This is a genomic window from Actinokineospora sp. NPDC004072 (assembly GCF_053604195.1).
Genome location: NZ_JBSGHB010000002.1, coordinates 391534 through 506876, shown reverse-complemented (window position 1 = coordinate 506876; position 115343 = coordinate 391534). Strand labels below are relative to the sequence as shown.

Genomic DNA, 115343 nt, shown 5'->3' with positions numbered 1-115343 from the left:
TCATCCCGCTGTCGTGCTTCACCGCCGTCGGCCTGGACCCGACGAAGGTCAACACCCCGTTCCTCGTCTACACCGACGGCGCGTTCGACGCGACGTTCTCCGGCGTCGAGTGGGTGCCCCAGGCCGCGGAGGAGCCCGCGGCCGTCGGCTGCGACACCCTCAAGTAGTCACGGCTCGGGGATGTCCTCGGGCAGCAGCAGGCACAGGTCGTCCATCGTCGGGGAGCGCAGCCCGCGGATGCGCCGGGCGTGGTGGGTGATCGCCGCGTCCAGCACCTGGCGGGCGTAGCGGCCGTTGCCGAAGGACTCGCCGCGGGTGACCGCGACGAAGTGCGCCCGCAGCGCCGCCACCGTCGCCCCCGTGCACTCGTACCCCGCGCTCGTCGCGTGCTGGTCCACGATGGTGACCAGCTCGTCCGGGCTGTAGTCGGCGAAGCGCACCCGGTGGGAGAAGCGCGAGGACAGCCCCGGGTTGGCGGCCAGGAAGCCCGCCATCTCCCGCTCGTAGCCCGCGGCGATCACCACGACCTCGTCGCGGTGGTCCTCCATCAGCTTCACCAGCGTGTCGATGGCCTCCCGGCCGAAGTCGTGGCCCGCGCCCGCGCTCGCCGAGAGCGTGTACGCCTCGTCGATGAACAGCACGCCGCCGCGGGCGCGGTCGAACGCCTCGGTGGTGCGCCGGGCGGTGTGCCCGACGTACTCCCCGACCAGGTCCGCGCGGCTGACCTCGGTGACCTGCCCCTGCGCGAGCACGCCCATCGCGGCCAGCAGCGAGCCGTAGAGCCGGGCCACGGTCGTCTTGCCGGTGCCGGGCGGGCCCGCGAAGATCAGGTGCCTGCTCAGCGACGGCACCGGCAGCCCGGCCGCCTGCCGCTGGCGGGCCGAGGCCAGCAGGTCGACCATCGCGGCGACCTCGGTCTTGACCTCCTCCAGGCCGACGAGCCCGCGCAGGGTGCCCAGCAGCTGGTCCACCCGCTCCTCGTCCACCCGGCCCGCGCCCGCGCCGACCGCGGCGCCGGGCAGCGGGCCGAGGTCGTCGGGCAGCAGCCGGGTCAGCGACACCTCGTTGACCTGCTCGTCCTCGGCCAGCCGGTAGGCCTGCCTGCCCACCATCTCCTCGAAGACCTTGCGGGCGGTGCGGCCGTTGCCGAAGGTGGCGTCCCGGGGGAGGTTGGTGAAGTAGGTGTGCAGCGCGGCGCGGGTCTCGAACTCCAGCCGGTAGTGGTGGTCGCGGCACAGCCCCTCGACGATGGTCACCAGCTCGGCGGAGGAGTAGTCGGTGAACTCGATGGTCCGGGAGAAGCGCGAGGACAGGCCGGGGTTGGCCGCCAGGAAGGTGCGCATGTCGCTGGTGTAGCCCGCGACGACGACCACGACGTCCTCGCGGTGGTCCTCCATCAGCTTCACCAGCGTGTCGATGGCCTCCCGGCCGAAGTCGTGCCCGCCGCCGGTCCCGGCCGCCAGCGTGTACGCCTCATCGATGAACAGCACGCCGCCGAGCGCCGCCTCGAACCGCTCGGTGGTCTTCAGGGCGGTCCCGCCGATCACCGAGGCGACCAGGTCCGCGCGGGCGACCTCCACCAGCTGCCCGGTGCGCAGCACGCCGAGCGCGGCCAGGATGCGGCCGTAGAGGCGGGCCACGGTGGTCTTGCCGGTGCCCGGGGAGCCCGCGAACACCAGGTGCCTGCTCAGCGGCGGTGACGGCAGCCCGGCCACGGCCCGGCGCTCGGCCATCTGGTGCAGCCGCACCAGGGTCTCCACCTCGCGCTTCACGCCGTCGAGGCCGACCAGGCCGGACAGCTCGGCGAGGAGGGCGTCGAGGTGGTCGCGGTCGGGGTCGGGCTGCTCCGGGGGCGGCGCGGCGGGGTCGGGGGTGCGGGTGCGCTCGACCCGGCAGTCCTCGACGGGCACCGGCTCCGCGGTCCGCAGGACGATTCCCTCGCCGCGGTTGTCCCAGACCTCGCAGCCGACGATCCCGCCGGTCGCCTTGTCGTGCCACTCGACGCCGGTGGCGCAGCCGCGGACCTCGCCGCCGTCGACGGCCAGCCGGGCGGCGCCGCGGGCCAGCAGGCCCGCGTTGGCCGCGCCCACCACGCGGGTGTCGCCCACCCGCACGTCGGCTTGCCCCTCGGCGAGCACCCCCGCGCCCGCGCCGCCGGTCAGCTCGCAGCGGGTGAGGCGGACGGTGGCGGTCCCGGCCGCGAGCACGCCGTCGTGGCCTGCGCCGGTGACCACGCACTCCACCAGATCCGCCGTCGCGGCGTCGACGGCGTGCAGGGCGTGGCCGCCCGCGGCGTCGACGGTGACCCGCTCCAACTCGACCGCGCCGTCCTGCACGACCACGACGGCCTGCGCCGCGGCCCGCTCGACCCGGCTGTCGCGCAGCAGCAGCCGCGACCCGCCCGCGCACAGCACCGCCGCGCCGTCCACATCGGACACGGTGGTGCCGGTGGCGAGGAGTTCGCCGTGGTCCTCCACAACGATCGCGGTGCCCTTGATCCGCTCGACGCGGCAGTCGGTGAGCGAACCGCCCGCGTGGTCGGCGATCAGCACGCCGCCCTGGGCGTCGGACACCACGCAGTCGACCAGCTTCGGCGTGCCGCCGGTGCGGGCGACGACGGCCGTGCCGCCGATCTCGGCCAGGGCGCAGCCCACGAGGTCGGCGCGCGCGCCGTCGAAGACCAGCAGGCCCGCGCCGCCGGGGTTGCGCACCTGGAAGTCCTTGGCCCGCAGCTCCGCGCCGCCGCGGGCGGCGACGGCCACCTCGGAGTCGGCGCGCAGCTCGCACTCCTCGATGCGCAGCGAGCCCGCGAGCAGGTCGACCGCGGCCTCGGCGCCCTCGTGGGCGAAGACGATCCCGGAGACCTCGGCGTGCTCGGCGACCAGCCGCAGGACCGGGCCGCGGGTGGCGCTCACCCGCACCTCGCCCGCGCCGCCCGCTCCGGACAGGCGCACCTCGCGGTCGAGGACGACGGTCTCCTGGTACTCGCCGGGCCAGACGGCCACCACGTCACCCGGCCGGGCGGCGGCGATGGCGTCGTTGATGGTGCGGAAGCAGTCCGGCTCGGTCGGCGAGACGCCGAGCACGGCGCGGGCGCCGCTCAGCCTGCTCGCCACAGCGGCACCCCCTCGGTCCCGGGGGTGAGCGCGGCGCGCACCCGGTGGCGGTCGAGCGGGCTGAGGTCGGCGGGCGCGCCCGCGCCCGCGGCGTGCTCGGCGAGCCCGGGGTCGATGGCGACCCGGTGGCGGTCGAGGAAGTAGCCGCTGGCCGCCGACCACACCCATGCGCCGTCGGAGCGCAGGTCGGCGGGCACCACGTCGGGCCTGCGCGCGCTCAGCACGTCGGGCAGGGGCGTGTCGGCGGCGAGCACGAGCTCCCCGCCCTCCAGGAAGTCGAGCAGCCGCTGCCGCTCGTCGGCGTCGACCACGAGCTCGCGGGCCGGGGAGAACCACGGCCCACCCGCGGGCGAGGCCCCGTCGAACACCGGCGCGACCCGCACCGGCCGGGCGGGGGCCGCCGACCACAGCAGCACGGCCGAGCGCAGCGCGGTCTCGTGGTAGGCGGGCAGGGCGGTGGTCGGCCCGAACACCTCGACGCGGGGCGTGGCGCCCGCATCGGTGAGCGCCCGCTGGACGGCCGCGGTGATGGCGGGCAGCACGGCGTCGTCGGCCTGGATGAGGTGCACGCGCTCGCCGCTGCCGCGGGTGACGCCCCAGCAGGCCGCCGTCCCCGGCTGCGTGGCCACCGCGGCGACCGCGATCCGGTCCAGCTCGGGGTGGCTGTCGGTGGTGAAGACGTGCTCGGGGAGGTCGCCGAGGACGGGGGCGAGCGCGTCGATCAGCTCGGCCAGCCGCTCGGTGTCGCCCTCGGCGAGCACCTCCCTGGCGATGATCAGCCACGCATCCGGCGCGCGGCCTGCCAGCGCGAGCAGCCGGTGGTGCAGTTCCAACATTGGTCTCCTCCTTCAGGCGGCGGGCAGTTCGCCGAACCACCGGTCGACGGCGGGCACCGCGGGATCGACGGGCGCGCGGGCGGCGGCGGCCGCGCGCAGGCGGGCGAGCGCGGTCTCCACGGGAGCGCCCACCTCCCCCAGCAGCACGCGACCGTCCTCGACGCCCAGCACCCGCAACCGCGTGTGCCCGGGCAACACGACTTCGCCACCGTCCCTGAGCCCGTCGAGCCTGCGGGCGGTGGTGGTCCAGATCAGCGCCTCCCCGGGCCCGACGGGCGTCGGGGCCTGGGCGGGCAAGGCGACGACGGGGGTGGGCAGCCGGACCACATCCCCTTCCTGCGCCGCGACGTCCGCGGGCACACCCCGGACGACGACAGCGCGGGCGGTCGGCAACCGCCGCAGACCTCCGGCCAGGCAGCTGTAGAAATCAACGTCGTACTGCCCCCGCGGCTCCTCCGCGAAGACATGCACAACCGCAAGCTCCGCAACCAACCCCTCCTCCCCACCCACCCGCAACCCCGGCCGCTCCGACAACAAGGAACTAACCGCCCGCACCGCAACGTCATACCGACTCCCCAACCCCAGCCGAACCCGCTGCCGCTGCTCCGCAGTAGCCCGCACCCCCACCGGCACCTCAACCCCTGCCGCCCCACTGCGCGGCTTCCCCACCTGCCCCGGCAAAACGGTCCGAGCCTTAGCAACAGGCAACGGCCCCCCTACCGCCTCCACCTTTCCCCCAGCGATAGGCACCTCCACCGCCGAGACCCGCTTCTCCGCGCCAACGAGGGCCGTCTCCACCCCACCGACACGCGCCTTCGCCTCAGCAACGGCCCCCTCCACCCCAGCGACCCGCGCCCTCGCCAGAACGACCGGCATCTCCGCCAGGACGACCCGCGCCCTCGCCTCAGCCGCCAGTGCCTCATCCGCAACAACCGGCGCGTTCGCTTCGACGACCGGCATCCCCGCCTCAGCGACGCGCGTCTGCGCCCCAGCGGCCCACGCCTCCGCCTCCGCCTCCGTCTCAACAGCGTGCGTCTGCGCCGCAGCGACCCGCGGCTTCGCCTCAACGAGCTGCGTATCCACCGCAGCGACCCGCGCCGCCGCTCCAAGGTCCCGCGCCTTCGCCTCGGCGACAGCCGTCTCCGTCCCAACGGTCGGCCTCTTCGCCGCGGCAACCCGCGCCCTCGCCTGAGCGGCCTGCATCTCATCCGCAGCGGTCCGCGCCTTCACCTCAACGGCCTGCATCTCCACCCGAACGATCGGCGGCTCCCCCCGAACGACCGGCGGCTCCGCAGCGGCGACCCGCGGCTTCTCCGCGGCGAGCGGCATCTCGTCGGCACGCGGCTCCGCAGCGGCCTGCGCGGCCAATCCCGAAGCCAGCCCGACACCCGGAGCCCTCTCCACCGGCCGGATGAACCCCGCCCTCGGCACCGAGCCAGCAGACGCCCCAACAACCGGCACCACCTGCTGAGCCACAGCCGCAGGCAACGAAGCCCCGCGAGTCCACACCGGACCCGTAGCCGAAGTCCCAGGCCCCCGAAAATCGTTTGACGCCTCGAACACGTGATCGATAGCGTACATATCGGCTGGGCTGCCCCCTGGGTGGGCGGGGGGTGTATTGGGTTGGCCCTTTCGCGGTGAGCAGGGTTGGGCGGGGTGGGTGGGGGGTGCGGGGAGGACTCGGCCGTCGGGGGTGATGGTGATGGGGGTGCGGGGGGTTGTGCGGCGGATCAGGGTGTGGGGGTGGAGGGGGGTGGGGAGGGCGGAAAGGACTGCGGCGACGGTGGAGTGGGGTGCTTGGTCGTCGACGGTGATGGTTAGGTGGGGGGAGGGTGGGGTGTGGGGGTGGGGGCGTGCGGTGGGGGTGTGGATCCACAGGCCGGATGGGACGTGGGTGACGTGGGGGCCTAGGTCGGTGGGGAGGAGGGGTTGCCACCACGGGGCCGGGTGGCGGGGGCCGATGGGGGTGCGGGGGTGGCCTGGGCGGTAGGAGATCCAGCCTGCGCCGGTGGCGAAGACGGTGCCGCCGGGGAGTTCGATGAGGTCGGCGTCGGGGGCGACTACCTCGGTGGCGAGGCGGTCGGCCAGGAGTCGGGCTGGGGACGGGCTCCCGTCGGGGGCGATGGCGGCCAGGCGGGGGGCGAACAGCCGGACACCGCGGTCGATGACGTCGCCCAGGTCGGCGACCACCCACGGGTCCAGTCGAGCCACCGCGTCAGCCGCGCTCTCCCCCACCACGACAGCCGTGCGGCCCGGCTCCTCAGCCAGCGCCTCGGCCAGCGCCACGGCGCTGTCGTCCTGCCCCGGCCTGCCAACGACCAGAGCCGCCCCAACCCACCAGACGGAAATCGCCATCGTCTCCTCCTCATCCACCCCAGACACGACTCCCACCGCCATCACGGTTCATTCCCGGCTGCCGGGACACGGAGCCGGCCCGGGGCCGGAAGGCCAGGGCTGCCGATGGACGGGCGCCTCACCCCGGCAGCGGCCGCCCCCGCGGCGGGAAGCGCAGCGTCCGGGGCTCCTCGGCGTCCGCGCCGACCACCAGGGCCACGACGTCCCACCCGGTGATCGCCGCCAGGTCCGCGGCCAGCGCCGCGGTCACGGCCGCCCCGACCAACCGGAACCCGTCCACCCCCGGCACCAGCCGCGCGGTCGTCCCGCGCACCGGGATGACCTCCCCCGCCGCCGCAGCCGACCGGATCCGCTGCACGTCGACATCCCGCCGGTGCTCGGCCAACGCATGCGGATCAATCTCGGCCAGCTGTGGAGCAGCGGCGTCCAGCATGTCCAAATAGGACATCCAATCTGGATTCGGAGACGACCGCACACGGTCGAACTCCCTGGCGATGGCGCCGAAGGTCGCCGGTGGGCGTTGGGCTTCGGCGCCGGGGGCGTGCAGGGTGGCGTAGTCGGTCTCGGGCAGGTGGACCTGGCTGGTCGTCATCCGGTCGATGTGCCACAGGTGGCGGGGCAGGATCACCGGGGTGCTCTGCCTGGTGTTGCTCATCAGGCCGTCGTCGCCGAGGCGGACGGAGTTCCAGCGGGGTTCGTGGCGCACCTGCCGGTTGCCGTCGGCGTCCCGGTGCACGACGCGGTGCGGGCCGCCGGAGTTGAACACGCGCTGGTCGCGCTTGCCGTCGCGGTACTCGTCGGGCAGGCCGAGGTAGTGGCCGATCTCGTGGGCGTAGGTCACCGGGGGTGGCACCGTGCCCCACAGCCCCTCGTCGGCGTAGTCGACGTTGGCCACCTGCACGGAGACGTGGGCGTCCTCGGCGTGGTCGACGAACTCGATCCTGAGGTGGAACTGCGGGCCGGAGGGCAGGCGGTAGCCCTGGTTGTAGAGCCGGTCGACGGCCAGTTTCGCGCCGTCCTTCACCTGCCGGAGCTGGTCGGGCGTCACCGACGGCGTCGGGTCGAGGTGGATGCGGACCGTGTACTCCTGCACGAACCGGTTCGGCTGGACCTCCATCAGCCGCACGTCGTAGCGCACGGTCCCGCTGATGAAGTCGGGCTTCTTCTGGTCCGCCTCCCGCAGCATGTCGACCGGGTCGAAGGAGACCGTCCGGACCTGGACCTGCTCCTTGTTGCGCAGCGACTCCCACGCGCGCGGCGGCAGCGGGTTGTCGCGGACGAACCACGACGCGGTCCGGTCGTCGGCGCGCTCCCAGTACTTGTCGTGCTGCGGCCCGTGCAGCGGCCGGACCGGTCCGGCCTGGTTGCTCGGCGCGGGGCTGGCGGCGGGCGCCGGGCTCGGCTCAGGCGACTGATCGGCAGGCGGCGCGGGGCGGCGGCCTGCCTCGCCCGCGGGCCGGTCCCCGGGCTCGCCGCGCGTATCAGGGGACTCGGGCGGCTGGTTCCCGGACTCGGCAGGTGCGGTGCTGGACTCGGCCGGCTCAGGGCTGGACTCGGCTGGCTGGGAGGCGGACGGGTCCGGTTCGTCGTCGATGGTCCTGGGTTTGAGCTGCACGACGGTGCTGCCGGGGAAGGCCGCGGAGAGGCGGTCGACCACCGAACGCGGGGCGTCGATGACGTTGATCTGGACCACGCCGCCGGGGCGGCTGCCCAGGAACAGCCGCGTGGTCTCCGCCCAGGCGGCCGGGCGCTGGGCCGGGGGGAGCTTGGCGATGATCCGCTCGGCGACGGGCAGGTGCACGGTGCCGTCGCGGGCCGGGTGGTCCCGGTGCAGGCTCTGCACGGCGCCCTTCACCGCGTCGGTCACGGTGCGCTCGTCCAGCAGCGGCGGGGGCGCGCTGCTCAACCACGTCTTGTCCGAATTGACGCCCACGACCTCGGAGGGCACGGGGGTGAGCTTGTCCCGCCGCCTGCCGTACTCCGGGGGGATGCCGAGCCGCTCGGCGACGTCCTCGAACAACGGGTAGTTGGGGCCCGTCCGCCGCACGATCTCGCCGCGGATGTCGTTGTGGCGGCGCATTTCGAGACGAGCTTCGTCGCTCGTCGCCAAGAACAGCTCGGCCACCGTCTTGCGGTCGTTGGCGCCGACGGCGTCCAGGTACGCCTGGATCCCCGCCGACCCGGCCGCGGCGATCAGCGTGGAGTTGGTCAACGACTGGCCGGTGCGCCCGATCGCCAGCCCGTGCGGGTCGTTGGCGGTGTCCCTGAGCACCTGGTCGAGGTTGGTCGTGATCACGTTGTCGCCGTCGACGTACACGCCGCCGAACCGGTTGAGGATCTCCAGCCGCAGGATGTCGCTCGCCGCGGCGTACCGGGGCCCGGACCGCTGGCCGCGCTCGCTGCGCGTCTCCTGGTCGAACCGCATCGGCGCGTCGGCGGTGAACACCTCGTCGATGTTGACCAGCCGCACCCCCGCCGTCTCCGCCCACGAGACCATGTCCGCCACCCGCCTGCTCCGAGCGGAGACCGCGCCCTCCCGTGCTGCCGCGATCTCGGCCTGCGCTGCCGCGATCTCGGCCCGCGTGACATCGGTCCACAGGACGAACCGGTAGCCGGGGTTGAGCGTGTTGGTGGCGGCCTCGCTGACGTTGCGCAGGAAGGCCTGATCGGTGAGCGGCCCGCCCATCCAGATGCTGTGCACGATCTTCGGCACCTTCTGGTTCTTCGACCTGCCAGGCTTGAACAGCGTGGGCGCGTTGCTCCGGTGGACCTCGCGCCCGGTGATGATCGTGCCGCTGTTCGCCGGGAGACGCCCCGGTTTGAGCTGCTGGGCGGTCGGCTGCGGCTTGGTCATGTCGATCAGGTCGAAGAACGCGGCCCGCTTGTCGGCGTGCAACTCGGAGTAGTTGTAGCCGCTGGTGAACGCCGGGGCGGGCGGCGGCGTGCGATCCGCGAAGACATCCGTGCCCAGCTGCGCGTGCGGGGACGGCGTGGGTAGCGGAGCGAGGCGGTTGCCGATTTCGTCGGCGGTGAGCGGCTGCGCGCTCACATCCCTCGCCTGCTGGCCCGACTCAGGGGCTCTGCGCAGGCGTCGGGGGGTGGGCTCGGTGGGTGCGCCCGGGTTCTCGGGGGGTGGTGTGCGCCCGTCACCGCTGCGATTGACGCTCGGTTGGGTGTTGGCACTGCTTTGGGAGCGCGGTGTGTCGCCGGTTGAGTTGTGTGTGCCTTCGGTGCGGGGGGACTGGTGGGCGGGGGTGGTTGCTGAGGCGACAGCAGGGGTGCCGCCAGCGCTGCTGGGTGAGGTGGCGCTGGGGGGCGGGGCGGTGCTGGGTGAGGTGATGTTGGCCGGTCGGGCCGTGTTGGGCGAGGTGATGTTGGTCGGCGGGGCGACGTTGGGCGGGGTGGTGTTGGTCGGCGGGGTGGTGCTGGGCGGGGTGGTGCTGGCGGGCGGAGCGACGCTGGGCTGGGTGGGGCGGGTTAGCGGAGCAGCGTTGGGCGGGGTGATGCCGGTGGTGGGCGAGGTGGGGCCTGCGGGCGGGGCGGCGCTCGGTGAGGTGGTGCTCGGTGAGGTGGTGCTGGTCAGCGGGGCGACGTTGGGCGGGGTGGTGCCGGTTCGCGTTGTGCCGGTGGGCGGAGTGGCGGTTGGTGTGGTGGCGGTTGGTGTGGTGGCGGCCGGCGGGGTGGGATCGGGCTGCATGGCCGAGGGAGGCGGGGCGGTGGCGGGGCGGGTGGTGCCGCTGGGTGAGGTGCTGGCGGGTTGCGTGGAACCGTTCGGTTGGGTCGTGCCGCCAGGTTGGGTGCGGGCAGTTGGCGGGGTGTTGGAGGGTTGGGTGCTGCCACCAGGCTGGTTCACGCCACCGGGCAGGCCGCTGTTGAGAGGCTGACTGCTGCCAGGCTGAGTCATGCCGCCGGGCTGGAATGCCCCGCTGGGCTGAGGGGTACCGCCAGGCTGAGTGACGCCGCCAGGCGTGGTCGTCCCGCCGGGCTGGGTGGTCCCACCAGGCGAGGTGATGCTGCCCGGCTGAATGGTCCCGCCATGCGGGGCGGTCCCACCGGGCTGAGTGATGCCGCCAGGCTGATTCATCCCGCTGGGCTGGGTGGTCCCGCCGGGCTGAGTGGTCCCGCCGGGCTGAGTGGTGCCAGGCGGGGTGGCTCCACCGGGCTGGGTGGCACCGCCGGGCTGGTTGTTGCCTTCGGGCTGGGTGCTGCCGTTGGGCGGGGTGATGTTCGGGGTGGTGGCCGGTTGGGTGGTGCCGTCGGGTTGCAGGGTGCGTTCGGGCGTAGCCGGGCCGTCGGGGTGCGTGGGTCCGTCCGGCTGGGGGTTGCTGTTCGGCAGGGTGGGAGCGTCGGGGTGCGTGCTACCGCCGGGCTGGGTGGTTCCGTCGGGCTGGGGCGTTCCGGCGGGCTGGGAGTTGTTGGTGGGTGGGGGCGTTCCTGCTGGCTGGGTGTTGGGCGCGGTGGTCCCGCCGGGTTGGGTGCTCGGGGGTGTGGTGTTGTTCGGTGCGGTGGTGCCGACGGGTTGAGGGGTGCCGGTTGGGGTGGCGGGGCCGGTGGGGTGGGTGGCCTCGGGCGAAGGGGTGTTCCTTGGTGCGGTGGTGCCGCCAGGTTGGGTCGTGCTTCCAGGCTCGGTCGTGCTTCCAGGCTCGGTCGTGCTTCCAGGCTCGGTCGTGCTGCCCGGCTCGGTCGTGCTGCCCGGCTGAGTCGCGCCGCTGCCGGGTTGGGTCGTGCCGCCAGGTTGGGTGGTGCCGCTTGGTGACGTGGTGCCTGCGGGTGGGGTGGTGCCGGGTGCGGTGACGTCGCTGGGCGGGGTGGTGATGGGTGGAGCGGTGGTCGGCGGCGCGGTCGTGGGCGGCGCGGTGGTCGGCGGTGTGGTGGTCGGCGGCGCGGTGGTCGGCGGTGTGGTCGTGGGCGTTGTGGTGGTGGGCGGTGTCGTAGGGGGCGGCGCAGTGGTGGGCGGGGTGGTCATGGGTGGAGCGGTGGTTGGTGGTGGAGCGGTGGTCGGGGGTGCGGTCGGGGGTGCGGCCGCGGGTGGTGTGGTGGTGGTCGGGGGTGCGGTCGTGGGTGGTGTGGTGGTTGGCGGTGTGGTGGTGGGTGAAGTGGTGGTGGAAGGGGTTGGGTCTGGGGTGCGGGTGGGGTCGGGGGTGGGGGGTTGGGGGGTGGGGGTGGGGGTGCCGCGGAGGGAGTTGCCTAGTTCGCCGCCTGCGAAGGTGCCTGCGCCAGAAGCGGCGCCTGAGGTGGCGGCGAAGGGGTTCAGCTCGAATTCGCCTTCGGTGGCGTACTTGTACGTTCCCTCGGTCAGCATCTCCTGGAGGGCTTCCATCCCGGTCTCGGTGATGGCCTTCGGGAGGGCTCGGTGCCAGTTGGGGCCGGTGGCGATCTTGCCGAGGAGGTTGTCGAGGCCCTTGGTCGAGATGGTGGACAGGAATTTGCCGATGCCGCCCAGCGGGACGCCCAGGGCGGCGCCGAGGGCGCCTACCCCGGCGGCGTTCTGGGTGTACTTCTTGTTCCACGTGTGCCGGTTGCCCATGGCGAACTGGATGGACTGGGCGGCTACGTCGATCACCAGTTGGAAGGCGATGCCGAAGACCGCGGCCTGGGCGAAGCGCAGGACCAGCCTGCCGAGGAGGGTTTGCAGGAGGAAGCGGACGATGGCGATGCGGGCGGCCAGCCAGACCATGCTGGCGCCCGCGGTCCAGAAGGCCATCGCCGTGGCCCAGGCTATTTCGGCGATGAGGGCGATCAGCGACAGGATCGACACCAGCTTGACGTACTCCACGTCCAGCGCCAGCTCGCGCAGGAACGCCGCCAGGGCGCGGAAGCGCTCCGCGGCGGCCGCCAAGTGGTTCTCCCCCTCCACGAACGGGGCCATCCGCGCGGCGAAGGCCTGCTCGGCCTCGCCGTGGAAGGTGGACCTGATGGTCGAGACGGCGTGCGCCACCTGCGGGGCGAGCTGGCCTTCCAGCCGCTGGGCCGCGGTGTCCCACGCATCGGCCAGTTCGCGCAGCTTGTCCTCGTCGGCGTCGGGCCACTCCTCGCCGGTGAGGACCTGGAACATGGTGCGGACCTCGTCGCTGACCATCATCGCCATGGTGGGGCTCCCCTACTCGGTCCGGACGATCGCGTCGGCCTCGGCGCCGGAGTCGGCGAAGACGCGGGCGGTGGTGATCGTGCGGCCGCCCGCGTCGCCGAGGATCTTGCCGAGCAGGTCGAGGAAGCGCAGGGCCTCCTCCTCGCCCGGCTTGTAGCCCTGGTCGAACTTCTGGCCCATCTCGCCGCCGCCGCCCGCGCCGCGCAGGGCCGCGACGCGGCTGCGCAGCTCCGCGCAGATGGCCAGCGCCAGCCGCGTGGTCCCCTCGATGTTGACCCCGCCGCTGCGCAGCGCCTCGACGTCGACCACCAGCCGGTCGCTCACCGCCCCCACCGCCCGGCCTCGTCGACCGCCGCGTCGACCATCGCCGACAGGTCGGGCCCGACGTCGCGCAGCCGGTCGAGGTCGACCCCGGCGGGCATCAGGTCGGCGACCAGGCCCGCCGCCGCCTCGGCAGCGGCGTCCTGGGCCCGGTTCACCGCCTCGACCACCCGCGCGGCGAACTCCCCCGGCGCCAGCTCGCGCCAGCGGCGGCCCGCGATGGCGACGGCGGTGAGCCTGCCCCGACCGTCCACCGTGGCGCTGACCATCCGGTCGTCGGTCGCCGCGGTGGTGCTGGCCGACGCCATGCGGCCGAGCGCGTCGGCGATCTTCGCCTGCTGCTCGCGCAGCTCGGCCAGCGCCGCGGTCATGTCGTTGTGCAAGGGGGTGAACATAAGATGCGTCCCTCTCAGCCGGTCTCGGTGGATTCCGCGCCCCGCCGGGCGACCGCGGCGCGGCCGCGCGGCGCGGTGGAGCGCACGTGCACGTGGGTGGGCGCCAGCGGCTCGTCGGCCTGCGGGCCGTCCGCGCCGGGCCTGCCGATGACGCCGACGCAGCCGTCGCGGTCGGCGCCCCAGACCTTCTCGTCCTCGGTCAGCCAGGTCTGCCGCTCACGCTCGCGGTCGTTGCCGCCGGACCCGGTCGGGCCGCCGAGGCCGCCCATCATCGGCGGGATGAACGGCATGCCGCCGCCCTGGTCCAGCCGCCCGGGACCACCGGTCCCCGACGTCCCGCCCGTCCCGGGCCCGGCCCCCGGCATCCGCTCGGACCAGTCCGACCAGCCCTGCACCGCGTCGGAGCCCGGAGCGCCGATCCCGGCGCCACCGGGACCACCGTCCGCGCCGAGGCCCGCACCGGCGCCTAGGCCGCCCTCGGCGCCCGAGCCGCCCGAGCCGCCGGGCAGGTCGGGGGTGAACCCGGGGCTGCTGCCCGGCGCGGCCCCCGGCCCGAGGCCGAGTTCGCCGTCGGGCTGGCCGGGCCGGTTGACCGGGGGCAGCTCGGTGCCCGGCTGCAGCGGCGGGGCGTCGCCGGGCACCGGGGGCGCCCAGCCGTCGGGCTCGTCCTCGTCGGACGGCAGCCTGCCGGGCCGGTCGGGCGCGCCGAGCGGCGGGCGCACCACGCCGTCGGGTCCGCGCCCGTTCGCGGGGGGCGTGCCGCCGCCGGTGGGCAGCAGGCCGCCGTTCGGGAGCAGACCGCCGTTCGGCGACAGGCCACCGTTGGGCAGCAGGCCACCGTTCGACGACTGACCGCCGTTGGGCAACAAGCCACCGTTCGGGGTCAGACCGCCGTTCAGGGACAGGCCGCCGTTCGGGGACAGGCCGTTGGGCGGGAGCAGGCCGCCGCCGTTGGCCGGGTCGACCAGCCCGTCGGGCAGCCGGACGCCCGAGCGGCCGTCCGCGCCCGGCCCGTCGGGCATCGGCGCGAGCTTGGACAGCAACCGGTCCTGCTCGGACGACCAGCCACCCGGGCCGCCGTTGGGCCCACCCGGACCCGTGCCCCCGCCGAGTCCGCCGTTCGGGACGGCCATCCCCGACTTCGACCCACCGGGACCGCCGTCAGGACCGCCCAAGCCGCCGTTGGGTCCACCCGGGCCGCCGTTGGGACCGCCCGATCCCCCCATCCCGCCGTTCGGCGGCGGCGTCACCTTGAACTTCTGGTCGCCGGGCCCGGGTGGCGGCGGCGGGATCTTGCCCCCGCCGCCGGGTCCGCCGCCGGGGCCGCCGCCGAGCTTGGGCGGCGGGCTGCCGAAGTTGGGCGGCGGGTTGGTCTTCAGCTCCCCCAGCGACCGCCGACCCTCCTCGTACGCCCGCGCCAGCGTGGTGCTCAGCGGCTGGGCCACGCCGTCGAGCTTGGTCAGCTCCGCGCGCAGGTAGCCGCTGATGGCGGCGTTGAAAGCGTCCCAAGTGGACCGCTGCTGCAGGTCGCCCTTGACCGCGGTCAGCCCGTCGGGGAACACGACGCCGCCGACGAAGGCGTAGGAGTGGGAGTCGTACGTGCTGAGCACGTTGACGATCCACTCCTTGGCGGACAGCCCCAGCGGGTTGCCGTCGTCGAGGTAGTAGGGGTCGCCGCCCTCGCCCTTGTTGGCCACGAACAGCCCGCGCTTGCTCAGGTAGTTGTTGACGTTGGCCATGATCGCGCGCGCGGCCTTCGCCGCGCCGTTGAGCAGGAACGCCTGCGATTCCCACCAGGCGTTGGCCATCGTGCGGCCGAACAGCTCCAGCCACTGCGCCGCCGACCGCAGCCCGTCGGGCGTGGCGGGCTTGCGGTCGACGACGATCTGCTGGTACAGGTCGCCGAGCGTATGGGCGAGGCGCCGCAGGTTGATCTGGATGGCGTAGGCCGCCTTGCCCTTGAACGCCGAGCCCTCGCCGGACAGGCTCGTCGTCCACGTCTGCACGGAGGTGAAGCTGGTGTTGAGCCACTTCAGGTACTGGTCGACGACCGCGGCGCTGTCCCACAGCCGCTTGCTGTCCATCAGGCCGAGCTTGCCGTCGTAGAGCCGCTGGGCCACCGCGTCGATCTCGCGGACCATCGACTGCCAGTTGCTGAAGGCCGCCTGGTTGTGGTCGACCCCGAAGTAGTAGGTGTCCCAGGCGCGGTAGTGCCAGGAGTTCTCCTTGCCGGGGTTGTCGGCGAACAGCAGCCAGGTGTGCTCCCCGCCGGGTGCTCCCCCGGTGTTGACCTGGCCGCGCAGGTCCGGTCCGGTCCCGGTGACGGCGAACAGGATCTGCTCGAACGTCGCGGCGGACAGGTCGTCGCCTTCGGGCAGGGTGACGGGCATGGCATCCTCCGTGGTCGTCCGGGCGGCTACGCCCCGCCGGGCTTTCCGCCCAGGCCGCCGCCGACGTTGAAGTCCGGGTACTGCGCGACGAAGCTGGCGATGTCGAAGGTCGCCAGGTCGTCGGTCTCCTTGAAGATCTCCTTGGCGACCTCCAGCGCGTTGCGGAAGGTCACCAGCGCCTTGCGGAACTGCTCGTTCTGCGCCTCGACCGACCCGCCGAACTCGGTCCCCGCCGACACCAGGCGGGTGGCCGGGCCCCAGTGCTGCTTGCCGGGCTGCAGGACGATCTCGCCGTCGAGCACGAGCGCCGGGGTGGTGGTGGCGTCGTGCAGCAGGCTGCGCTCCAGCTCGTCCATCGCCTTGAGCAGCCGGTTGTACTTCTCCTCGTCGAAAGTGATCTTGTTCGCCATGTCTGCGCCTCCTGTCGGGGTTTCCTCGACCGGGCGGCCGCGGGTCCACACCGGACCCGCGGCCGGGACCGGTCAGGAGAGCATGATCCGCGCGCCCGCGTTGTCGCCGTTCTGGAAGATCTCGTGGACGTTGCTCGAGGAGAGCGTGCTGGCGTTGAGCTTCTGCTGCATCTCCTGGTAGATCCGGGTCCAGTTCTGCTGCGCCTCCAGCCAGACCGGCGTCGCCTGGCCGCGCGCGGCGCTGGGGATGTTGCGCAGCGCCGAGTTGAGGTTCTCCAGGATGTCGCCGACGGAGCGCACGTGCATGAGCAGCTGCTCGTTGAGCTCCAGGTAGCCGTTGTGGTCGATGTCGAAGGAGGTCATCGGGCTTTCCCTTTCCGTGGTTACTGCGCGCCGCCGGAGGCGCCGTCGGCGTCGGTGTTGGCGGACCGGTTGGCCCGCAGCAGGGCGTTGGCCTTCTCGTTGAGCGCGTTGAGCTGGCCGACGACCCGGGTGAAGTCGGAGTTCCAGTTGGCCAGGGCCATCGACAGCTTCTGCCCGGAGGTGGAGTTGTTGGCCGCGGGCAGCTGGCCGGAGATCGCGTAGACCTGCTGGTTGACCCGGCCCATCTGGTCCAGGGCGCCGCTGGTGGCGACGATGATGGAGTTGAGGGATGCGTCGTCGTAGCCGTACTTGGACATGGGTTTCCTCCGGTTGTGGTTAGCCGATCCGGGCGAGCACGGGTCCGGTCGGGAGCAGGGCGAGCAGGTCGGCGGGCACGGCGTGGGCGGTCTCGGCGGGCAGGCCGAGCGCGGCGGCGGCCTCGCCGTCGGCCACCGGGTACTTGGCCCCGGACTCGGTGACCAGGTAGGCGCCCGCGCCGGGCACGCCGGGGGCGGGGCGGGTGCGGGCCAGCAGCCCGGCGCCGGGTGCGACGGCGATCCGGTCGGCCACGCGGCCGTCGCGCACCAGCCCGGCCGCGGTCGGGGCCTGGGCGTCGGGCAGGGGCGCGGTGGCCAGCACCGCGGTGTCGCCTGCCCAGCGCACGCAGGGCGCGCGGTCGTCGGTGCGCAGCGGCGCGGGCGGCTCGGGCGGCAGCTCCGCCTGCCACACCGGCGCTGGCAGGATCGTCTGCTCGGCCAGCTGGGCCGGGGTGATGCGCAGCGCGGGCAGCCCGCCGCGGTCCGGGTCGGCCATGATGAGCGCGGCCACGGTGGCGGTCACCGGGACCAGCCCCTCGGCGCGCACGGCGTACCGGCCGCCGCCCACGGCGTCGGGCACGGTGACGAGCTGGCCGACCGTGGTCGGCTGCCCGGCGACCACCGGCCCGGGTCCGCCGCTGGGCACCGGCGGCGACCCCAGGTCCGGGCCAGCGGGGAGGGTGTTGAGCCAGGCCGGGTCGACCCGCACGGCGGCGGCCGGGTCCAGGCCGATGGCTCGGGGCGTCCAGGGCGCGGTGATCCGCAGCCGCCGGTCGCGCCACGCCAGGTGCAGCTCGCCGCCCGCGGTGACCAGCAGCGCCTCCCCCTCCGGCGCGGCGGCGCCCGCATCAGCGCCGATGGTCACGGTAACCACGTCGTCGGCGCCCGCGCACACCAGCCAGGCCGGGGCGGCCGACGGCGCGGGCACCGAGTCCGGCGCGCCGAGGATGCCGACCGGGCCGCCCTTGGGCGTGCCCGCCAGGGCGGCGGCGCCGACCCGCGCGACCGCGGGCTCGCCGCCGACCAGCAGCCGGGCGGAGGCGTAGTTGAGGACCGGGCGCAGCCTGCCGTCGACCAGCAGGTACCGGTTGCCGGTCTCCTTCTCGACCACGAGCGTGCCGGGGGCGCGCCAGGCGTCGCCGTCGCGCCCGCTGAGCAGGGCCACCACCAGCACCACCGCGAAGACCAGGGCCGCGACGGCGATCCCGCCCACCACCCCGATGGTGGTCCGGCGCAGCGGCCGCTCCTGGGCGTCGGGGTCGGTGCGCAGCAGCGCCGCGACCAGCCTGCCGACCAGGAAGGCGTGCGCCTGGACCTGCTCCCGCCTGCTGTACATGGTTTCTCCTCCCTCCGATCTGGACACGGCCCGCGGCAGGCGGGCGGTTCACACCAGCGCGGCGACCAGCTCGTAGACCTCGGCGACGGCGAGCACCAGCGGCACCACGGCCAGCGCGCAGGTCCAGTGCAGGACGTCGCCCCAGCGCCCCCAGCGGGGCACGAGCCTGCGCCCGGGGAGCTGGTGCGCGCCGACCAGCGCGAGGCAGGCCAGCGCGAGCAGCCCGGCCACGACGGCCGCCAGGCCCGGCGCGGGCAGCGGCGCGGCCCAGGTGAGCACCAGCGCGGTGAGCCCGACGGCGGCGGGGAGGAGGGCGCTGAGCCGGTGCCACCCGCCCTCCAGCTCGCGCGCCTGCAGGAGTTGGAGCACCGCGGCGGCGGCCACCAGCGCGATCGCGTCCCAGCGGCCCGCTGCGGCGACCACCGGCATCGCCGCGGCCGCGACGGCCCCGAACACCGCCAGGAACGCGGTGAGGTGCACGTTCGCCGTGGCGGCCTGGTCGAGGACGGTGCGGCTGGGCAGCGGGTCGAGGCCCTGCTGGAACTCCGCCGCCGAGGTCGGCACCGGTTCCACGGCCAGCCCGGCCAGCCACATCGCCACCTGCGGGGCGAGCCGGGCGGCGGGCAGCGCCACGGCGAGGACGACCCCCGCCGTGGCCGCGGGATCCAGGCCCGTGGCCACGCCGACCAGCGCGCCGAGGGCGACCAGGGCGGACCCGCAGGCCACCGCCAGGAAGGCGGCGACCCCGGTCAGCGCCCGCGCGACGGCGGCCGCCGCAGCCGCCGCCGCGCCCGCGGCGAGCACGCCCGGGCCGCTCACCCAGCTCGTCGCGGGCACCGCGAGCCCGGCGACCGCCGCGCCGACGACGGCCACCGCGGCCAGCGCCGCGGCCCCCGCCCGGTCGGCGAAGCGCCGCGCGAGCACGCAGGCCGCGCCGAGCAGCACGACCCCGGCCGCCCCGGCCGCGACCGCGGCGAACAGGCCCGGCCCGGCCGCCACCGGGAGCAGCACCGCCAGCAGCCCGGACAGCGCCGCCGCGGCGACGCACGCCGCCCTGGTCAGCGCCGGCCGCCAGCGGTCGTCGCGGGTGGACAGTCCGGTGTAGACGCCATCGACCACGTCGTCGAAGTCGACCGGCGGGAGCTGGTCGTCGCGGGGCCGCAGGTGCAGCACGTCGCCGTCGTAGAGCCCGGCCGCGGAGGTGCTCTGGTCCTCGTCCAGCGGCGGCTCGCCCAGGCGTTGCAGCACCCAGCCGCCGTGGGCCAGGCCGCTGGTGGCCAGCGCGGGGTCGAGGTGGCCGAGCACGGTCGGCAGCAGGTCGGTCAGCGGGACGTGGGCGGGGACGGCCAGCTCCACCCGGGATGCGGGGCCGCAGATGGTCAGCCTGCACATCTCCCCGGAGGTGGTCGTCGCCGCGGTGGTGGTCGTGCGTGCCATGCCCGGTACACGGCGTCCCCCGCGCCGCGGTTCACGTGAACGCGGCGGCGGTCCGCGGACGTGTACCGGGCAGCCAGGCCCGTCGACCCCGGAGGACGACCGCGATGACCACGACGTTGTTCCGCAGGCAAGGCCGGGAGCAGCCGCCGGAGATGCCCAGCGGGGACCTGTCGCTCCAGGAGCCGCCGACGCTGCCGGAGACCACCGGCGGCGGGTTCGGCGCGGCGCTGGTGATGCTGCCGATGACCCTGGGCGGGGCGGTGATGATGCTGGTGCTCATCGGCCCGCGGAACCCGGGGATGGGCATGGGGATGGCCGGGATGATGGGGCTGATGGCCGTCGTCATGGTGGTCAGCCAGCTCGGCCGCGGCGGGGCGGAGCGCCGCCAGCGCATGCGCGGCGAGCGCCGGGACTACCTGCGCTACCTCGGCCAGGTCCGGGCCCAGGTGCGCGGGGTCGCCGCCCGCCAGCGCACCGCGCTGGCCTGGCTGCACCCCGACCCGGCCGGGCTGTGGTCGGTGGCGATGACCGGGCGGCTGTGGGAGCGGCGGGCCGCCCACGCCGACTTCGCCGAGGTGCGGGTGGGCCTGGGCACCCAGCGGCTCGCGGTGGCGATGACGCCGCCCGCGACCAAGCCGGTCGCCGACCTGGAGCCGCTGTCGGCGCGGGCGCTGCGGCGGTTCATCAACGCCTACACGACCGTGGCCAACCAGCCGACTGCACTGTTCCTGCGCGGCTTCGCGCAGGTGCGGCTGCAAGGCGACGCCGACGCCGCCCGCGCGCTGGCGCGGGCCGTGCTGGCCCAGCTGGTGGTCTTCCACTCCCCCGAGGACCTGCGGGTGATCGTGGGCGCGAGCCCCGAGCAGGCGCGGCTGTGGGACTGGGTGAAGTGGCTGCCGCACGCCCAGCACCCCGTCGAGCAGGACGGCGCAGGCCCGGTCCGGCTGGTCGCCGAGGACGCCGACGGCCTCGCCGAGCTGCTCGACGCCGAACTCGGCGAGCGGGGCCGGTTCGAGGCGGGCGCGGCCCCCGGCCGCGAGGAGCCCTACGTCGTGGTCGTGCTCGACGGGGTGCGGATGCCGGTGGAGTCGCGGCTGGCGGGGGCGGGGTACCGCAACGCGGTGGTGCTCGACGTCTCCGGCGCGCTCGATGCCGCCCCCGGCCGCTCGGCGCTGCGCCTGGACGTCACCGCCGAGCAGGTGCGCATGGTCCGCCACGACCGCACCGGCCAGGAGGTCCGCACCGATCTGTGCCTGCCGGACGGGCTGACCCTGGCGCAGGCGACCGCGCTGGCCCGGGTCGTCTCCCCGTACCGGCTGGGCGGGGCGACCGAGGTGGCCGACTCGATGGTCGCCGACTTCGACCTGCCCCGGCTGCTCGGCGTGGCCGACCTCGACGAGTGGGACCCCAGGGCGCTGTGGCGCACCGGGCTGACCCAGGACCGGCTGCGCATCCCGCTGGGCATCGCCGAGGACGGCTCGACCGTGGAGCTGGACATCAAGGAGTCGGCGCAGGGCGGCATGGGGCCGCACGGGCTGCTCATCGGCGCGACCGGCTCGGGCAAGAGCGAGCTGCTGCGCACCCTCGTGCTCGGCATGGCGATGACCCACTCGTCGGAGGTGCTCAACTTCGTCCTGGTCGACTTCAAGGGCGGCGCGACCTTCCTGGGCCTGGACCGGCTGCCGCACACCTCCGCGGTGATCACCAACCTGGCCGACGAGGCGCCGCTGGTCACCCGCATGCAGGACGCGCTGCACGGCGAGCTGGTGCGCAGGCAGGAGCTGCTGCGCGCCAGCGGCAACCACAGCTCGCTGCTGGACTACGAGAAGGCCCGGCTGGCAGGCGCCCCGCTGGACCCGCTGCCGACGCTGTTCGTCATCGTCGACGAGTTCAGCGAGCTGCTGGCGGCCAACCCCGACTTCGCCGAGCTGTTCGTCATGATCGGCAGGCTCGGCCGCTCGCTGGGCGTGCACCTGCTGCTGGCCAGCCAGCGCCTCGACGACGGCCGCATGCACAAGCTGGAGAGCCACTTGTCCTACCGGATCGGCCTGCGCACGTTCTCGGCGATGGAGAGCCGGTCGGTCATCGGGGTGCCCGACGCCTACCAGCTGCCCAGCGCGCCCGGCAACGGGTACCTGCGCAGCGACGTGGCCACGCTGGTGCGGTTCAAGGCCGCCTACGTCTCCGGCGCCCACCACCGCCGCACGCGCGAGCAGCGGCAGGAGGAGGTCCGCAGGCAGGTCGTCCCGTTCGGGCTGGCCAAGGCCGCGTCGGCGGAGGCCGAGCCCGGCCCGCAGGTCGTCGCCGACGAGACGGCGGAGTCGGTGCTGGACGTGGCCGTCGGCAGGCTCGTCGGGCACGGCCCGCCCGCGCACCAGGTGTGGCTGCCGCCGCTGGCCGCGCCGCCGTCGCTGGACCAGCTCCTGCCGCCGCTGGAGCCCGACCCCGACCTGGGGCTGACCGCGGCCGGGTGGCCGGGCCGGGGGCGGCTGGCGGTGCCGGTCGGCGTGGTGGACAAGCCGTTCGAGCAGATGCGCGACCTGCACCTGGTGGACCTGTCGGGCGCGGGCGGGCACGTCGGCGTCGCCGGTGGCCCGCAGTCGGGCAAGAGCACGCTGCTGCGCACGCTGATCACCGGGCTCGCGCTCACCCACACCCCGGCCGAGGTGCAGTTCTACTGCCTGGACTTCGGCGGCGGCACGCTCGGCGCGCTGGCCGGGCTGCCGCACGTCGGCGGGGTGTGCGCGCGGATGAACGTCGAGCAGGTCGCCCGCACGATCGCCGAGGTGCAGACCCTGCTGGCCGCGCGCGAGCGGCGCTTCGCCGAGCACGGTGTGGAGAGCATGGCCGACTACCGTGCCCGCCGCGCCGCAGGCGAGTTCGCCGACGACCCGCACGGCGATGTGTTCCTCGTCGTGGACGGCTGGGGTGTGCTGCGCGCGGACTTCGAGCAGCACGACGTGGCCATCCGCCAGCTCGCCCAGCGCGGCCTGGCCTACGGGGTGCACCTGGTGCTGACCGCCAACCGCTGGTCGGACATCCACAGCGTGCTGCGCGACCAGCTCGGCACCCGGCTGGAGCTGCGCCTCGGCGACGCGATCGACTCGGTGATCGACATGCGCGGCGCGGCCCAGGTGCCCGCCGCGCCCGGCCGCGGCCTGACCCCGGACAAGCTGCACTTCCTCGGCGGCGTGCCGCGGATGGACGGGCGCGCGAGCACCGACGGGCTGGCCGAGGCCACCCGCGAGCTGGTGCAGGCCGTCCAGGAGAGCTGGGCGGGACCGCGGGCGCCGGAGGTCCGGATGCTGCCCGCCGTGCTGCCCGCGGCCGACCTGCCCGCCCCCGAGCCCGGCCCCCGGGTGGCCCTGGGCGCGGGCGAGCTGGACCTGGCCCCGGTGTGGCACGACTTCGGCGCCCGCCCGCACCTGGCCGTCCTCGGCGACAGCCGCAGCGGCAAGACCGCGGCGCTGCGGCTGATCGCCACCGCGGTGACCCGCCTGTACCGGCCCGACGACGCCCAACTGCTGGTGGTCGATCCGCGACGGTCCCTTATGGACTCAATCCCGGAGGAGTACCGACGCGGGCTGGCGGTGTCGGGGCCGACGGCGGGCGAACTCGTCGGCAGGCTCGCGGTGGAGCTGAAGGACCGCGTCCCGGGCGCGGACATCCCCCCGAGCAGGCTCCGCAAGCGCGACTGGTGGACCGGCCCGGAGATCTTCGTGCTCGTCGACGACTACGACCTCCTCATCGGCCCCACCGGCGGCCCGCTGGACGCCCTGGTCGAGCTGATCCCCCAGGCAGGCGACATCGGCCTGCACGTGATCCTCGCCCGAGCCGCAGCGGGCTCGGGGCGCACGAGCATGGACCCGGTGGTGCGCAGGCTCCAGGAGTCCAACACCCCAGAGCTGACCCTCTCCATGCCCCCCAACGAGATGCCCCTCCTCAACGGCTCCCGAGGCCGCCAACTCCCACCCGGCCGAGCCGCCCTGGTCACCCGCCGCGACGCCACCGGCCTCCAGATCGGCTGGACGGAGGAACCGTCATGACCACCCCACCCGACAACCACCCCGGTCCCAACACCACCGACCCGCTCGACGGCAAGCCTGCGCGAGCAGCACTCCCCACCCACTCCCTGCCCGTTCCGAACGACCCCACCCGACCGCCGCGCAACAGCTCCCCGCACCGAGCGAACGACACCAACGCTGCCCTGCCCGCACACCACCGAGGGGACGGCAAGACCGCAGCCCGATCCACACACCACCGAGCCGACGACAACAGCGCCCGAGCGGCACACCCCGCCGAACCCTCGCCCGACGACGGCCCCCCGCACCGACCGGACACCGAACCACCCAACCCGCGCCGAGCCCGCGGCAAGGCCACCCGAGCAACCCACCCCTCCCGCTTCCCGCTCCGGTCGGCCGGAACCGCCCGACCTCGGTGCGCGGACCACTCTCCGCACCGAGCGGACGGCGGCACCACGGCACAGACCTCGGACCGCCGAGGCGAGGGCAGAGTCGCCCGAGCAGCACACCTCGCCCGCTTCCGTCACCAGGCGGGCAGCGAGGGCGAGCAGCCAGCGCGTGGCGAAGCAGCCTGCGGTCTTCCCCGGGTAGGGGGCGAGGCCGTCCGGGGAGATCGCGGACGACCCGGCGGTCGCCTGGAGCACTCGTTCGGTCGGGCTCACCCGCCGCTCGCCCACCAGCCGGACCGAACTCCCCAACCGCCACGCAACGACCTCTCCCCGCACCAGGCGGAGGAATCCGCTCGGGCGCCGCGTGGTGGCTTTCCGCGGCGGGACGGGACCATCGCCAGGGTTTGCGAATCCAACCCCCGTCGGGCGGGCCGTGGAAGCACCAGCGACCGACTTTCCCGCTGCGCGCGGCGGAAGGGCCGTTGGAAGTTCCGCACCGATCCCGCCCGGATCGTGGGGCAGGTGTTCGTCGTGCTCGTCATGGTCGGCGTGTGTGGGCTGGTTGGGCCGGGGGCGGTGGCGGAGCGGGAGTGTGCGCCTGCGGCGGAAAGGGTGGCGGGTGAGGTGTCGTGGGCGCAGCGGCGGTTGGGGGTGGAGCGGGTGTGGCCGTTGACTCGGGGGGATGGGGTTGTGGGGGTGGTGGACACCGGGGTCAGCGGGGAGGCGGTCGCGTTGAGGGGGGCGGTGTTGCCGGGGACGGATCTGGCGGGTGGGGCCGGCAATCGGGATTGCTCCGGGCATGGGACGTTCCTCGCCGGGTTGATTGCCGCGCGGCCGGGCGAGGGGACGTTTGCGGGCGTTGCGCCGGGGGTGCGGGTGCTGCCCGTGCGGGTGGCGGATGACGCTGATGAAGTCGCGCCGGAGCGGTTGGCTGCGGGGATTGTGGCGGCCGTTGACGGTGGCGCGCGGGTCGTTGCCGTCGGGTTGGTCGCCACGCGGGATGCGCCGGAGTTGAGGGCGGCGGTGGAGTTGGCGGCGCGGCGGGATGTCGTCGTGGTGGCTTCGGTGCGGGTGTGGGAGGACGGGCAGCGGGCTTATCCGGCCGCGCTGCCCGGCGTCCTCCCGGTGGCCCCGCTCGGGCCGAACGGGCCGCTGGACGGTCCCACCGGGGCCGCTCCCCTGCTGGCCGCGCCCGCGGCGGACCTGGTCGGCATCGCCCCCGCCGGGGCGGGCAACCGGACCGGCTCGGGGCCGGAGCTGGCCGTCGGCGCGGTGGCGGGCGCTGCGGCCCTGGTCCGCGCCTACCACCCGGACCTGACCGCCCGGCAGGTCATCGCCCGCCTGTCCGCCACGGCCGACGGCCCGACGGCGGTGGTCGACCCCTTCGCCGCGGTCACCACGATCCTCACCACCGCCGACCCGCCCCGGCCGACGCCCGAGCACCTGGTGGTGCCGAAGCCACCCGCGCCCGACCCGGCGCCGCTGACCCGCGCGCTGTGGTTCGCCGGGGCGCTCGCGCTGCTGGCGCTCCCGGTCGCGTTCACCCGGCGGAGGGTGGGGGATGCCCCACCCCGCGACGCGGGTTCCCCGCCGCGATCCAGCGGGTGAGCACCCACGGGCGAAGGGATAGGCCCAGCGACCGGGAGGCCGCGGACCGAGACCCTTGAGTCATCGGATTCCTTGCCAGGGAAGGAAAAGATGATGGTCTCGATCGAAGGTCTCGTCCGCGCCCACGGCCCCGCGCTGCTCGCCCACGCGACCCGCCTCACCGGCGGGGACCGGCACACCGCCGAGGACGTCGTCCAGGAGACCTGGCTGCGCGCCTGGCGCAACGCCGACAAGCTCACCGAGGACCGCGGCTCGGTCCGCGCCTGGCTGATGCGCGTGGCGCACAACGTCGCCATCGACCACCACCGCCGCCGCCAGGCCCGCCCGCCCGAGGTCGAGCTGCCCGAGCCGGACCTGGTCGCCACCGCGACCACCCCCGGCCCCAGCGAGGAGGTCGAGAACCGGCTGCTGGTCACCGCCGCCCTCGACACCCTCCCCACCCGCCACCGCGCCACCCTCATCGAGATCTACTACGCCGACCGCACCACCACCTCCGCGGCCACCACGCTCGGCATCCCGGCAGGCACGGTCAAAAGCCGCGTCCACAAGGCCCTGCGCACCCTCCGCCCGCACCTCGAAGCCGCCTGACCGCGGCCCGGCCGTCCGGCAATGGCACACCCCGTTCAGCGGTCCCCAACGCGAGGGGTCCGACCCAGAGTGGGGCGCGTGGACTTCTCGGTGCTCGGACCGGTTCAGGGATGGCGGGACGGGCGGGTGGTCCCGCTCGGCGGGCGGCAGCGGCGGGCCGTGCTCGCGGTGCTGCTGCTGGAGGCCGGGCAGGTGGTGCCGCTGGCGCGGCTGGTCGAGCTGGTGTGGGGCGACCAGCCGCCCGCGGAGGCCCGCAACGCGGTGCAGACCCACCTGTCGCGGCTGCGCAAGGCGCTGGCCCCCGACGCGCGGATCACCGCCCGGCCACCCGGCTACGTGCTCGACACCGACCCCGGCCAGGTCGACCTGCACCGCTTCCGCGCGCTGGTCGCCGAAGCCGGGCGCGCCAAGGACGACCGCCGCGCGGGTGAGCTGCTGGGCGAGGCGCTGGCGCTGTGGCGGGGGCAGCCGCTGGCCGACGTGGCCGCGACCGGGTCGCTGCCCCGGCTGGCCGCGGCGCTGGAGGAGGAGCGCCTGGCCGCGGTGCAGCAGCGGCTGGCCATCGACCTGCGGCTGGGCAGGCACGCCGCGGTGCTCGCCGAGCTGGCCGGGCTCGCTGCCGCGCACCCCACCCGGGAGGGGCTGGCCGAGCTGTGGGTCCTGGCGCTCTACCGGTGCGGCCGCCAGGCCGACGCCCTCGCCGCCCTGCGGGACATCCGCGCCCGGCTGGTCGACGACCTCGGCGTCGAGCCCGGCCCGGGCCTGCGGTCGGTGCAGCAGCGCATCCTGCGCGCCGACCCCGACCTCGACCCCGCGCCCCACCCGGTGATCCCCGCCCAGCTCCCCGCCGACACCGCGGGCTTCCACGGCAGGCGCGCGGAACTGGCCCGGCTGGACGCCCTGCTGGCCACCCGCGCCGCCGCAGTCGTCGCGGTGAGCGGCACCGCGGGCGTCGGCAAGACCGCGCTGGCGATCCACTGGGCGCACCGGGTGCGGCACGAGTTCCCCGACGGCCAGCTGCACGTCGACCTGCGCGGCTACGACCCCAACCAGCCGATGGCCCCCGACGACGCCCTCGCCGGGTTCCTCACCGCGCTCGGCGTCGCCTGCGCCGACCTGCCGCTGGGCGAGGCCGCCCGCGCGGCGAGGTTCCGCACCGAGGTCGCCGACCGGCGGATGCTGCTGGTGCTGGACAACGCCTCGTCCGTGGCGCAGGTGCGCCCGCTGCTGCCCGGCACCGCGTCCTGCCTGGTCCTGGTCACCAGCCGCGACAGCCTCGCCGGGCTCGTCGCGCTGCACGGGGCCGAGCGGATCGATCTGGACCTGCTGCCGCTGGAGGACGCCACCGCCCTGCTGCGCAACCTCATCGGCGCGCGGCCCGACGCGCCGGAGGCCGTCCCCGCCCTGGCCGAGCAGTGCGCCCGGCTCCCGCTGGCGCTGCGCGTGGCCGCCGAGCTGGCCAACAGCCGCCCGCACACCCCGTTGGTGCGGCTGGTGGACGAACTGCGCGACGGCCACCGCAGGCTGCGGATGCTCGACGGCGCGGGCGACCTGCGGGCCGCGGTGCGCACGGTCTTCTCCTGGTCCTACGACCACCTGCCGCCCGACGCCGCCCGCCTGTTCCGCCTGCTCGGCGGCCACCCGGGCGTCGACATCGACCTCGACGCGGCCGCCGCGCTCGCCGACGTCGGCGTCGACGAGGCGGCCCGGCTGCTGGACGTGCTCGCCCGGGCCCACGTCGTCCAGCCGGTGCAGCACGACCGGTACGGCATGCACGACCTGCTCAAGACCTACGCCGTGGAGCTGGCGGGCGATGACGTGCGGGCCGCCCAGACCCGGCTGTTCGACCACTGCATCGCCGCCACCGAGGCCGCGATGGCCGTGCTGTACCCGAACGCGCGGTGCAACCCGCAGCCGGGCGACGCCACCCGGCTGCGCGCGTGGCTGGCCCGCGAGCGCCCGAACCTGGTGGCGGTCTGCGGGTACGCGGCCACCCACGGCTGGCCCGCGCACGCGATCCGGCTCGCCACCACCCTGTACCGCTACCTGGAAACCGGCCACTACGCCGACGCGCTGGCCGTGCACACCGCCGCCCTGCACGCGGCCAGGGCCAGCGGCGACCGGTCCGGGGAGGCGTACGCGCTGACCGACCTCGGGCTGGTCCACCGGCTGCTCGGCCGCTACGGCGAGGCGGTCGAGCACCTGCGCGCGGCCATCGCCCTGCACCAGCGCACCGGAGACCGGGCGGGCGAGGCCCGCGCGCTGTCGAACCTGGGCATCGTCGAGGACCGGCTCGGCCTGCACCCCTCGGCGGGCGGCAGGCTGGAGCAGGCGCTCGCGGCCTACCGGGAACTCGGCGACCGGCACGGGACCGCCGCCGTGCTGACCAACCTCGGCGGCCTGGCCAACGGCCTGGGCCAGCACGCCACCGCCGCGGCCCACCTCGGGGAGGCGCTGGCGGTCTTCGCCGAACTCGGCGACGAGAGCGCCGCCGCCAGCGCGCTGTGCAACCTCGGCGAGGCCGAGATGGGGCTCGGGCAGCACCTGCGCGCCGTCGAGCACCTGACGCGGGCGCTGGACCTCTTCCGCAAGCTGAACCACCGCTACGGGCAGGCCGTCGCGCTGAGCAACCTCGGGTCGGCGCAGTGCGCGGCGGGCAGGCACGACGAGGCGATCGAGCACCTGGGCGCCGCGCTCGCCCTCTTCCGCGAGACCGGCCACCGCTACGGCGAGGCCAGCGTGCTCAACGGCCTCGGCGAGACGCTGCACGCGGCCGGGCGGCCCGGCGGGGGGTCGATGCACCGGGCCGCCCTGGAGATCGCCGTCGAGACCGGCGACCGCGATGAGCACGACCGCGCCCTGGCAGGCCTGGCGGGCGGGTCGGCGCGGCGGGGCCGGGCGCCCGGTGCTCCGGGGCGCCCGGCCCGCCATTAGGACGAGAACCTGGGCGCGGCGTACTTGGCGACCACCCAACTGGTGTTGCGCATCGCTTGCAGCCTGAGGTTGTCGTCGTAGTACTGGTTCAGGACCTCCGCCCGGTCGCCGTTGTAGGCCACGCACACCGAGCGCGTGATGTACGGCGGGTTGAACCCGGACACGAAGTAGCACTGCGGCATGATCGCCGAGATCACCTTGTTGTTCCCGCTGACCAGCACGGCCAGCAGGCCGGAGGTGCTGAAGCCCGCCCTGGACCTGGCGATCAGCGCGATCGGGCCCACCACGTCGAGGGCCATGCCGAGCCCGTCGATCGACGCCTTGTCGGTGACCACGCCGAGCAGCGCGTCGATCTGGGTCACGCAGGCGGTCGCGTTCTGCGCCCACGCCTGCAACGTGTCCGGGCTGAACCGCTCGATGTCGGCCAGCTCGATGACGTGCCGGGTGGCGCACGCCCGCGCCTCGGCGGCGGCGAGCCGGTCCATGTGGGCGATGATGTCGGTCTTGGCGGCCTCGATCGCCGCCAGGATCTGCCGGGTGGCCGCCTCGATGGACAGGCCGCCGCCCTGGAAGCTCTTCCACAGGTCGACCAGCCCCTTGGCGGCCCCGATGATCGCGCCGATGTCGATCTGCGCGCGCACGCCCTCGGCCTGCGCGGCCGGGGCCTGCACCGTCCCGGTCGTCGCCACCGCCACGGCCACCATGGCGGCGACGACGCCGTTCCTCAGCCTTCTCCTCATCCAGCTCCTCCTCCGCGGGACACGGGCACCGCGCCGCCCACCGCCCGCCTCCCCCTCGCCTGGCGAGCGGGCGGTGCGGCGACACCGGAGGATGGCGCGCCGGGCTTGCTGCGCGCTGGCAGAGCGCCGGCCGGACGCGCGGGTCAGACGATCTCGACGACCTTGCCGGTGACGTCGGCGCGGATCTGCTTGGTGCCGCGCGGGCCCTGCACGTTGACGATGATCCGGATGTCGTCGGTGGCCGGGAGCAGCCGCTTGATGATCACCGTCGTCACCGCCGCGTCGGCCACCTTCGACGCGGCCGGAGCCTCGGCGATCACCTTGGCGACGGCGGCCGGGTCCAGGTCGGCCGTGGAGAAGCGGTTGGCCTCCAGCGCGCCCGGGTCGCTGCCGCTGACGTCGACCGGCGCGGGCTGGCCGGTCGCGCCGTTGGAGAAGGTGAACTGGTTGACCTCCTCCGGCTTGGCCGGGTCGATCGCCTGCACGGCAAGGTGCGACTCGGACAGCACGATCTCCAGCGCCCCGGTGATCGGGTCCTCGCCGACCTGCTCCGCCAGTGCGGCCAGCGCGGTCTTGAAGCCGTCTGCGGTGAAGGGGGACACCGGCGCGGCGGCCTCGGCCGCGGTGGTGGTCTGCTCCGGCGCGGCGGCGGAGGTCGGCTGCCCCGCGTCCCCGCCCGCGGGGGATCCGTCCGTCGACGAGCACCCGGCGAGCAGCAGGGCGGCGGCCGCGGCGGCGGCGATGGCAGTGCGGTGCATCGGTTCCTCACATGGTCTCGGGATGGCGCTCCCACCCTGGCCGCGGCGGCCGGGCCGCGCCGCGATCCCGAACGAACCCGAACGGCGGGCGCCTGCCACGATTCGGGGCATGCGTGCTCCGGTCGAACCCGACCCGGCGGGGGCGGCGTCGGTCGCGGAGCTGTGCGGGCGGCTGGCCGCGCTGCGCCGCTGGGCGGGCGCGCCCTCCTACGCCGAGATCGCGCGCCGGGTCGCGGCGGCCCGCCGCGCCCGCGGGGTGCCGGAGACGCCCGGGCGGGTGACCGTCTACGACTGCTTCCGCCCCGACCGCACCCGCGTCGACGTCGAGCTGCTGGTGGACATCGCGGTGGCGCTGGGCGCCGACGGGCAGCGGTGGCGGCAGGCGCACCGGGCCGCCCTCGGCGGCGGTCCCCCGGTGAACGTGGTGGTGGGGCGGCCCGATGAGCAGCCGGATTTCGTCGGCCGCTCCGCCGAGCTGGCCCGGCTGGTCGGCGGCGCGGGCGCGACGGTGATCACCGGCATGCCCGGGGTCGGCAAGACGCGCCTGGCGCTGCTGGCCGCCCGCCGCAGCGCCGCCGAGCTGGTGGTGCGGGTGGACCTGCGCGGGTTCGACGCCGCGCTGCCGCCCGCCGAGCCCGCCGCGGCGCTCGACGCGGTGCTGCGCGCGCTCGGCGTGCCGGGCGCGGAGGTGCCGCCCGATCCGCAGCGGCGCGGGCAGCTCTACCGGCGGCTGCTGTCCGAGCGGGGCGCGGTGCTGGTCCTCGACGACGCGGCCGGGCGCGAGCAGGTCGAGCCGCTGCTGCCCGGGGGCGCGACCCGGGTGCTGATCACCTCGCGGCGCGGCATCGCCGGGCTGGACGCCCTCGCGCTCGCCCCCTTCCACCACGGCGACAGCCTGGCCCTGCTGGCCGCGGCCGCGCCCGAGCGGGTCGCCGCCGAGGGCGAGGACGCGCTGCGCATCGCCGCGCTCTGCGGGCACCTGCCGCTGGAGCTGGCCGTCGCCGCGGCGGGGCTGGCCCAGCGCCCGGACTGGAGCCTGGACGACCACGCCCACCGGCTGGCCGCCCTGCCGCGCGGGGAATCCCCGGCGCTGCACGCCTCCTACCGCGCGCTCGGCCTGGCCGAGCAGGCCGTGTTCCGGGCGGTCGTGCTGCACCCGGGCCGCACGATCACGCCCGCGGCGGCCGCGGCGCTGGCGGGCCGCGCCGACGTGAGCGCCGAGCTGGCGCGGCTGGCCGACGAGCACCTGCTGCTGCCGGGGTACCGGTTCCACGACCTGGTGCGCGAACACGCGCTGCGCCGGGCGGTTGACGAGGACCCGCTCAGCGGCAGGCGGGCCGCGGTCGCCCGGTTGCTCGACCACTACGCCGACGCCCTCGCCGACGCCGAGCCCGGCTGGACCGCCGCGGAGCTGCCCAACCTGGTGGCCGCCGCGCTGCACGCCGCCGAGCACGGCTACCCCGACCACCTCGACCGGCTCTCCGAGGGCCTGGCCCCCTACCTCGACGCCACCGCCCGCCACGACGAGGCCGCGCAGGTGCACGGCCACGCCGCCCGGCTGGCCGACCCGGCGGCCCGCTGCCGCGGCCTGGGCAGGCTGGCCCGGGTGCACGAGCAGCTGGGCAGCTTCGCCGAGGCGCTGGCGCTGCACCGCGACGCGCTGGCGATCGCCGAGCGGATCGGCGACCGGCCGGAGGAGGCCGCCCTGCTCAGCGGCATGGGCAACAACCTGCGCCAACTCGGCCGCTACACCGACGCGCACGCGGCCTACACCCGCTCGCTGGCGGTCGCCGAGCGGGCGGGCGACGTGCGCGGGATCGGCCGCGCCACCGGCAACCTCGCCGACCTGTGCCGGATCCGCGGGCACTACACCGAGGCCGAGGCGCACGGGCGCCGGGCGCTGGCGGCGTTCACCGAGCTGGGCGAGACCCGGCTGGCAGGCGTGCTGCACAGCAACCTGGGCGTGCTCGCCAACCAGCGCGGCCGCCCGGACCTGGCGGTCGAGCACCTCGACACCGCCCTGGAGTGCCACCGGCTCACCCTCGACCGGGCCACCGAGGCCCGCTCGACGGTGGCGCTGGGCACCGCGCTGCGCCTGCTGGGCAGGCCGCACGAGGCGCTCGCGCGGCAGCGCGCCGGGCTGGCGCTGGCTCGGGAGAACGGCGTGCCCGACAGCGTCGCCACCGCGCTGACCGCGATCGGCTCGACCCTGCACGCCTTGGGCCGCACCGCGGAGGCCGCCGAGCACCACCGCGAGGCGCTGGCCGTCGCCGAGGCCATCGGCGACCGCGAGGCCCAGGCCGAGGCGCACGCGGGCCTGGGCGAGCTGGGCGCGGCCGACCACCGCGCCCGCGCCGCCGCCCTGGCCGGAGAACTCGGCGACCGCGCCCTCATCGAGCGCGTCGCCGCCTTGCGCTGAAACCCCAACCCACCAGGAGGTATCCAATGGCGGACGTCGCGGACGCGGTCGAATCGGTCGACCAGCTCGCGGTGGCCTGGCGCACCGTCGTCCTCGACCGGGACGCGGACGCCGACGTGCGAGATCTGCCCGGCATCGCCGTGCGCTGGGCGGACTGCCGCTTCGCGTTCTGGAACTGCGTCACGCTCACCGAGGCAGGCGCGGACGCCGCGCTCATCGGCAGGCGGCTGGGCGAGGCGGCGGAGGTGATGCGGGCGAAGCGCTGTCCCGGATTCTTGTGGCTGTTCGAGGATCTGCTGGACGACGAAGCCCGTGCCGCCCTCCCCGAGGCGGTCGAGCGCGCGGGCCTGCGCTACGCCTTCTCGGGCGCGGGCATGGCGGCCGACATCCTGCCCATCCCCGACCCCCACCACCCCGACCTGACCTTCGAGCGCGTGACGACCGACGCCCAGCTGGAGGCGTACGCCGACCTCAACTCCCGCGCCTACGGCTTCCCCCTCCCCGACGGCCGCGACGGCCTCGCGGGGACGACGCTGTGGAAGACGACCGCGCATGCGTACCTGGGCCTGCACGACGGCGTGCCCGTCACCTGCGCCACCACCATGGAAACCGCGGGCCGCCTCTTCGTCGCCCTGGTCGCCACCGACCCCGCCCACCAACGCAAGGGCTACGGCGAAGCGGTGACCCGCAAGGCCCTGCACGAGGGCAGCAAGTCAACACCCCTGACCCGCGCCACCCTCCACGCCACCGCCGCCGGAGCCCCCGTCTACCGCCGCATCGGCTTCACCCCGAACTCCCCTCTCCACTTCTACAGCCTCTAACGGCAACCGCAGCCCATCCGGCACCGCAACACCCGCAGGCCACAACTCGCCCGCATCTCCCGCAATGCCCGACAGATCGACCACCCCGCCTGCAAACTCAACCCCACGCAAGCAGATCCACCCCCCGTCGACCCGCGCACCGTCGAACGACACGATCCCACCAGCGAACACCGCCCCGGCGAACGACAGCCGCCCGGTGATGGCCGCGTCGTCGAAGCGGACCACCCCCTGGCCCGCAAACGTCGCGCCCGCGAAGTCACCCCCGTCGAAGACGGCCCCGGTGAAGTCGAAGTCGTGGCCGCGCCAGGTGCGCGGGTCGTCGTCGCGCAGGTGGAGGTTGTCGCGGATGAGCCGGAGCACGGTGCGCCGGACCGGCCGCTCCTGCCGCGGGTCGCGCTCGGCGTCGAAGGGCTGCCGCAGGTACGCGCACAGCACGTCGATGCACCCCTGCCGCGCCTCGGCCGCGTCGTTGGCCAGCGCGGCGATGGCGTAGACGCCCGCGGTGCGCACCGCGGCATCGGGCGCGCCCAGCAGCTCGGCGGCCTTGCCGAAGCGGTCGAGGACCACCTTGGCGTCCTCGCGGTAGGCGTCCACCTCGTTGAGGCGCTGCCGCCGGTAGGCGACGGCCAGCGCCACCACCGCACCGGCGCCGCCCACCACGGCCAGCACGACCTTCATGGCGTCGAGCCGGTTCTGCACGCTCCACCCCGCCGCGTCCCCCGCTGGCCGCCCGAGCACGCCCCACAGCAGCAGGCCCGCGCCACCGGCGACGACCGCGGCCAGCCCCAGCAGCAGCGCCACGTGCGCGACCAGCGGCATCCGGGGCGCGCGCGGCCGCCGCCCCAGGGCCGTCGGCACCGCCCGGCGCCGCCCGACCAGCGCCAGCACCACCGCCGCCAGCGCCAGGACCGCGGCGGGCCAGTGCAGGCCGAGGGCCCGCGCCACCGACGCCGCCCGCTGCCCCCACCACTCCGGCGCCGTGCTCACCGCCGCAGCGGCGGCGAGCACCGCCACCGCGGGCCAGCGCCACCCCCGCGACGGCCGATCGAAGCCCAGCACCGCACGACTCACCTGCAACGGCCGCTCGCCCATGCCCGGCATTGTCCGGCGCACGCGGCGCCGGTGGGTCAGCGGACCGGTTCGCGGGTGGGGAGGAGGGTGCGGAGGGCGGCGTCGGCCTGGGTGGTTTCCAGGAGGAAGCCGTCGTGGCCGTGGGGGGAGGTGATGGTGCGCAGGGTGGCGTCGCGCAGGTGGGTGGCGAGCAACTGCTGTTGCGGCAGCGGGTACAGCCGGTCGCTGTCGATGCCTGCGACGACCGTGGGGGCGGTGACCCGGCGCAGGGCCGACTTCGTGCCGCCCCGGTCGCGGCCGACGTCGTGGTGGTTCATGGCCGTGGCGAGGGTGACGTAGGTGCCCGCGTCGAAGCGGTGGGCCAGCTTGGCGGCGTGGTGGTCCAAATAGGACTCCACCGCGTACCGGCCCGCCTGCGCCGGGTCCTCGCCGGGCTGGGGCGAGCGGCCGAAGCGGGTGTCGAGTTCAGACGGTGTGCGGTAGGTGATGTGGGCGATGCGGCGGGCCGTGCCGAGGCCGCGGTGGGGGCCGCGGCCCGGCCCGAGGTGGTGGTAGTCGCCGCCGTGCCAGCCCGGGTCGGCGCGGATGGCCGCGAGCTGCGCGTGGGTCCACGCGATCTGCTCGGCGCTGCTGCGGGCGGTCGTGGCGAACAGGGCGAGGGCGCCCACCCGGTCCGGGTGGGCCACCGCCCACTCCAGCGCCCGCATCCCGCCCATCGACCCGCCGACGACCAGCGCCCACGTGTCGATGCCCAGGTGGTCGGCCAGCGCCGCCTCGGCGGCCACCTGGTCGCGCACGGTCAGCACCGGGAAGCGGCTGCCCCACGGCCTGCCGTCCGGGGCCGGGCTCGCCGGGCCGGTGCTGCCCTGGCAGCCGCCGAGCACGTTGGGCACGACGAGGAACAGCCTGGTGGGGTCGAGTGTGCGCCCCACCCCCACCAGGCCGTCCCACCACCCGGCCGTGGGATGGCCGGGTTGCCGCGGACCGGCGACGTGGCTGTCGCCGGTGAGCGCGTGCAGCACGAGCACGGCGTTCGAGCGGTCGGGGGCGAGGGCTCCCCACGTCTCGTACGCGATGCGGTAGCCGGGCAGCAGACCGCCGAACTCCAGCGCGAGCGGGCGGTCGGCGGCGAACCAGCGGCGGCGGCCCGGCGGGTCCCCGTCCCGCCAGGCGCCGCTGGCCGGTGGGGTCACAGCCGGTCCTTGGCCGCGCGGAACCCCGACTCCAGGTCGGCCTTGAGGTCCTCGACGCCCTCCAATCCCACCGACAGGCGCACCAGGCCGTCCGTCACGCCCGCCAGCCGCTGCTGGGCCGGGCTGAGCTGGGAGTGGGTGGTGCTGGCCGGGTGCACGATGAGGCTGCGCACGTCGCCGATGTTGACGAGCTGGCTGAACAGCTCGGTCCCGTCGATGAACGCCCTGGCCGCGTCCGCGCCGCCGCGCAGCTCGAAGGAGACCACCGCGCCCGCCCCGCGCGGCAGGTAGCGGCGCGCGGCGTCGTGCCACCGGCTCGACGGCAGCCCGGCGTAGTGCACCGCGGCGACCTCGTCGCGCCCCTCCAGCCACTCGGCCAGCTCCTGGGCGTTCTCCGCGTGCCGCGCCACCCGCAGCGACAGGGTCTCGATGCCCTGCAGGATCAGGAAGCTGGTCAGCGGCGCGATGGCCGCGCCGGTGTCGCGCAGCCACTGCACGCGCAGCTTGGCCGCGTAGGCGCCGGGGCCGATCGCGGGCCAGTAGCGCAGGTCGTGGTAGGTCGGGTCGGGCTCGGTGAAGCCGGGGAAGCGCTCGGGGGAGGCGCCGAAGTCGAAGGTGCCCGCGTCGACCACCAGCCCGGCGATCGCGGTGCCGTGGCCGCCGAGGAACTTCGTCGCCGAGTGCACCACGATGTCCGCGCCGTGCTCGATCGGGCGCAGCAGGTACGGCGTCGGCAGGGTGTTGTCGACCAGCAGCGGCACGCCCGCGTCGTGGGCCAGGCCCGCGACCCGCTCGACGTCGAGCACGTCGGCGCGCGGGTTGCCCAGGGACTCGGCGAAGAACAGCTTGGTGTTGGGTCGCACCGCGGCGCGCCACTGCTCGGGGTCGTCGGGGTCCTCGACGAAGGTCGTCTCGATCCCCAGCTTCGGCAGCGTGTGGTGGAGGAGGTTGTGCGTGCCGCCGTAGAGCGACGCGCTGGCGACCAGGTGGTCGCCCGCCCCGGCGAGGTTGAGGATCGCGGCGGTCTCGGCGGCCTGCCCGGAGGCGAAGGCCACCGCGGCCACCCCGCCCTCCAGCGCGGCGATCCGCTGTTCGAGCACGTCCTGCGTCGGGTTGTTGATGCGCGTGTAGATGTTGCCCGGTTCGGCGAGGCTGAATAGGTCCGCGGCGTGCCGGGTGTCGCGGAAGGCGTAGGAGGTGGTCTGGTAGATCGGCGTCGCGCGGGCCCCGGTGGTCGGGTCGGGCGCGGCGCCCGCGTGGATCTGGCGGGTCTCGAAGGACAGCGTCATGGGGTTCCCCTGGGAGCGCGGAGGGCTGCGGGTCGCGGCGATCGTGGCACGCCGGAACCGGCCGCCGCCCACCCTCCCGTATTGTGGAATGCCATTCCACCAATGGGTGGCTGTGTGAGTATCGAGCCCATGACCTCGGCTTCCGCCCCCGGTGTCCGGCCCGCAGCAGGCGTCGCGGCGGTGCTGCGGACCGCGCTGCGGCACGGCCCGCTCCCCCGGCGCACGCTGGCCAGGATGGCCGGGATGAGCGGGGCGTCGGTGACCCGGCACTGCGAGCGGCTGCTCGCCGCCGGGCTGCTGCGCGAGGTCGAGCCGCCCGCGGCGCGGCGGGTCGGACGGCCGCACGTGCCGGTGGCCGTGCAGCCCGCCGCCCGCGAGGTGATCGGCATCCACCTGGCGCACGAGTTCGCCACGGTGGCCGTGTCCGACCTCGCGGGCCGCATCGTGCGGCAGCGGCGCGTCGCCTACCGCGGCGGCGCGGCCGAGCAGGACGTCGACGCGGTCGCGCGGGTGGCCGCCGAATGGGTCGACCCGCGCCGGACCCACTCCGTCGGGGTGGCCACCGGCGGCTGGGTCGACGCCGACGCGGGCGCGCTGGTGCGGCACCCGTCGCTGGGCTGGCGGGGCGTGCCGCTGCGCGAGATCATCGCCCGGCACATCCCGCTGCCGGTGCACGTGGACAACCACACCCGCGGGCTCGTCGTCGCCGAGGAGCTGCTCGGCCGGGTCGACCCCGACGCATCGGTGCTGCACCTGTTCGTCGGCAACGTGGTCGACGTGGCCGTCCGAACAGGACGGACCGTGCACCGCGGGCCCCGCTCGGCCGCGGGCGGCATCGCGCACCTGCCGGTCGGCGACCCCGAGGTGCGATGTCCGCTCGGGCACCTGGGCTGCTTCGAGGCCACCGTGTCCGACCAGGCGTGGGCGCGGCGGGTCGCCGGGCGCTCGTTCTGGGAGCTGCTGGCCGCCGCCGAGGCGGGCGACGCGGCCGCGCGGGCGCTGTTCGTCGAGCGCGCCCGGGTCGTCGGCCGGGCCGCGGCGCTGCTGTTCGACCTGGTGAACCCGGACGTGCTGATCGTGGCCGAGCTGGGCGCGGTGTCCATGCCCGAGTGCATGGCGGCCGTCCGCGCCGAGGTGGCGGCCCGCTCGCACGCCTGCGCGTCGCCGGAGATCGCCGTGCGCGCCAGCGGCTTCGAGGCGACCGCGATCCTGGGCATGTCCGCTGCGGGCATCGCCCTCGACGCGCTCTACCGCGACCCGCTGGACGAATCCCACGGGCTGGACGGCAATTAATTTCCCCGGTCGCAATGTTGACCGGCGCTCACCGAATTGAACAGGATGGCCGAAGGGAGCGCGAGTCGCGCTCAATTCCCGGTCGTTCCACTGGAGTCGTCATGCCTGAACGGCAATTGCACCTGAACGCCTTCCTCATGGGGGTGGGCCACCACGAGGCGGCCTGGCGCCACCCGCGCACCGACCCCGCCGCCCTCGGCGACGTGCGCCACTACCAGGACCTCGCGCGCACCGCCGAGCGCGGCGGCTTCGACTCGGTGTTCCTCGCCGACGGGGTGCAGATCTGGGGCGATGTCGAGCACACCGCCGCCCAGGTCTTCGAGCCGCTGACCCTGCTGACCGCGATGGCGGCGGTGACCTCGCGCATCGGGCTCATCGCCACCGTCTCCACCAGCTACAGCGAGCCCTACAACCTGGCCAGGTGGTTCGCCTCGCTGGACCACATCAGCGGCGGCCGGGCCGGGTGGAACATCGTGACCACCGCGGGCGACCGCGCCGCGCAGAACTTCTCCCGCGACGGCGCGGCCGACCACGCCGAGCGCTACGAGCGCGCCGACGAGTTCCTGCGCGTGGTCACCGCGCTGTGGGACAGCTGGGCCGACGACGCGCTCGTCGTCGACCCGGCCAGCGGCCGCTACGCCGACCCCGACCTGGTGCGCGACATCGACCACCGCGGCCGGTTCTTCCAGGTCAGGGGCCCGCTGAACAGCCCGCGCCCGCCGCAGGGGCACCCGCTGCTGGTGCAGGCGGGCTCCTCGGCCGACGGCAAGGCGTTCGCCGCCCGCTGGGCCGAGGCCGTCTTCACCGCCCACCAGACGCTGGAGTCGGCGCAGGCGTTCTACGCCGACCTCAAGGGCAGGCTGGCCGCCCACGGCCGCTCGGCCGAGTCGCTGAAGGTGCTGCCCGGGATCGTCCCGGTGCTGGGCTCGACCGAGCGGGAGGCCAAGCAGCTCGCCGACGAGCTCGACGAGCTGATCGTGCCCGCCCGGGCGGTGCGCCAGCTCTCGGAGATGATCGGGGTCGACCTGACCGGGCACCCGCTGGACCAGCCGCTGCCGCCGCTGCCGCCGGTCGCGGCGATCAACGGGGCGCAGAGCCGGTTCGCGCTGGTCCGCGACCTGGTCGAGCGCGAGCGGCCGACCCTGCGGGCGCTGCTGTCGCGGCTGGGCGGCGGGCGCGGCCACCAGGTCGTGGCGGGCACCCCGGAGCAGATCGCCGACCACATCCAGCGGTGGTTCACCGACGGCGCCGCCGACGGGTTCAACATCATGGCCCCGCTGCTGCCGTCGGGGCTGGCCGAATTCGTCGACACCGTGATCCCCGAATTGCGGTCGAGGGGCCTGTTCCGAGCCGACTATTCGGGGACCACATTGCGCGACCACTACGGGTTGCCGAAACCGGCAGGCGCATTCCAGCGCATCGCGGCCGCGGTATAGCACCCGACGGAGGACAATTCCCGTGAGAAGGACAACGGCACGGCGGTGGAAATCCGCCGGGATCGCGCTCGCCCTGCTCGCCGCGGGCTGCTCGGGCGCCGACGCAGGCGAGGTCACGACCCTGCGCTACCAGGGCTGGACCGGGCAGGTCACGCTGCCCGAGCTGGCCGCCGACCTCGGCTACCTCGGCGACGTGCGGCTGGAGTGGGTCGGCAACACCATCAGCGGCCCGCAGGACATCCAGTCCACGGCCACCGGGCAGGTCGACTTCGGCGGGGCGTTCAACGGCGCGGTGGTCAAGCTCGCCGCGGGCAACGCCCCCATCACCGCGGTGATCAGCTACTACGGGGCCGACGAGGAGGCGTTCAGCGGCTACTACGTGCTGGAGGACAGCCCGCTGCGCTCGGCCCGGGACCTGGCCGACAGCGGCGCGAAGGTCGGCATGAACACCGTCGGCGCGCACGCCGAGGCGATGCTCGACCTGTACCTGGAGCGCAACGGCGTGACGAAGGAGCAGGCCGCCGCGGTGGAGCGGCTGGCGCTGCCGCCGATCAACACCGAGCAGGCGCTGCGGCAGGGCCAGATCCAGGTCGCGGTCCTCAGCGGCATCCTGCGCGACAAGGCGCTGGCCGCGGGCGGCATCCGGCCGCTGTTCACCGACTACGAGCTGCTCGGCCCGTTCAGCGCGGGCACCTACGTGATGACCGACCGGTTCCTGGCGGCGAACCCGACGACCGCGCGGACGTTCGTCACCGGGGTCGCCAAGGCGCTGGAGTGGACCAGGACCACCCCGCGCCCGCAGGTGATCGCCCGGATGAAGGCGATCGTCGCCGCGCGGGGGCGCTCGGAGGACGCCGCGCCGCTGGAGTACTGGAAGTCCTTCGGCGTCGCGGGCACCGGCGGCCTCATCCGCGACGAGGAGCTGCAGCTGTGGATCGACTGGCTGGCCGCGCGCGGCGACATCGAGCCCGGCTCGGTCACCCCGGGCGAGCTCTACACCAACCAGTACAACGACTACCGGACGGACACCCGATGACCCCCAAGATCGAGTTCCGGGCGGTGGGCAAGCGCTTCCCGGTCCGCGGCCCGGACGGCGCCCCCACCTGGTTCACCGCGATCGAGCAGGTCGACCTGGCGGTCGAGCCCGGGGAGCTGCTGACCGTCGTCGGCCCGAGCGGCTGCGGCAAATCCACCCTGCTCGACCTGCTCGGCGGGCTGACCGCGCCCACCAGCGGCGAGGTCGCGGTCGACGGCGAGCCCGTGCGCGGGCCGGGGCTGGACCGCGGCATCGTCTTCCAGCAGTACGCGCTGCTGCCGTGGCGCACCGCGCGCGGCAACGTCGAGTTCGGACTGGAGGCGACCGGCACCCCGCGCGGTGAGCGCGCCGAGCTGGCCGACCGCTTCCTCGACCTGGTCGGGCTGTCCGGCTTCGAGCGCCGCTACCCGCACGAGCTCTCCGGCGGCATGCGCCAGCGCGTCGCCATCGCCCGCAGCCTCGCCTACGACCCGGACATCCTGCTCATGGACGAGCCCTTCGCCGCCCTCGACGCCCAGACCCGCGAATCCCTCCAGGACGAGCTCCTGCGCATCTGGCACCGCACGGGCAAGACGATCGTCTTCATCACCCACTCCATCGACGAAGCCGTCTACCTCGGCACCCGCGTCGCGGTGATGACCCCGCGCCCAGGCCGCATCAAGCAGATCACCCCCATCACCCTCCCCACCCGCCGCGCGGAGGTCCGCGCCACCCCCGCCTTCACCCACCACCGCCACGAAATCTGGACCCTCCTCCGCGACGCCCAACGAGACCTGGAGCCCGCCACATGACCCCACCCCACCCGACCCCACCCCCGCCCGACCCCATCCCACTCCGCTCAACCCCCACCCACCGCCAAACACCCGCCCCAGCCCACCCTCCCGGTCACCTACCCCACACCCCCGCCCACCGCACCACCCCACCCCGCTCCCTCTCCCCCTCCCAAGCCCAGGCCCCAGCCGCAGCCCCGACCCTGGTCCCGGCACCGGCCCCACCGCACTGCCTCAGCCTCCCCCAACCCCCACCCGCCACGCCGTTCCCGGCCCTACCCGCACCTCGAAGAGCCACCCCATGAGCCCGCCAATCGACACCGATCCACCGCAACCCCGCGGCCCCACGGACCCCGGCCCAACCTCCACCCCGGCGGGCCACCGCATGAGCCCACCACCACCTCCCACCGACCCCGCACCGAGCCACCGCAACCCCGCGGCCCCACGGACCCCGGCCCTACCCCCACCCCGGCGCGCCACCGCATGAGCCCGCCACCTCCCACCAACCCCGCACCGATCCACCACAACCCCGGTGCCCCCAGGGATCCCGGCCCTACCCCCACCCCGGAAGGCCACGGCATGAGCCCGCCAACCACCCCACCCCCACCGAACCGCCGAACTCCCGCCGCCACCCCACCGATCCCCGCATTACCCGCACCCCGGAAGGCCACGCCATGAGCGCGCCAACCACCGAAGCACCACCCCGCACCCCCCAACCCCCACCCACCACACCCCCACCACCCCGCCGCACCGCCCGACTCCGCCGCGCGGCGACCACCGCCACCGCCAAGAGCGCCGCGATCACCGCCCTGCTCATCCTCTGGGAGGTCGCCCCCCGCGCAGGCTTGGTCGACCGGACGTTCCTGCCGCCGTTCAGCGAGGTCGTCGCCGCGTGGTGGGGGCTGCTGGTGGACGGGCGGCTCATCAGCGATGTCGAGGCCAGCCTGGTGCGCTCGCTGAGCGGGTTCGCCATCGCGGTGGCCGTCGCGGTGCCGCTCGGGTTGCTGATCGGCTGGTACCGGCCGGTGTCGGATCTGCTGAACCCGCTGCTGGAGGTCTTCCGCAACACCGCCGCGCTGGCCCTGCTGCCGGTGTTCGTCCTGCTGCTGGGCATCGGCGAGACGTCCAAGATCGCCATCGTCGCCTACGCCTGCACGTGGCCCGTCCTGCTCAACACCATCAGCGCGGTGCGGGAGGTCGATCCCACGCTGGTCAAGCTGGCGCGGTCGATGGGGCTGCCCGCGCACCGGCTGTTCCAGAAGGTCGTGCTGCCCGCCGCGGTGCCGACGGTGTTCACCGGCATCCGGCTGGCGGGCGCGGTGTCCATCCTGGTCCTGGTCGCCGCCGAGATGGTGGGCGCCAAGGCCGGGCTGGGCCACCTGATCAACTCCGCGCAGTACAACTTCGCCATCCCGCAGATGTACGCCGGGATCGTCACGCTCTCGATCTTCGGCCTGCTGTTCAACCACCTGCTCGTCGCCCTGGAGCGCCGCTTCACGTCGTGGCGCGTCCCCGCCTGAAAGGAATCTTCCCGATGACCCTCGCCACCTCCTTCGACGTCCGCCGCGTCGGCGGCCGCATCGGCGCCGAGGTGCTCGGCCTGCGCCTGGCCGACGACCTGCCGCCCGCCACCGCCGAGCGGCTGCGCGCCCTGCTCAACGAGCACAAGGCCCTGTTCTTCCGCGGCCAGGACCTCGACGACGCCAGCCACGCCCGCTTCGCCGCCGCCTTCGGCGAGCTGACCACCGCCCACCCGACCGTCCCCTCGGTCGACGGGCAGCCGCACGTGCTGGCCGTCGACGGCGGCCACGGCATCCGCGCCAACCGCTGGCACTCCGACGTCACCTTCATCCGCACCCCGCCCAAGGCCACCTCGCTGCGCGCGCTGGTCATCCCCGAGCACGGCGGCAACACCCTCATCGCCAACACCGCGGCCGCCTACGCCGACCTGCCCGCCCCCCTGCGCGCCTTCGCCGAGACGCTGCGCGCGGTGCACACCAACGCCTTCGACTACGCCGACCCGCCCGCCAACGCCGCCGTCGCCGAGCACCGCAGGACGTTCACCTCCCGCACGTACCGCACCGAGCACCCGGTGGTCCACGTGCACCCGGAGACCGGCGAGCACGCCCTGCTGATCGGCGGCTTCGCCGACCGCATCGTCGGGCTGTCCGATTCGGACTCGCGCGACATCCTGCGCTTGCTCCAGAACTACGTCACCCGCCCGGAGAACATCGTCCGCTGGCAGTGGAGCCCGGGCGACGTGCTGATCTTCGACAACCGCGCGACCCAGCACTACGCCCCGGACGACTACGGCGACCAGCCCCGCCTGCTGCACCGGGTCACCGTCGCGGGCGGCACGCCCGTCGGCGTCGACGGCACGCCCAGCCAGGCCATCGAAGGCGACGCCGCCCACTACACCAGCCCGAACTGACGGGAGCCCCGCGATGCCCTCCATCCTGGTCCTCTCCGGCAGCCCGTCGGAGACCTCCCGCACCGCGGCGCTCGGCGAGTACGCGGCCGCGCGCCTGCGGGCGGGCGGGCACCTGGTCCGCACGGTGCGCGTGCGCGACCTGCCCGCCGTCCCGCTGCTGTCCGCCGACACCGCCCACCCGGCCATCGCCGACGTGCTCGCCGCGGTCGAGGCCGCCGACGCCCTGGTGATCGCCACCCCGGTCTACAAGGCGGCCTACAGCGGGCTGCTCAAATCGCTGCTCGACCTGCTGCCGCAGGCCGCGCTGGCGGGCAAGTCGGTCCTCCCGGTCGCCACCGGCGGGACGACGGCCCACGTCCTGATCCTCGACTACGCGCTGCGCCCCGTCCTGTCCGCCCTCGGCGCCCACCACATCCTCCCCGGGCGCTTCGTCCTCGACCGCCACATCACCGGACCGAGCATCAGCCCCGATTCCCGGTCCGCAGTGGACGAGGCGATCGACGCCTTCTCCGCCTCGATCCGCCCCGTCACCGCGGCGGTGCTCTGACCCCCGCGTCCGGTCGGCCTGGGGCGGCCGGCCGGACGCGGTTCAGACGCCGAGGAACCGCACGATGGGCCACGCACCGTCCGAGGTGTTCCCGATGACGGTGTGGGTCGTCCCGGTTGCGGGGTCGTGCACGCTCTTGAACGACACCCCGGCGTCGCCCCCGACCAGTGCCACCGCGCTGCCGGTGCGGTGCAACCAGAAGCCCAGGCCGTACCGCATCGCCTCCGCGGGCACGTCGCTGCGCGGACGCACCACCTCCGCCACCCAGTCCGGCGAGATGATCCGCCCGGCGAACAGCGCCCGCCACAGCGCGCCCGCGTCGGCGGCGGTGGTGTAGATCCCGCCGTCCCCGCTGCCGCGGATCGGCAGGTGGAAGACGTTGGACCGCCACTCGCCGTCAACGGTGAGGTAGCCGGTCGCGGTGCGCTCGCCGATCGAGTCCGACCGCAGGTAGCCGGTGTCCACCAGACCCGCGGGCTCGCAGACCCGTTCGCGCACCAAGTCGTGGAAGGGCACCCCGCTCACCCGCTCCGCGATCAACGCGAGCACGACGTATCCGCCATTGCAGTAGGAGAACCGCTCCCCCGGCGGGAACTTCTGCGGGTACCCGTCGAGGACGGCTAGGTACTGCTCGGTGTCCCGCAACTGCTGCACGGGGACGGGCAGCGCATACGCCGAGAGGTCGGTGAGGACTTCCTCGTCGAAGTAGTCCCCGATCCCGGACCGGTGCGCCAGCAGGTGCTCGACGGTGACGCCCGCGTCGATCAGCGGCAGGTCGTCGCCCAGCACCTCCCGCGCGGTCGTGCCCAGGTCCAACTGTCCACGCTCGACCATGCTCACCACGGTCAGCGCGGTGAACCCCTTGGCCCCGCTGGCGACAGCGAACCGCGTGTCCGGGGTGTTCGGCACGCCGTACCCGCGGTGGGCGTGCCCGTAGGCGCGGGTGAACATCTGCCCGTCCCGCTCGACCCGGACCACACCGGAGAAGCCGGTGGCGCGGGCAACCTCGTCCAAGTCGTCCATCAGTCCACGATGGCAGCGCGGGCGGCGGGAGGCACGCCAATTTCGCCCGTCGCCCGCTTCACCTGATCGTGGAATGGACGGTCGGAGCGGGGGCGTGTTCAGGTTGGTGGGCTGGGGATCATGCGGCAGCCGGGAGGCACCTGTGACGGACGAGAGGACGCCGGTCGCGGCGGCGCACGCGGCGGAGCTGTCGGGCCTGCTCGGCGACTACGACCTGGCGGCGGCGGCTGGCACGTCCTCGCTCGGGGCGTGGTTCCTCGGCCCGAAGGCGGAGAACGAGGAGCTGCTGACGCGGCTGGTGCAGCGGGCGGTGGCCGCGCACTGCGCCGACCGGCGCTCGGACTACCACGACGACCCGCCGTACGTCACCGACGAGATGAAGGCGGGCGCGGAGTACCGCAGCAGCGTCGGCGAGATCGAGAAGCAGCTCGACGTGCTGCTCAAGGCGCTGGAGCGGTCGGTGCCCTTCTGCAGCTACCGCTACCAGGCGCACATGAACTGGGACCTCACGATCCCCTCGATCGTCGGCTACTTCGCCGCCATGCTCTACAACCAGAACAACGTCGCCGTCGAGGGCTCGCCCGTCACGACCCTGCTGGAGACCGTCGTCGGCGACGACCTGTGCCGCATGCTCGGCTACACCATCCCCGACGAGGGCAGCAGCGACCCGCGGCCGTGGGGGCACATCACCTGCGACGGCACGGTGGCCAACCTCGAAGCGCTGTGGTCGGCGCGCAACCTGAAGTACTACCCCATCGCCGTCGCCGAGGCGATCCGCCGCGAGCACGACCTGCGGCCCGCGGGCGACCTCGCGGTGTCGCTGCCCGACGGCACCCGCCACCACCTGCTCGACCTGGACACCTGGTCGCTGCTGAACCTGCCGGTCGACGAGGTGCTGAGCCTGCCCGAGCGGATCGTCGCCCTCGATCCCCGCCTCGCCGACGAGCTGCGCTTCGTGCACAACCACACCATCCAGCACCTGGGCTACGAGCAGTTCGCCGCCAAGCACCTCGGCGGCGGGGTCCGGCCACCGGTCGTGCTGGCCCCGATCACCAAGCACTACTCCTGGCCCAAGGCCGCGATGGTGCTGGGCATCGGCGAGCAGAACCTCATCCCGATCGAGATCGACCTCGACGCCCGCGCCCGGCCCGAGCACGTGCGGGCGCTGGTGGCGGAGTGCGCCGAGGAGCGCAGGCCGGTGCTGGCGCACGTGGTGGTCATGGGCTCGACCGAGCAGAGCTCGGTGGACCCGCTGGCGGAGATGCTGCGCATCCGCGCGGACTTCCACCGGCGCAACCTGACCTACGCCGTGCACGCCGACGCCGCGTGGGGCGGCTACTTCGCCTCCCTGCTGCGCCCGGGGCCTGCCGGGGCCACGGCCACGCCGGAGCTGTGGATGAGCGAGTACGTCACCGAGCAGTACGCGGTGCTGCCCGAGGCCGACTCCATCACCATCGACCCGCACAAGGCCGGGTTCATCCCCTACCCGGCGGGCGGCCTGTGCTACCGGAACAAGGCCCAGCGCGAGCTGATCTCCATCTCCGCGCCCTACGTCTCGCACAACGAGGTCGACCCCAGCGTCGGCTTCTACGGCATCGAGGGCTCCAAGCCCGGGGCGGCCGCCGCTGGCGTGTACCTGAGCCACCGCGTCATCTCCACCGACCAGAACGGCTACGGCAAGCTCCTGGGCAAGGCGCTGTTCAACAGCAAGCGCTTCTACGCCGCCATCGTCACGATGACCACCGACAGCGACCCGTTCGTCCTCGTGCCGTGCCAGCGCCTGCCCGCCGAGCGCACCCACCCCGGCGACGAGGCCAAGCTCAACGAGCAGCTGGCCTTCATCCGCGAGCGGATCGTGCCCAAGAGCAACGCCGAACTCCTCGACGACCCCGAAGCCCTGGCCCTGCTCCAGGAGCTGGGCTCGGACCAGGTCATCATCGCCTACCTGTTCAACTTCAAGCGCGACGGCGTCCTCAATTCGAGCGTGGCCGACATGAACCTGCTCAACCAGCGGATCTACCACGCGCTCAACATCACGCCGAGCCAGGCGGTGCGGTCGCAGGACCCGGCGGCGCTGCCCCCGCTGATCGTCACCGGGTCGAAGTTCGAGCCCGACGTCTACGGCCCGGCCTACCTGCGCCGCCTGCGCTCGCGGCTGGGCATCGAGGACGGCCGCATGGAGGACATCGACTACCTGATCTCCACGACGATGGACCCCTGGGTCACCGACACCGCCGAGGGCGACTTCACCCCGACGCTGATCGACGCCCTCCGCCAGACCGTCACCCGCGTCATCGCCGAGACCTTCGGCCCGCTCCCGATCCCCACGCAGTCCCAGGAGAGCCCCGAGCCCACCGTGCAGGCGCACTGAGCCTGCACATTTGCTAGCACGCTTGCATGCATGCATGTTAGCTTGGGCGCATGGAGCGGGTCGCCAAGCGGCAATTCAGCGTCTATCTGCCCCCTGACCTGGTCAGACGGGTCAAGCACGCCTCCGTGGAGGCCGACGAGTCGCTGTCGGCGTTCGTGGAGCGGGTCCTGGAGGACTACCTGCGACGCAGCGAGGAGCGTCCGTGATGCGCGTGCTGCCGATCCGCTACACCGCGGACGTCGAGGCCATGACCCGCTTCTACCGCGCCCTGGGCCTGCACCTCGGGTCGGTGTCGCGCCCGGGCGGGTGGGTCGAGCTGCCCGCCGACGGCGGCCTGCTGGCCCTCCACCGCGCCCCCGCCGCCGAGGCAGGCCGCTGCGAGCTGGCCTTCGAGGCCGACGAGCCGCTTGACGAGGTCGCGGCGCGGCTGCGGGAGGCGGGGTTCGAGCCGGGGCCGGTGATCGACGAGAACCACGGGTACTCGCTGCGCGTGCAGGACCCCGACGGGGTGTGGGTGCAGATCAACCAGTACGATCGCCAGCTCTACACCTAGCGGCATGGCAGGCACCCGCACGACGGGACCGCTGCTGCTCGCGGTCGGCATCGTCGCGCTCGAATTCGCCGCGGCGGTGACCGGGTTCGTCGCCGCGACGCTGCTGCCGGTCGTCGCCGCCGACCTCGACGCGCACGACGAGCTCGGCCTGCTGATCGCGGGGTCGTCGCTGGGCCTGTTCGTCGCGCTGCCGCTGGCGGGCCGCGTGCTGCGCAGGCTGGGGCCGCGGGCGACGCTGGCCGTGGGCATGCTCGCCTACCTCGGCGGCCTCGCCACGGCGGCCAGCGCCAGCGCGGCGTGGGTGTTCGCGGTCGGCCAGTTCGCCACCGGCCTGGCCAGCGGTCTCCTGGCGGTCTTCAGCATCAGCTCGGCGATCCGGCACCTCGACGACCGCATCCGCATCAAGGTCGTCGCCGCGTCCTCGGCCATGTGGATCCTGCCCGCGCTGGTCGGGCCCGCCGCGACCCTGGGCCTGGAGCACCTCGTCGGCTGGCGCTGGACCCTGCTGGCGCCGATCCCCTTCGTCCTCTTCGGCCGCCTCCTGGTCGTCCGCGCCGTGCGCGACGACCCGCCCGACGAGTCCGCGCCCCGGCCGCTGGGCCGGACCCTGCTGGTGCCGCTGGGCGCCGCGGGCGTCGTGCTCAGCTCGGGCTGGTGGCCCCTGGCGGCCGTCGGCGCGGTGGTCGCGGTTGTGGGGATGCTGGCGATCCTGCCCCCGGGCACCGCCCGGCTGCGCGCGGGCACCCCCGCCGCCCTCGCCGCGATGGTCCTGTTCGCCACCGGCTACTTCGGCGCGGACAGCCTGATCACGGTGATGCTGACCAGCGGGATGCGGATGGACCTGGCCCAAGCCGCCATCGTCCTGAGCGCCGCGCCCCTGGGCTGGGCGGTGACGAGCCTGCTGTCGACGCATTTCGCGTCGGAGCGGGCCAAGCGCCACTTCCCGGCCATCGGCCTGGCCATGACGGCCGGCGGCACCGCCGTGCTGGCCTGGGAACTCGCGACGGCGGGCTCGTTCCCGACCGTCCTCATCGCCTGGGCGGTCGGCGGGATCGGGGTCGGCCTCGCCTACCCCGGCCTCTACATCCGCGCCACCACCGCCACCGCCGCCTTCACCGCCGCTGAGTTGGCCACCGCGGTCATCACCGCCGAATGCATCGGCCAACTCCTGGGACGCGCCATCGGCGGCACCCTGAGCGCTACCCCCACCGGCCTGCTGACCTCCTACGCCCTCTTCGCCGTCGCCCTGACCACCGCCACCTACGCGGCCCTGCGCTCGTCGCCACGCGGATAGCCTGCGCACGTCCCCACGCAGATAAGGCGTCGACGCCTCTCCGGTCTCCCTGGCATGGTCGGTCCCGTGCCTCCGGAAGTCGTCCTCCAGAACACCCCCCACCGCCGCGTCGTCCGCATAGGAAACACGGTCCGCCGCCCCCTCCACCCGTGGTCCCCGGCCGTCCATGCCCTGCTGCAACACCTGGAAGCCGTGGGTTTCCCGCACTCCCCCCGCTTCCTCGGCATCGACCCCGAAGGCCGCGAGATCCTCACCTACCTGGAGGGCGATGCAGGCCCGGCTTCCTGGCCCAAGATCATCGCCGACCCCGGCCTCACCGCCTTCGCCCACCTCCTCCGCACCTACCACGACGCCGTGGCCGACTTCCCCGCAACAACCCTCACCTGGCACACCGGCCCCACCCCCTCCCCACCGACTTCGCCCTGTGAAACACCGTCTGACAGACCCCCCACCCCCATCAGCCACGGCGACCTCGCCCCGCGGAACACCGCCTGCCAGGGCCCCACCCCCACCATCAACCACGGCAACCCCGCCCCGTCGAACACCGCCCGCCAGGGCCCCACCCCCACCATCAACCACGGCAACCCCGCCCCACGGAACACCGTCGGGCAGGGCCCTACCATCTGCCACGGCGACTTCGGCCCGTGGAACACCGTCTGGCAGGACCCCACCCCCACCGGCATCCTCGACTGGGACTACGCCCACCCAGCCCCCGCCCTCCACGACATCGCCTACGCCCTCGAATACGCCGTCCCCTTCCGCCCCGACGAAGACTGCGTGCGCTGGCTCCACTACCCCACCCCACCCAACCGCCGCCACCGCCTGGAACTCTTCGCCACCGCCTACGGCCTCACCACCACAACCCCTTTGATCGACGCCGTAATCACCACCCAACACGCCACCCTCACCCACGTCCACCGCCTAGCCACCGAAGGCCGCGAACCCCAAACCACCTGGCTAGCCAACGGCCACCTAACCACCCTCCACTCCAGACTCCACTGGACCACCTCCAACCGCTCCCTATTCGAGTAGCCCTCCCACCGCACCCCCCAACGCGGCGCCCTCGCCCTCGCCCTCGCCCTCGCCCTCGCCCTCGCCCTCGCCCTCGCCCTCGCCCTCGCCCTCGCCCTCGCCCTGAGGAGGATCGCGCAGCCCCCGGGTCGTCGCGGCAAGCGGCGGCGGTCGGCGGCGGCCGCGCTAGTCGCGCAGGTACCGCACGATCGCCAGCACCCGCCTGCTGTAAGCCGAGGTGTGGACCAGCCCGAGCTTGTCGAAGATCGCGTTGATGTGCTTCTCCACCGAGCTGCGGGACAGCGCCATCGCGTCGGCGATCCCGGTGTTGCTGTGCCCCTGCGCCATCTTCTCCAGCACGTCCCGTTCCCGGTCGGTCAGGCGGGACAGCGGGTCGGTATGCGTGGTGCGGGCGAGCAGGCGGCGGACAACCTCCGGGTCGAAGGCCGCACCACCCGCGTGCACCCGGTCGAGCGCGGACAGGAACTCGCCGACGTCCATCACCCGGTCCTTGAGCAGGTACCCCACCCGACCGGTCTCGTCGCCGATCAGTTCAGCCGCGTACCGCTTCTCGATGTACTGCGACAGCACCAGCACCGCGGTCTCCGGCCACCGCTTCCGGATCGTCAACGCAGCCCGCAGGCCGTCGTCGGTGTGCGTCGGCGGCATCCGCACATCGGTCACCACCACATCGGGCCGATGCCGCTCGGCCTCGACCACCAGCGCATCCGCGTCGCCGACAGCGGCAACCACCTCGTGCCCCTCGTCGGTCAGCAGCCGGACCAGCCCCTCACGCAGCAGCGTCGAGTCCTCGGCAACGATCAGGCGCACGGCAACCTCGCGGTGATGACCGTCGGCCCACCCACCGGGCTGCTCACCTCGAACTCCCCGTCCACCGCCGCCACCCGCCGAGCGAGCCCCGACAACCCGCCTCCCTGCGGATCGGCCCCACCCGCCCCGTCGTCCATCACCCGCACGACAACCGCCGATCCAATCCGGTCCACCCACATGTCGATCCGCTCCGCCCCCGAGTGCTTCACCGCGTTGGTCACCGCCTCCGACGCCACGAAGTAGGCAGGCACCTCCACCGCGCTCGGATACCGCTCATCCAACCCGAACCGCAGGTGAACCGGGATCACCGACATCTCCGCCAACGACTCCAACGCCACCCGCAACCCATCGGTGTCCAACGCGATCGGGTACACCCGCCAGGTCACCGCCCGCAGGTCGTCCAACGCCCGCCCAGCCTCGTCATGCGCCTGCCGCACCAACTCAGCCGCCCGCTCCGCATCCCCGCTGCGCCGCGCCCGCCCGAGCAACATCCCCAACGCCACGATCCGCTGCTGCACCCCATCGTGCAGATCCCGCTCAATCCGCCGCCGCTCGGCGTCGATCGCCACCACCACATCAGCCCGGCTCTCCGTCAACTCCGACACCCGCCGCCGCAGCCGCTCCTGCACGGTAGGCCCGAGGAAATGCCGCGCCAGCCGCTTGTCCAACTCCACCACCCCCAACATCCCCTGCACGGTGATGAACACCAAAAGCGCCCCCGTCAACACGAACACGATCGGGTCGTACCAGGAATTCGCGTCGCTATCGAAATCCCCCAACGACCGCCCCGCCGCCATCTGCGCCACCATCACCACCGCGCTCACCGCACCGAAGAGCATCAACAGCACCACCCCGGCCCCCAAGCCACCCACCAACCACCGGACCCCGAGATACCGAACCGCCCGCCCCCCGCTGAACTCCCCCACGCACACCAACCCGAAGAACCGCTCAATCCGCCGCCGCTCGAACTCCGCCACCCCCACCGCAACCCGCCCCACCCACCCCCGAGCCCCGGCTACCCCCAGCAACGGCCCCACCACAACCATCAACACCACCTCGGCGACCGCCGACACCCCGCCAACCACCACCCCAGCGACCAGCCGAGCCGCCCTCCCCACCACCGCACGCGACATGAGCGACACCCATTCAGTCTAATGGACCATTCGGACAATCAGCGGCACCTCACCCACCCACGGCGCACACCGTGAAGACCCCGAGCATCCAGCCATCACTCCGTGAGCACGCCCAACACCTGAGCACGGGCAAGCCTCACGCCCCTGCCCCATCGGGAGCCATGCGTCGCCTGCCCAACATGCCCCTCCTTCCCGCTCGTCGGCGAACGCGGCTACGTGGTTCTCCACCACCGCTCTGAACCCGGCTACAAGCGGCGACCAGCACGCCCTTTGCCGGCGACCAGCACGCCCTTTGCCGTGGACACCCCCTGGCCGAACGGGCGGAGTCAACCGAGCCCTAATCGGCACGCTTCGAATGTGCTCGAAGCAGGAGCAGCCCTAATCGGCATCAACCGAACCCGAGCACCGACTCCGCGCCGTCCTCGCCCGCCCCGCCTGCAGGTAGCGATCCGCAGAGAGGTGGTCAATGCGACAGGAGCAGCGTCAGGCCATCAGCTATGCACCCTCCTGATCACCTGGGTCGCCTCAGGGTCCAAGCGGTCGATCACCTGCGTCGCCTCGGGATCCGCGCGGTCGATCACCAGAGTCGCCTCCGGATCCAGCCCATCGGCCCGGCTAGACCGGTTGGACCGCAGGCGAACCACCACGAACAAAGCGATGGCGACAGCAACGCCGATCAGCACAACCTTCTGCGCCACCGCCGCGTACTCATCGACCAAGTGCCAGTTGGCCCCGAGCAGGTAGCCGGCAACCACGAATAAGGTGTTCCAGATCAGGCTGCCCAGCGCCGTCAGCACCAGGAATAACGGAAAGCCCATTCGGGCCACCCCGGCCGGAAGCGAGATCAAGCTCCGGAACAGCGGAATCATCCGCCCGAAGAAGACGGCCTTGGCCCCGTGCTTGGCAAACCACTGCTCCGTGCGGTCGAAGTCCGACACCTTCACCAGCGGTATCCGCGCCACCAGGGCCCTGGTCCGCTCCCGCCCCAGCAGCACCCCCACCAGGTACACCAGGATCGCCCCGACCACCGAGCCGACGGTCGTCCAGATCAGGGCCTCGACCAGGCTGAAGGCGCCGTTGCTCGCGGAGAAGCCCGCCAGCGGCAGCACGAGCTCGCTCGGGATCGGCGGGAAGAGGTTGTCCATGCCGACCACGACGGCCGCGCCTGCCCCGCCGAGCGTGTCCATCAGCTCGACGGCCCAGCCAGCCAGGCCGTCGAGTGGTTCTTGCGTCATTGCTTCCCCCAGGGAGTGCGAATGGCTGATGGGAAGCAGATTATGAGTTGGCGGGAATGGGCACCACGAGGTGATCCACCCAGTCTCTGGGGGCTTACCTCAGGGTAGGATTGTGGATAACCTCAATCGGCTGGTGCGCGGCGTTCCGCCCCGGGAAGCAGCTCCGCGATCCGCGCGCAGACGTGCGCGACCAGCGCCGCCTCGTGTTCGACCAGGTAGAAGTGCCCGCCCGACCACAGCGTCAGGTCGAACTCCTCAGTCGTCAGCTCGGCCCATCCGCGCATGTCCGCGGCCGACACCTCGGGGTCGTCATCGGCGGTGTGGGCCGCGATGGGCACGGCGATCGGCGGCAGCGGACCCGGGGTGTACGTGCGCACGATCTGGTAGTCCGCCCGAATCGCGGGCATCACCAGGTCCCGCAGGTCCGGGTGGTCCAAGACCTCGGTGTTGGCCTCCCCGAGCCGCTTGACGTCGGCGATGATCGCCGCATCGCCAACGACGTCGCGCACCCGGAGCAGGTGGGGCGGGCGCCTGCCGGACACGGCCAGCAGGAGCGGCGGCCTGGCCAGCGACCGCGCCACCTCGTGCGCGACAGAAGCACCCATGCTGTGCCCGAAGAGGACCAGCGGGCGGTCGGTCGGCATCGCCGCCGCGATCGCCTCGACCAGCGGCGCCATGGCCTCGATCAGCGGCTCGGCGATGCGGTCTTGGCGGCCCGGGTAGCGGACGGCCAGCACCTCCACGTCGGCGGGGACGTGCGCGCCCCAGCCGCGGAAGGCCGCCGCCGTCCCACCCGCGTGCGGGAAGCAGACCAGTCGGACCGCGGGCAGCCGCGGTCCGGTGACCTGTCGAAACCAGTTGTCCACGCCGCCTCCGTCGCGTCTGGTAGATCATCCGCCAGTCCGCGGCCAACCGCATCACCAGGTGAGCGGCACGCGGTCAGTACAGGTCGTGGTGCTTGAAGTTGGCGATCCCGGTGCCGACCTCCTGACGCCCCAGCGGGGTGAGGTCGAGCAGGTTGTAGGTGGTCAGCAGGAGGTCGGGGCCGCGGCCGTAGCTGGAATAGGTGTGGAACACGCGGCCGTCCTCCTGGAAGAAGACGCTGATCCCGTGCTGCTCACCATTGGCGTGCCAGGGCGTCGTCGCCTCGAGTTCAGCTTTGTTCCGGTAGTTGTAGTACACCGGCGCGACCGACTCGTCCTGGGTGGCGTGGAAGTCGTAATTGAAGTCGGACCCGTAGGAAGACACCCACGGGAACGTCCACCCGAGCCGCTCCTTGAACTTGGTGATCTTCTCCAGCGGCGCCCGCGAAACCGCGACCAGATTCGTCTCCCGCGACCGCAGATGCGACAGGTGCGGCAGGTTGTCGGCCAGGAACGAGCAGGACACGCAGCCCGCGTCCCACTGCGGGTCGAACATGAAGTGGTAGGTGAGCAGCTGCTTCCGCCCGTCGAACAACTCCTTTAAGGTCACGTCCCCGTCAGGCGAGGAAAAGGTGTACTCCTTGTCCACCTCCACCATCGGCAACGCCCGCCGACGAGCATTCAACGCATCCCGAGCCTTGGTGGCCTCCTTCTCCGCGGCCAACAATTCAAGCCGCGCAGCCAACCATTCCTCTCGACTCACGATCTGAGGCATGTAGAATCGACTCCCAAACTCCGGCGAACCCTTTGCCGGGAACGTTACCCACCCCACCACTCAAACCTCAACCGGCACGTGAATTACGCACGAATATGCCGGTAATCCCTCACCCCACGGCCACCAATACCCCCGCCGCCACCACCCCACCCCCGATCCCGTACAGTGACCCCCGCGGCCCCCGTAGCCCAATCGGCAGAGGCAACGGATTCAAAACCCGTCCAGTGTGCGTTCGAATCGCACCGGGGGCACCGCTGTCACCAGCAGATTCCGGCCGTGACCTGCGCAAACACCTCGGCTAGCCGATCATGCCCCGCCCGGCCGCGTCCGGCCAGTACCGGCCCTCAGCGGCTGTTCACCCCCGTTGCGCCCCCGCTGGGGAGCGGGCCTGACCAGCGCCATCGCAACCGAGGGCCGCTGCGATCCGCCCCCGGGCGACAGGGCCGGGCGAGGTGTGAGCAGGCGTTCACCGTCGAGGCGTAGGCACTGCTTGGCGAGCGGACCTAGCGGTCTAACCGTGCCACCGGCTCCCACGCAACCGGGCGGAGTGTCGGTTATGTCGTCGCCCAGGCTGCGGCGATGGCTCGGTCAACCGCCTGCGGGAAGTCCATCGGGGCCGACCATCTTGATGGTGCCACCCTGCTCTCTCAGGACGACGTCTGCGGGGTACTTGCCTGTGCCGATCGCGGCGACCTGACCGAGGCTTACCGTCCGCACGATCTCGTCGTCGCGGAGGAAGACGAGGAGGTTGCCGTCCTGGATGTAGTCGCCGTTGTAGGTGCCATCACCCTTGAGCTCGACGGGCTGGCCCAGCTCCCTCTCGATCCCCGCGCCGGTTGCAGGTCCGATGAAGACGTGCACGGAGGTCCAGTCGCCGGGGGCCAGTTCCTTGAGCGGCCGGGAGCCCGTCAGCTCGACAATCGAGGTTTCGAGTTCCACGTCGAATTCCACGTCCACTTGGGCTCCCGAGTTGCTGGCGCCGCATCCGGCTACGAGGGCGAGCAGGGTGAGAAGTGCAGCTATCACGCGCATGTCAGTACTGGTCCGGTGTTGCCGACGGTTCGCCGGGATCGTGGTCGTCGTCCCGGTCCGGGTTCTCCTTGGGCCAGGGGTTGTTGCTGATGTCGCGGGTTTCACCGGGGTTCACCTCGTTGGAGGGCACCAGCGTGTCGTTGCGATCGATGACCACCATCCGGCCGTCCTTGACCGCCTGCTCGACCAAGCCAGCCAGTTCCTCTGGGCTGGCGTCCGGATTGGCTCGCGCGATCTCGCGGCCCACCTCGTTGTTGTGCAAGTCCATGGCAACCGGGATGTGGTGACTGGCCGGGTTCCGCTCGTGTGCGGTGGCGAACTCGCTCGCCCACTACTCGCCGTACCGCTGGGTCATCAGCGCGTTCCAGTAGGCGTGCCGGAAGGCATCCGCGTGCCCGTCGGTCAGCCCCTTGCCCTCGAACGTCCCCTGCGCGACATGCAGTGCGTCCTGTCGGATGTCACCGAACTCCTTGAGCCCGAGCAATCCCTTGCGCATCTGCAGGTCGTCCAGCATCGCCACCTCGGTCTGAGTGAGCCGTTCCTGCGGAATGTCCCTCAGCTCCGCTATCCAACCAGTCAGGCCGGTCGGCCACATGGTCATTTCGTCAGTCCTGACCTGGTACTTGGCGAGCAGGTCCCGGTGTCGCTGCTCGTCGGCGATCCGGTCCTCGCCCGCCTCGGCCGCTGCCGTGAGCGTCGCCGCTCCCCCATCGTTGATCTCACCGGAGAGGATGCGTTGGAGCACGGAGTTCAGTTCGCTGTCGATCGCGGCGGCCCGGCCCAGGACGGCCTGCACTTCACTGCGGCGGACACCCGAGCGGCGAGATCCTCAAGCTCTTGGCGCCGGGCACGGAGATCCGCGTCCGCAGCTTCCCCGGTCCAGCCCTTCGGCTTCCCCCCGGTCCAACTCATCCTGCAAGCCGACGACCAGCTTGTTCTGTGCGGAGATGGTCACCTACCCGACCGATCACGTCCGGCTGCCACTGCTTCAACTCCGACCAGGTGGGCATCCGCGGCCCCTCATCCGGCGGAAGCCGTCGGCGGCGGCATCTTCTCGCGCCTGATAATCATCGGCGGCCGCGTTCAGCTTGGTCGCGTAGGAGTCCATGCCTGCAGCCCACTTGTCGCTGCTCGCCTCCCAATGCAGACCGAGCTGACCAGCGGAATCCGTTCCTGGCAACGCGGTGGCAAGCTCAGCCACTCGACCCAACTCCAGCTTGCGCACGATATCCGCCGCTTGCGCGGCGGCTCAGCCGCAGCACGCACCGCTGCCGGTGGAGTACGAGGTCAGCGCCGGACAGGGAACCCCGGCGAGAGTGCGTCCGGTGGTGACGTTGTGATCGAGTATCCGATCGCCCGATTCGCATAACGGGCGACCAACTCTCGACACGCGGATAAAAGGTCTCAAAGAAAGCGATCAGACCCCCCGCTCGCACGCGACATCAACTTCCACGGATAAACTCAATGGGTTATCATCCATTCGATCAAATATCCAAAGTCTTCCACATTCTGAACATCTATATGCCTCGCCCAAACGGCCGAGCAATTCCTCCGCCGTAAGGTCGATATCAAATTCTGCACACCTGAGGTAGTAGTAACTATTCCGGAGGTCGTCAGTCCGAATTACTACACCGCACACGCAACGAATACTAGCCACAGCCTTGGGAGTATACACGTCATAGGGAACATTGTTGACAAGAAGGTCGGAGGTTCGACCACTTCCTGTCGCCTGCCTTAGCCCCTGTTCCTGTTCTATTGGGTGAGTCGGCATCTGCGTGGATGCGGATCATGGCCGATTGGACGAATGTGGCGTGGTGGGTGGGGTGTCGTTCGTAGTCTCGGGCGCATCTGCGGTGTCTGGTGATGCAAGGGTGTGTTCGACCACTCAACGCCGGGGTAGGACGGTGAAGGTGTTGGTGTGCAGTCGTTGGACGATCTGCATGGTCAGGCCGAGCTGCTGTGCGTCGTTGATGGTGTGGCCGGTGTAGCCGCCGTCGGCCCCACACGTGCTTGAGCCGTGTGCCGGTGGCGTGCAGCAGTCGGAGCAGGCGTGGTGCGGCGGCGCGGTCTTGGGTCGAGGCCGGTGTCACCCGGATGGCGAGCAGTAGGCCGAGTGTGTCGACGGCGATGTGGCGTTTACGTCCGTTGACCTTCTTGCCGGCCTCCCACCCGCGAGAACGGCGGCGGACGGTCTCGGCGGCGCGGATGGATTGGGAATCTATGATCGCCCATTGCGCGTCGGTGGTGTCCGACGTGTACCGGCGCGCCCAAACCGCGGGTTGATGGGCGGCGGAGAACCGACAACACGACCCCGACCCGGACACGGTGCTGCTGGTGGCGCACGATAACAACGGAACTCCTGGTAGACCGGACGCCTCGACAACGCCGATCTACCAGGAGTTCTCTGCGCACAGCACCAAGACACGCCGACATATGATCAGCTCAGGAACAGGCACTTAGGGGCTGGCGTTGGACGCTCCTGCCAGCCAGCGCGACGGTGCAGTCGTGAAGTTGTCGCCCGGTGTGCGTCATGGTTCGACGACGGCGGAGTGGGGCTCGGTGTGGGTCAGCGTGGTCAGGATTTCGGCCGATAGTTCGGCGAGTTGGTCGAGTTGGTCGTCGGTGAGGGGGTTGATGACGGCGCGGCGTACGTAGGCGGTGTGGCAGGGTAGGGCTCGTTGGAGGGTGGCTCGTCCGTCGGTGGTGATCTCGACGTTGACGGCGCGGCCGCCGCCGCTGCAGCGTTCGACCAGGCCGCGTTTGCACATGCGGGTGAGCTGGTGGTGCAGCCTGCTCTTCTCCCAGCCGAGCATGTCGGCCAGCTCGTAGGCGCGCATGCGGCCGTCGGCGGTGTCGGACAGCACGGCCAGGACGGTGTAGTCGGCGCTGGACAGGCCGCTGTTCCTCTGCAGCTGCTGCTCGATGCGGATGCGCAGCAGCTCCTGCATCCGCATGAATGTCTGCCACGCCCGCAGCTCTCGCGCGTCCAACGGCCTGCCCAACTCGAAACCGTCCTGCTCCGGCGTCATGCCCGTCACTCTACCGGCGTTGAGTTGACGTGTCACCTCAGCCGCCGTAGCGTTGGAGGTGACACGTCAACTCGATGCCGTGGAGGCAGCCATGCACCCGGTCCGGCGCACGGTCGTGCGGATAGACAACCGGCAGGAGCTCGGCGCGGACGAGCAGGTCGACGACAAGGCCGTGTTCTTCGCGCCGCTGGCACCGGAGCTGACCGACCCGTTCCTGCTGCTGTCCGACGACGTCTTCTCCTCGCCGGGGTTCGAGTGGCACCCGCACCGCGGCTTGGAGACGGTGACGATGGTCCTCGACGGCGTCCTGGAGCACGGCGACAGCCTCGGCAACGCAGGCGCCCTGACCACCGGCGACGTGCAGTGGATGACCGCCGGGCGCGGCATCATCCACCGCGAGCTGGCATTCCGCAACGAACGCGCGCACACCCTGCAGCTGTGGGTGAACCTGCCCGCCGACAAGAAGCTGACCGACACCCGCTACCAGGACCTGCTGGCCGCGAAGCGCCCGGTCGTCGAAGGTGACGGGACGCGCGTCGACCTCATCTCGGGCCAAGCGGGCGGACTGACCGGCCCCGCGCTGACCAATTGGCCGATCAGCGGCGCCGTGCTCACGGTTGAACCCGGCCGTAGCCTCGCGCACGCCCTGCCCGCCGACGACCGGGCGTTCTTCGCCGTGCTCGCAGGCCCGGTCACCATCGCCGGGCACACCATCCGCGCGGGCCAGACCGCCTGGTCCGACCCGACCGGCGGCGGCAACGAGCTCTCCACAATCGATCTGCACGCCCCCGACGACGACCAGCCCGCCCAGATCATGGCCTTCAGCGGCCCGCCGATCCGCCAGCCGATCGCCATCGGCGGCCCGTTCGTCATGAACACCAAGGCCGAGATCACCAAGGCGTTCATGGACTTCCACTCCGGCAAGTTCGGCGACATCCCCCGCCAAGCCCGCCTGAAGTACCGCTGATCTACACCCCAAGGAGCACCATCTATGAACGTCCTACGCATCGACTCCAGCATCCAGGGCCCCGCCTCGGCGTCCAGCGAACTGGCCGACCTGGCCGAGGCCGCCTGGACCGAGGAGCGGCCGGACTCCACCTTCACCCGCCGCCACCTCGCCACCGACCCGCTTCCCGCCGACGCCTGGGCCCCCGCCGCGATCGCCTCCTTCATCCCGGCCGAGCACCGCACCCCGGCCGACACCGACGCGCTCGCCCTGGCAAGCACCCTGGCCGACGAGCTGCGCACCGCCGACGCCGCGATCCTCGCCCTGCCGCTCTACAACTACGGGCGTCTCCCAGCACGTCAAGACCTGGATCGACCTGGCCATCGCAGGCGGTGAGAACGGCGAGCGGTTCCTCGACGGCAAGCCGGCGATCCTGGTGACCACCCGCGGCGGCTTCTACGGCACCGGCGCCCCGCGCGAAGGCTGGGACCACAACACCAGCTACCTCAAGCGCATCCTCGCCGACCTCTGGGGTGCCGACCTCACCGTCATCGAACGCGAATTCACCCTGGTCGGCATCAACCCGGCACTCGACGAATTCGCGGAGACCGCGGCGATGCTGAAGAAGGCCGCCCACGAAGCCGCCGCCGAAGCAGGCCGCACCCTCGCCGCACGCTGACCTCACCCGAACAAGATGTTCCAGGTCGTGGAAGATTCTTACGGTGACGAGCGAGGAACTGCGGGCGATCCTTCATGACGACGGGCTAGCCCACGGCGAGCGAATGCATAGGCTCAGTCAGCTGACGGGTGTCGAAGGGTGCGTGACCGAGGCGTTGGCGAAGGCGTTCGCCGAACGCGTTTGGCGCAGGTTCGAGCTCTACTTGCTGGCAGCGGTGTACCACGCTGGTCCGGCGGCAACTCCGATACTTTGCGACGCGCTTGCTGAACGGTCCAGGGCAGTGCCGAACGAGGACGTCCTGGAGGTGTTGGCCGAGCTCGGTGACCCAGCGTCGCTGGACTGCCTGCGGAGGACGATGTACTGGCGGCCTGAGTGGGACGAGTTCGACCAGGTCGGAGTCAAAGCATTGCTGGCGATCAGCACGGTGAACACCGAAACCGCTTGGAAGTTGATCGCTGAAGCTGTCTCTCGCGGATCACCTGCGGTTAGCACTCGAGCCCGGCAGCTTCTTGAGCGGTACTCCAAGAAGTAGGACTCGACGCAGGTCTTGGGCCGGTCGGGCTGGACGCCGAGTTCGGGTGGTACCGCAGCGCGCCGATCGCGGTGCCGGTGCTGGATGGCACGTTGTGCCGCTTGTGGTTGAGGGATACGACGAGGATCCCCGGACAGATGACTTCCACGACACGATCCGCGCGTTCTTGGCGCTCGACCCCGCGGTGCTGTCGGCTGCTGCGCCCTCGATCTTCGCCTGCTACCTCGACGTGCTGGCCGACGACGGCGAGGACCTCCAGATCGAGAGCCCGGACGACGTGCTCAAGCACGTCGAACTCGGCGATGAACCGACCATCAGCCGGGACGGGGACGGACACGTATACGTCTCGCTGGGTGCGAATGCGACTGGGAACCCGAACACGGCCTCCAGAGCGCTGTCGCTGCGCAGACACCACTCGCACACGCTCATCGTGCCGATGTCGCTAATCCGCGACGCCTACCGGGAGGAGATCCTCAGCGGCCTGGCCGACGCGGGCGAGGAAGTCCTGCACGTCTTCCTGGACGCAGACGCCGAGGTGCTGAGGAGGCGGCTCAGCGCCCGGGTGCCGAGCCATGCCGAGCCAGCGTCGGCCAAGGCGGGGACTCGAATGGGCACTGAGCCGTATGGACCCGGCCGCCAGCGCCCGCCAGCCGCACGGCACGGTCGTGCTGCGCTCGGACCAGCTCACCCCGGCCGAACTTGCCGACGAGGTGCTGGCAGCACTCCACAGCCGCCACGGCCCCGCGGAGTAGACCAGGGCGACCGGCCGAGCCGAACGACCGGACTTCTCGCGGGCTGAGCAGGCGCTGGGAGCTGGTCACCGAGGTCATCCAGACCCATCAGCTCGATCCGCCGTGCCTGCAGCCGCGCCCACGGTGGCGTCAGCGATCGGCTTGCTGCCAGCTTCGGCGGCGCGTCCAGGCCGCGACTGCTGTCCAGCCGCAGCAGGGTGATCACGAGCGCGCGGGTCTCACACTAGCCGGTGGCCAACATCGGGCCGGACCGGGTGGTGAGGTCCCGGGTCGTGCGCGTGTCGCCGTCGAGTTCGGCGGCTAGGCGGGTGATCAGCGACCCGTAGGTGCTCAACTCGGTGTAGACGGCGGGCTTTCCGCAGACCTCCCCCCGGCTGAAGATGCCGACGTGGATCCACATGCCGTGACCGTCCCTGCGGAGCAGCGGGCCGCCGGAGTCGCCGTAGCAGGGGCCGGGGCCGCCCCGGTCGTAGCCCGCGCAGATCTCCCGCTCGGGGACCAGGCTGGCGTAGATCCCGCCCGTCGCAGCGCAATCCGCGTCGCTGATGAAGGGCACCTCCGCCTTGCGCAGATAACGCGACGGAGCCTGGCTTCCCCCTACAGTCGCACCCCAGCCCGCGATGGTGAACGTGCCCGTGTCGTACGCCTTGGTGGTGGCGATCGGCACCGTCGCGGCGCCCGCGATCGGGCTGTGCAGCTTCAGTAGCGCCCAGTCGCCCGCATTCGCCTTGGAGTAGTAGGGGTTGATGTAGAGGTAGGTCGTCGGGCGTCGGACCGGCTGCGGGTCCAGCAGGTCGATCAAGCCGTAGAGCACCGTCGTCGAGGTGTGGCGGCTGCCGCCCTTGGGCGCCCCGGGGAAGCAGTGCGCGGCGGTGAGCACGACCTCGTCGGTCAGCATCACGCCGCCGCAGCCCATCGACAGCCGCACCATCCAGGGGAACTCCCCCGGCTCGGCGTATCTGCCGCCGATAATCTGGATGTTGGCGTCGGGCTCCGCCGCCTGCGCCGGAGCGGCGACCACTGACGCGCTCAACGCCAGGACGAACGCCAGTCTCGTAATACTTCTCACGATCGGTCCTTTCTGGGCGGGCAGTGCAGCAGGGACGCCGCAGAACAAACTCAATCGTGCACAGGACCGACGACGTGATCAATCCGCGAAATCAGTGGTCTTGTCCTAGACGCTCGGCGGGGACCGTTTGGCTACAGCCGCGTACCAACGGAGATCGACGACGACGCCCGCAGGCCGTACGAGCGGTTCCTTCGAGGAGCCCCACTGCCGGGACGCGAACACGGCTAGCCCCCGTCCTAGCCGGCCCCTGGGGCGAGGCCCGGCAACCGATGCGCAACTTGCCGGGCCGAGAACTCTCGGTCAGCAGAGCCGGCAGCCTGGGCTTGGCCTACCCCCGACCTAGCCCGGCCGCCGACTCCCCTGCGACTGGTCCGTTCACCCGCGGGTGCATGGACAATCGCAGCAGTGGCGGGGGTGATCCGGGGGCGGGCGGCGCCACCCGACCCCGGATCACCAGGGACGTGAACCGGTCACGCGGCCCAGACGCCGGACACCGCGGCGGTGGAGTCGAAGTCGAAGTAGAAGCGGGTGCCGTCGAGAACGTCGGTGGCAATCACCGTCCACTGGCCCGCCGCCGCCCAGGTGTAGTTCGACTGGCAGTACTCCGGCCTGCTGGAGGGCTTGAAGCACACCGCGATCCATCGGCCCGCATTCAGCTTGACGTTGATGTCCGCGCAGTTGGAGGTGGTCGTGAAGTGCCCCCCGCCCGACGGGTACCACCGGACGCCCGACGGCTTGCTGAACGACTTGGCGCTGCCGTAGCAGCTGAGCGCCGAGGCGGGCTCTGCGGCGGCGGGTCCAGCGGCCACACCGCCTGCCACAACCATCATCCCGACGAGCGCCGCCGCTTTCCTTGCTATCCCGAACATCTTTCACCCCTGTTCTGTCTATTGTGGTCGGTCGATGACCTCCACACCGCAAGTGTGCCGCTGGCGCGCCCTTACGTCAGGCGTTCACGACCACTCGCGGGACCTGCACCGCAGGCCTGCTCCCCTAGCAGCCAGAATGCCCTGAAGGGCAACGGAAATTCACCCGTACGGCCGTGCGCGCAGATGCAGCGGAATCGGAGCATCCTCCGCCCAGTTCGCCCGCACGTGCGGTAAACCTCGTCAGGGCTGACGGGTGAATGTCTCGATGGGCAAGGCAGAACAGCCGACGGCGGCGCAAACCTGGTTGCTGCTATCGGGTTGCCAGTTTGTTCGTGGACGGCCACAGCTGGCCTACAGCACCGCGACAGCATCGAGGACGGACCGGACCGGCGCTGCAGCCGGGAACCACCAGAGTCGGATACGCCCCCGGCCACACGAGCAGGTTCAAGCAACCCACACTGCTGGAACGAAAGGCCAGCCGCACATCAGCGAGTAGTTGATTTAGCTGTGGCCGCTGTGATCACGAACGCGATGGCGTATCCATGAAACGGCGACGGCGGCTGCGAGTCCGACTCCAGCTGCGAAGGGAACCAACGTCCACCGCTCATCCGGGCCGTAGCGCACAGGGCCGCCTGCAGGTGCGTCGACCACCACGTAACCCAGTTCGGCGGCTTGAGCAACCGCGTCCTCGTCCGGCAGCAGGAGGATCGACACCCCCGCCGCCAGGACGCATGCTCCCACGATCACCGCGGTGGCGGGCCAGTCACGAAAGAGCGTGCGACGCCAAGCGAACGCACCGCCCAGGATCACAAGAACAGCTGCCGCTAGGAGGACGTACACCCAGGTTCGGTCTGGAACCGGCTGTGCACCGACTGCTTCAGCGGTGGTGCGGCCAGTGGCGCCGGAGTGCCACTCGGCGGGGAGCTCGGGCGACCGGCGAGTGGGTCGACCACCCGTCAGCGGAAGTCGGCTCGCACGTAGGTCTCGTAGCTGATGACGGCGGGGATGGTCACGTCAAGCGCCCCTGGTGTTGTGGTGAGCGTTTCTTCGGTTCCGAGCATCTGGTTGGTCTCCGGCGACACCAGCAGTGAGTACCGGGCGGGCAGGCCTGCGTAGTCGGAGTCCATGGCGAACACCTCGGCGGCGCGGCCGATGCGGTCCGTTGTCGTTCCCTGGTAGGTCACGCCCGGTAGGCTGCCGACCAGTTCCAGGACGGCGGCTCTCTCTGCCGGTGTCAGGACCCGCTCGCGGAGCAGATCGTGGACGGCCACGAAGGTCTTGATCGGGCCGATCGCGTCAGGTGGGTTCGGGCGGTGCAGGTAGCGGGCCAGGTCGTCCGCGGTCGCTGGGGGTCGTGCGGGGCCGAACGTGGGTGGGCGCTCCCCCGGTGACCATTCGTCGGTCTCGGTTCCGCTGATGGACGCGGCCCACTCGCGGCGATCGGCGTCGTTGCGGAACTCGGGTTCGGCCCACTCCCACTCGGCACGCCCGGAGCCGTCGGCGGCCCGCCAGGTCCGGTGGATCTCCGGCACGACCGCGGACACCGTGCTGCCCCCGGACACCTGGCTGTTGAGGTACCACGCGCGCATCTCGATGTACTCGGTGGTTTCGCCTGCCTCCGGAACACCCGAGGTTCGCGCGAGCCGGGCCAGCTCAGCCAGGCGCTGCTCGGCGGAGGTGGCCACGGCGGGCGCGGTGACCACCAACGGCTCTGGCGTGGCCGCCGTGCCCCTGGGGACGTTCGGTCCCGCGGCTTGCCACACCAGCACGCCGACGACCACGGCCAGCGCCGTCGCGCCCGCGAGCACCAGCCTGCCGACCGCGGGTCGTGGGCGCTCGAAGGCCGCGCGCGCAGGCAGGGGCGGCGGTTCCACCGCGGGCTGATCCCGCATCGGGTCCAGCGGACCGAGAAGATCCCGCATCCGGGTTCGCACTAGTGAACTCCCTGCTCGATCGGATTGGCGACGCGGAGGTCCAACGCCCGGAGCAGCCGGCGACCTGCCCGGGAGATGCGCATGGCCGCCGTCGTCCGGGCGCAACCCAGGACCACGGCCACCTCGGCGGCGGTCAGCTGCTCCCAGGCGACAAGCCGCAGGACCTCCTGGTCCCGCTCGGTCAACCGGTCGAACGCCTCCGCGAGCACGAGTCGATCCACCACCACCGCCGGATCACCCTCGACCGCATCCTCGGCAAGGCTGCCAACCCGCAGAGCAAGCTCGCCGCACTCCCGCAGCCGCTGCACCAGCGGGGTGTAGTTGCCGTCCCCCGCCACCAAGCATGAACATGCTGACCTCGGGTGGGCGATCAGCGTCTCATCGCGTCAACGGCCATGCGGAGGTCGGCGGCGACTTGCTGGCCGCGCCGAAGCGGACCACCTGGATCAAGGTGACGCCGTTCATCGCCGAGTCCTGCTGATGGCAACCGAACTGCGGTTTCGCCCAGTCGGCGTAGGCGCGGATGACCGCGTTGCCGTTAGTTCAGGCACAACCGGGTGATAGCCGCGAGGGCACCGGGTTGGTCCGGCCCGGTAGCCCTCGACCCGCTGCGCAGACCAGGTTCTCGAAGTCCACCGCCGCGGAGCTGGCCGAGCAGGAGCGCGCCGTCATGCCAGCCTGCGGCCCTGCCGAGCCGGGTCACGCTCTGGCCACGGGCTTCGGCGTGCTCGACGTGGCTGCATGCAGCGGCCTGCACCGATGCCGCCGAGTGTCTGCTCATCGACCGGCACCGCGTCGAGCGGCATCGTCGCGGCGGGTGGCTTGCCGGGTGCCAGCCGGAGCCAGCTCGTTGACCATCGCCACCAGGTCACCAGCCACCACAGTGCGCGCCTCCTCAATATCCGGAGACGACAGCATAGGAGCACCGCGCCCGACCAACGCCGGCCTGCACGATCTGCCATCTTCGGAGAGCGGCGGCCGATTGAGTGCGAGCTGCGTGCAACACGAGGGCTTTGGTGGCCACATACAGGTGTGACCGGGGATTCGCGGGCGGGAGTGCTGGTGCGGCTGGCGTCGGGTGCGGAGCTGTCGGACCAGGTGTTGTGGAGTCGGGCGGTTGCCGGTGATCATCCGGCGTTCGCCGAGTTGTTCCACCGGCACCTGAAGATGGTGTGGAACTACGCCTATCGGTTGACGGGTTCGTGGGACGTGGCCGAGGACCTGGCGGCGGCGGCGTTCATGACGGCGTGGCGGCGGCGCTCGGAGGTGACGCTGGTACGGGAGAGCGCGCTGCCGTGGCTCTACACCGTGGTGGGCAACCTGGCCCGCGATGAGGCGCGGGGGGCTCGGCGACGGTCTCGGCTGGTGCGTCGGATCCCGCAACCGCCGGTGGTCGCCGACCACGCGGACGCCGTCGTCGATCGGCTGCACGACGTCGACCGGGCACGCGAGCTGATCGAGGCGGTGCGGCGGCTGCCGGGCACCCAGCGGGCGGTGGTCGAGCTCTGCCTGCTGGGTGAGCTGTCCGCGGGTGCGGCCGCCGAGGTTCTCCAGGTCAGTGAGACAACCGTGCGTTCTGCCTTGTCGCGGGCACGGGCCAAGCTCAGGAACATGGTGAGGGAGTAGAGGGCATGGACGACCGGGTTGAGTTCGCGGTGCCTGCGGTGCGCGAGGTTCCCGACGAGGTGCGCGACCGGGTGGCGGCGCGGGTGCTGGCCATCCCGCAGGAGAGGAAGGGCCGCGGCCTCGCGGTGCTGGGCGCGGCGGCCGCGGCGGCGGGCCTGCTGGTCGGCGCGGTCGGGATGTGGGGCGGCGGGGACCAGGGCGGGGAGGTGATCGGTGCGGCTGGCCAGGGCGGGGCGCCGATGCGCGCCCTCGGCATCTCCCCGGAGGCGCCGCTCGACGCCTCCCGGGCTGCGGCGAGCCTCGACCGCTGCTGGGCGGCCGCGACCGGGCTCGGGGCGTCGGTCCCTCCCCGCGACGAGTGGTCGGCGGTGTTCCAGGTGACCAACGAGCTGGTCACGGTGACCGCCGTGCGCGCCGCCGGCACGCCGCTGGTCTGCGAGCTCACCGCGGCCGCGGTGAGCCTGTCCGACCCCGCCCTGACCCCGGCGTACGTCGAGGGCTCGCGCACCGCAGCCCTGTTGACCACGCCCAACGGCACCGTCGCCGGGCTCCTTGACGCGACGTGGGCCGGGGCGCGGGTGGCGACCACCGCGCCCAGCAGGGACCGCTACGAAGCCGAGGTCGTCCACAAGGACGGCATCTTCGCCTTCCTGTCGCCGATCGCACCGGACAAGGTCGCGGCGACCACGATCCGCCCCAACGGCGGCGGCGCGGAGCGCGTGCTGCCCAAGGCCGGGGCACCACTGGTCGACGCCGGGCCGTCGATGGACCGCTCATCGGAGCGCGAGCGGCTCCTTCGGGCGTGCATCGAGCAGGCCAAGGACCACCGCGCCGTGCCCGACGCCGCGTCTTGGACGCCCGGGGCGACGGCAGCGGGAGCGGACGGCTCCAGGGTGGTGATCGCCACCCACGGCAACGGTGTCGGCGCCTGCTTCCGGCAGGGGGAACGCGCCGACTTCATCGCCCTCGCCGCCTTGCCGCCTGCCGGTGGTGCCGGGGTCAAGGTCGCGCCCATCGTCCCCGTGGTGGGCGGTCAGCGGCTGATCGCGGGCACGACCAGCCGCGAGGCCGTCCGGATGGAGGTCGAACTGCCTGACGGCGACGTGGTGGAGGCCGATGCCGCCAACGGCACCTTCGCGCTTCTCCTGCCCGCGGCCGCAGATGTCACCAGCCTTGTCTGCCGTGTGTACGCCGCAGACGGGTCGACCATCTACCAGGGCCCGTTGAGGTGAAGCGGCGCGCTCACCTGAGCCCGGCCTGAACCGACCGGGGCGTGAGCCCCCCGGTCAGTACGACACGCACCAGCGGTTGTCTTTGCGGGCGAGGGAGAGTGCGGTTGTCGTGCCGCCGTAGAGCAGGAGCTCGGCGGTGGCTGTCTCCCCCGACACCTGCACGGTGGTGACTTTCGTGGCCTCGTTCGGCAGGTTGGGTTCGAGGCCGCCGAAGGCGGGGAACAGTGCGCCTGCGTCGGTGCCGTCGCAGGTCAGGCTGGTTGCCGCGGTCTCGTTGTTGGTGTCGAGCGCGGCGGCGTACTGCTCGGCGACGGATCGCGTGTCCGCTTCGTCGTCGCGGGCGGGCGTTGGCTGCTCGCCACCGGCGGTCGTCGCCGGAGCGCTGTCGGGGGAGATTCCCAGCTCGGTTGCCGCGTCGCCGCAGCCTGCGAGCAGCAACGCCGCCGCGCCCACCACCATCAGCCGGCGCACGTCCACGAATCGCACACGCACACCGTAGATCATCGACGGGTTCGGGAGGTGCTTACCTACGAGGTTGCGCCGACCAGCGGATCGGGTGCTGCCTGCTGGTCCACAATCGTGCTCCCGCGGCTCGTGAGCCGGGCTCAGCAGCGGCTACCTCCACCGCTGGAAGTTCCCGCCGTTGCAGCGCAGGGTGTAGACGTTGCCGCTGGTGTTGCTGTCCAGGCAGAACCCCGTCGCCACGTTGCGGAACTCGCCGCCGCTGATCGACCACCGCTGGAAGTTCCCGCCATTGCAGCCGAGCGTGTAGACGTTGCCATTGGTGTTGCTGTCCAGGCACAAGCCGGTGGCGACGTTGCGGACTTCGCCGAAGTTGATGTTCCACTGCTGGAAGTTCCCACCGTTGCAGCCCAGAGTGTAGACGTTGCCGCTGGTATTGCTATCCAGGCAGAATCCCGTTGCGACGTTCCTCAACTGCTGGGAGAGCACGGATTCACCCTGCTCAGCTGCGGCGACCGGGCCGAGGCCGAGCAGGAGCAGGCCGGTGCCGAGGGAAGCGGTGACGGTGCGTAGAGACATGGCAGTCTCCTCTCAAAGGATGGGCCTAGCGTCCTGGTTGGACCAGCCCCAAGCCATTGTCAGGCGCACCCCCGCCCGTGGCGATCCCCCATCCCGGGAGGCGGGGCACTCGATAGAGCGGATGGGCGGAACTGCACGTGAGCGGCGCTTGAAGGCGGCTTCTGCCCAGTCGAACGGGACATGCTCGCGCCCGATCTCTCGGCAGTCCACTGTGGATCTCAGTAAATGCTTCAACGCGCCTCTGTTCGGCGGTCAGGAGGGGTCGGCTGCTCTGGCTGCCTGCTCGATTGGGCGTGGCGGGTTTGCCAGTAGGTGGCGTCTTGGCCGCGGCGGGACATGGCTTCAAGGGGCATCTCGACTTGGCCGTCCAACTGCTCTCGGAGGTGTCGGCGTGGCCTGCGTGGCGGGTGGTTTCGGTGAGCAGGTGGACGAGGACGTTGAACAGCATGACGTTGGGGCGGGGCCACCAGGGGACGTGGCCGGGGGCGTCGATGGGGAGGGTGGTGATCGTCTCGTCGGAGTGGGCGCAGGCTTGGCGGTAGCGGGTGGTGATCTCCTCGCGGGTTTCGTGCTCGGTGGCCCACAGGTCGGCGCCGCGTTGGGTGAGGTCGTCCCAGCGGGGGATGGGGGTGGGGAAGGGGCGGTTGAAGACCTCGCCGAAGTACCGGGCCTCGGCGAGCGCCAGGTGCTTGACCAGGCCGAGGAGGTTGGTTCCGGTCGGGGTCAGGGGGCGGCGGATGTCGTACTCGGAGAGGCCGTCGAGCTTGCGGAGCATCACCTCGCGGACCTCCCGGAGGTCGTTGTGCAGGTATTCCTTGGCGAAGTCATCGATCACGGGTGCGAGCATGCACCACCAGCCCGGCGTTCACGGAAGGCCACGCCATGCCAGTGCTTCGGGGACCGCTCGCCCACCGCGACTTCCGCGTGTTCCTCCTCGGCAGGGTCATCTCGGTCGCCGGGAGTTCGATGGCTCCGGCAGCGATACCGAGCCGGTCGCGCTGGCGGTGGTGCTGGCGGCGAAACATCACGCCCCAGGCGATCCTGGCGATCGTCGGCGGGGTGCCGTTGGTGCCGCCAGAGGACTTGCAGTAGGGGAACGCCTGGTCCGGCTGCCGGTAAACGCCTTCAAGGTCGGCGGGCCGGTCGTGGTCGGCGTTGTGATCGCCGTGGCGAGTCCGGCGTGGGCGTTGGCGTGGGATGCCGCCACCTTCTTCGCCTCGGCGGCGTTGTTCGCCCGGTTGAGGGTCGCGCGCGTGCCGAAGAAGCGGGTGACGTTTCTCCGGGACCTCGCCGACGGGTGGATGGAGTTCCGCCAGCGGCCCTGGCTGCTGGCGTTCGTCCTCCACGGGAGCGTGGTCGTCATGGCGTGGATGGCGGGCTTCCAGCTCCTCGGGCCAGTAGCGGCCGCCGATGCCTATGGGGGTGGACCGGCCTGGGGCGCGATCCAGGGCGCTTTCGCGGCGGGGCTGGTGGTCGGGTCGCTCGGCGCCTTGACGTGGAAGCCGTCCCGGCCGCTGCTGGTGTGCGTCGCCGCGAGCTTCCCCCTGGCGCTGCCCGCCCTGGCGATGGCCGCCCAGGCGCCGTTGTGGCTCGTCATCGCGGCCGCCGTGGTGGCCGGGGTCGGGATGGACATCTCGATCGTCGCGTGGAGCACCTTCGTCCAGCAGCACCTGCCCGGTGAGCTGCTTGGTCGCGTCCACTCGTACATGACGTTCGGCGAGTTGATCGCCGTGCCGCTTGGCTACCTCGTGGCGGGTTGGGTTGCGGCGGAGGTCGGGTATCGGGGGGTGCAGTGGGGAATCTCGGCGACGATCGTCGTTGCTGGATTGGTGTTGATGGCGCTGCCTGTGGTGCGGCGGGCTACTTCTCGGGTGGTTGGGGGCGTAGGCGGTGGATGACGGTTACCAGGGTGAGGGTGAGGAGCAGGAGGGCGAGCCAGATGATCCAGCGGTCGGGCCAGGGGGTGGAGGTGTGGGAGTGGGGGGTTCGGCCGCCGTCGGCGCCGGTGAGGATGACGGCGAGGAGGGCGGCGATCGTTGCTGCGGCGGCCAAGCGGCCTGCTACGCGGGCGGTGACGGGGAGGGTGCGGGGGGATCGGCGGGGGACGCGGAGGTTCAGGCGTTCGCTGGGGCGGGATGGGGAGAGGAGGCGGAGCAGGAGCAGGGCGGCTACGGGCATCTGCAGGGCCCAGACGAGGGTGCGGAAGGAGCCGTCGAACCAGACGTTGGTGCCGTAGAGGAGGGTGTGCCAGACGCTGAGGGCGTAGACGATGATGGTGAAGCGGTGCAGGGCGCGCCAGAGGCGGGAGCCGGTGGTGTGGCGCAGGTAGAAGACCAGGCCCAGGACGATCGCCAGGTAGAAGGCGATCAGGCCGAGGAAGATGGCCACGCGGCCGGTTCCCGTGGCGTAGGCGCCGGGGACGAACACCTTGAGCAGGGAGTCGCGCACCAGCTCGCCCGCGGGTTGGGCGTCGAAGTTGGTCTGGAGTTCGGCGGCGAAGAACGTGACCATGTGCAGGAACGTCAGGCCGATCGTGGTCAGGCTCGTGGTCCGGTGCCACTTCTCGACGCGGGCCGCGGACAGCCAGCGCCACGGTGGGCGCGGGCCCGACCTGAGCAGGCCGAACACGACCGCCACATACGCCCATAACAGCGCTGACCAGCCGAAAGCCTGGCACAGCCAGTACCACCAGTAGTCGGCGGCGTGCTCGAAGGGCGGCATCATCACGATGCTGGGCGAGGTGCCGTTCTCGACCCGGGCGTACAACCACCAGAAGATGGCGCCGGTGACCACCAGCCCCAAGCTCGCGTCGGGCACCGCGGCGCGCAGATCCGCCCGCAACCCTCGCCAATCGAAGGAACCGGTTCTGAGCTCGGCCATCGGCACCCCATCCCCTGAGCGACTGTCAGAGGGGATGGTCGTCCCGCAGCACCCCGGAGTTCCCGGTCACCGGCCGAGGAAGCGGCGGACCGGCGCGAGCGCGGGCCAGCGGGCGGCCAGGTGCAGGCGCAGGACGCGCAGCTCGCGGCCGACGGTGCTCATCGGGATGGCCGCGGCCTCGGCGAGCACGGGCGTGGCGATGGCGACCGCGGCCTCGGGCTGACCGGCGCAGGCGTAGCAGTCGGCCAGGCGCAGGGCCAGCAGGACGGCGGCCGGGCGCAGGTGGGCGGGCACGACGGCGATGGCGTGCTCGGTGGCGGCGATCGCGGCGCGGGCGGGGCGGGGGTCGGCGGTGGCCGCGGCGACGTCGCGCAGGGCGGCGCCGATGCCGGACTCGACGTGCACGTCGGTCAGCCAGGGCGCTTCCCGCTCGTCGTCGGCGGTGGCGCGGTCGAGGTGGCGGCGGGCGGCGGTGATGTCAGCGCTGGTCGCGCGCGGGTCGCCGAGGATGCCGTGGCCGCGGGCGCGGTAGAGGTGCGCGAGCGCGGAGGTCCACGCCCGGTCGGGGGCGATGGCGGGCAGCGCGTCGGCGTAGGCCACCGCGCTGCGGCCGTCGTCCTCCAGCCGGGCCAGGGAGCTCATGTCGCACAGCAGCGCGGCGCGCAGCCCGGCGTCGTCGCACCGGGTCGCCCAGTTGAGGGCCTTGCCGTACCAGGCCATCGCCGCGCCGTGCTGGCCCGACAGCGTGCGCAGCTGGCCTGCGAGGGCGGCGTAGCGGGCGGCGAGGTGGAACAGCGCGGGCCGGGCCGCGGGGGCGGGCGTCAGCGCGCGGACGATCAGGTGCAGGACGGCCTCGACGGCGGCGTCGATGCCGACCGGCCCGTGCTCGTCGCCGATGCGCGCGTACACGGCCAGCTCGGCGGCGAGGACGTGGATGACGTCGCCGCCGGTGTCGCCCGCGGCGAACGCGGCGCGGACCGCCACCGCCGCGTCGGCAGGCGGGACGGCGCAGCCGTCGTCGCCGTGCAGCGGGCAGGTCAGCCCGTGGTGCGGCAGGCGGGCGGGCCAGTGCGCGGGCTCCCAGGCCACGCCGACCACACCGGGATCACCGGGCAGCGGCACGACCGCGACCCCGGCGTGGAGCCGGGCCAGCCGCCCGTCCGCGCCCACGACCGCGTCGATGCGCTGGACGAGCTCGGCCGGGGGCTGCCGCTCCCCCGACTCCCACCGGCTGACCACGCTGTGGTGGTAGCCCAGCTCGGCGGCCAGCCGGGCCTGGGACAGGCCCGCGAGCGTGCGCCAGTGCTTGAGCGCGCCGCCGAATCCGCTGGTGTCGATGTCCGGCCTCCCGTCCTCGGGCGCGACCGTAGCGGGCAGCCCGCCCGGCCGGAAGGCACGGCCGGGCGGGCTCCCGGTCAGGGGGCGTCGTAGCCGACGGTGTAGGCGCCGGTGCCGCTGTAGGAGTGGACCCGGTAGCGGTAGTAGCCCGCCGTGCCCGTGTAGGTCAGCTCCTCATCCGGGCCGGGCGAGGTGGAGCTGGCGACGGTCGACCAGGCGTATCCCGTCCACTTCTGCAGGTACAGGTCGAAGTCCGCGCCCGCGGGGCCGTCGAGGCACCCGACGTGGGCGCCCGGCACCGCGGTGTGGAAGTAGCCGCCGTCCGGTTGGTAGGCGTTGCCACCGGTCGCCAGGCTGCCGGTCTTGACCGTCTCGCGGCCCGCGCAGCCGGTGGGCGGCGTGGTGCCGTTGACGGTCAGGGTGAAGGTGGCGGTGCGGGTCGCGTCGGTGCCGACGCCGTTGACGGTGACCGGGTACGTGCCCGCCGGGGTGGCCGCGGTGGTGCGGATCGCCAGCGTGGAGGACCCGCCCGAGGTCACCGACTCGGGGGTGAACTCCGCGGTCGCGCCGTCGGGAAGCCCCTTGGCCGCCAGGGCGACGGTCTGCGGGTCACCGGAGACGGTGCTGGTCGACACGGTGGCCGTCACCGCGCCGCCCGGGTCGGTCGCGCCGGACTCGGGCGAGACCGACACCGCGAAGTCGTCCTCGGCCGGGGCGCCCGCGTCGACGTGGAGCAGCTTGTTCGGCGAGCCCGCGCGGGGGTCGGTGACCACGCCGGAGGTGGCGTCGGCGACCATCGCGTCGCGCACCTGCTGCGGGGTGTACCCCGGGTGGGCGGCGGTGATCAGCGCCGCGACGCCCGCCACGTGCGGGGAGGCCATCGAGGTGCCGCTGGCGGTGGAGGTGGCGTCGTCGGCGGTCCACCACGTCGACGTGATGCCCACGCCGGGCGCGAACAGGTCCAGGCAGCTTCCGTAGTTGGAGAAGGACGCGCGCTTGTCGGCGCGGTCGGTGGCGCCGGTGGTGATCGCGTCCGGGGTGCTGGCGGGGGACTTGGTGCAGGCGTCGGCGTTGTCGTTGGCCGCGGCCACCGCGAAGGTGACGCCGTCGCGGATGGCGGCGGTGACCGCGTCGTTGAGCGCTTGGTACTTGCCGCCGCCGATGCTCATGTTGGCCACCGCGGGCTCGCCCGGGTCGTGGTCGGCGGCCACCCAGTCGATGCCCGCGATGATGTCGCTCCACTGGCCCGAGCCCTGGCAGTTCATGATCCGCACGGCGACCAGCGTCGCGCCCTTGGCGATGCCGTGGGCCGCGCCGCCGACCGTGCCCGCCACGTGCGTGCCGTGGCCGTGGCAGTCGCTGCTGTCATCGTCGTCGTCCACGGTGTCGCGCCCGTGCACCGCGCGACCGCCGAAGTCGTTGTGCGACACGCGCACGCCGGTGTCGAGGATGTAGACCCGCACGCCTGCCCCGTTGGTGGGGTAGGTGTAGGAGTTGTCGAGGGGCAGGGCGCGCTGGTCGACGCGATCCAGGCCCCACGACGGGGTCGGGGACTGGGTGTCGAGCAGCTGCGCGGTGTGGTCCTGTTCGACGTAGGCGACCGAGGGGTGCGCGGCCAGCCGCCGCGCCGCCGCCTCGGGCAGCGACACGGCGAACCCGCGCAGCGCGTCCCGGTAGGTGTGGGTGACGGTGCCGCCGTACGCCTCGGCCCGCGCTTCGACGGCCGCGACCGCGTTGTCCTTGAGGACGACGATGTAGGAGTCGGGGACGGCGGTCGGGCCGCCAGCCGACCGGATCTCGCCGGTGGCGTGCGCGGTGGCGGGCGCCAGCGCCAGCGGCAGCGCGGCGATCGCGGCCGCGATCACGGCGCGCCGGATGTTGTCGTGCATCGGTTCTCCTCACTCGACCCGCCCGCTGGGAGGGGCTGCTGGCGCGCCCGAGGCAGGGTGGTCGAGCGCGCCGACCGCGCCGGGGCGCGGGTGGGCGAACCGTCGCAGCCGCGCCGAAGGGCGGGCAACGTCGCGCAAGGAACCGGCAAACGACGGCCCGGAACCCTCACCGGGCGTGACCACCTGGCCCGCCTGCCCTCGACGTCGCGTCACGGCCGCAGGCAAACCGCGGCAAGGAACGGATGCAGGTGGCGCAGCCTCGCGCTCAGGCAATGCGGGCCAAGGCACCGAACTCCAGCCCCACCCACCACGATGTCGCGTCACGGCCGCAGGCAAACCGCGGCAAGGAACGGATGCAGGTGGCGCAGCCTCGCGCTCAGGAGACGCGGGCCAAGGCACCGAACTCCAGCCCCACCCACCACGATGTCGCGTCACCGCGGCAAGCAACCGCGGCAAGGCACGAATGCAGGTGGCGCAGCCTCGCGCTCAGGAGACGCGGGCCAAGCACCGAACTCCAGCCCCGTCCACCACGATGTCGCGTCACCGCGGCAGGCAAACCGCGGCAAGGCACGGACGCAGGTGGCGCAGCCTCGCGCTCAGGCAATGCGGGCCAAGGCGCCGAACTCCAGTGCCGTCCACACCGCACCGTCCGGGCCTGTGGCGATGCCGTGCGGTTCGGAGCCGGGGGTGGGCAGGTCGTAGCCGGTGATCGCGCCGTCCGCGGTGATGGAGCCGACGCGGTTGCCGCCCCACTCGGTGAACCACAGCAGGCCGTCCGCGCCCGCGGTGATGGCGTGCGGGCGGCCTGCGCGGTCGGGCAGCGGGAACTCCCGCACCCGCCCGTCGACGTCGATCCGGCCGACCAGGCCCGCGGCGATCGCCACGAACCAGAGGGCGTCGTCGGGGCCTGCGGTGATCCCGACGGGCGCGGCGCCCGGGGTGGGCAGCGGGTGGACGGCCACCGCGCCGTCGACGGTGATCCGGCCGATGGCGTTGGCCTGGTTCATGGTGAACCACAGCGCGCCGTCCGGTCCCGCGGTGATGGCCGACGGGAACGCGCCAGGGAGCGGGAAGGCGGTGACCTGCCCGTCGGTGGTGATGCGGCCGATGCGGTCGGCGGCGGTCTCGGTGAACCACAGCGCGCCGTCGGGGCCCGCGGTGATGCCGAACGGGCCGTCGCCCACGGGGAACTCCGCGATCGCGCCGCCGGTGGTGATCCGCCCGATGCGGTTGCCGCGGTACTCGGTGAACCAGAGGGCCCCATCGGGTCCGGTGGTGATCACGGTCGGGCCGCATCCCGGGTCGAGACGGTGGTACTCGGGCTCGGCGCCGGGGATCAGGCGCCCGATCGCTCCACTGTGGACGAGGGTGAACCACAGCGCCGCGTCCGGCCCGGTGGTGAGGGCGTACGGGCCGCCCGGCTCGACGGGGAACTCCTCGATCACGAGTTCGCCGCCAGACCCGCGGCGATGCGCTCGATCTCGGCCGGGTCGCCGGTCATGATCGTGCGCACGTGCTCGGTGACGGCCTCGACCGGCCAGTCCCACCACGCGGCCCGCAGCAGCCGCTCGACGTCGGCGTCGGCGTAGCGCTGCCGGATGGGCCGGGCGGGGTTGCCGCCGACGACCGCGTACGGCGGCACGTCGGCGGTGACGACCGCGCCCGCGGCGATGATCGCGCCGTCGCCGATGCGCACGCCGGGCAGCACCGTGGACTGGTAGCCGAACCACACGTCGTTGCCCACGACCGTGTCGCCCCGGCTGGGCATGCCGGTCACGACGTCGAGCGTGCGCTGCGCCCACTCGCCGCCGAACATGGTGAACGGGTAGGTCGACACGCCCATCGTCGGGTGCTCCGCGCCTGCCATGAGGAACCGCGTCCCGGCGGCGATCGCGCAGAACTTGCCGATGACCAGGCGTTCGGGGCCGTAGGCGTAGAGCACGTTGCGCTGCTCGAACGCGGTCGCGCCGTCCGGGTCGTCGTAGTAGGTGTACTCGCCGACCTCGATGGCGGGCGAGGTGATCAGCGGTTTGAGGAACACGACCCGGTCATGCGCTGGCAAGGGGTGCAGGGTCGCGGGGTCCGGTGTCAACTGTCCACTCCTGGTGTCGGGAAGGCGTGCTTCGAGCACCACGCTAGGGGTCGGCGCGCGATGCGGAATCCGTCACGCCCCGGTACTTGGGCGGGGGTCGTGCGGGGTCGGTTAAGTACTGTCGGGCCGTGTTGCGCGGTCGGGGTGCGGAGATATCGGTCATCGATGGGCTGCTGGCGGGCTGCCGGGCGGGCCGCAGCGGGTGCCTGCTCATCACCGGGGAGCCCGGCATCGGCAAGACCGCCCTGCTGGAGCACGCCGCGGCGGCCGAGGAGGTGCGGGTCGTGCGCAGCACCGGGGTCGAGTCCGAGGCGCACCTGCCCTTCGCCGGGCTGCACCTGCTGCTGCGCCCGGCCCTCGACCGGGTCGACGCCCTGCCCGGCCCGCAGGCCCGGGCCCTGCGCGGGGCCTTCGGGCTGGCCCCGGCCGAGCCCGGCGACCGGATGCTGGTCGGCCTGGCCGTCCTCTCGCTGCTGGCCGAGCACGCCGACGGCGGGCCGGTGCTGTGCCTGGTCGACGACGCCCAGTGGCTCGACCGGGCCTCCACCGAGGCGCTGCTGTTCGCCGCGCGCAGGCTCGACGCCGAGGGCGTGGCGCTGATCATCGCCGCCCGGACCGGGTTCACCGCGCCCGGGCTGCCCCACCTGGCGCTGACCGGCCTCGACGCGACCGCCGCCGCGGAGGTGCTGGCCGACCACGCCGCCGCGCTCGGCCCGGCCGACCGGCACCGGGTGCTCGCCGAGGCCCGGGGCAACCCGCTGGCCCTGCTGGAGCTGCCCGCCGCCATCGCCGAGCGCGGCCCGGTCGCCGCGGACGCGGCGCTGCCGATGACCGACGCGGTGCAGGCGGCGTTCCTCGACCAGGCGCGGCGGCTGCCCGAGGCGACCGCGCGCCTGCTGCTCGTCGCCGCCGCCGAGGACACCGGCGACCGGGCGGTCCTGCTGCGCGCCGCCGCGCGGCTCGGCTGCGGCCCGGCCGACCTGGTGCCCGCCGAGGCCGCCGGGCTGATCCGGGTGGACGCCCGCACCGTGCGCTTCCGCCACCCGCTCGTGCGCTCGGCGGTGTACCAGGCCGCGCCGGTCAGCCTGCGGCTGGTGGTGCACACCGCGCTGGCCGAGGCGCTGGACCGGCCCGAGGACGCCGACCGGCGGGCGTGGCACCGCGCCGCGGTGGCCGGTGGGCCGGACGAGGCGGTGGCCGCGGAGCTGGAGGGCACGGCCCAGCGGGCCGCCACGCGCAGCGGGTACGCCGCGGCGGCCGCGGCCTACGAGCGCGCCGCCCGGCTGAGCCCGTCGGCCGAGGACCGCGCGCGCAGGCTGGTCCTGGCCGCCGAGGCCGCCGCCGAGGAGGGGGACGTCGAGCGCATGGCCGACCTCGCCGGGCTGGCGCGCCCGGCCGACCCGGCCACCGCGGTCCGCGCCATCCGGGTGCGCGCGGCGGCGGCGTTCCACCGCGGCTCGCTGCGCACGGCCCGCGCGCTGCTGACCGAGGCCGCCGCGCTCACCCCGGACCCGGCGCGGGCGGCGGGCATCCTGCTCGACGCCGTGCACGCCGCCTGGTACATCGGCGAGGGCGAGACCGCCGAGAGCGCCGACCGGCTCGACGCGCTCCCGCTGCCGCCGCAGGACCCGCTCACGCCCGTCGCCCGGCTGCTGACCTGGGCCGTGCGCTCGGCGATCGGCCGGGGCGAGCCGGACCCGCAGACCCGCGCCGAGCGGGTCGATGCCGCCCGGCGCGGCGGGTACGGCGGCCCGCACGAGACGATCCTGGTCGCGGCCACCAGCCTGCAGGTCGCCGGGCAGGACGGCGAGGCGCGCGCGGTGGCGGGGGCGCTGCTGGCCCGGTGCCGCGAGCAGGGGTGGATCGGCCGGACGCCGCCGGTGCTGGCCTGCGCCGCCCGGTCGTCGGCCTTCCTCGGCAGGCACGCCGAGGCCGCCGACGAGGCGGGCGAGGCGCTGCGGATCGCGCGCGAGCTGGGGCACCGGCAGTGGATCGCCGAGACCAGCGGCGTGCTGGCCTACCTCGCCGCGGTGTCCGGCGACGAGCGGGCCTGCCACGACCTCGCCGACGACGCGCTCGCCGCGCCGGAGCCGGACGCGCCGCCCGCGGGCCTGTCCTGGGCGCAGTGGGCGCTGGCCCTGCTCGACCTGGGCCACGGCCGGTGGGAGTCGGCCCTGGCCCGGCTGTCCGCCCCGCACGGCGGCCCGGTCCGGCACCAGCTGCCCGGCGTCCGCAGCGTCCCCGACCTGGTGGAGGCGGCCGTGCGGCTGGGCAGGCCGGAGGCGGCCGCCGAGCCGCTAGCCCGCCTCGACGGCTGGGCACGGACGGCCGGCCAGCCGTGGATCGAGGCGCTCGTGCTGCGCTGCCGGGCGCTGCTCGCCGCTGACGACGACGCGGCGGAGCTGTACCGGGCCGCGCTGGCCCTGCACCCCGGCGACCGGCCGTTCGACCGGGCGCGGACCGCGCTCCTGCACGGCGAGTGGCTGCGCCGCTCCCGCCGCAGGTCCGAGGCCAGGACGCAGCTGCGGGCGGCGTTCGAGGACTTCCGCAGGCTCGACGCGGCCCCGTGGGCCCGCCGCGCCCGCGCCGAGCTGGACGCGACCGGGACGGCCGTGCCCGAGCCCGGCGCCGGGGCGCTGGCCGCCCTCACCCCGCAGGAGCGCACGATCGTCCGCCTCGCCGCGCGCGGGCTGTCCAACCGCGACATCGCCGCGCAGCTGTTCCTCAGCCCGCGGACGGTCGGCTACCACCTCTACAAGGCGTACCCGAAGCTCGGCGTGAGCGCGCGGACCGAACTGGCCGCCCTGACCGGGTGACGGCGGCCCCCGGTCGTCCGGCGTGCAACGAAATGGACACGCCGGACAACCCCGCTGTAGGCCGGGAGGCACAATCGGCCCATCATCCGATCGGAGGAACGGTTGAGCTGGATGGTGTGGGCCGGCGGGCTGGTCGTGCTGCTGATCGCCGGGTTCTGGGCCGTGTACGGCCCCGCCCGACGGGCAGGCGCGCTGCGCGCGCGGACGGCGTGGTCGGCGGCGCGGGCCGCGGTCGAGGCCGCCGCGATCAGCCGGGACGCCTGTCCGGTCGAGGTGGGCGAGGCCGACGAGCTGCTGCGGCGGGCGGAGCTGATCACCGCGGCGCGCGGCGGGCACCGGGCGGCCGAGGAGGCCGAGCGGTGCGCGCGGGCAGCGGACCGGATGTGGCGGAGGGCTGCGGGTGAGTAGAGCGGTTTCGGTGGCGCGGTGGGTCCTGCTCGGCGCGGCGGTGGTCCTCCTGCTGGTGTTCATCGCGGCCCAGCGGAGCGGGGACTTCGACGTCAGCTACGGGCGGTCGCCGTCGTCGGGCAAGGGCGTGGGCTCGCCGAGCGGCCCGGCCGTCGAGCTGCCGTCGAAGGACGAGCTGGCGGCGATGCTGCGGCGCGACCCGGTGGTGCGCCTGCCCGGCTCGGTCGCCCAGTGGGACGCGGCGCGCGTCGGCGAGGTGCTCGGCGACCTGCGCATCCTGGTCACCCCGCCCGGGCTGACCGAGGAGCAGGACGAGCTCATCCGCGAGGTGGAGGAGGCCGACATCCGGGTGGTCGGGACCTCGGTCAGCGGGGGCATCTACCAGGCCGTCAGCAACGACCAGGCGGGCTGGCGCGACCAGTTCACCACCGGCGACGTCACCGGGCAGATCGCCCTGCTGGCCGCCAAGCTGCGCGAGCTGCCGGACCCCGCCGACGACCCGAACGAGGTCGACTGGCGCGAGCCGACCGCGGCCGAGGTCGACGCGGTGGCCGCCGACCTGCGCGCCAAGGGCTTCCACGCCGCGCCCGGCTCGACGCTCACCGCGCTGCCCGCCAACAGCGACGGGGCGCTGGTGGCCGCGTTCCCGCAGCAGGGCCTGGACAAGCCGGTGCCCCGGTACGGGGCCGCGCTCACGGGGCTGTTCCCCGACCGGCCGGTCCTGGTGGCCTACGGCAACTGGGTCGAGTACCACGGCCCGCACGCCGACGAGGTGACCGAGGTGGCCTCCGGCAGCTTCTACGCCCAGTCCGGCGACCTGCTGAGCAAGCGCGACTACCCGCAGGACAACGTGCTGCGCGCCTACCTCGACCGGCTCGCCGACGTGCGCTACTCGGGCCTGTTCGACCGGCCGCTCCCCTACCAGCCGTTCGACCCGCTGCGGGTGGCGCTGCCCGCGCTGCCCTGGCTGTTCGCGGCGTGCGTCCTGGCCTTCCTCGTGCTCACCGTCCGGGCGCGGCCCCGCCCGGCGACCACGCCCACCGGCCTGGTGGCGCGCATCGCCGGGCTGACCACGCTGGCGATCGAGATGTCGGCGCTGTCCCGGCACCCCGCGCTGGTGCGGGCGATCACCCACCTCCAGGCCGCGCGCGGCGCGCTGGACGACAACCTGCCCGAGCGCCACGTCCGCAAGCTGCTCGCCGACGCCGAGCGCGAGCTGGAGACCGCGGCGCGCAAGCTCGGCCGCGCCGACTACCGGCCCGGCGTCTACCTCGCCGGGGGGATCTCGTGAAGCGGACCGCCACGTTCGTCAAGTCCCCGTTCGGGGTGGCCGTGCTGGGCTGCCTCGCGCTGGTGTGCTGGGCGCTGGCCAGCGGCGGCGCCTTCGACAGCGCGCTGGCCGCCCAGGCCCGCACGTCCTCGATCGCCGCGGCCCCCGGCGTCGAGCTGGACGAGCCCGCCGCCGAGCGGATCATCGGCAACCGCAAGCTGGTCGTGGTGTTCCTCGAACCCGGGGCCGACCTGCGGGAGGGGTGCGACGACGTCGGCTCGGCCGCGGACGGGATGCTGGTGCTCCTGCTCAGCCGCGCCGACGACGAGTACGACACCTACGGCTGCGCCCAGTTCCCCGGCGGCGACGACGAGAACTTCGGCAAGAGCTTCGTCGCCGAGGCCCGCATCAGCAGCGGCATCGACGAGTTCGCCGACGCGCCGCTGACCGCGCTCAAGATCATCGCGGTGAACTACGACCTGCTGGTGAAGGCGGGCATCGTCCCCGACGGCCCGCGCACGATCAGCCCGCCGCTGCCCCGCTACCTGATCGCGGCCGCCGCCGTGGCCGCGACCCTGGCGGGCGCGGCCCTGGCCTACCTCGCCGCCCGCCGCGCAGGCCGCCTCGCCGCCGAGCACCGCGACGAACGCCAGCGCCAGGCCGACGACCGCGCCACCCTCAACGCCGAAGCCGCCACCCTCGCCCAGCGCATCATCGCCATCGACACCGCGGGCGGCCCCCACACCCCGACATCCCGACGCGCATTCCGCGAACTCGCCTCCGACTACGCCAAGCTGGCCGCCGACATCGCCACCACCGAAGGCCCACCCGACCCGATCCTGCTCACCCGCGTCCGGGAGATGACGGCCCGGGCGGGCGAGCTGGCGTAACAGGAAGGCGCACACGCCAAGCGCCTGGGACGGCCACTCCGGCGGCAACCGGCCAAGTCCGCCCGGCGCACCAGCCGCGACGCCCGCACCGACAACTGCCAGTGGCTTCACCCCGTCGCTTGATTGGGGGACTCCGCTAGCGACGGCGCCCGCACGGAGAGGAGCCTCGGGGGCGCGACGGAACCTCGGGAGGCACCCATGGAAGACCACTTCGGCCTGCAGCTGTACGCCGTGCAGGAAGACGGCAAACCCGGCATCGGCCTGCGCAACGACTCCGCCGAGGACTTCGTCCTCGGCGCAGGCCAATCCATCACCCTCCAAGCCGACGACGACCTCCTGCAGAAGATCAAGCCGCCCGCAGGCGGCATCGGAATCAACCTCAACATGCAGGAGGACTAGACCACCACCACCGGCCCCGGTCATCTGCGACCGGGGCCGGTCTGCGCACCGGGGTTGCCCGCACAGGGCCGCGGTGAGGGTCAGGCGCCGCGACCGCGAATTGGTCGGTAACAGTTGGGGGTGCTCGGCCGACACTCCCGCTGAACCTGATCATGAAAGGAACACCTTGATGCGCAAAGGGACTGCCGCGGTCACCGTGGCCGTCATGTCCGCCGTTCTCGGGCTCGCCGGTGCGACCGCCGCGAATGCTGCTGGTGGGGTTGTTGTCTGGAACGCCCAGTACGACTCGCCGGGGGCTGATCGGGGTGGCAATGCGAGTCTGAACGGGGAGTACATCGCGCTGAAGAACACCTCGGGCAGCGCCAAGACCATCACCGGGTGGACGCTGCGGGACAAGCAGAACCACGTCTACAAGTTCCCGGCGACCACGATCGGGGCGGGCAAGTACCTCTACGTCCGCACCGGCAAGGGCACCAACAACGCGACCACGCGCTACTGGGGCAAGACCTGGTACGTCTGGAACAACGACGGTGACACCGCCTACCTCCGCAACGCAGCGGGGACGACCGTCTCCACGTGCAGCTGGGGCCGGGGCGGCACGGTCAAGCACTGCCGCTGAGGTGACACGCGCGCGGGGGGAGGCGAGCAGCCTCCCCCCGCGTCGCGGAGCGGAACGTCAGGCCTGCGGGTCGGCCATCAGGACGACGCGGTCGGACACCGGGTCGAAGCCGAGGACCGGGTGCTCCAGGCAACCCATTTCGGAGGTCATGACCACCGGCTTGCCCACCGCGCGACCGATCTCGGTGAGGAACGCGCAGAGGACGTCGACCCCGCCCTGCCCCTGGAGTTCGCGCAGATCGATGTCGAAGTCGATCATCGAGGGGTGCATGAGCCGGAAGATCGCGAGCAGGCGTGGCACGGGCCAGACCTTCAGGGCCACGGCGTCGTCGCCTCTCTGGCGGGCGAGCACGGCCGGGGCGGCGGACAGCGGCAGCACCTCGTCGCCCTGGTGGAGCTCGCACCGCCAGCCCCGCGCCTCGATCAGGTCGAACACGGTGTGCCAGTCCTGCGCCGAGGTGTCCTGGACGTACACGTCCGGCAGGGCGCCCATCGAGTACGGGTCGAAGAAGGGCTTGACCTCGTCCCAGCGGAGATCCGACATGCGGTGATCATGGCGGGCGGGAAAGCCGGGCGCAGCTCGATTTCCGGCTCGGGTGACCGTCCGATCTCCTAGAGCGACAACGCATCCGCGTGGCGGTGGTCACGCCCGGGCGTCACGCAGAGGGCCTTGCGCGGTCGCGGTGCGTGGGGGAATCCGGTGTCCGCTCCTGCGCCGTTCGTCCACAGTGGTGGAAATGCGCAGCTGTCCTGGGAAAGACACCGGCAGTTTCCTGAGCGTTCCTCAACTGGTTGGTGGGGCTTGCGAGCGTCGGCGGTGCAGTACCCCGAGCAAAGGAGCACTCCCCAGCATGTCTCCCCAGCAGCCGAACCGCAGAGCCGTGCGCGCTGCGCTGGCCGTCGCCGTCATCGGGTCGGTGATGGCGGGTTCGTTCGCCGTCGCGCTCCCGGCAGCGGCCGACACGCCGAACGTCAGCCGGGTGATCCTCACCCCGACGCAGACGCCGTTCGACTCGCAGAGCTTCACCTGGCGCAGCACCGACCACGGTGGCGGCGTCGTCCAGCTGCGCGCCGCGGGCGGCGAGGTGGTGCAGATCGCGGCGACCGCGGTCGACACCAGCAGCCTCAACGGCGTCGACTACACCCACTACTCGGCCACCGCCACCGGGCTGAGCGCCGACACCGCGTACGAGTACCGCGTCGGTTCCGGTGACCAGTGGAGCAAGTGGCGGTCGTTCCGGTCCGCGGCCAAGGGCGCCAAGCCCTTCGAGTTCATCTACTACGGCGACGCCCAGATCGGCCTGGACTCCACCTGGCCCGCCGTCGTCGCCGCCGCCAACGCCAAGGCGCCCAACTCCGCGGGCAGCGTGCACGCGGGCGACCTGATCGACACCAGCAACCAGGTCCAGTGGACCAGCTGGTTCAACGGCATGGGCGAGAGCGCCGCCACCACGCAGGTGCTGGCCGCGCCCGGCAACCACGAGTACACCGGCGACGGCGCGCTGCGGAACTGGAAGATGAACTTCGAGTACCCGGCCAACCACCCGAGCCTGGCCACCATCGGCGCGCTCGCCGACCGCGCCAAGGGCGACTCCGACGCCGCCAAGCAGACCGCCGCCTACTTCGCCCACTGGGAGAACGTGGCCAAGGAGACGGTCTACTTCAGCGACTTCCAGGGCGTCCGCTTCATCACCCTCAACGCCACCCAGAACACCGGCTACCTGCGCCCGCCGTCGCTGCCCTCGTGCGCGGTGGACTGCCCGGCCCCCGGCCCGCTGTGGGTGGAGTTCCAGGCCGCGTGGCTGGACAAGGTCCTGGCCGAGAACCCCGGCAAGTGGTCGGTCGTGACCTTCCACCAGCCGGTCTACAGCACCTCGACCGGGCGCGATGAGCCGGTCCTGCGCAGCAACTGGGTGCCGGTGTTCCAGAAGCGCAACATCGACCTGGTGCTGATGGGCCACGACCACACCTACGCCCGCGGCTACAACAACAGCAACGCCACCGACACCCCGGGCGTCACCAACGGCCCGGTGTACGCGGTCAGCAACTCCGGCGCGAAGCACTACACGCTGGCCCCGGCCAACGACAACGTGTGGACCCGCAACGGCGCCACCCAGGTCCGCCGCGGCCAGGGCGTGACCACCTACCAGGTGATCTCGGTCAACGGCGACACCGTCACCTACCGCTCCTACGTGGCGGAGAAGAAGGCCGACTCGCCCGAGCCGGAGAAGGTCGGCGACCTGTTCGACTCCTTCACCATCACCAAGCGCAACGGCACCAAGTACGTCACCGAGGCGAACGTCGAGGCGCCGGTCGCCGACAACGAGCAGCGCATCAAGGTCACCGTGCCCGAGCGGGCCCCGGGCGAGCTGGTGTGGAGCATCGACGGCGGCAACGGCGTGGTCGACCTCGGCACCGCCGCGCAGAACGGCGACCACTTCGCCGCCACCGGCGCGCTGAACCCGGTGCGCGTCACCGACACCCGCTGGGACGCGCCGCAGTGGTCGCTGTCCGGCCAGGTCGGCGACTTCACCTCGGCGGGCCGCACGTTCAGCGGCAAGTACCTCGGCTGGTCGCCCTCGCTCGGGGAGAACAACGGCGGCGCGGTCGCCGGTGCGGCCGTCGCGTCCGGCTTCGTCTCCGGCAGCGGTCTGGCGGAATCGGCCACCCTCGGCAGCGCCCCGGCCGGGCACGCGGGCGGCTCGTCGGTCCTGCGGGCCGACCTCGACCTGCGCCTGCCGGTGACCGTCGCCGACGGCACCTACCGCGCGACCCTCACCCTGACCGCCCTAGGCTGACCCACCCCGGTGGGGCGGTGCACCCCGCACCGCCCCACCGACCCCTTCCCTGGAGATCCGATGTCCCGCATCCCCCGCCTGCTGCTCGCGCTCGTCATCGCCGCGCTCGCGCTGGTGCTGCCCGGCACGGCGCAGGCCGACGACCCGGTGACGTGGGGGGTGCGCCCGGCGGACAGCGCCGAGTTCGGCGCCAGCCGCCCCAACTACAGCTACGTCGCGGACCCGGGCAGCACCATCCGCGACGCCATCGCCATCACCAACCGCGGCGACCGGCCCATCACCCTGCTCGTCTACGCCGCCGACGGGTTCACCACCGCCAGCGGACAGCTCGACGTGCTGCCGCGCGGGCAGCGCTCGGTCGACCTGGGCGCGTGGGTCACCCCGGCGCGGGAGCGGGTGGAGATCCCGGCCCGGGGCGCGGTCGAGGTGCCGTTCACCATCGCGGTGCCCGCCGACGCCGAGCCCGGCGACCACAGCGGGGGCATCCTGACCTCGCTGGCGGTGGCCGAGCAGGCCGACGGGGTGACCGTGGACCGGCGGCTGGGCAGCCGCATCCACCTGCGCGTGTCCGGCGAGGCCGCGCCCGCCCTGGCGGTGGAGAACCTGGTCGTGGACTACCACGGCACGACGAACCCGTTCGGGCTCGGCTCGGCGACGGTCTCCTTCCGCGTCGCCAACACCGGCAACCTGCGGGTGAGCGCCGAGCAGCAGGTCCGCGTCGAGGGCCTGTTCGGGCTCGGCGGGCGGGAGCAGGCGCTGACCGTCCCCGAGCTGCTCCCCGGTTCGCACCTGGACTTCTCCGTCCCGGTGGCCGATGTCGCCCCGCTGCTGAGGCTGGAGGCGGCGGTCAAGCTCGTGCTGGTGGTGGAGGACAACTCGGCCACCGCCCAGCCTGCCGAGGTGACGGCGACGGCGAGCACGTGGGCCGTGCCGTGGACGCTGCTGGCCCTGCTGGTCGCCGCGGTCGGGCTGGTCGTGCTGCTGCGGGTGCGCGCCCGCAGGCGGGCCGCGGCCACCGAGCGCCGGATCGCCGAGGCGGTCGCGGAAGCGCGCGGAGGCGCCACCGCGGAGTGAGGTGCGTCCACATCGGACACGTCAGGCCCACAACACCCGCGACCACCCGATCGGGGCACAGCCCCACCATCTCGACCAGCTCCGCAATCCTTTCCACCAGGGGCTTCCCACCTCGGAAGCCCCTGCCCTGCGCACCCGCTGACCGGCACTATCTGTGAGGCAGGTCTTGTTCTGTAGCGGGCCCCGGCCCCCCGCTACCAAGATCATGTCCGGTCTGCGGCGGTCGGGCGCCGTCGTCTGCTTGGTGGGTTCTCAGGCTGTGGCAGGTCGCGCATGATGGAGGTGGGCCGCAGTGGCGGAGGTGAGGGAGGCAGCTGACCGCGGGTGTCTGGTCATCGAGGGGTACCTGGGCCGAGGAGTGGTTTCCGGTGGGTGAGGATGGTTTGCGGTCCGGTCGGGGGCGTGTCGCGGGTGAGGTTGCGGTGCTGAGGTGCTTGGGTGCGGTCAACGCGCCGTTGTCTGCGGCGCTGGTGTCGGCGATGGCGGACGAGGCGGAGGCGGAGGTCGCCGTGGTGCTCACGCAGTTGGCGCGGGTCGGGGCGGTGGAGGCGGTCGAGCCCGGCTGGTACGCCCCGCGTGCGCCCCTGCCGGTGGCGGAGCTGGAGCACGCCCGCGCCCGGCTGGTCGACCACCTGATCGACGAGGCCGACGGCGGCCAGCTGCGCGAGTGGGTGGTCGGGCGGGCGCGCGCGGTGGTCGAGGACGTGCTGTCGTGGGATCTGAGCGGGGATGCCGCAGGCCGGCTGTGCGAGCTGGTGGGCCGGTTGTGGGAGGTCACCGCGGGCCAGCCCGCGCTGCGCGACGACGGGAGCTGGCGGCGGCGGCTGGCGGGGTTCGGGGAGCGGGCCGGGCGGGCGTCGGGCAACCCGGTGCGGCTGGGGGCGCTGCTGGAGCGCGCCGGGCGGGTGTGCGCCGCGGCCGGGGACGTGGTGCTGGCCGAGTCGCAGCTGGTGCGGGCGCTGGAGGTGTGGCAGGCCGTCCACGACGAGGGCCGCACCGACCGGACGCTGCTGGAGCTGGTGGACCTGTTCAGCGCGTCGGGCCGGTGGGCGCGGGCGCTCGACGCCGCGTTCGTGCTGCTCGACGTGCACCGCGGGCGCGGGCAGGTGCTCGCCGCGGCCCGGACGTCGGCGATGATCGGGGACCTGATGCGCCGCGCCGGTCGGCCGGAGGCGGCCCTGGAGCACTGGCAGCGGGCCGATGCGGCCTTCACCGACCACGCAGGCGTGATCGACCCGCGCGAGCACGCGGACGTGCTGGTCGCCGCGGGCCGGGTGCGCTGGGAGCGCGGTGAGCACCGGCCGGGCCAGGACGCCTGGCACCGGGCGCTGGCGCTGCTGGTCGACGTCGACGAGGCCGCGGCCGAGCAGATCCGGCGGCTGCTGCGCCTGCCGCCGGGGGCCGCGCTGCCGCCCGCCTGATCGCGGATCACCGACGGCGGCACCGGGCCATGAGGAGGACACCGGTCCAGATCACGGCGCACGCGAGCAGGCGGACCAACGCGGTGCCGCTGCGGGGTCTGCGGTGGCGTCCGGTGGGCATGGGGACTCCTGGGGTCAGTGGACGACGGGATCGGTCAGGCTCATCAAGCGCAACAGCTGCGGGCTGTAATACGACTTGGCGTAGCTGCCAACGGCCTTGAGCAGGCCGTAGCCCGCGATGCGCTTGCACAGGTCGTTGGCGTAGTTGGCGCCGATCTCGTAGAGCTCGGCGATCTGGGCGTTGTTGGTGACCGGCGTGAGCACCAGGCCGGAGACGATGCGGCGGATCACGCCGGTGTCCTTGGCGGGCAGCCGCCGCAGCATCGCGTCGCGCTCCTGCTCCAGCCTGCGGATCAGCCGCAGCTCCTGGTCGCACAGCTGCTGGATGCCTGCGGCGACGAACTCGATCCACGGCTCGTAGCACCCGCTGGCCACCACCGCCCTGATCATCCGCGCGTAGTCGTCGACGTTGCGGTCGATCCACGTCGACAGCGGGAGCACCTGCGCGCTGAGCACGCCCGAGGAGGCAAGCAGAAGTCCGACGTACAGCCGGGCGATGTGGCCGTTGCCGTACTTGAACGGCCGCGTGGTCTCCCACTGGTAGAGGCCCAGCGCCGCCCGCGCCACCACCAACATGTCCGGCGCCGTCGACCACTCGTCGAACTGCGCCGCCGCTGCCTGCAACTGCGGTCCGGGCGGCGCGGCGATCAGGTACGCGCACGACGGCGGGCCGCCGCCCAGCCAGGCGTAGTCCTCCCGCCACACCTCCTCGCCGCCCACCCCCGCCCCCGCGAACTGCGCGGCGACGCGCTGCATGAGCCGCGCGTCGACCACCGCGCCCGCCGCCACCTCGGCGAAACCGGCCTCGCTGGCCCGCAGGTACCCGCTCATCTGCGCCGGGATCTCCTGCCCCGACCGGGCTTTCGGCAGCCGCGCCATCAAGACCTCGAGCAGCGCGGCCTGCACCCCGTCCAGCGACGCCGACCCCTGAACCTCCCGCACCTGCGTCGACCGCACCAGGGGTTGGCTCGACCCCGCCCCACCCAACCGCTTCGCGTCCTGGTCCAACCGCCCCAGCATCTCCTGCGCCTTGGCCAACTCCACCACCGTCGCCGCCCCGAGCGCGGGAACGGGCAGCGGGCGCGGGACGAACGCGCCCCGGGCCACCACCTCCGCCGGAACCCCCGGCAACTCCCCCACCACGGGCACATAAGTCCCCGCCGCGGAAGGCATCACGTGATTCATGGCGGCAGCCTCTAGGACACGACACGATCACCACAAACCTGGAAATTCGCATCCCCTAGATCAACTCACCCGGCCGCCCGGGCCCCGCCGCCCCCTGGCGTCCGCTGCCCGCGCCACCCGTCCGGAGCTTCCCGCAGGTCAGCCGTCGCCTCCCGGGTTCGAGGACCGTGCAAGCGCAGAACCCCACCCACCAATAAGAGAGCCCCGCCATGCGTGCTCGGTTGCCCACCCCCGCAAACTCCACCCGATCAGGAAACCCTCTTTCACCCGCTCGGGCGCATAACGCGGGAACGGCCCCACGGATCGTCCAGCAATCGTGCATCAAAAGCGTGAGGATGCACGTGCAGAATCCCACGCATCCGTTCCCGCCGAACCCGCGATCCGGCCCCGTTCTGGACGCGGCAGTACGCTGGCTGGTTGCCCTGAGACCGACGAACCCCCAGCGCCGAGCCCTCAGCGCGGGCAGCCCATGCCAGCGCGGAAGCAACTGGGTAGCGAGACAACCGACGATCTCCTGATGCGGGCGGGAGCATGCTCGCCGTGGGGGACACCGGTCCGGACAGTCGACGTCTCCGACGTAACATCCGCTGACCTCGCAACGATCCCCTGCGGCAGATCACCGGTTCACGGCGGAGGTTGCCCTTGTCATCGCTCGACCCACCACCTCCTTGGGCTCCATGGGGGAAGGCCTCGGACGAGGGCACCCACCCGCTGATCTGCCACGTCCTCGACACAGCTGCGGTCGCCGAGCGCCTGATGCCGTTGGTGCTCGGGCCGCGGCTCCTGGCGGGACTGCGGGATTCCTTCGCCTGCCTCACGGACTGGGAAGGCTGGGTCGCGCTCTTCTGCGGCGTCCACGACCTGGGCAAGTACGCGCCGACCTTTCAGGCTTGTCAAGCCGACGTGGCGGAGGCGCGCCTCCCCCGCTCTGCGTACGACGACGTGGAGTTCGTGCGCAGCCCGAAGAACCTTCCCCGAGCCGATACGCCGCACGGGCTCATCACGGCGTTGCACCTGCACGGGATGCTCAAGACGTGGGGGATGCCCCGTGAGTCCGCCCTGCGAATCGCGGTCGCCCTCGGCGGGCATCACGGGGTCTTCCCGAAGGCCGACATGATCTTGCAGGCGCGCCGCCAGCACAACCACCACGGCGGCGAGCGGTGGGCCGAGTGGCGAACGGCGCTCGTGCACGAGGTGTCCCGACTTCGCGGGCTGCCGGAACCCGAGAACGCCAACTGGTCCGAGGTTCGGGTCAGCCTCGAAGCGGCCATCGGCCTCGCTGCGCTGACCTCGATCAGCGACTGGATCGCGTCGGACACACAGAACTTCCCCCCGCGCGCGGACGAGGTCGATCTGGACGACTACAAGGCACGCGCAGACCTCCTGGCCGAGGACGCGATCGCCAAGATCGACCTAGCGGCGTGGCGGCCGCCTGCGGACACCACCTTCGCAGCACTCTTTCCCGACAAGTGTCCACCGCGACCGATGCAGACAGCGGTCGAACGATTGACCACCGGCCGGGCCGAGCCGGTGCTGCTCGTGGTCGAAGCGCCGACCGGCGAGGGCAAGTCGATGGCGACCTTGCAGGCCGCGGCCGCACTTGTGCGCTCGATGAGCCTGGCAGGCGTCTACATCGGGATGCCGACCCAAGCGACGAGCAACCAGATGCTCGGTGTGGTCCAAGCCATGCTGTCGCACCTAGGTGACACAACCAACGTTCGGTTGATCCATTCCGCAGCGGCAGAGCATTCGCCAGTCACACCCGTCGACGTCGGCCAGGACGAGGCCGAGGATTCCACCGTGAAGGCGCGTGAGTGGTTCACCCGCAAGCGAGCCCTGCTCACGCGCTGGGGGGTGGGTACCGTCGACCAGGCGCTGAAGACGGCGATCCGCTCCCACCACGGATTCGTCCGGCTCGCAGCGCTGTCGGGGAAGGTGGTGGTGATTGATGAGGTCCACGCCTACGACATCCACATGTCCACGCTCCTGGACCGGATGCTCCACTGGTTGGGCCGCCTAGGGGTCTCGGTGGTCCTGCTGTCGGCCACCCTGCCGTCGGGGAGGCGGCACGAACTCGTCGCCGCGTGGCGGTCCGGGCTGCGCGGTGAGCTCCCCGAGGCGCAGCCGCCTGCTCCGACCACGGAGTACCCCCGGGTCACCTGGGCCGATCACGAGCGCGTGGACGCCGAGCACACACCGCCCTCGCGCCTCAACGCCAACCGGGAGATCGTCCTCGACCGGGTCGAGGACGTCGAGGGGTGGCTGATCCAGCAATCTCGCACCCACGACTGCATCGCCGTGGTCCACAACCTGGTCGAACGAGTCGTCTCCACCTGCCACGAGCTCGAGCGGCGCTTCGCCGATCTGCCTGCGGCGGAGCGCCCGGAGATCATCCCGATCACCGGGCGGATGACGGCCAAGGAGCGGCGCGACACGGAAGCGCGCCTCAAGGAGCACTTCGGCAAAGAGGGCAGCAGGCCGCGGGCGATCGTCGTCGGGACGCAGGTCCTGGAGCAGAGCCTCGATCTCGACTTCGACGTGATGCTGAGCGACATGGCGCCCATCGATTCCCTGATCCAACGGGCCGGGCGCATCCGCAGGCACCGCAGCGAGGACGACCGGCCCGGCCCGATCACCCTCGGCATCACCGGGGTGACCGACACCGAGGGCGGCCCGCGGTTCCCGAGGTACACCACGCTGGTCTACGCGCGGATGACCTTGCTGCGGACCTGCGCGCTGCTCGCGGGCAGGCGCTCGATCCGCACGCCCGACCAGGTCCAGAGCTTGATCGACTCGGTGTACGGCCCGGAGTTCGAGTGCCCCGACGGATGGGAGGACGGGTGGGCGCAGGCAGCCGACCAACTCGCGCGCAGCCGGGACCGGGAGCGCCGGAACGCCGAAGTGCTGCGCCTTCCACTCGCGCTGGACGGGATGGACATCGACACCCTGACGGCGAGGCCGAAGAGCAGCACGAACACCCGGCCGCAGAGGCGGTGAACGAAGAAGTGGACGCCTCGGAGCAGCGCATCCACGTCGTCCTCCTGGAGGGGCACGACGGCCAAGTCGCCACCCCGGTGGGTGGCTGCATCCCTGTCTCGCTCGCGGATTCGCGCCCGCTCACCGACGACCAGCGCCGGGAACTGCTCGATGCCAGCACGATCCTCGCGGCGCCGCTCCCGACGAGCGTCATGGACGCGGTGGCTGCCCTCGCGGTCCCCGCTCTGTTCCTCGGGGATCCGTGGCTCAACAGGCACCGGGTGCTCCTGCTCCAAGATCGACGCTGTACCGTCGGCGGCTCAGTCCTGCGCTACGACAGCGCATTCGGCCTCTACCTCGATGAGAGCGAATGACAACTGAGGTTCACCCGTCCTTCGATCTGATCACCCGTCCGTGGGTACCCGTGGTCGACAGGTCCGGGGAACGACGTGTCGTGAGCCTGGCTCGTCTCCTCCTCGGCGCGCACACCCTCCGGCGGATCGCCGGGCAGACCCCGCCGATGACGGCCGCTCTGCACCGCTTGGTCCTCGCACTGCTGCACCGCGTCTACGGCCCGCCGGACGCGGACGGGTGGGCGAGGCTGTGGACGGCGAACCGGTTGCCCTCCGCACCGCTGCGCGCCTACCTGAACGACTACCGGGATCGCTTCGACCTCTTCCACCCGGAGCGCCCCTTCCTCCAGTGCCGCGAGCTGCGTTCCCTGACGCCCGCGAGCCCCGCGAAGCTGGTGCCCTTCCGATCGGTGGGCAACAACGTCACGTTGTTCGACCACACGACCGCAGCGGACCGAATCCTGCTCAAGCCCGAGGAGGCCGCGCAATGGCTGGTGACCGCGCTCGCCTTCGACCCGGGTGGCATGAAGACCCCCTACACCAAGGACAAGTCGTCGGAGAGGGCGCCGTGCAACTGGTTCGGGGTCGTGGTGGTCGAGGGCCAAGACCTCCGCGAAACGTTGCTCCTCAACGCCATCACCTACAACCCGGCTCAGCGCCATCCGGAACGCACTGGTCCTGACGACAGGCCCGCGTGGGAAGCGGAGGAGCCGCCTGGTCCGGAACCGGCCCCGGCAACCGTTCCCCGAGGGTGGACAGATCTCCTGACCTGGCCGTCCCGACGCATCCTCCTGCGACCGGCGAACACCGCGAACGGGGTGATGGTCGACGGCGTCGTCCTCACGCCGGGCACCCGGCTCGACGTGAGGCTGCCCGACGAGGAGATGATGGCGGCGTTCCGCAAGCCGCGGGGGCCGAACGGGAAGCCCAAGCCGGACGAGCCGCTGCGGCCCGTCGTCCTCCACCCGACCAGGGGGATCTGGCGGCACAGCGTCGAAATGCTGCTCAGCTTCCCCTGGGAGGAAGAGCGCACCAGGCAGCGTCCGCGAACCCTCGACCACGTGTCGGCCAGGTCGCTGGACGAGGACATCGCGGTTGACGCCGTCTACACGCTCCGGGTGTTCGGCCAGCGGCTCGACGCCAAGGCCTCCGTCGTCGAGACCTGGATCGAGGACGAGGTCCCCGCTCCGGTAGCGCTCCTGCGCGCGAACAGCGAAACGCTGGGCGGCCTGATCGGCACGGCCATCACCCTCGCGGATGAAACGGTCTCCGCGCTGCGCGCGATGGAACGCGACTTCTACACCGACCTCCGCGCCACCTCCGCCGTGAGCGCCGACCTCGGGTTCTGGCCTCGCCTGACCAAGCCGTTCGCAACCTTCCTGACCGCCGTCGCACAGGCCCACCACGAGCAGCGCTCGGAAAGACCGGCCGCTGAAGCGTGGGCGAAGGAGGTGAGCCGCGTCGCCATCGAGGCAACCACGAGGTGGTCGGAAGGGGTTCACCGGGAAGGCCGTGAGCTCCTCGCCGCCGCCAAGCACGTCGACCGCGCCATCGGGCGGGTGCACCGACTCGTGCAGCTCTTCAACAGGGACCTGACTGGATACCTCACCCGGGAGTGCGCACCGTGAACGACACCGACGAAGCACGCCGCCGCTTCACCGCCCACCTCTTCGGCCTGCACCGGGGGCTGTCGTCGGAGAACCCCCAGCGCGTCAGCGAGGCGCGGCGCTCGCTGGCCATGCTCCGCCGCAGCACCGCGGGCCCCCGCAACCAGGTCGCCGCCTACGAGACCGTCTTCGCCCACGAACCGCCGGAAGCCGAGCAGGAGGCCTGGCTCCTGCTCGCCGGGCTGTTCGCCCTGCACCCCCAGCCCCGCCGCGCGCCCCGGAAGCCGATGTCGCTCGGCGCTTCCCTGGCCACCCTGGCCAAGGAGCGGGACAACTCCGCGGCGGTCACCCGCCGGTTCACGGCGTTGCTCTCCCGCGACGCCAGCACGCTCCCCCACCACCTGCGCCAGGTCATCCGGCTGCTGTCCGCCCACGACGTCGCCGTGGACTACGACAAGCTCCTCGACGACCTGGTCGTCCTGACCAACGGGGGCCGCCCCGACGCCGCGCACCGGGTGCGGCTGCAGTGGGCCCGCGAGTACCACCGGACCGCGAGCAAGAACCCGACATCCACCGAGTCCCCCGACAAGGACGCACCGGAGAACCCGTGATCATCGAACTGCACCTGCTCCAGTCGTTCCCCGTGAGCAACCTCAACCGCGACGACATAGGCCAGCCCAAGACCGCGACGTTCGGCGGGCACACCCGCGGCCGGGTCTCCAGCCAGTGCCTGAAGCGGTCGGCCCGCCTGCTGTTCAAGGAGTTCGGGCTCGCCGAGTCCGAGACCGGCGTGCGCACGAAGCGCCTGCTCGGCGAAACGGCCAAGGTGCTCACCGCGCGCGGGCGCGACCCCGAGGACACCCCCGCCGTGGTGCGGGTGGCGCTCGAGCAGCTCGGCTTCGGCTTGGACCAGAAGAAAGACCTCACCGAGTACCTGCTGTACGTGGGCCGCAGCGCGATCGAGCACCTCGCCGCCTACTGCGAAGCCAACTGGGACAGCCTCCACGCGGCTGCGCAGGTGCGCAAGGCCGGGAAGAAGCCGACGAAGGTCAAGCCGGACAAGGCCGCGCAAGCCGAAGCCCACCGCATCCTCGACGCCCGGCGGGCGGCCGACGTCGCGCTGTTCGGCAGGATGATCGCCGACAACAAGGACTTCAACGTCGACGCGGCGTCCCAGGTAGCCCATGCGCTCTCCACCCACGCCGTGGCAACCGAGTTCGACTTCTACACCGCGGTCGACGACCTCAAGGCATCCGACGAGTCGGGCGCGGACATGATCGGCACGATAGATTTCAACGCAGCGTGCTACTACCGCTACTGCAATGTCGATCTGCGCCAGTTGAGCCACAACCTCAGCGGCGACGCGGATCTCGTGGACCGCACCACGCGCGCCTGGTTGTACGCCTTCATCAACGCCGTGCCGAGCGGCAAGCAGAACTCGATGGCCGCCCGGACCATGCCCGACACGCTCCTCGGCGTCGTCCGCGACCACGGCGCGTGGAACCTCGCAAACGCTTTCCTCAAGCCGGTCCACGGGGTCGACGACGTGATGGCCGCCTCCACCGAGCGGCTGGCACGGCACTTCGGCCAGCTCCGCGCCTTCTACGGCGACAGCACCATCAGGACGGTCGCAGCGGCATCCGTGACCGGCACGGTGCCTGCAATCGATGAGGGCGATGTCGTGTCCAGCGTGGACGAGTTCGTGACCCGCCTGCTCGACGGCGCAGCCACGGCCCGATGACCAGCTCGCTCGCGCTGTGCTTCGACGCCCCGATGCAGTCGTGGGGCACGAGGTCGCGGGCCACGATCCGCGACACCGGGATGGAACCGACGAAGTCCGGCGTCGTCGGCCTGCTCGCCGCAGCCTCGGGTGTCGAACGCGAGGACGACGCCGCCATCGCCGAGCTCGCCCGGCTGCGCATGGCCGTCCGGGTGGACCGCGAAGGCATCCTCGAACGCGACTTCCACACGACCCAGAACGTGCCGACCACCCTCGGCACGGGTCACCGGACGATCGTCAGCGAGCGGTACTACCTCGCCGACGCGCTGTTCCTCGTCGTGCTCGAAGGCGAGCGCGCCCGGCTGGCGCGCCTGGCGGAGGCGATCGCCGCGCCCGTCTGGCGGCTCTGCTTCGGCCGCCGCGCGTTCGTCCCCGCCCGCCCGCTGCTGGCCCCGGACGCCCACCTGTTCGATGCCCCGGCGGCCGTCGTCGTGCGCGAGCACCCCTGGTTGGAGACGTCCCCGCGGACCCGCAGGCTGGAGCGGGAGAAGGCCGACCGGCCGGGCTTGCGGGTGGTGAGCGACTGCCCGCCGGATGCGCGGGGCGCCGAGACCAGGCACGACCACCCGCTCAGCTTCAACCCCGCCGACCGCAGGTTCGCCACACGCACCGTCCTCACCGAGTACGTCCAGCTCACCGACGGCATGATCACCGCAGGAGACCCCTCGTGTTCCTGACCAGGCTCCTCATCGATGTCCGGTCCCGCGAGTTCCGACGCGACTTCGGCAACGTCCACGACATGCACCGCACGCTGATGAAGCTCTTCCCCGAGATCCCCCCGGGGACCCCGGCACGCCACGCCCACAACCTGCTCTGGCGGCTCGACCCGGCGCACACCGGGTACACGCAGTACATCCAGAGCCGCACCGCGCCCGACCTGGCCAAGCTGCCCGCGGGCCTGGTGCTGGAGCCCCCCGCCGTCCGCCCGCTGCAACCGGTCCTGGACGCCATCCAGCCGGGCCGCAGGCTCGCCTTCCGCCTGGTCGCCAACCCGACCCGCTGCGTGCGCTTCGACGGTGCACCGGAGAAGCGCAAGCACGTCGGGTTGACGACGCCGGAGAAGCAGGTCGACTGGCTTGTGCGACGGGGGGAGCGGCACGGCTTCGCCATCCCCGCCGGGCGGAACGGGGAGCCGGACGTCGCCCCCATCCCGGTGCCGCGGCTCGTCGGCAGGAGGGAGGAGGCGACCATCACCATCAGCCCGGTGAGGTTCGAAGGCACGCTCATCGTCACCGACGCCGACGCCTTCACCCAGGCGGTGGTCAGCGGTATCGGTCGAGGGAAGTCCTACGGCTGCGGGCTGATCAGCCTCGCCCTGCCGCGGCCTCGGTGAGCTCGGCGCGGTGCAGGTGGAGGCCGAGTCGGAGGAGCTACGCCGCGCGGTCGGTGGCGGCGGCACTCGGTGAGGACACGGCGGTTGGGTCGGGCGGGCTCAGGGGTGGGACGAGTTCGGGGAGGGTTCTGGGGATTGGCCGTTCGGTCGGTGGGTGGGTGGGGGGTGAGGGTCGCGCGGGGGTGTGGGGGTGGGGATGGGGGTGGAGCCGTGGGTGCAGAGGAGGATGGGGCCTGCGGTGGAGCGGATTTCCAGGGTGCCGTCGGGGCCGGTGGTGAGGGTGACGATGGAGGGGGTGCGGGTGGGGATGTCGGGGTGGGGGTCGTGGGTGGTGTGGTTTCGGGTGCGGAGGTAGAAGGCGAGGATGGAGATCGCGCTGAAGGTGGTGAGCCAGGCCAGGCCGATGAGGGCGTGGGTGGCGGCTGGTTGGTCGGTGAAGCCTGCGGCGACGGAGGACTGGGTGGCGCCGTAGGTGGGCATGAACTTGAGGAATCCGCCGTCGGCCGCGGGGTTGATCACGGGGTTCTGCACGATCACGTCCACCAGGCTGATCATGATGATGACGAACATGCCCGCCAGCTCGGTGGGCAGGACGATGCCCAGGACGATGCCCATCCCGCCGTAGGTCAGGGCGCTCACCAGCAGGCCCAGGGCCAGCAGCCACACCTGCTCCGGCGTCCACAGCGCCGTCATGACCGCGGTCGCGTAGGCGGCGACCAAGGTGGACACGAGCAGCAGCACCGCCAGCTTCGCCAGCAGCAGGCTCACCCGCGAATAGCCCGCCTGCACGAGCCTGCGGTCGAAGTCGCCGAAGCGGCGCACCGCGGAGAACATCATGAAGCCGACGATCAGGGTCACGGCGTTGATCACGCCCGAGATGGTCGCCAGCCGGTTCGACGGGACCATGAGCGTCGCGTCGAGGGCGCTGGAGCGGTAGGCGATCTCCTGCTCGGGAAGGAGCTTCCCCACCAGGGTCACCCAGGCCGGGATGAAGAACACGACCAGGGCGAGCGCCAAGCGGTTGCGCGCGTGCTGGGCGATCTCGAAGCCCAGCGCCTTGGCGGTGCGCCGGTTGGACGTGGCCTTCACCCAATGCGCCACCTCACACCTGCCCCACGGCCACGGCGCCCTCGTCGACCACGCGGCCTGCCTGCAGGCGGAACAGGCGGTCGAAGCGCTCGATGTCGTGGACGATGTGGGAGATCACCAGCACCGACTGGCGGCGCTGGCGGAGTTCGCCGGTGATCTGCCAGAAGTTGAGGTAGTTCTCCCAGTCGAAGCCCTGGTACGGCTCGTCCATCAGCACGATGCCGGGGTCGTGCATCAGCGCCAGCACGAGGTTGAGCTTCTGCCGCGTGCCGCCGCTGAGCCTGCCTGCCTTGCAGCGGCGGAACCGGGCCAGGTCGAGCCGGTCGAGGAGCTCGTCGGCGCGGCCGAGGTCGTCGATGCGGTACGCGCCTTGGAAGTAGCGCAGGTGCTGGTCGACGGTGAGCTCGTCGTTGACGACGATGCGCTGCGGGCAGTAGCCGATCGGCCTGCGCACCAGGACCTCCCCCCGGTCGGCCTTCAGCTCGCCCGCCAGCACCCGCAGCAGCGTCGTCTTGCCCGCGCCGTTCTCGCCGATGATCCCCAGGACCTCCCCCGCGCGCAGCTCGAAGTCGACGCCGCGCAGCACCGCGCGCGACCCGAACGCCTTGTGGATGCCGATGGCCTGAAGGGTGACGTCCCCGAACGGCACTGCGCCGCCTCCGTCCCGGTGGTGTTCCGCGGCTACCGGATGCCCCACGCTCACATCGTCTTGGTACCCGCGGGGGCGGGGAAGCCCACCTCGGAGGCGGCACACGATCAGGTGGATCGCCGGGGCGGGCACCCTATCGCGTGACGTCCCGGGTCCACCTTGAAATGACCTCGGCGATGCGCGACGCTGGATGCACCACCAGGTGCGAGCGGGCCGCTTTCCCTTGGCGCACAGGGGTTTTCGAACACGCAGCCCGCCCGCTCGGCGAACCGCACCGGTGGTCCCGCACCCATCCCAGCCCTCGAAGGAGCAGGCATGAAACGCCCCAGGCGAAGCGTCGGCACCGCGCTCGCGCTCGCAGCGTTCCTCGGATCGGTCCCGGCAGCGGCGGTCGCGGAGGCGGCCGCGCCCCCGCCCGAGGACGGGTGGACCTACTACCGCGAGTTCAGCGACCCCTACACGTGCGAGTTCTTCGGCGCGGCGGGGGCCTTCGGCGGCCGCTGGTCGGACTGGCGCTGCGACGACGACAACGTGCTGTGGACCCAGTAGCACCTGCTCCACGGGATGGGGAACGCGGCTGCCGCGTTCCCCATCCGCCTGTCAGAGCACGGAATCGAGGTGCGCGGCGAGTTCGGCGGGCGACGGGTGCGCCCACACCTCCGCGGGCGTCAGCGCGATGTCCACATCGGTCTGGAGCCTGCGGGTCAGCGCCACCGCCAGCAGCGAGTCCAAACCCACGTCGGTGAACTTGGCGTGCGCGGGCACGCTCGACGGGTCCGCGCTCAGCAACGCGGCCAGGGTGCGGACGACCACGTCCTGCAGCAGGTGCGCGCGGGCGGGGCCGGGCTCCACCGCGCGCACGTCGACGCCGAGCGCGCCGTCCTCGGCCCGGCCGCCCGGGGTGTCCACCTCGGCGAGCAGCGGGGTCGACCGGGCGTCGGGGAAGGCGCGGAAGAGCAGGTCCGGCTGGTAGTCGAACACCCCGGTGTGCACGCGCTGGTGCCGCAGCAGCTCCTCCAGCGCCGCGAAACCGTCCGCGGTGGAGATGGTGTCGTAGCCGCGCGCGGCGAAGTGGGTGGCGCGGCCCGCTTCGCCCCACGCGCCCCAGTCGACCGACAGCGCCGGGAGGCCGCGGTCGCGCCGCCAGCGGGCGAAGGCGTCGACCCAGGCGCCCGCCGCGGCGTAGTTCGCCTGGCCCGCGTTGCCGATCATCGCGGACATGGACGAGAAGACGACGAACCAGTCCAACGTGCTGTCCGCGGTCGCGTCGTGCAGGTTCAGCAGGCCGGTGACCTTGGGGTGCCAGACCCGTTCGACCTTCTCCGGGGTGAGCCCGGTGATGGGGGTGTCGTCGAGCACGACGGCGGTGTGCAGGACGCCGCGCAGCTCACCGCCCGCGGCGGCGACCAGGCGGCGCGCGGTCTGCGGGTCGGCGATGTCGCCGCGCACCACCTCGACCGCGCAGCCCAGGGCCTCGACCTCCGCCAGGACCTCGCGGCCCTCGGCGGGCACCTCGCCGCGCCCGCCGACCACGACCCGACCTGCGCCGCGCTCGGCCAGCCACCGGGCCGCCGCCAGGCCCAGGCCCCGGGTGCCGCCGGTGATGATGTAGGCCCCGCCGGGGCGGACGACGGATTCCCGGGCGGGCGCGTGGACGCGCAGGCGTTCGCCGGGCTCCGGGAACTCCAGCGCGATCCGTCCGATGTGGTCACCGCTGGCGAGGAGCTTGAACCCCTCGGCGGCCTCGGCCAGCGGCAGGACCACGCGGGGCAGCGCAGGCAGCGTTCCGGCCGCCAGCTCGGCCGCCACCCGAAGGAGGGCCGCGCGGCACACCGCGGTGTGCTCGGTCGCGGTCAGCACCAGGTCGAGGGCCGTGTAGGTGTTGCCGCGGCGGAAGGCGTCGAGCCCGATCCGCGCGCCGTCGTAGAGGTCGCGCTTGCCGATCTCCACGAAGCGCCCGAGCGGGGCGAGCAGGTCGAGCGAGGCGCGCATGGCCGCGCCGGTCAGCGAGTTGAGCACGACATCCACCCCGCGCCCGCCGGTGGCCTCCCTGACCTCCTCGGCGAAGTCGAGGGTGCGGGAGTCGAAGACGTGCTCCACGCCGTGGTCGCGCAGGTACCGGCGCTTGGCCTCGGTGCCCGCGGTGCCGATGGGGGTGGCGCCCAGCAGCCGCGCCACCTCGATGGCGGCCAGGCCGGTGCCGCCCGCCGCCGAGTGGACGAGCACGGTCTCGCCCGCCCGCAGGTGCGCGAGGTCGTGCAGCGCGTGCCACGCGGTGAGGTAGGTCAGCACCGACGGCACGATGTCGACCGACGCCACCCCGTCCGGGACGCCCACCACGAGGTCGGCGGTGACCAGGCAGGAGGAGGCCATCGTCCCGGTCCCGTCCGGCCGCACGGCGACGACCCGGTCGCCGGGGCGCAGGTCGGGCACGTCCGGCCCGACGGCGAGCACGACACCCGCCGCGTCCGACCCCAGCCCGGGCAGCACGCCGTCGTCGGTCGGGTAGATGCCCAGGGCGATCAGGACGTCGCGGAAGTGGATGGTGACCGCCTCCGGGCGCAGCAGCACCTGGCCGGGGCCGGGGGCAGGCGGGGGCTGCTCGGCGGCGACCAGCCGCAGCCGCTCCACGCCGCCGTCGGGGTCGGCCTCCAGCGCGAAGCCGTCCGCGCCCGCGACCACCTCCACCACGCCTGCGGTGCGCGGCGGCCGGGCGGGCAGCGGCGCGCGGGTCATCCGGGCCACGTGCCGCTGGCCGGAGCGCAGCGCCACCTCCGGCTCCGGGCTGCCCGCGACCAGCTCGGCGGCGATGTCGGCGGCGCCGGGGCCTGCGGGGTCGTCGCTGTCGATCCAGGTGACCGCCGACTGCGGCTGCTCGATCGCGGCCACCCGCAGCAGCCCGCGCAGCGCGCACACGCCCGGGTCCACGGGCTCGCCGTCGGCCACCGGGCGGGCGTTCGCGCTCACCAGCCAGAGCCGGGGCGGGGCGCGGTGCCCGGCGTGGTCGCGCAGCACCATGCCGATGCGGGTGATCCGGTCGAGGGCGTCGAGATCGCCCGTGGCGCACCACACGACACCCTCGGCGGAGTCCCCGCGCGGGGCGTCCGCGTCGACCTCGACCCGCGCGCCCGCCGCGGCCAAGGCGGCGGCCACCCGCTCGGCGACGCCCGCCCGGTCGCCGGGTTCGGCGACGACCACCCAGTCGCCGAGCGCGCGGGGGTCCGCGGCGGGCAGCGGAGCCGGGGTCCAGGTGATCTCGAACAGCCGGGAGTTCAGCAGCGACCGGCCGGGGGCGGGGGCCGGGCCGCGGACCAGGGCGACGCCGTCGAGCGCGCCGAGCCACGTGCCCGCGTCGTCGTAGAGGTCGGCGCGGCCGGTCGCGGTGTCGGGGCCGTCGCGGCGCACCTCGGGCCGCACCCACGCCACCCGGTTCGGGTCGGCGGGCAGGGTGAGCGCGCCGATCCCGACGGGCACCCAGGGCGCCCCCGCGTTGCCGGGGTCCGGTCCGCCGCCCATGACCAGGGGCGCGGCCACGGCCAGCACGCAGCCGTCGAGCAGCACCGGGTGCACCTTGGGCGCGGCGGTGCTGACCGTCGCCTCCTCGGGCAGGCGCAGGCGCGCGAGGCCGCCGTCCGCGACCGCGGCGATGGAGTGGAACGCCGGGCCGGTGTCGAGGCCGATGCGGCGGCACTCGGCGTAGAGGTCGTCGGGCGGGTCGGTCGCCTCGGGCAGCGGCAGCGGCTCGCGCCCGTCCACCGCGCCCTCGCAGCGGGTGGCGGTGGCCGCGGCGACGCGGTCCCACCCGGCCCCGCCCGCCTGCAGGACCGCCAGGTCGACGGCCTCGCCGCGGCGGACGGCGGCGACCTGGACGGGCACCCGGGCGGCCAGCGGCACCATCCGCTCGAACCGCACGCCGGTCAGGCCGACCTGGTCGGGGGCGCAGCCGAGCAGGTCGGTGGCCGCGGCGACGAGCAGCTCGACGTGGGCGGCGGCGGGCACCAGCGGGGTGCCGCGCAGGGTGTGCTGGCGCAGCCAGTCGACCCGGTCGGTGCCGAGGTCGGCGGTCCACACGTGCCGGGTGCGGTCCTCGGCGTCGGGGTCGGGCACGGCGATGCGCGCGCCGAGCCACATGTGGGCGTCGGCGCCGCGGGCGCCGGAGGGCGGCTCCTGCCAGTAGCGGGCGCGGTCGAAGGCGGTGGGCGGCAGCGCCGTGCGCGAGCCGCCGCCGTTGACCGCGGCGATGTCCACCGGGACGCCCGCCACGTGCAGGGCTGCCGCCGCCTGGCACAGCGCCTCGCGGTCGTCCTGGTCGCGCATCAGGGACGGCACCGCGACCACGGGGGCGCCGAGCGCCGCGCCGGTCTCCTCGACCGCCTGCGCCAGCAGCGGGTGCGGGGCGATCTCCAGGAACACCCGGTGCCCGTCCTCGACCAGCGCCCGGCAGGCGCGGTCGAACCGGACGGGCTCGCGCAGGTTCTGCGCCCAGTAGCGGCCGGTGAACTCGACCGGCTCCCGGGGATCGACCACAGTGGAGTAGAACGGCACCGCCGGGGCCTGGCCCGCCAGCCAGGAGGTCTGCTCGACGACGTCCGGGATGATCGGGTCGACCTGGGGCGAGTGCGCGGCGACCACCACGGCGATCCGCTTGCTGAACACCCCGCGGTCCTGCCACTCCCCCAGCAGCTCGGCCACCGCCGCCTCCGCGCCCGCCACGACGGTCGTCGCGGGCGCTGTCACCACCGCGATCGACACACCCGGCCGGTCCGCGATCTCGGCCGCCACCTGCTCCACCGGCAGCGCGACGGCGGCCATGCAGCCGCCCGCGACGCGCTGGAGCATCGACGAGCGGATGAGGGTGATGCGCATGCCGTCCTCGGGGGCGATGATCCCGGCGGCCACGGCGGCGGCGGCTTCGCCCATCGAGTGGCCGACCACCGCGGCCGGGCGCAGGCCCCAGGCGCGCCACACCTCCGCCAGGGCGGTCTGCACCGCGAACACCAAGGGCTGGACCAGGTCCATGCGCTCGGGGAGGGCGTCGGCTTCGAGCAGCTCCCGCAGCGGCACGCCGCCGCCCGCGGCGACGGGCGCCAGGCGGTCGATCATGCCGGTGAAGGCCGGGTCGCGGTCGAGCAGGCCGCGGGCCATGCCCGCCCACTGCGCCCCGTGCCCGGAGAAGACCCACACCGGCATGGCCGCGGCCCCGGTCGGGCCGGTGACCACGGCGGGGTGCGCTTCGCCCCCGGCCAGCGCCCGCAAGCCGTCGACGAGGCCGTCGCGGTCGGTGGCGAGGACGCAGGCGCGGGCGGTCAGGGGGCTGCGGGCGACGGCGAGGGTGTGGGCGACGTCGGCGGGATGGGGGCGGGCGGTTTCGATGTGGTCGGCGAGCCGGGCGGCGGTGGCCGCCAGGCCGCCGGGGGACGCCGCCGAGACCGGGTGCACGGCGAGCCGGCCGACCGGCCGGTCCTGCGGCGGCGCGGGGGCGGGCGGGGCCTGCTCCACGATCGCGTGCGCGTTCGCGCCGGTCACGCCGAAGGCCGAGACCGCGGCGCGGCGGGGCGCGCCCGTCCACGGCGTGGCCTCGGTGGGGACGAAGAACCGCGTCCCCTCGGCGTCGATCTCCGGGTTCCACCGGGTGAAGTGCAGGTTCGCCGGGACCACGCCGCGCTGCACGGCCAGCGCCGCCTTGATCAGGCCGAGCACGCCTGCCGCGCACTCGGGGTGGCCGAAGTTGGTCTTGAGCGAGCCCAGCGCGCAGGGCGCGGACGCGGACCCGTGGGCGTCGGAGAGCGCGGCGAACTCGATCGGGTCGCCGACCGGGGTGCCGGTGCCGTGCGCCTCGACGTAGCCGATGTCGTCCGGCCCGACGCCCGCCGCGCGCATCGCCGCGGCCACCACCTCGCGCTGGGCGACGCGCGAGGGCTGGGTGATGCCGCGGACCCGGCCCGCGTGGTTGATCGCGGTCCCGGCGACGACGGCGAGCACGCGGTCGCCGTCGCGCTGGGCGTCGGCGAGCCGCTTGAGCACGACCACGCCGCAGCCCTCGCCGCGCACGAACCCGTCCGCGCCCGCGTCGAAGGCCGCGCAGCGCCCGCGCTCGGACAGCGCGCCCGCCCTGGCGAAGCCGATGATCCCGCCCCACTCCAGCTGCACGGTCACCCCGCCCGCGAGCGCGAGGTCGGACTCGCCCTCGTGCAGCGAGCGGCACGCCAGGTGCACGGCCAGCAGCGACGACGCGCAGGCCCCGTCGACGGCCAGCGACGGCCCGTGCACGTCGAGGATGTAGGAGATCCGGCCGGGCGCGCCCGCGGGCACGGCGGAGATGCCGTGGTAGACGTCGAAGTCGGCGATGGTGAACCTTCGGGCGTAGTCGGCGCCGAAGATGCCGGTGAACAGCCCGGTGCGCGACCCGGCCAGCGAGCGCGGCGGGATGCCTGCGTCCTCCAGCGCCTCCCACGTGGTCTCCATCAGCAACCGGTGCTGGGGGTCGATGCTGGGCGCCTCGCGGACCGGCACGCCGAAGAAGCCGGGGTCGAACAGGTCGATGCCGTCGAGGAAGGAGCCGCTGCGCAGCATGCCCGAGCCGACCAGGTCGCCGGGGACGACGCGCTCGCGCTCGGTCCACCGCCTGCCCGGGTCCGAGCCCGCCACCACGTCGCGGCGGTCGAGCAGCACCTGCCACAGGTCCTCGGTGGAGCTCACCCCGCCCGGGGCCCGGCAGCCGGTCCCGATGATCGCCACGGGCGTCTGCTTCGCGTGGTCCACGGGTTTGCGTCCCTTCCTTCGTGCGGTCGGCCCGTCAGCGGACGAGGGCGGCGGCGCGCAGGGCGACCCGGGCGGCCGGGGCGGCCAGCAGCTCGGGGATCGTGATGCGGCCGGAGAGGTAGGAGTCGAGCCCGCGCCAGACCGCGGGCACGGCGGTGATCGCGGTGTGGACCAGGCCGGGGCGCTTGCTGAAGACGTCCATGACCTGGCGGGAGGCCCGCATCTCGACTTCGAGCGCGGTGCGGACTGCGGTGGTGTACCGGGCGCGGGCGCGGGCCAGCTCTGCGCCGCCCCCGGCGCGGGCGAGCTCGGCGGCGGCGGTTCCCGCCCACGACCCGGAGCGCAGCGCGAAGGAGATGCCCTCGCGCGACCACGGGTCGCACAGCCCGGCGGCGTCGCCCGCCACCAGCGTGCGGTGCCGCGCGAGCGGCGAGCTCGGGGCGCGGCAGCGGGTCAGGTGCCCGGTGTCGTGCACCGGGGTCAGGTGCCCGAGCGCGTGGCGGTCGAGGAAGTCGCGCAGGTAGCGCCTGGTCGCATCACCGTGGCCGCGGGCGGCGACCACGCCCGCGGTGCACAGGTCCCCCTTGGGGAAGACCCAGCCGAAGGAGCCGGGCAGCGGGCCCCACTCCATCAGCATGCGCCCGCGCCAGCGCGCCGCCGCGCGGGCGTCGACCGGCACCTCGACCTCCAGGGCGAGGTCCACCTGCTCGCAGCGGACGCCGACGTGCCTGCCCACCCGGCTCGCGCTCCCGTCGGCGCCCACCAGCGCCCGCGCCGCCACCACGCCGCCGGAGGTCCGCAGGAGCACGGCGTCAGGAGTGTCCTCAATGGCCGTCAGCGCGGTGCGGTCGCGCACCTCGGCCCCGGCCTCGGCGGCGACCCGGGTCAGCGCGGCGTCGAGGTCGGCGCGGAAGACCATCCGGCACGGCTGCGCTCCCGCGCAGGCGAGGGTCCGCTGCCTGCGGCCACCGATCCCGAAGGTGACCGCGGCGACCTCGTCGCGCACCGGCACCCCGAGGCCGTCGGGCAGGTGCGCCTGCGAGCAGCCGATCAACCCGCCGCCGCAGGTCTTGTACCGCGGAATCGCGGCCCGCTCCAGCAGCAGCACCCGGCAGCCCGCCGCGGCCGCCACCCGCGCGGCGCTCGCCCCGGCAGGCCCGGCTCCGACGACCACGACGTCCCAAAGCTCGCCTGCCATCCGCATCCGCTCACCGTCTCCAGCCCGGGGGCTGCCGGGGTGGGGCTCGCGCACCCACCACATCGGACAGAGCATCACTGCGACCGTAACAACGGGCCATTGCCACCGCGCAGCCCACGCCTGCGGGTTAAGCCGTCGGAGGGGGCTATGCCACACCATGTGAGGAAGGGGGCATGACCATGTGTGCGTGTTCGGCTTGCCGGGTACCGGATAGGGGGAAACGGGCTCGATTGCGGCGGGGCCGCGCCTATCGTCAGGGGGTGGATGGGTTGGAGCGGGTCAAGCAGGATCTTGTTGATGCTGCGGACTATGCGTTCCACCGGTTGCGGGGGCGGGTCGACGGGCTGGCGGACGAGGAGTACTTCTGGGAGCCCGCCGATGGGTGCTGGTCGGTGCGGGAAACCGAGGACGGGTCGTTCCGGGCGGATGGGTCGCCGGTGCCGCCGGTGCCGCCGCCGCTGACGACGATCGCGTGGCGGATGTGCCACATCATCGATGTGCTGCTGGCCGAGCGGAATGCGACCTGGCTCGGGGTGGAGCCGGCGGGGCGGGTGGAGCGCGAGGGCGAGCCGGGGACGGCGCGGGCGGCGATCGAGCAGTTGGAGCAGGCGTTCGCGGTGTTCCGGGGCCACCTCCTCGCCGCCGACGCGAGCGAGCTGACCAGTGCGCTGGGACCGATCGGCGGGCCGTACGCGGGCAGCAGCCGGGTTTCGTTCGTGCTGCACGAGTTGGACGAACTGATCCACCACGGCGCGGAAGTCGCGGTGTTGCGGGACCTCTACCGGGCCACCCGGCCGGTCGAGCCGTTCGTGGAGGTCTGCGCGAGCGCGGGCCGGGCGGCCGTGGAGTCGATGCTGGCGGCCGATCCCGGGTTGCGCGAGCGGCACCGCGGGCTGGTGGGGCAGCTGGCGGGGATGCACAACTGGCCCGCGGTCCACCTGCTGGTGGAGCTGGGCTTCGACGCCAACGCCGCTGGCGCGCTGCACCACGCGGCCGGCGCGGGCGTGCTCCCGGTCGTGCGGCTGCTGGCCGAGCACGGCGCCGACCTGACGGTCCGCGACACCCAGTACAACCTGCCCCCGGAGGGCTGGGCGCGCTACTTCGGCCAGACGAAGGTCGCCGACTACCTCGCCTCCCGCGCGAAGACCGTGGAGGGATGACGATTGCCCTCCCGGTCGGCCTGACTTGGCCGTCGACGCCGGGGGTCACCCTCATCGGCGATGCCGCGCACCTGATGCCCCCGGTGGGCCAGGGCGCGAACATGGCCTTACTCGACGGCGCCCTCCTCGGCCTCGCCCTGGCCGCCCACCCGGACGACCACGCCACCGCCGTCGCGGCCTGCGAACGGGAGATGTTCGAGCGGACCAGCGCCGCCGCGCGCCTGTCCGCCCGCATCCAGGAGATGCTGTCGGCCCCGGACGCCAGCCGAAGGATGCTCGCGTTCTTCCAGCCGAGCTGACCGCGGCTGGGCCGAACGGGTGGGGGGCGTCATGCTGCCGACCGCCCGGGCGATGGTTTGGGTGCAGGCAACGCGCCCGGCTGGGAGGTGGGGTCGATGGCATCGCGGATGTGGGTCGTGGTGCTGGTGCTGCTGGTCTCCGCCTGCGGCGCGGAGAAGGGGACGCCTGCGGGGACGCCGCGGGGGTCGGGCGAGGCGACCTCGTTCGCCCCGTTGGGGCCGGAGCCGAGCGGCGGCTACCAAGGCGGCGGGGGCGGCAAGGGGAAGGACAACCGGGCGATCCTGGTCGGGGGGCCGCGGTTGGACGGGCGGACCGACAGCTCGTCGTGGCCGTACTTCTTCCAGGAGGCCGACGGCGGGTTCCTGGACCAGTGCAAGGTGTTCCGGCTCGGGGGGTTCGGCACGCCCGCGCCCGCGGTCCCGGTGTCGGTCTCCGTCCACGTCGGCGGGGTGTTCGGCTTCGCCAGCTCGGGGTCCGATCCGTGCAGCGGGCCGGTCGGCGGGGAATGCCGGGGCTACACCTTCCCCGCCGGGGCCGAATGGGACGTCGACACCTGCTCGGTACAAATCGTCCCCTCCGGACCGGGGGAGGGCGCGCTGAGCGTCGAGTTCAGCGCGTCGTGCCCGTCGGCCGAAGGGCTGCCGTGCGACGACCCGGCCGTGGCCGCCGCGCATCCGTCCGCATCGGACCCGGTGGCGGTGGGGTGGAAGGAAACCGTCCGGCTCATCGCCGCGCCGTGCACCCAGGACCAGTATGACTACCCGACGAACTCCTGCGTCGAGCCGACGACGACCACCACCGAGGACGTCACCACGGAGCCGACGACCGAGGACACCACCACCACGACTACGACCGAGCCGACGACGACCACCACCACCGGCTGAGGACATCACGCTCAGCCGGTGGCAGACCATCGCGGCCATCGCCACGCCGACGACGCTGGCTTCCGCGCTGCTGTTCTACTTCGGCTACGTCTCCACCCTGGCCAGGTACGAGCACTTCGGCGTCGACCTCGCGGTGCTGGACCTGTCCACGGTCGAGGTGCTGATGCTGGGCACCGAGGTGGTGTTCCCGCCGCTGGCCTTCCTGCTGGTGCTGATGCTGCTCGCCCTGGCCGCGCACCAGGCGGTCTCGGCGCTGATGCACCGCCACCGCCGCGCGGCCCACGCGGTCTCCGCCGCAGCCGGGGTGCTCGGGCTGCTGATGTTCGTCCGCGGCGGCGTCGGCGTGCTGTGGGTGTCGGTGTCCGAAGAGGAGTTCCCCGGGCTGACGCCCATCTGCCTCGGGCTGGGCCTGCCCCTGCTCGCCTACGGCCTGTGGGTGCTGCGCGAGGTGCGGGCGCCGGGGAAGCGGGCCCGCGGGATCAACGAGGTGCTGATCCTGGTCGGCCTGGCGGGGATGGCCGTCATCGGGCTGTTCTGGGCGACCAACATCTTCGCCGGGGCGTACGGCCGCGGGCGCGCGGCGGAGCTGGCCGCGGAGCTGGACACCCGGCCGATGGTCGTGCTGGACCTCCAGCAGCGCCTCTACCTGCCCGCCGACCTCGACGGCGTGCAGCAGTTCGACCTGCCCGGCGGCGACCCGTTCCGGGTGCGCTGCCAGGGCCTGCGGCTGCTCACCGAGGCGGGCGGGCGGCTGTTCCTGGTGCCTGCGCGCTGGGACGGCCCCGGCAGGCGCACCATCGTCGTCCCGAACGACGAATCGGTCCGGGTGCAGTTCCTTCCGGACTGAACCTGTCCGCAAGCGCGACTACGGTTCAGCACATGCTGACCAAGCGCGCCCTCAACCGGGCCACGCTGCACCGCCAACTGCTGCTGGAGCGCTCCGACCTCCCGGCCCTGGCCGCCGTCGAGCACCTGGTGGGCATGCAGGCGCAGGAGCCCCTGTCGCCGTATGTCGGCCTGTGGTCGCGGCTGCGCGACTTCAAGGCCGCGGAGCTGGCCGACCTGGTCACCACCGGCGCCGTGCTGCGGTGCCCCTTCTACCGGGCGACGATCCACCTGGTGAGCGCCGCCGACCACGGGCGCATCCAACCGCTGCTGCGCACCCTGCTGCACCGCCGCTTCGCCTCGTCGCCGTTCAAGTCCATCCTGGACGAAGTGGACGCCGCCGACCTGGCCGCGGCGGCCACCGAGGTGCTCGCGGAGAAGCCCCGCACGCGGCGGGAGCTGTGCATCGCGCTCGGTGAGCGGTGGCCGGACGTGGACGCGGAGTACCTGGGCGTCGCGGTGCAATTCCTGGTCCCGGTCGTGCAACGGCCGCCCCGCGGGGTCTGGGGCCGCACGGGACGCGCGGAATGGGCGCTGGCGCCGGAGTGCTCGGGCGAGCCGGTCGACCTGGTGTCGCGCTACCTGGCCGCCTTCGGACCCGCCACGGTGCGCGACATCCAGACGTGGTCCGGTCTCACCCGGCTGCGTGACGTGGTGCGCGAATTGGACTTGCGCGTCCTAACCGACGAAACGGGCCGTGAACTCCTGGACCTCCCCGAGGGACCGCTGCCGGATGAGGACACGCCCGCGCCGGTGCGGTTCCTGCCGGAGTTCGACAACCTGCTGCTGGCCCACCACGACCGCACCCGCGTCATCTCCGATGAGGACTACCGGCGCGGCATCATCATCGGCGGCAAGTGCACCCTGCTGGTGGACGGCTTCGTGCACGGCATCTGGCGGGTCAAGGACGGTGTGCTGGACGTGGAGGTGTTCCGCCCGCTGACCCCCGGCCAGCGCGCGGACGTGCTGGCCGAGGGCGCCCGGCTGCTGGCCTTCGCCGAGGTCGACGGGCGGGTGGAGATCAGCTAGAAGGGGTCGGTCACCAACGAGTTCAACCGCTCGGCCAGCCCGGTCACGTCGATGACGCGGGAAACTATGGAGTGGTCGCAGACCAGCACACGCCAGCGCGTGTGCTGGGCGCGTGCGGTCTCCTCGGCGGTGAGCAGCGCGCTGAGCCCGGCGGCGCCGAAGAAGCTCGCCGGGCGCAGGTCGACGCACAGCGCCTCCGGTCGCCCGCGCAGCACCTCGGTCAGCGTCCCGGACAGTTCGGGGACGGTCAGCGCGTCCACATCACCGGTGACCAGCACGCGAGGCTGGTCCGGCATGCCCAGCACGTCCACGGAGACGGTGCTGGCGACGCACGACCTTATGACGTTTCGCATGAGCGTTCCTCACGTCGACGTCGTGCAGGCCCGCTTTTAGACCTCTCCCCCACGACCCAGTATGGCCGCGCCCACAGCGGGCAGCAACCGCCGCGCCCCGTCAGACCTCTTCGCCGGTGGCGATGACCTGGTCAGCGAGGTCGCGGAGCTTGACGTTGCGCCGCTGCGACGCCTCGCGGAGGCGGTCGAACGCGGCCGCCGCGGTGAGCCGGTGGCGCTCCATCAGGATGCCGACGGCCTGCCCGATGAACCGGTGGCTGGCGATGGCGGCGCGCAGGTTGTCCTCGGTGCTGGCCCGGCTCGCCTCGCGCGCCGCCCGGTCCAGGCCGGTGGCCAGCGCGTCGGCCAGCAGGTGGGCCAGCAGCAATTCGTCGGCCCCGACCGGCCGCGGCGCCGGGAAGCCGACCCAGACGGTGTGGTCGGCGGCGGTGAGCAGCAGGCCGGGCGGCGGGTCGGGCTGCTGCTCACCGGATCGGGCGGCGGTCAGCTCGGCCCGCGCGGACGCGGGCAGGGCGGTCCACGCCGTGGTGCCCCCGGCGGTGATGACCTCGGCAGGCGGCCACTCCCCGGTGGGCGGGACGACCAGCACGGTCCCGCCGAAGACGTCGGCGAAGCCCTGGACGGTGGCGGCGAGGAGCTCGGCGGCCCCGGGCGCGGCGGCGAGCACGGCGGCCAGCTCGGCGGCGGCCGTGCGGCGCCTGCGCAGGCCGCGCTCGCGGGTGATGTCGCGGACGGTGGCCACCACCAGGTCGTCCTCGCCGTCGACGGTCGTCCAGGCGACCGCGGTCCAGACGGTGTGGCCGTCGCGGTGGCGCAGGGGCAGCTCGACGCGGCCGTCCTCCTGCTCGCTGGCGGCGGACAGCACGTCCTCGATGAGCGCGCGCTGCGCGGGCTCATCGTCGGGGCGGGGCAGCCACGGGTAGGGCGACCGGTAGGGCGCGTGCTCGGGGCCGTAGCCGGTGATCTGGCCGAAGGCGGCGTTGACCTCGATGATCTCGCCCCCCTTGGTGCCGATGACCACGCCGTCGCGCAGGCCGCGCACGATCGCCGCGCGCCACGCGGCGTCGCGGGAGCGGGCGGCGGCCCGGTCGAGGTTGGCCCGCAGCCGGGTGCGCAGGTCGGCCGGGGAGAACGGCTTGACCAGGTAGTCGTCCGCGCCCGCGGCGAAGCCCTCCGCGGCGGCCTCCTCGCCCGCGCGGGCCGACAGCAGCACCACCGGCAGGTCGCGCAGGTCGGGGTCGGCCCGGA

The 115343-nt window shown here is 73.0% G+C and carries 94 protein-coding genes, 1 tRNA gene and 3 pseudogenes (2 of these 98 only partly in view); 50 read left to right on the top strand and 48 right to left on the bottom strand.

Annotated elements, in window-relative coordinates:
• Positions 1–167 carry the 3' end of an Hsp70 family protein gene (locus ACWEPX_RS04720; protein ID WP_451895714.1) on the top strand. 1696 nt of this gene lie to the left of the window's left edge, so only the last 167 of its 1863 coding nucleotides appear in the window; the start codon falls outside the window, past its left edge; the stop codon is at positions 165–167.
• Here the strand turns inward: ACWEPX_RS04720 and ACWEPX_RS04715 are convergent, their stop codons facing one another.
• The 12 genes from ACWEPX_RS04715 to eccD all read right to left on the bottom strand — a co-directional run bounded on the left by ACWEPX_RS04715 (position 168) and on the right by eccD (position 19364).
• Positions 168–3116 (bottom strand): right-handed parallel beta-helix repeat-containing protein, encoded by a 2949-nt coding sequence (locus ACWEPX_RS04715; RefSeq protein WP_451895713.1) that lies wholly within the window; start codon positions 3114–3116, stop codon positions 168–170.
• Positions 3101–3952, bottom strand: a complete 852-nt coding sequence (locus ACWEPX_RS04710) for a hypothetical protein (RefSeq protein WP_451895712.1) — start codon at positions 3950–3952, stop codon at positions 3101–3103. Before ACWEPX_RS04710 ends, ACWEPX_RS04715 begins: the two co-directional genes overlap by 16 nt.
• A 12-nt stretch (positions 3953–3964) precedes the next feature.
• The gene (locus tag ACWEPX_RS04705) at positions 3965–5428 is read right to left on the bottom strand and encodes a hypothetical protein (RefSeq protein WP_451895711.1); all 1464 of its coding nucleotides are present in this window, start codon (positions 5426–5428) and stop codon (positions 3965–3967) included.
• A gap of 997 nt (positions 5429–6425) precedes the next feature.
• Complete coding sequence (locus ACWEPX_RS04700; RefSeq protein ID WP_451895710.1) at positions 6426–12395, bottom strand: WXG100-like domain-containing protein; 5970 nt, start codon at positions 12393–12395, stop codon at positions 6426–6428.
• 12 nt (positions 12396–12407) lie between these two features.
• Positions 12408–12719 carry a hypothetical protein gene (locus ACWEPX_RS04695; protein WP_451895709.1) on the bottom strand — a complete coding sequence of 104 codons (312 nt, stop codon included), beginning with the start codon at positions 12717–12719 and terminating at the stop codon, positions 12408–12410.
• Positions 12716–13111: a YbaB/EbfC family nucleoid-associated protein gene (locus tag ACWEPX_RS04690; protein ID WP_451895708.1), complete on the bottom strand. Its 396-nt coding sequence runs from the start codon at positions 13109–13111 to the stop codon at positions 12716–12718. The genes ACWEPX_RS04695 and ACWEPX_RS04690 overlap by 4 nt, the downstream gene beginning before the upstream one ends.
• Positions 13112–13125: 14 nt before the next feature.
• Positions 13126–15501 carry a hypothetical protein gene (locus ACWEPX_RS04685; protein ID WP_451895707.1) on the bottom strand — a complete coding sequence of 792 codons (2376 nt, stop codon included), beginning with the start codon at positions 15499–15501 and terminating at the stop codon, positions 13126–13128.
• Positions 15502–15527: 26 nt separating this feature from the next.
• A complete protein-coding gene (locus ACWEPX_RS04680) occupies positions 15528–15911 on the bottom strand; it encodes a hypothetical protein (protein ID WP_451895706.1) in 384 nt (127 codons plus the stop codon).
• 72 nt (positions 15912–15983) lie between these two features.
• Positions 15984–16274, bottom strand: coding sequence for a WXG100 family type VII secretion target (locus ACWEPX_RS04675; RefSeq protein WP_451895705.1), 291 nt, complete (start codon positions 16272–16274; stop codon positions 15984–15986).
• A 20-nt stretch (positions 16275–16294) separates the two neighbouring features.
• Complete coding sequence (locus tag ACWEPX_RS04670; RefSeq protein ID WP_451895704.1) at positions 16295–16591, bottom strand: hypothetical protein; 297 nt, start codon at positions 16589–16591, stop codon at positions 16295–16297.
• 19 nt (positions 16592–16610) lie between these two features.
• Positions 16611–17927: a type VII secretion protein EccB gene (eccB, locus tag ACWEPX_RS04665; RefSeq protein ID WP_451895703.1), complete on the bottom strand. Its 1317-nt coding sequence runs from the start codon at positions 17925–17927 to the stop codon at positions 16611–16613.
• 48 nt (positions 17928–17975) lie between these two features.
• Positions 17976–19364 carry a type VII secretion integral membrane protein EccD gene (gene eccD / locus ACWEPX_RS04660; protein WP_451895702.1) on the bottom strand — a complete coding sequence of 463 codons (1389 nt, stop codon included), beginning with the start codon at positions 19362–19364 and terminating at the stop codon, positions 17976–17978.
• A gap of 104 nt (positions 19365–19468) precedes the next feature.
• On the opposite strand from eccD, the gene eccCa reads away from it, so the two are divergent.
• The 4 genes from eccCa (at position 19469) to ACWEPX_RS04640 (ending at position 28905) form a co-directional block, all read left to right on the top strand.
• Positions 19469–23410, top strand: coding sequence for a type VII secretion protein EccCa (eccCa, locus tag ACWEPX_RS04655; RefSeq protein ID WP_451895701.1), 3942 nt, complete (start codon positions 19469–19471; stop codon positions 23408–23410).
• On the top strand, positions 23407–25383 hold the full coding sequence (locus ACWEPX_RS04650) for a S8 family serine peptidase (RefSeq protein WP_451895700.1): 1977 nt from the start codon (positions 23407–23409) through the stop codon (positions 25381–25383). The genes eccCa and ACWEPX_RS04650 overlap by 4 nt, the downstream gene beginning before the upstream one ends.
• A gap of 93 nt (positions 25384–25476) precedes the next feature.
• Entirely contained in the window at positions 25477–25971 is a 495-nt protein-coding gene (locus ACWEPX_RS04645; RefSeq protein WP_451895699.1) for a sigma-70 family RNA polymerase sigma factor, read from the top strand.
• 78 nt (positions 25972–26049) lie between these two features.
• A complete protein-coding gene (locus ACWEPX_RS04640; protein ID WP_451895698.1) occupies positions 26050–28905 on the top strand; it encodes a tetratricopeptide repeat protein in 2856 nt (951 codons plus the stop codon).
• Here ACWEPX_RS04640 and ACWEPX_RS04635 read toward each other — a convergent pair.
• On the bottom strand, positions 28902–29645 hold the full coding sequence (locus ACWEPX_RS04635) for a hypothetical protein (protein WP_451895697.1): 744 nt from the start codon (positions 29643–29645) through the stop codon (positions 28902–28904). The two genes, ACWEPX_RS04640 and ACWEPX_RS04635, sit on opposite strands and share 4 nt — an antisense overlap.
• Positions 29646–29788: 143 nt before the next feature.
• Positions 29789–30403: a hypothetical protein gene (locus tag ACWEPX_RS04630; protein ID WP_451895696.1), complete on the bottom strand. Its 615-nt coding sequence runs from the start codon at positions 30401–30403 to the stop codon at positions 29789–29791.
• 109 nt (positions 30404–30512) lie between these two features.
• Here ACWEPX_RS04630 and ACWEPX_RS04625 point away from each other — a divergent pair, with 109 nt between their 5' ends.
• A complete protein-coding gene (locus ACWEPX_RS04625) occupies positions 30513–32822 on the top strand; it encodes a tetratricopeptide repeat protein (protein WP_451895695.1) in 2310 nt (769 codons plus the stop codon).
• Positions 32823–32848: 26 nt separating this feature from the next.
• A complete protein-coding gene (locus ACWEPX_RS04620) occupies positions 32849–33643 on the top strand; it encodes a GNAT family N-acetyltransferase (protein WP_451895694.1) in 795 nt (264 codons plus the stop codon).
• Here ACWEPX_RS04620 and ACWEPX_RS04615 read toward each other — a convergent pair.
• The 3 genes from ACWEPX_RS04615 to ACWEPX_RS04605 are packed head-to-tail and all read right to left on the bottom strand — an operon-like array spanning position 33536 to position 37196.
• A complete protein-coding gene (locus tag ACWEPX_RS04615) occupies positions 33536–34735 on the bottom strand; it encodes a pentapeptide repeat-containing protein (protein WP_451895693.1) in 1200 nt (399 codons plus the stop codon). The two genes, ACWEPX_RS04620 and ACWEPX_RS04615, sit on opposite strands and share 108 nt — an antisense overlap.
• A 35-nt stretch (positions 34736–34770) precedes the next feature.
• Positions 34771–35907, bottom strand: a complete 1137-nt coding sequence (metX, locus tag ACWEPX_RS04610; RefSeq protein ID WP_451895692.1) for a homoserine O-acetyltransferase MetX — start codon at positions 35905–35907, stop codon at positions 34771–34773.
• The gene (locus tag ACWEPX_RS04605) at positions 35904–37196 is read right to left on the bottom strand and encodes a bifunctional o-acetylhomoserine/o-acetylserine sulfhydrylase (protein ID WP_451895691.1); all 1293 of its coding nucleotides are present in this window, start codon (positions 37194–37196) and stop codon (positions 35904–35906) included. The genes metX and ACWEPX_RS04605 overlap by 4 nt, the downstream gene beginning before the upstream one ends.
• Positions 37197–37325: 129 nt before the next feature.
• Between ACWEPX_RS04605 and ACWEPX_RS04600 the strand changes: the two genes are divergently transcribed.
• From ACWEPX_RS04600 to ssuE, 7 genes are all read left to right on the top strand, one after another.
• Positions 37326–38489 (top strand): ROK family protein, encoded by a 1164-nt coding sequence (locus tag ACWEPX_RS04600; protein ID WP_451895690.1) that lies wholly within the window; start codon positions 37326–37328, stop codon positions 38487–38489.
• A gap of 101 nt (positions 38490–38590) precedes the next feature.
• The gene (locus ACWEPX_RS04595) at positions 38591–39925 is read left to right on the top strand and encodes an LLM class flavin-dependent oxidoreductase (RefSeq protein WP_451895689.1); all 1335 of its coding nucleotides are present in this window, start codon (positions 38591–38593) and stop codon (positions 39923–39925) included.
• Positions 39926–39947: 22 nt separating this feature from the next.
• Entirely contained in the window at positions 39948–40961 is a 1014-nt protein-coding gene (locus ACWEPX_RS04590; protein WP_451895688.1) for an ABC transporter substrate-binding protein, read from the top strand.
• Positions 40958–41752: an ABC transporter ATP-binding protein gene (locus ACWEPX_RS04585; RefSeq protein ID WP_451895687.1), complete on the top strand. Its 795-nt coding sequence runs from the start codon at positions 40958–40960 to the stop codon at positions 41750–41752. The genes ACWEPX_RS04590 and ACWEPX_RS04585 overlap by 4 nt, the downstream gene beginning before the upstream one ends.
• A gap of 653 nt (positions 41753–42405) precedes the next feature.
• Entirely contained in the window at positions 42406–43251 is an 846-nt protein-coding gene (locus ACWEPX_RS04580; protein WP_451895686.1) for an ABC transporter permease, read from the top strand.
• A gap of 14 nt (positions 43252–43265) precedes the next feature.
• Positions 43266–44162, top strand: a complete 897-nt coding sequence (locus tag ACWEPX_RS04575) for a TauD/TfdA dioxygenase family protein (RefSeq protein ID WP_451895685.1) — start codon at positions 43266–43268, stop codon at positions 44160–44162.
• Between the two features lie 13 nt (positions 44163–44175).
• Positions 44176–44709, top strand: coding sequence for an NADPH-dependent FMN reductase (gene ssuE / locus ACWEPX_RS04570; RefSeq protein ID WP_451895684.1), 534 nt, complete (start codon positions 44176–44178; stop codon positions 44707–44709).
• A gap of 42 nt (positions 44710–44751) precedes the next feature.
• On the opposite strand, the gene ACWEPX_RS04565 is transcribed toward ssuE, so the two are convergent.
• A complete protein-coding gene (locus tag ACWEPX_RS04565) occupies positions 44752–45732 on the bottom strand; it encodes a serine hydrolase domain-containing protein (RefSeq protein WP_451895683.1) in 981 nt (326 codons plus the stop codon).
• Positions 45733–45874: 142 nt separating this feature from the next.
• Here ACWEPX_RS04565 and ACWEPX_RS04560 point away from each other — a divergent pair, with 142 nt between their 5' ends.
• The 5 genes from ACWEPX_RS04560 (at position 45875) to ACWEPX_RS04540 (ending at position 50982) form a co-directional block, all read left to right on the top strand.
• Positions 45875–48103 carry a pyridoxal phosphate-dependent decarboxylase family protein gene (locus ACWEPX_RS04560; RefSeq protein ID WP_451895682.1) on the top strand — a complete coding sequence of 743 codons (2229 nt, stop codon included), beginning with the start codon at positions 45875–45877 and terminating at the stop codon, positions 48101–48103.
• A gap of 50 nt (positions 48104–48153) precedes the next feature.
• Entirely contained in the window at positions 48154–48309 is a 156-nt protein-coding gene (locus ACWEPX_RS04555; protein ID WP_451895681.1) for a ribbon-helix-helix protein, CopG family, read from the top strand.
• Positions 48309–48656: a VOC family protein gene (locus ACWEPX_RS04550; protein WP_451895680.1), complete on the top strand. Its 348-nt coding sequence runs from the start codon at positions 48309–48311 to the stop codon at positions 48654–48656. The genes ACWEPX_RS04555 and ACWEPX_RS04550 overlap by 1 nt, the downstream gene beginning before the upstream one ends.
• A gap of 4 nt (positions 48657–48660) precedes the next feature.
• A complete protein-coding gene (locus ACWEPX_RS04545; protein WP_451895679.1) occupies positions 48661–49950 on the top strand; it encodes an MFS transporter in 1290 nt (429 codons plus the stop codon).
• A gap of 192 nt (positions 49951–50142) precedes the next feature.
• Complete coding sequence (locus tag ACWEPX_RS04540) at positions 50143–50982, top strand: aminoglycoside phosphotransferase family protein (protein WP_451895678.1); 840 nt, start codon at positions 50143–50145, stop codon at positions 50980–50982.
• A 165-nt stretch (positions 50983–51147) separates the two neighbouring features.
• Here the strand turns inward: ACWEPX_RS04540 and ACWEPX_RS04535 are convergent, their stop codons facing one another.
• The 5 genes and pseudogenes from ACWEPX_RS04535 to ACWEPX_RS04515 all read right to left on the bottom strand — a co-directional run bounded on the left by ACWEPX_RS04535 (position 51148) and on the right by ACWEPX_RS04515 (position 55786).
• A complete protein-coding gene (locus ACWEPX_RS04535; RefSeq protein WP_451895677.1) occupies positions 51148–51792 on the bottom strand; it encodes a response regulator transcription factor in 645 nt (214 codons plus the stop codon).
• A complete protein-coding gene (locus ACWEPX_RS04530) occupies positions 51783–52865 on the bottom strand; it encodes a sensor histidine kinase (RefSeq protein ID WP_451895676.1) in 1083 nt (360 codons plus the stop codon). The genes ACWEPX_RS04535 and ACWEPX_RS04530 overlap by 10 nt, the downstream gene beginning before the upstream one ends.
• Before the next feature lie 671 nt (positions 52866–53536).
• Positions 53537–54160: pseudogene (locus tag ACWEPX_RS04525) on the bottom strand (DedA family protein); the annotation flags it as partial.
• A 122-nt stretch (positions 54161–54282) separates the two neighbouring features.
• A complete protein-coding gene (locus ACWEPX_RS04520) occupies positions 54283–55026 on the bottom strand; it encodes a thioesterase II family protein (protein WP_451895675.1) in 744 nt (247 codons plus the stop codon).
• Positions 55027–55099: 73 nt separating this feature from the next.
• Positions 55100–55786, bottom strand: coding sequence for a DUF899 domain-containing protein (locus ACWEPX_RS04515; protein ID WP_451895674.1), 687 nt, complete (start codon positions 55784–55786; stop codon positions 55100–55102).
• 189 nt (positions 55787–55975) lie between these two features.
• Here ACWEPX_RS04515 and ACWEPX_RS04510 point away from each other — a divergent pair.
• Positions 55976–56049, top strand: a tRNA-Leu gene (locus ACWEPX_RS04510).
• A 337-nt stretch (positions 56050–56386) separates the two neighbouring features.
• Here the strand turns inward: ACWEPX_RS04510 and ACWEPX_RS04505 are convergent.
• The 5 genes and pseudogenes from ACWEPX_RS04505 to ACWEPX_RS04485 form a co-directional block, all read right to left on the bottom strand.
• Complete coding sequence (locus tag ACWEPX_RS04505) at positions 56387–56755, bottom strand: hypothetical protein (RefSeq protein ID WP_451895673.1); 369 nt, start codon at positions 56753–56755, stop codon at positions 56387–56389.
• A gap of 76 nt (positions 56756–56831) precedes the next feature.
• Positions 56832–57575: pseudogene (locus ACWEPX_RS04500) on the bottom strand (DUF6973 domain-containing protein).
• Between the two features lie 243 nt (positions 57576–57818).
• On the bottom strand, positions 57819–58055 hold the full coding sequence (locus tag ACWEPX_RS04495; RefSeq protein WP_451895672.1) for a hypothetical protein: 237 nt from the start codon (positions 58053–58055) through the stop codon (positions 57819–57821).
• Between the two features lie 451 nt (positions 58056–58506).
• Positions 58507–59154, bottom strand: a complete 648-nt coding sequence (locus ACWEPX_RS04490) for a transposase (protein ID WP_451895671.1) — start codon at positions 59152–59154, stop codon at positions 58507–58509.
• Between the two features lie 204 nt (positions 59155–59358).
• Positions 59359–59859, bottom strand: coding sequence for a MarR family winged helix-turn-helix transcriptional regulator (locus ACWEPX_RS04485; RefSeq protein ID WP_451895670.1), 501 nt, complete (start codon positions 59857–59859; stop codon positions 59359–59361).
• Between the two features lie 91 nt (positions 59860–59950).
• Here ACWEPX_RS04485 and ACWEPX_RS04480 point away from each other — a divergent pair, with 91 nt between their 5' ends.
• From ACWEPX_RS04480 to ACWEPX_RS04460, 5 genes are all read left to right on the top strand, one after another.
• Positions 59951–60826 (top strand): pirin family protein, encoded by an 876-nt coding sequence (locus tag ACWEPX_RS04480; RefSeq protein ID WP_451895669.1) that lies wholly within the window; start codon positions 59951–59953, stop codon positions 60824–60826.
• 24 nt (positions 60827–60850) lie between these two features.
• On the top strand, positions 60851–61201 hold the full coding sequence (locus tag ACWEPX_RS04475; RefSeq protein ID WP_451895668.1) for an NAD(P)H-dependent oxidoreductase: 351 nt from the start codon (positions 60851–60853) through the stop codon (positions 61199–61201).
• 40 nt (positions 61202–61241) lie between these two features.
• Complete coding sequence (locus tag ACWEPX_RS04470; protein WP_451895667.1) at positions 61242–61484, top strand: hypothetical protein; 243 nt, start codon at positions 61242–61244, stop codon at positions 61482–61484.
• Positions 61485–61527: 43 nt separating this feature from the next.
• Positions 61528–62016, top strand: coding sequence for a hypothetical protein (locus tag ACWEPX_RS04465; RefSeq protein WP_451895666.1), 489 nt, complete (start codon positions 61528–61530; stop codon positions 62014–62016).
• Between the two features lie 94 nt (positions 62017–62110).
• Complete coding sequence (locus ACWEPX_RS04460) at positions 62111–62815, top strand: DUF6985 domain-containing protein (protein WP_451895665.1); 705 nt, start codon at positions 62111–62113, stop codon at positions 62813–62815.
• Positions 62816–62991: 176 nt separating this feature from the next.
• On the opposite strand, the gene ACWEPX_RS04455 is transcribed toward ACWEPX_RS04460, so the two are convergent.
• The 4 genes from ACWEPX_RS04455 to ACWEPX_RS04440 all read right to left on the bottom strand — a co-directional run bounded on the left by ACWEPX_RS04455 (position 62992) and on the right by ACWEPX_RS04440 (position 66978).
• Positions 62992–63837 carry a S1 family peptidase gene (locus ACWEPX_RS04455; protein ID WP_451895664.1) on the bottom strand — a complete coding sequence of 282 codons (846 nt, stop codon included), beginning with the start codon at positions 63835–63837 and terminating at the stop codon, positions 62992–62994.
• A 470-nt stretch (positions 63838–64307) separates the two neighbouring features.
• A complete protein-coding gene (locus ACWEPX_RS04450; protein WP_451895663.1) occupies positions 64308–64646 on the bottom strand; it encodes a hypothetical protein in 339 nt (112 codons plus the stop codon).
• Positions 64647–65662: 1016 nt separating this feature from the next.
• Positions 65663–66598, bottom strand: coding sequence for a CU044_5270 family protein (locus ACWEPX_RS04445; RefSeq protein ID WP_451895662.1), 936 nt, complete (start codon positions 66596–66598; stop codon positions 65663–65665).
• Positions 66599–66639: 41 nt separating this feature from the next.
• On the bottom strand, positions 66640–66978 hold the full coding sequence (locus tag ACWEPX_RS04440; RefSeq protein WP_451895661.1) for a sigma factor-like helix-turn-helix DNA-binding protein: 339 nt from the start codon (positions 66976–66978) through the stop codon (positions 66640–66642).
• A gap of 5 nt (positions 66979–66983) precedes the next feature.
• Between ACWEPX_RS04440 and ACWEPX_RS04435 the strand changes: the two genes are divergently transcribed.
• The 3 genes from ACWEPX_RS04435 to ACWEPX_RS04425 all read left to right on the top strand — a co-directional run bounded on the left by ACWEPX_RS04435 (position 66984) and on the right by ACWEPX_RS04425 (position 69498).
• Positions 66984–67121 (top strand): hypothetical protein, encoded by a 138-nt coding sequence (locus ACWEPX_RS04435; RefSeq protein WP_451895660.1) that lies wholly within the window; start codon positions 66984–66986, stop codon positions 67119–67121.
• A 578-nt stretch (positions 67122–67699) separates the two neighbouring features.
• Positions 67700–68266 (top strand): RNA polymerase sigma factor, encoded by a 567-nt coding sequence (locus tag ACWEPX_RS04430; RefSeq protein WP_451895739.1) that lies wholly within the window; start codon positions 67700–67702, stop codon positions 68264–68266.
• 5 nt (positions 68267–68271) lie between these two features.
• Complete coding sequence (locus tag ACWEPX_RS04425; RefSeq protein ID WP_451895659.1) at positions 68272–69498, top strand: hypothetical protein; 1227 nt, start codon at positions 68272–68274, stop codon at positions 69496–69498.
• A 54-nt stretch (positions 69499–69552) separates the two neighbouring features.
• On the opposite strand, the gene ACWEPX_RS04420 is transcribed toward ACWEPX_RS04425, so the two are convergent.
• The 3 genes from ACWEPX_RS04420 to ACWEPX_RS04410 all read right to left on the bottom strand — a co-directional run bounded on the left by ACWEPX_RS04420 (position 69553) and on the right by ACWEPX_RS04410 (position 71374).
• Positions 69553–69984, bottom strand: coding sequence for a hypothetical protein (locus ACWEPX_RS04420; protein ID WP_451895658.1), 432 nt, complete (start codon positions 69982–69984; stop codon positions 69553–69555).
• 129 nt (positions 69985–70113) lie between these two features.
• Positions 70114–70539 carry an RICIN domain-containing protein gene (locus ACWEPX_RS04415; RefSeq protein ID WP_451895657.1) on the bottom strand — a complete coding sequence of 142 codons (426 nt, stop codon included), beginning with the start codon at positions 70537–70539 and terminating at the stop codon, positions 70114–70116.
• A 25-nt stretch (positions 70540–70564) separates the two neighbouring features.
• The gene (locus ACWEPX_RS04410) at positions 70565–71374 is read right to left on the bottom strand and encodes a DinB family protein (RefSeq protein WP_451895656.1); all 810 of its coding nucleotides are present in this window, start codon (positions 71372–71374) and stop codon (positions 70565–70567) included.
• A 172-nt stretch (positions 71375–71546) separates the two neighbouring features.
• Here ACWEPX_RS04410 and ACWEPX_RS04405 point away from each other — a divergent pair, with 172 nt between their 5' ends.
• Entirely contained in the window at positions 71547–72437 is an 891-nt protein-coding gene (locus ACWEPX_RS04405; protein WP_451895655.1) for an MFS transporter, read from the top strand.
• On the opposite strand, the gene ACWEPX_RS04400 is transcribed toward ACWEPX_RS04405, so the two are convergent.
• From ACWEPX_RS04400 to ACWEPX_RS04380, 5 genes are all read right to left on the bottom strand, one after another.
• Positions 72400–73419 carry a ferric reductase-like transmembrane domain-containing protein gene (locus tag ACWEPX_RS04400; RefSeq protein WP_451895654.1) on the bottom strand — a complete coding sequence of 340 codons (1020 nt, stop codon included), beginning with the start codon at positions 73417–73419 and terminating at the stop codon, positions 72400–72402. The two genes, ACWEPX_RS04405 and ACWEPX_RS04400, sit on opposite strands and share 38 nt — an antisense overlap.
• A gap of 66 nt (positions 73420–73485) precedes the next feature.
• Positions 73486–74757, bottom strand: a complete 1272-nt coding sequence (locus ACWEPX_RS04395) for a helix-turn-helix domain-containing protein (protein WP_451895738.1) — start codon at positions 74755–74757, stop codon at positions 73486–73488.
• Positions 74758–74834: 77 nt separating this feature from the next.
• On the bottom strand, positions 74835–76646 hold the full coding sequence (locus tag ACWEPX_RS04390) for a S8 family serine peptidase (RefSeq protein WP_451895653.1): 1812 nt from the start codon (positions 76644–76646) through the stop codon (positions 74835–74837).
• Positions 76647–77242: 596 nt separating this feature from the next.
• Positions 77243–78091, bottom strand: coding sequence for a Vgb family protein (locus ACWEPX_RS04385; protein ID WP_451895652.1), 849 nt, complete (start codon positions 78089–78091; stop codon positions 77243–77245).
• The gene (locus ACWEPX_RS04380; RefSeq protein WP_451895651.1) at positions 78088–78738 is read right to left on the bottom strand and encodes a CatB-related O-acetyltransferase; all 651 of its coding nucleotides are present in this window, start codon (positions 78736–78738) and stop codon (positions 78088–78090) included. The genes ACWEPX_RS04385 and ACWEPX_RS04380 overlap by 4 nt, the downstream gene beginning before the upstream one ends.
• 128 nt (positions 78739–78866) lie before the next feature.
• Between ACWEPX_RS04380 and ACWEPX_RS04375 the strand changes: the two genes are divergently transcribed.
• The 6 genes from ACWEPX_RS04375 to ACWEPX_RS04350 all read left to right on the top strand — a co-directional run bounded on the left by ACWEPX_RS04375 (position 78867) and on the right by ACWEPX_RS04350 (position 85140).
• Positions 78867–81554, top strand: a complete 2688-nt coding sequence (locus ACWEPX_RS04375) for a helix-turn-helix transcriptional regulator (protein WP_451895650.1) — start codon at positions 78867–78869, stop codon at positions 81552–81554.
• Between the two features lie 111 nt (positions 81555–81665).
• The gene (locus ACWEPX_RS04370) at positions 81666–81962 is read left to right on the top strand and encodes a DUF6403 family protein (RefSeq protein ID WP_451895649.1); all 297 of its coding nucleotides are present in this window, start codon (positions 81666–81668) and stop codon (positions 81960–81962) included.
• Positions 81955–83253, top strand: a complete 1299-nt coding sequence (locus tag ACWEPX_RS04365) for a hypothetical protein (protein WP_451895648.1) — start codon at positions 81955–81957, stop codon at positions 83251–83253. The genes ACWEPX_RS04370 and ACWEPX_RS04365 overlap by 8 nt, the downstream gene beginning before the upstream one ends.
• Positions 83250–84122 carry a hypothetical protein gene (locus ACWEPX_RS04360; RefSeq protein ID WP_451895647.1) on the top strand — a complete coding sequence of 291 codons (873 nt, stop codon included), beginning with the start codon at positions 83250–83252 and terminating at the stop codon, positions 84120–84122. Before ACWEPX_RS04365 ends, ACWEPX_RS04360 begins: the two co-directional genes overlap by 4 nt.
• Before the next feature lie 198 nt (positions 84123–84320).
• Complete coding sequence (locus ACWEPX_RS04355; RefSeq protein ID WP_451895646.1) at positions 84321–84521, top strand: hypothetical protein; 201 nt, start codon at positions 84321–84323, stop codon at positions 84519–84521.
• A 169-nt stretch (positions 84522–84690) separates the two neighbouring features.
• A complete protein-coding gene (locus ACWEPX_RS04350) occupies positions 84691–85140 on the top strand; it encodes a lamin tail domain-containing protein (protein WP_451895645.1) in 450 nt (149 codons plus the stop codon).
• A gap of 57 nt (positions 85141–85197) precedes the next feature.
• Here the strand turns inward: ACWEPX_RS04350 and ACWEPX_RS04345 are convergent, their stop codons facing one another.
• Positions 85198–85683 (bottom strand): hypothetical protein, encoded by a 486-nt coding sequence (locus tag ACWEPX_RS04345; RefSeq protein ID WP_451895644.1) that lies wholly within the window; start codon positions 85681–85683, stop codon positions 85198–85200.
• 307 nt (positions 85684–85990) lie between these two features.
• On the opposite strand from ACWEPX_RS04345, the gene ACWEPX_RS04340 reads away from it, so the two are divergent.
• From ACWEPX_RS04340 to ACWEPX_RS04330, 3 genes are all read left to right on the top strand, one after another.
• Positions 85991–87937 (top strand): fibronectin type III domain-containing protein, encoded by a 1947-nt coding sequence (locus tag ACWEPX_RS04340; protein ID WP_451895643.1) that lies wholly within the window; start codon positions 85991–85993, stop codon positions 87935–87937.
• A gap of 60 nt (positions 87938–87997) precedes the next feature.
• Positions 87998–89011: a WxL protein peptidoglycan domain-containing protein gene (locus ACWEPX_RS04335; protein WP_451895642.1), complete on the top strand. Its 1014-nt coding sequence runs from the start codon at positions 87998–88000 to the stop codon at positions 89009–89011.
• A 422-nt stretch (positions 89012–89433) separates the two neighbouring features.
• A complete protein-coding gene (locus ACWEPX_RS04330) occupies positions 89434–90432 on the top strand; it encodes a hypothetical protein (protein WP_451895641.1) in 999 nt (332 codons plus the stop codon).
• Between the two features lie 135 nt (positions 90433–90567).
• Here ACWEPX_RS04330 and ACWEPX_RS04325 read toward each other — a convergent pair whose 3' ends face one another.
• On the bottom strand, positions 90568–91725 hold the full coding sequence (locus ACWEPX_RS04325) for a Fic family protein (RefSeq protein WP_451895640.1): 1158 nt from the start codon (positions 91723–91725) through the stop codon (positions 90568–90570).
• Between the two features lie 648 nt (positions 91726–92373).
• Between ACWEPX_RS04325 and cas3 the strand changes: the two genes are divergently transcribed.
• Genes cas3 through cas6e form a run of 7 tightly spaced genes read left to right on the top strand, consistent with a single transcriptional unit; the run spans position 92374 to position 99786 of the window.
• A complete protein-coding gene (gene cas3 / locus ACWEPX_RS04320; protein WP_451895639.1) occupies positions 92374–94734 on the top strand; it encodes a CRISPR-associated helicase Cas3' in 2361 nt (786 codons plus the stop codon).
• On the top strand, positions 94731–95087 hold the full coding sequence (locus ACWEPX_RS04315; protein WP_451895638.1) for a hypothetical protein: 357 nt from the start codon (positions 94731–94733) through the stop codon (positions 95085–95087). The genes cas3 and ACWEPX_RS04315 overlap by 4 nt, the downstream gene beginning before the upstream one ends.
• Positions 95084–96694, top strand: coding sequence for a type I-E CRISPR-associated protein Cse1/CasA (casA, locus tag ACWEPX_RS04310; RefSeq protein ID WP_451895637.1), 1611 nt, complete (start codon positions 95084–95086; stop codon positions 96692–96694). The genes ACWEPX_RS04315 and casA overlap by 4 nt, the downstream gene beginning before the upstream one ends.
• Positions 96691–97284, top strand: a complete 594-nt coding sequence (gene casB, locus ACWEPX_RS04305; RefSeq protein WP_451895636.1) for a type I-E CRISPR-associated protein Cse2/CasB — start codon at positions 96691–96693, stop codon at positions 97282–97284. The genes casA and casB overlap by 4 nt, the downstream gene beginning before the upstream one ends.
• On the top strand, positions 97281–98414 hold the full coding sequence (gene cas7e, locus ACWEPX_RS04300) for a type I-E CRISPR-associated protein Cas7/Cse4/CasC (RefSeq protein ID WP_451895635.1): 1134 nt from the start codon (positions 97281–97283) through the stop codon (positions 98412–98414). Before casB ends, cas7e begins: the two co-directional genes overlap by 4 nt.
• Positions 98411–99130: a type I-E CRISPR-associated protein Cas5/CasD gene (gene cas5e, locus ACWEPX_RS04295; RefSeq protein ID WP_451895634.1), complete on the top strand. Its 720-nt coding sequence runs from the start codon at positions 98411–98413 to the stop codon at positions 99128–99130. Before cas7e ends, cas5e begins: the two co-directional genes overlap by 4 nt.
• On the top strand, positions 99121–99786 hold the full coding sequence (gene cas6e / locus ACWEPX_RS04290; protein ID WP_451895633.1) for a type I-E CRISPR-associated protein Cas6/Cse3/CasE: 666 nt from the start codon (positions 99121–99123) through the stop codon (positions 99784–99786). The genes cas5e and cas6e overlap by 10 nt, the downstream gene beginning before the upstream one ends.
• 99 nt (positions 99787–99885) lie before the next feature.
• On the opposite strand, the gene ACWEPX_RS04285 is transcribed toward cas6e, so the two are convergent.
• Together ACWEPX_RS04285 and ACWEPX_RS04280 are read right to left on the bottom strand one after the other, a co-directional pair.
• Positions 99886–100875, bottom strand: coding sequence for an ABC transporter permease (locus tag ACWEPX_RS04285; RefSeq protein WP_451895632.1), 990 nt, complete (start codon positions 100873–100875; stop codon positions 99886–99888).
• 13 nt (positions 100876–100888) lie between these two features.
• Positions 100889–101524 carry an ABC transporter ATP-binding protein gene (locus ACWEPX_RS04280; RefSeq protein ID WP_451895631.1) on the bottom strand — a complete coding sequence of 212 codons (636 nt, stop codon included), beginning with the start codon at positions 101522–101524 and terminating at the stop codon, positions 100889–100891.
• A 315-nt stretch (positions 101525–101839) separates the two neighbouring features.
• On the opposite strand from ACWEPX_RS04280, the gene ACWEPX_RS04275 reads away from it, so the two are divergent.
• Positions 101840–102073, top strand: a complete 234-nt coding sequence (locus tag ACWEPX_RS04275) for a hypothetical protein (RefSeq protein ID WP_451895630.1) — start codon at positions 101840–101842, stop codon at positions 102071–102073.
• 51 nt (positions 102074–102124) lie between these two features.
• On the opposite strand, the gene ACWEPX_RS04270 is transcribed toward ACWEPX_RS04275, so the two are convergent.
• Positions 102125–108262, bottom strand: coding sequence for an SDR family NAD(P)-dependent oxidoreductase (locus ACWEPX_RS04270; RefSeq protein WP_451895629.1), 6138 nt, complete (start codon positions 108260–108262; stop codon positions 102125–102127).
• A gap of 58 nt (positions 108263–108320) precedes the next feature.
• Positions 108321–109484 carry a geranylgeranyl reductase family protein gene (locus tag ACWEPX_RS04265; RefSeq protein WP_451895628.1) on the bottom strand — a complete coding sequence of 388 codons (1164 nt, stop codon included), beginning with the start codon at positions 109482–109484 and terminating at the stop codon, positions 108321–108323.
• A 260-nt stretch (positions 109485–109744) separates the two neighbouring features.
• On the opposite strand from ACWEPX_RS04265, the gene ACWEPX_RS04260 reads away from it, so the two are divergent.
• From ACWEPX_RS04260 to ACWEPX_RS04245, 4 genes and pseudogenes are all read left to right on the top strand, one after another.
• The gene (locus ACWEPX_RS04260; RefSeq protein WP_451895627.1) at positions 109745–110644 is read left to right on the top strand and encodes a DinB family protein; all 900 of its coding nucleotides are present in this window, start codon (positions 109745–109747) and stop codon (positions 110642–110644) included.
• An 8-nt stretch (positions 110645–110652) separates the two neighbouring features.
• A pseudogene (locus ACWEPX_RS04255) lies at positions 110653–110943 on the top strand (FAD-dependent monooxygenase); the annotation flags it as partial.
• Positions 110944–111697: 754 nt separating this feature from the next.
• Complete coding sequence (locus ACWEPX_RS04250) at positions 111698–112675, top strand: hypothetical protein (protein ID WP_451895626.1); 978 nt, start codon at positions 111698–111700, stop codon at positions 112673–112675.
• 32 nt (positions 112676–112707) lie between these two features.
• Entirely contained in the window at positions 112708–113742 is a 1035-nt protein-coding gene (locus ACWEPX_RS04245; protein ID WP_451895625.1) for a winged helix DNA-binding domain-containing protein, read from the top strand.
• Here ACWEPX_RS04245 and ACWEPX_RS04240 read toward each other — a convergent pair.
• Positions 113739–114095, bottom strand: a complete 357-nt coding sequence (locus ACWEPX_RS04240; RefSeq protein WP_451895624.1) for an STAS domain-containing protein — start codon at positions 114093–114095, stop codon at positions 113739–113741. The two genes, ACWEPX_RS04245 and ACWEPX_RS04240, sit on opposite strands and share 4 nt — an antisense overlap.
• A gap of 100 nt (positions 114096–114195) precedes the next feature.
• Positions 114196–115343: the 3' portion of an ATP-binding protein gene (locus tag ACWEPX_RS04235; protein ID WP_451895623.1), read on the bottom strand. Its footprint extends 1915 nt past the window's final position; the window shows 1148 of its 3063 coding nt (coding positions 1916–3063); its start codon lies beyond the right edge, outside the window; its stop codon occupies positions 114196–114198.

Coding starts and splice junctions, on each gene's coding strand:
- ACWEPX_RS04710 (WP_451895712.1), bottom strand. CDS start 3,952: ATGTTGGAACTGCACCACCGGCTGCTCGCGCTGGCAGGCCGCGCGCCG.
- ACWEPX_RS04700 (WP_451895710.1), bottom strand. CDS start 12,395: ATGGCGATGATGGTCAGCGACGAGGTCCGCACCATGTTCCAGGTCCTC.
- ACWEPX_RS04690 (WP_451895708.1), bottom strand. CDS start 13,111: ATGTTCACCCCCTTGCACAACGACATGACCGCGGCGCTGGCCGAGCTG.
- ACWEPX_RS04685 (WP_451895707.1), bottom strand. CDS start 15,501: ATGCCCGTCACCCTGCCCGAAGGCGACGACCTGTCCGCCGCGACGTTC.
- ACWEPX_RS04680 (WP_451895706.1), bottom strand. CDS start 15,911: ATGGCGAACAAGATCACTTTCGACGAGGAGAAGTACAACCGGCTGCTC.
- ACWEPX_RS04675 (WP_451895705.1), bottom strand. CDS start 16,274: ATGACCTCCTTCGACATCGACCACAACGGCTACCTGGAGCTCAACGAG.
- ACWEPX_RS04670 (WP_451895704.1), bottom strand. CDS start 16,591: ATGTCCAAGTACGGCTACGACGACGCATCCCTCAACTCCATCATCGTC.
- eccB (WP_451895703.1), bottom strand. CDS start 17,927: ATGTACAGCAGGCGGGAGCAGGTCCAGGCGCACGCCTTCCTGGTCGGC.
- eccD (WP_451895702.1), bottom strand. CDS start 19,364: ATGGCACGCACGACCACCACCGCGGCGACGACCACCTCCGGGGAGATG.
- eccCa (WP_451895701.1), top strand. CDS start 19,469: ATGACCACGACGTTGTTCCGCAGGCAAGGCCGGGAGCAGCCGCCGGAG.
- ACWEPX_RS04650 (WP_451895700.1), top strand. CDS start 23,407: ATGACCACCCCACCCGACAACCACCCCGGTCCCAACACCACCGACCCG.
- ACWEPX_RS04645 (WP_451895699.1), top strand. CDS start 25,477: ATGGTCTCGATCGAAGGTCTCGTCCGCGCCCACGGCCCCGCGCTGCTC.
- ACWEPX_RS04635 (WP_451895697.1), bottom strand. CDS start 29,645: ATGAGGAGAAGGCTGAGGAACGGCGTCGTCGCCGCCATGGTGGCCGTG.
- ACWEPX_RS04630 (WP_451895696.1), bottom strand. CDS start 30,403: ATGCACCGCACTGCCATCGCCGCCGCCGCGGCCGCCGCCCTGCTGCTC.
- ACWEPX_RS04625 (WP_451895695.1), top strand. CDS start 30,513: ATGCGTGCTCCGGTCGAACCCGACCCGGCGGGGGCGGCGTCGGTCGCG.
- ACWEPX_RS04620 (WP_451895694.1), top strand. CDS start 32,849: ATGGCGGACGTCGCGGACGCGGTCGAATCGGTCGACCAGCTCGCGGTG.
- ACWEPX_RS04615 (WP_451895693.1), bottom strand. CDS start 34,735: ATGGGCGAGCGGCCGTTGCAGGTGAGTCGTGCGGTGCTGGGCTTCGAT.
- ACWEPX_RS04605 (WP_451895691.1), bottom strand. CDS start 37,196: ATGACGCTGTCCTTCGAGACCCGCCAGATCCACGCGGGCGCCGCGCCC.
- ACWEPX_RS04600 (WP_451895690.1), top strand. CDS start 37,326: ATGACCTCGGCTTCCGCCCCCGGTGTCCGGCCCGCAGCAGGCGTCGCG.
- ACWEPX_RS04595 (WP_451895689.1), top strand. CDS start 38,591: ATGCCTGAACGGCAATTGCACCTGAACGCCTTCCTCATGGGGGTGGGC.
- ACWEPX_RS04585 (WP_451895687.1), top strand. CDS start 40,958: ATGACCCCCAAGATCGAGTTCCGGGCGGTGGGCAAGCGCTTCCCGGTC.
- ACWEPX_RS04580 (WP_451895686.1), top strand. CDS start 42,406: ATGAGCGCGCCAACCACCGAAGCACCACCCCGCACCCCCCAACCCCCA.
- ACWEPX_RS04575 (WP_451895685.1), top strand. CDS start 43,266: ATGACCCTCGCCACCTCCTTCGACGTCCGCCGCGTCGGCGGCCGCATC.
- ssuE (WP_451895684.1), top strand. CDS start 44,176: ATGCCCTCCATCCTGGTCCTCTCCGGCAGCCCGTCGGAGACCTCCCGC.
- ACWEPX_RS04565 (WP_451895683.1), bottom strand. CDS start 45,732: ATGGACGACTTGGACGAGGTTGCCCGCGCCACCGGCTTCTCCGGTGTG.
- ACWEPX_RS04555 (WP_451895681.1), top strand. CDS start 48,154: ATGGAGCGGGTCGCCAAGCGGCAATTCAGCGTCTATCTGCCCCCTGAC.
- ACWEPX_RS04550 (WP_451895680.1), top strand. CDS start 48,309: ATGCGCGTGCTGCCGATCCGCTACACCGCGGACGTCGAGGCCATGACC.
- ACWEPX_RS04545 (WP_451895679.1), top strand. CDS start 48,661: ATGGCAGGCACCCGCACGACGGGACCGCTGCTGCTCGCGGTCGGCATC.
- ACWEPX_RS04485 (WP_451895670.1), bottom strand. CDS start 59,859: ATGACGCCGGAGCAGGACGGTTTCGAGTTGGGCAGGCCGTTGGACGCG.
- ACWEPX_RS04480 (WP_451895669.1), top strand. CDS start 59,951: ATGCACCCGGTCCGGCGCACGGTCGTGCGGATAGACAACCGGCAGGAG.
- ACWEPX_RS04475 (WP_451895668.1), top strand. CDS start 60,851: ATGAACGTCCTACGCATCGACTCCAGCATCCAGGGCCCCGCCTCGGCG.
- ACWEPX_RS04445 (WP_451895662.1), bottom strand. CDS start 66,598: ATGCGGGATCAGCCCGCGGTGGAACCGCCGCCCCTGCCTGCGCGCGCG.
- ACWEPX_RS04435 (WP_451895660.1), top strand. CDS start 66,984: ATGAACATGCTGACCTCGGGTGGGCGATCAGCGTCTCATCGCGTCAAC.
- ACWEPX_RS04425 (WP_451895659.1), top strand. CDS start 68,272: ATGGACGACCGGGTTGAGTTCGCGGTGCCTGCGGTGCGCGAGGTTCCC.
- ACWEPX_RS04415 (WP_451895657.1), bottom strand. CDS start 70,539: ATGTCTCTACGCACCGTCACCGCTTCCCTCGGCACCGGCCTGCTCCTG.
- ACWEPX_RS04400 (WP_451895654.1), bottom strand. CDS start 73,419: ATGGCCGAGCTCAGAACCGGTTCCTTCGATTGGCGAGGGTTGCGGGCG.
- ACWEPX_RS04390 (WP_451895653.1), bottom strand. CDS start 76,646: ATGCACGACAACATCCGGCGCGCCGTGATCGCGGCCGCGATCGCCGCG.
- ACWEPX_RS04370 (WP_451895649.1), top strand. CDS start 81,666: ATGGTGTGGGCCGGCGGGCTGGTCGTGCTGCTGATCGCCGGGTTCTGG.
- ACWEPX_RS04355 (WP_451895646.1), top strand. CDS start 84,321: ATGGAAGACCACTTCGGCCTGCAGCTGTACGCCGTGCAGGAAGACGGC.
- ACWEPX_RS04350 (WP_451895645.1), top strand. CDS start 84,691: ATGCGCAAAGGGACTGCCGCGGTCACCGTGGCCGTCATGTCCGCCGTT.
- ACWEPX_RS04345 (WP_451895644.1), bottom strand. CDS start 85,683: ATGTCGGATCTCCGCTGGGACGAGGTCAAGCCCTTCTTCGACCCGTAC.
- ACWEPX_RS04340 (WP_451895643.1), top strand. CDS start 85,991: ATGTCTCCCCAGCAGCCGAACCGCAGAGCCGTGCGCGCTGCGCTGGCC.
- ACWEPX_RS04335 (WP_451895642.1), top strand. CDS start 87,998: ATGTCCCGCATCCCCCGCCTGCTGCTCGCGCTCGTCATCGCCGCGCTC.
- ACWEPX_RS04325 (WP_451895640.1), bottom strand. CDS start 91,725: ATGCCTTCCGCGGCGGGGACTTATGTGCCCGTGGTGGGGGAGTTGCCG.
- casA (WP_451895637.1), top strand. CDS start 95,084: ATGACAACTGAGGTTCACCCGTCCTTCGATCTGATCACCCGTCCGTGG.
- cas5e (WP_451895634.1), top strand. CDS start 98,411: ATGACCAGCTCGCTCGCGCTGTGCTTCGACGCCCCGATGCAGTCGTGG.
- ACWEPX_RS04275 (WP_451895630.1), top strand. CDS start 101,840: ATGAAACGCCCCAGGCGAAGCGTCGGCACCGCGCTCGCGCTCGCAGCG.
- ACWEPX_RS04265 (WP_451895628.1), bottom strand. CDS start 109,484: ATGGCAGGCGAGCTTTGGGACGTCGTGGTCGTCGGAGCCGGGCCTGCC.
- ACWEPX_RS04250 (WP_451895626.1), top strand. CDS start 111,698: ATGACTACCCGACGAACTCCTGCGTCGAGCCGACGACGACCACCACCG.
- ACWEPX_RS04245 (WP_451895625.1), top strand. CDS start 112,708: ATGCTGACCAAGCGCGCCCTCAACCGGGCCACGCTGCACCGCCAACTG.
- ACWEPX_RS04240 (WP_451895624.1), bottom strand. CDS start 114,095: ATGCGAAACGTCATAAGGTCGTGCGTCGCCAGCACCGTCTCCGTGGAC.